The organism is Paraflavitalea sp. (assembly GCF_059502485.1).
In genome coordinates, this window is the sequence record NZ_JCACET010000004.1 from 230,687 (window position 1) to 346,029 (window position 115,343).

Consider the following 115,343-nt stretch of genomic DNA (forward strand, 5'->3'; position numbering starts at 1 on the left):
ACCTGACGATCTCTGTTGACAAGAAAACAGAAGCACCGGGCTTCGGGCCATGGACAGTGAAGCACAACCAGTTTGCAGTACAACCTCCATTGGAAATACTCGAACGCAACTTTACCATTCGCATTCACCTCGACGATACAGATAAAAACAATGGCGCTTTGAAAGTTGTGCCGGGCTCCCATGCAAAAGGTATTTACAGACCCGAAACAATCGACTGGGAAAAAGAAACCGAAACGGTTTGCGAAGTACCTAAAGGCGGTATCATGATTATGCGCCCCTTGTTGCTACATGCCTCTGGCCGCACTACTAACCAGGCAAGGCGAAGAGTCATACACATCGAGTTCAGCAATACCTCGCTGCCACATGGGTTGAATTGGTCAGAAGCACTCACCTGACAGACTTAACGTACCTGTTGCCAATTGTACCCAAACCAGTTGCATGGTCTATAAACCATTGATCCTGCAGATGGCAAAGAATTTGAGTTAGTGATACCATAGCCTAAAAAGAGATCTATGGAACAAAATATCTATCAATTCTTTGCCGCTTACGAAAAGCGCTTCAACGATTCGCTTCAGGGAGAAACAGATGTAGAAGCAACAGCCAATGCCTTCGCACCCTTCTTTGTAGAAGCCAGCCCCGCAGGTATACACGGCGGTAGCAACGACCAGGAGTTTCGGAAAAAGATATCACAAGGCATGGAGTTCTACCGGCAGATCGGCACTCATTCCATGGAGATAGAATCGCAGGACGTAACGCCGCTCGATGACCTGCACTACATGGTAAAGATCCATTGGAAAGCAACCTACAAGAACAAAGACAATACCGACCTCACTATAGATTTTGATGTCATATACTTCCTGCAACACCGTGAGGATGAGTTGAAAATATTTGCCTACATCACCGGCGACGAAGACAAAGTAATGCGTGAACACGGATTAATACAATAACAACGAGGGTGGGTCGTCCCGTACTTTAGTCGGGACGGCTCACCATCGTTGTGCCATTTTCTTGCATATTCGTACCTTTCTTGCATGTTTCAGACAGTATCGATCATCGTCACAGGTAAAGTACAAGGCGTGTTCTATCGCCAAAGTACCAAAGACAAAGCAGTAGAGTTGGGGCTTACCGGCATCGTTAAAAATCAATCCGACGGAAGCGTGTTCATACAGGCTTCTGGCCCATCCGGCCAGCTGAACCAGCTCATTGCCTGGTGCCATCAGGGACCTCCCCGCGCGGCAGTCACCAGCGTGCAGGTAGAGACCATCGAGCCCCGCGCCTTCATAGGATTTACCGTTCAACGCTGACAAACCTATCCTGTTTTTAACAACGGGTTTCATGACATTTCCCTATCTTGATCCCCTATTTTAAATATTTGTACCATGACCCAACGATTACTGTTGACTGCTTGCCTGGTTTCTATGGCTGCATTCGCACAAGCTCAACAACCGAATAGAAACGGTGGAGATCCGAAATTATCAGAGTATTACGATCCTGCTATCAGGGTGGTGGCGCCCGGTAAAACCGCGGCTGATGCACCTGCCGATGCAGTAGTGCTGTTCAATGGCACCGATGCCAGCGCCTGGGTAGGCAGAGATGGAGGCGCTATCAAATGGAAAGTAGAAAATGGCGCCATGACGGTGGTAGCCGGTACGGGTACCATCAAAACCAAAGAAGGATTTGGCGATTGCCAGTTGCACATTGAATGGAGAACACCTGCCGAAGTAAAAGGCGATGGACAGGGAAGAGGCAACAGCGGTATCTTCCTGATGGGCAAATACGAATTACAGGTATTGGATTCCTACAACAATAAAACCTATTCCAACGGACAGGCCGGTTCTATCTACAAAGAACTGCCTCCATTGGTAAATGCCAGCCGTGGACCCGGCGAATGGCAGACATACGATGTTATTTTCACAGCCCCTGTATTTTATGCCGACGGCACCGTGAAAACACAAGCCCGGATCACTGTGATCCACAATGGAGTGTTGGTACAAAACAACATGAGCATCTGGGGCAGCACCCAATACATCGGTATCGCCAACTATGAAAAACATGGCGATAAAGAACCCATCGTTCTGCAAGACCATGGCAATCCCGTGAGCTTCCGCAACATCTGGATCAGGCCGTTGTAACCTGCGTCACATAAGAACATAACAATATTATAGAGAAGGCATCATAAGATGCCTTTTTTTATGCGCTTGTTATCCTTAAGTATAATCGTACCACCAGTTCTCACTTTTTTAGTATAGTTTGCAAGTCAACATTCGAAAACGTACCACGGTTGTCGGGGGATTCCTTACATAACGAAAAAGAACTGATCATGCAGGTGGCTCAGGGTGATGAGGCTGCCTATAAAGTAATCTTCCGGCATTACTGGCCCCGCGTATATTCCGTAGCCCTCCTCTTTGCCAAAGCCCCTGAAATTGCAGAAGATGCCGCACAGGAAGTATTTGTGCAGATCTGGATCAAAAGAGCGCTGCTGACCGATGTAAAGGAATTTCATGCCTACCTCTTTACTTCTACCAAAAATCTAATCTTTAATAAGCTGAGGACCCGTGTATTTACCGGTGAGATAGATGAATACCTCCATGAATATTTTGCCGATTCCTTTGCCGATCCGGTGGCCAGGCTGGAATTGAAAGAAGCCAGCCATCTCATAGAAGCAGGCATCAACCAGCTTACTCCACAACAACAGAAAGTATTCCGCCTTAGCCGCTTTCAGGGATTGACTCATGCAGAAATAGCACAGGTCACCGGCCTTTCACAGCGAACAGTGAAAAACTATATGGTCAGCGCCATCCTTTCCCTGCGCGGTTATCTCGACAAGCATTCAGGTTCCATCCCGGTGTTCCTATGGATGCTGATGGTGTCTTGAAAAATTTTTTTTTAAAACACCAGGGTCCTGTCGAATCGTATTTGTGTCTTTATAGGTACAGACACTTTCAGGATACACATTAACCTTATCTTATTTATAAAATAGCATTACATGCCTTCATTCAATGACCTCTTACAGAAATACATCCGCGAGGAGCTGACGCAGGAAGAGCTTGACGCCTTCCTCGTGCTTGTGCGGGAGCCTACCAACCAGGCAGCTGTTAAAGAGGCTATTGCTGCCTATGCAGAGGCAGCAACCTATACAGACCTCTCCGGAGGCATGGATGCTGAACTACAGTTCAGGCGCGTGATGGAAAGAGCCAGAAAAGAAGTACCTGCAGTAGAGCCAGCACCCGTGCGCAGTATACCCGCGGTGCGCAGGTGGTGGTGGGTGGCTGCATCGGTCATTTTTATCCTGGCCGCAGGCGCCTACCTGTTCCTTAATAACCGGCCGGATAGCGCTGCTGTGGCTCAGCAGCCTGTTGATATCAAGCCCGGTACAGAGGGCGCTATCCTTACATTGGCAGATGGTACCAGGGTGGTGCTGGACAGTCTGGGTAATGGCACGGTGGCTTCGCAGAATGGTGCGCGCATAATATTGAATGATGGCCGGATTACCTACGACCCTACCGGCATCACCGATGGAGGCATCACCTATAATACGATGGCCACACCCAGAGGCCGCCAGTTTCAACTCGTGTTACCCGATGGAACAAAAGTGTGGCTCAATGCTGCCAGCTCTATCAAATACCCCACAGCCTTCAGGGAAGATGAACGCAGCGTGGAAATAACCGGTGAGGCCTACTTTGAAGTAGCTAAAAACAAAACACGACCATTCAGGGTCAACATCAACAACCAGGCTACAGTGGAAGTATTAGGCACACATTTCAACATCAATGCTTATAGCAACGGAACCAGTATACAAACAACTTTATTGGAAGGTAGTGTGAGGTTCGGACCAGTTAGCGGCCCTCATTCCTCAGCTATTCTAAGACCCGGAGAGCAAGGCCGGTTTCCCGTTTCCGGCGCCTCTTCCGGGATACGCATAGAATCCGCAGATATCGATAAAGTGATGGCCTGGAAAAACGGTTTCTTCAATTTCGACGGTTTGCCCATTACAGAAGTAATGAACATGCTGGAACGCTGGTACGATATAACTGTCGTATACGAAAAAGGTGTTCCGGATATTGAGTTCTTCGGTGAGATCAACAGGAATATGAACCTGTCAGACCTCATCGTGGCCCTTAAAGATGTGGGAGTTCACTTCAGGATTGAAGCAGGCCGTAAGCTCGTAGTGCTGCCATAATGAAATACAAGCCTTATTAGCTATGTCCTCATAAACGGATGAGCAAAGAAAAACCGTCACGCGGTCGAGGCGTAACGGTTTGTGCTTCGCGTCAACGAAGCGTCGTTGGCTCATTCAAAAACTCATGTAAGGGAATTTTTTCTTTAACCAAACTAATGCGAAAGTATGCAAAAAACTGCTTTTCGTAGCCAGGTGCGCTATGCCCCTCCCCCTTGTAGCTCTAATAGGCGCCGGCTATCAACCAAAACCCATCCTGGAATGAGACTTGTTTTCAGTTGGGTTCATTCCTCCGGTGGATCAAAACTAATGAAGGTGATGAAAGTAACTGCTTTTATTATGCTGGTATGCTGTCTTCATGCATCAGCCTGGACAGCCGCTCAAACAGTATCCATTTCCGGCAAAGACCTTTCACTCAGCAAGGTATTCAGCATGATCAAAAAACAAACCGGCTATGCCGTTTTTGGAAATGCCAGCCTGCTGAAAAAAGCCAACCATGTTTCTATCTCCGTATCCAACATGGCCCTTACCACTTTCCTGGATAGTGTGCTGAAGCGCCAGCCCATCAGCTACAGAATATTGGAGCGAACCATTATTCTTTCTCCAAAAGAACCCTCCGCAGGCGCAGTGATCATGCCTGGCAACAAAACGACCGATGATCCTACAGAAGAGGAAATGGTGCGACAGCTTATTACAGGCTATGTAGTAGCTGAGCGGGACTCTGTTCTCGAAGGCGTAAGCGTACGCGTTAAAGGTACCAGCATCGGCGTTTATACCGATGCAAAAGGTAAGTACACCCTCAATGCCGAAGCCAATCAAATACTCATCTTCTCGCATGTAAGCATGACCACCAGAGAGATCAGAGTAAGTGAATTACCGGCAAATGGCAAAGTCGTGCTGAAACTAAGAGATGCCACCCTCAGCGATATCGTGGTGACGGGTTACGGTAACATACGCAAAGAGAGCTTTACCGGTACCTACACACAGGTCACCAAAGCAGATATCCAGCGCGTATCACCCAACAACCTGGTGGCGGCTTTACAGACCTTCGATCCCTCCTTCCGCATTATGCAGAACATCAATATGGGTTCCAATCCCAACGTGATGCCCGAGTTCTATATCCGTGGCCAGTCTGGCTTTCCCGGTGTAAAAGAACTTGATCGTCTCGAGTCTGGTTCCGATGTATCACAGTTCTCCCTGAAGAACAACCCCAATACACCCATATTCATTATGGACGGGTTTGAGATCACTGTCGAGAAAATGTATGATATGGATATCAACCGCATCAACAACGTAACGATCCTCAAAGATGCGGCGGCTACAGCCATGTATGGTTCCAGAGCCTCCAACGGTGTGGTGATCATTGAAACCATTGCCCCCAAACCCGGCGAGTTTCGTGTTACCTACAATGGCAACTACTCCATCACCGCCCCCGATCTTTCCAGCTACAACATGATGAACGCGCAGGAAAAGCTCGATGTAGAAAATGCAGCCGGCATTTACCTGCCTACGATACCCCAGACCGATCCTTATTACAAAACTACCTTGGTGGAAAACCTGTGGTACCAGGAACAGAAGAAGAATGAGATCCGCAAAGGCGTAAACACATACTGGCTTTCTCAACCCCTGAGCACCATGTTCAACAGCCGGCACAACGTATACGTCGAAGGCGGTTCACAGGCAATGCGCGTAGGACTTGAATTGAAATACGATAAGCAGAACGGCGTCATGAAAGAATCGTTCCGCGACCGAATCTCTGCGGGCCTCACCCTCCAATACCAAACGAGGAACCTGCAATTCCGTAACCAGGTATACTATGATGAAGTGAAAGCCGATGAATCACCCTATGGAAAATTCAGCGACTATTCACGCCTGCAACCCTATTACCGTTTGCGCGATGAAACTACCGGAGAATACGTGAAAACGTTTCCCAACTACTTTGGACGTTCAGACCTGAACCCTTTATATGAATCTACCGTAGGTAACTTCAATCAGACCCGTTACAAAGAATTTACCGACAACTTTACCGCCAACTGGTACCTGACCAAATTTCTGTTCATACGCGGACAGTTGGCCATCGATTACAAAGATGCCAACACAGATGTGTTTACTTCCCCCACTTCGGCTATCTATTCACGGGGCAACCTGTTTAGCAAGGGCGATCTCTCCCAATCGAATACCAAAAGACTCGACTGGAATACGAACCTCTTCGCTTCGTACAACCGTAACATAGATGACAACAACATCAACGTTTCTCTGGGTATCAATGCTAATGCTACTAAGGAAGAATACATTACATCTGCCTATCGTGGCTTCCCGAGTGCATCTTTTCATTCCCCGTCCTATGCTTATGAGATCGTACGCAAGCCAACATTGAGCGATAACAAAAGAGCGCTCTTTGGCAGCTTTGCCACGGTAAACTACAGCTACAAGGATATCTATCTTTTTGACGGCTCTTTCCGGATGGATGGTTCTTCTGAGTTCGGTACCGATAAAAAATGGGCGCCCTTCTGGTCAGTAGGTACTGGTATCAACCTCCACAAGACACACTTCTTCAAGACCAACAACAATGTGGACATGTTCCGGATCACAGCCAACATCGGGCAGACCGGTAAATCCAATTTCTCCCCATTCATGGCCCGCAATACCTATGAGGTGATGCTCGACGACTGGTATCCTACCGGTATCGGCGCCAGCCTCGTTTACATGGGCAATAAGAACCTGACCTGGGAAAAGCAGGTGTCCTGGAATATTGGTACCATGATCTCCCTGTTGAAGCGGATCACGTTTGAGTTCAACTATTACAATAAGAGCACCTATGACCTGATCACCGATGTGTCCCTGCCATCTTCTGCTGGCTTTACCATTTATCGCGATAATATCGGCAAAGTGCTCAACAAAGGTTTTGAAATAAAGCTGACAGGTACGGCCATCAATACGCCCGACTTTAGCCTGACGCTCAATGCAAACATGGCTCATAACAAAAACAGCATTGTAGAAATAGCACAGTCGATGAAGCGGTACAACAGCCGCATCGATGAATACTATAAAGGATACCTCGGTACCAGTGATCCTGTTTTTGGGCTCATCTTCAACGACCTCAACGCCAAGTTTGCCAAACCCATCATGAAATATGAAGAAGGCAGCTCACTGACGACGATCTATGGCATGAAGTCGCTGGGCATCAACCCGGCTAACGGAAAAGAAGTATTTGAAAAAAGAGATGGCACCATCACCTACGACTGGGACCCTACCGAGCAGCAACCTATTGGTAATACGGAACCCTGGGCACAAGGCGCCTTTGGCATCAATGCCAGGTACAAGCGCTTTACACTCTATACCACCTTCCTGTACGAAGCAGGTGGCGAACAATACAACAACACGATGGTCAGCAATGTGGAGAACGTAAACCTCCAATATTACAATGCCGACAAACGTGTGATTAGTGACCGCTGGCAGAAACCTGGAGATAAAACGCCGCTGAAAGGGCTCCAGGACAGGTACCTCATCACCCGTCCTACTTCAAGGTTTATCCAGAAAAACAATTACATCTCCTTCAACTCACTTTCGTTGGGATATGAATTTGATCCTGCATTCCTGAAAAGGTTCAGGCTTAAATTCCTGCGCACTTCTTTGATGATGAACGATGTCGCGCTGTTCTCCACCGTCAAGCGGGAAATGGGATTGGATTATCCCTATGCCAGGACTTTCACCTTTATGATCAACGCATCCTTCTAAACTAACTTATTATGAGAACCATACGTTTTTGGATCATCATATGCCTTCCCCTGCTGTTGAACAGCTCCTGTAAAAAGTTCCTGGACGCGTCGTCCAGCAACCAGGTATTGCAGGAAAAAATGTTTGAGGACGGAGAAGGAGTACGCATAGCCGTTAATGGCATATACAAACTCATGTCAGGCACTGAGCTCTATGGTAAAAACCTTACCTGGGGTCTGGTGAGCGGACTGGGCAATAACTACGAGGTCAACTTTCTACCCTACGATATCAGGGATGCTTCACGTTACCTGTGGAGTGCGTCCGGTACCCAGCAACTTACCGAGCAGGTATGGAAGAGAGCCTACAATGTGCTGGCCAATTGCAACAACCTCATCCAGGAAGTAGAGAAGAAAGACACCAGCTTCTTTACCCAAAAAGCCAGTGAGAAGAACATGATCCTCGGAGAGATGTACGGCATCAGGGCGATGCTACACTTCGAATTGCTGCGCATATTCAGCCCTGCCCCGGTCACAGGATATGCCGGTGCTACCATTCCCTATGTGACCACCTACCCCGAGTACCAGCCGGTGCGGTTGAACATGCAGCAGATATTTGCCAGCATCACCACCGATATGCGCAAGGCACAGAACATGCTGGCCAATATCGATACCGTGCTGCTGAGAAATGTAATGCGTTCAAACACTGGCCGTATCAGGAATGCAGGTTCATGGGTGGATATTCCACAGGGTGATTTCTTCAATTACCGTGGTGAGCGCATGAACTACTTTGCTGCTACTTCCCTGCTGGCGCGTATTTACCTGTACAAAGGCGATTATGACAGCGCCAATATCAACTCAAGGATTGTATACGACTACCAGAAAAAGAACTGGTTCCGCTGGACCAGCAGTAGCTACCAGGGACAGATCACGGATGTCGATTACATACATACCAAGCGTCCGGATGAACTGCTCCTTTGTTTCTCCAACAACAAGAACTACGAGAACTGGATCACAGGTCTTGCTCCGGGCGGCGGCGAAGGCGGCCTCAACTTCCGGATGAATAACAACTACATGAACGAGCTGTTCAAAGCAGACCTCGATGATTTCCGGTTGGTAGGCTGGTACAATCGCTATAACGATCAGCGCTACCTCACCTGGTCAAGGCCGAAAGGAAATTCCTACGAAGCAGACCAGGTATTGCAGAACCAGGGGCCTTTACTGCCCGTACTCAGGTTTTCCGAAATGTACCATATACAGATCGAATGCCTGATAAAGCAGAATAAACTAACCGATGCGATAAACATGATGAATGACCTGCGCACTAACCGGGGAGCCAAAACAAAAATATCCAACAGCGCGTCGGGCGGTGACCTGATGGAGATACTCGTAAAAGACATAATCCGGGAAACACTTACCGAAGGGCAAGCCTTCTTTATGTTCAAGCGACTCAACAGGAACATTTTCAATGGTACTACCGATCGTGTCATGAAACCGGAAGATTGGTTTGCACCCCTCCCGCAGAGCGAAGTGGCCTACCAGCTATAGCGCCTTATCATCATTTTAAACAAACGGAAATGAAAAAGATACATTTTATCTATATACTGTTTTCCTTCCTCGTGATAGCAGCCTCCTGTAAAAAGGATGAGATCATGCTCTATGAAGGAGATAATTATATTCAGTTTACGAAAGGATATGAAGACTCATCCCTCTTCTCTTTCCTGTCGCTTACCCATAAGGACGAAGCCCTGACGCCAATGGTGGTAGAGTTGGTAGGCGACCCCCAGAATAGAGACAGGAGTTACAAGATAGCAGTAGTAAAAGAGTTGACCACTGCAGCCCCTGCCAACTATATCCTGCCGGAATCATTTACGTTCCGGGCCAACAAGGTCATCGATACAGCCTGGATCACTGTTAAGAAAACACCGGAGATCGCACTCAAGCCGGTAAAACTGGTGGTGAGGCTGGAAGCGTCCAATGACTTCAAGGTGGGACAAACCGATCATGCCGCCGCCATCCTGTACATCTCCAACATCATAGCCCGGCCCGACTGGTGGAACGGCAGTGTGGAAGGCAGGTTCATGGGCGATTATTCAGATAAAAAATACAAACTCTTCATCGAGGTTACAGGTCAGTCCGATCTTGACCCTGCCAACGAGGATCAGATACGGTACCATACCGTCGTGTTCAGAAACTACCTGTTGAAGGAAAAAGATGCCGGCAGAACAGTATATGAGGATAACGGCGAAGAAATGACCGTAGCCTACATAGGCGGTTAAGTACAATCACCCACAAAAACATTAAGGATGAAACGATTTATAAAAACAGTACTGCCTGCCATCGCCTTACTTTTTTTGGTGCAGGCATGCTATAAAGATAAAGGCAACTACGACCTGGTAGATTATAACCAGATACTCTCTATTGCCAGCACCGGTTCCGTTTCGGTGATCATGGGCGATACCTTTCGCGTGAACCCGACCATCAAATGGAAATACCCGGAGCGCGATACCCTTGCTTACGACTACGAGTGGCGGCAGATAGACTCGGTGGTATACAACAAAAGAAACCTGGCCTATACCCCCGATAAGCCCGGCTACATCATGATCTACCTGTATGTAACAGAAAAAGCAACAGGCATTGTTACACGTTATGCCATGCAGATACAGGTAATATCAGCGTATAAAGCCGGTTGGCTCTTGCTCACCAACAAAGGCGGCAAGTCGGGCCTCACCTATATCAGAAGAGATTCAAAAAGAGATGCCAATAACGCTATCTATTACGAGTACAAATACTTCCCCGACATATTCGAGCAAAGATTTCCGGGACAGGAGTTGGGAGACCAGCCAGCAAAGCTCGTTACCAAAGTATGGCCCGATTATTCGCTCGATGAGGTGTTGGTATTACAAGGCAATTCCTCTGTATACCTGAGTGGCGACGATCTGTCGAAGAAGATAACCTTACGCAGTGAGTTCCCCAATCAGATATTTCCCAACAGTTCCAAACCGGTGGGATATGCAGATGGAGGCCCAATGAACTTTATCCTGGGCGACGATGGTAACATATACACCAAGAAGAACGCCAAAACGATGGGAGGTCTCCATGATGGCCTTTTCCTCAACGTAGCCATGTATTTTGAAGGAGGTGGAGCAAACATCACCCAAATGGTGGAAACCGAGTTCGACAACAATTCCATTGTATACGTATATGATGACCTGAAAAAGCGTTTTGTAGGACTGTATGTAAATACGGGTTCCGGCGATTCGCATGGCGGTAAAATGTTCCTGAGCAACACCTCAACACCTCCGGCCGGATGGGTTGATCTCAACAACCTCACAGGCTACACCATGAAATATTGCAGCGATTATGCGTATGGTGCAGGATACATGAACATTCTCAAAAACAACACTACAGGAGAATACCTGTATCAGACGTACAGCCTCAGCATGCAATTCACTTCCATTGGAGTCTACGATCAGAAGCAGGAAGTGTTTGCAGGCAGCGCCTATGTATCCGACAATACGGTGTACTACCGCATACGCAACTCTTCCTACCTGTTCTTTGGCGAAGGTAGCAAGCTGTATTACTACGATATCAACACGAAAAAAATAACACTGTACCACGACTTTGGCGCAGGCAAGGTGATAAAGATCACCACCGATGCCAACTCGGGCGAGCTGGGTGTAGCGTTAGACAATGGCACCTTTGCCGTTTGCAGCCTTAAGAACGACGTATTGGGCAATCCCAACCCAGGTTCAGTAGGTATCCTGTTCAAGGTTAACAATGTTGGCAATATAGTAGACCTCAACTGGAAGTGGGGCTCCTACTTCGATTACGTTTTCAAAAGATACCCGCAATAACTATCCATCATGAATGATTCAATCGTCAAGGTAGAAAACCTGTCGCACCGCTACAGCGTGCAATGGGCTGTAAAGAATATCAATTTCGAACTCACAAAAAATGGGATATACGGTTTGCTCGGCGCCAATGGCGCCGGCAAATCCACCATCATGAATATCATGTGCGGTGTGCTGAAGCAAACACAGGGAGAAGTATATGTAAGAGGCATCAGCATGAGCAGGCAACCGGTAGAAGCTAAAAAACACATTGGTTTTCTGCCCCAAAAGCCACCCTTGCTGATGGACCTCACCGTGGAAGAATACCTGGCCCACAGCGCCAGCATGCGGTTGATGGAAGATGCCAAAATAAAAGACGCAGTAGAAGAAGCAATGGTCAAAGTAGGCATCAGCCATTTTGCCAAACGCCTTATCCGCAACCTTTCCGGCGGATACCAGCAGCGCGTAGGAATTGCCCAGTCTATCATTCACAAGCCCGGCTTCGTGGTGATGGATGAACCTACCAATGGTCTCGATCCCAACCAGATATTGGAAGTGCGCAACCTCATCCGCGAAATTGCAGAAGAGAGGACAGTAGTACTTTCCACCCACATCCTGCAGGAAGTACAGGCACTCTGCGATCATATCTGGATGATCAATGAAGGCACAGTAGCCTTTGCCGGCTCCATGCATGAATTCGACAACTATATTATGCCCAGCACGCTCACCGTATCGATGGTGGCAACTCCCCCTATTGAAGACTTGATGGCCATTCCGGGTGTTCTGAAAGCAGAACACCTGGGTGGCATTAAGTACCGTGTTCAGTACACCGATGCACAGGAAACCACCGAGCGCATTGTCGAAGCAAGCGTGCAGAACCGGTGGAGACTGACAGAGATAGCACTGGAAAAGAAATCACTTGAAAACGTATTTGCCGAACTATCCAAAAACAAGCCTGCCTGATCATTATGAAAACGATCTATAAAATAGCCAAGACGGAACTAAAGACCCTTTTCTTTTCCCCGATAGCGTGGCTCATCATTGTCATCTTCACCTTCCAGGCGGGCCTCGTATTTACCGGCGTGCTCGATGGCATGGTAAGAAGACAGGTGATAGGTTGGAAGCTATACATGGCCACCCTCAACACCTTTGCCTGGGTGCAGGGCACTTTTACCATTGTACAACAATACCTGTTCCTCTACATTCCCTTGCTTACCATGGGCGTTATGAGCCGCGAGTTCAGCAGTGGCTCCATCAAACTATTATATTCATCACCCCTTACCAGCCGGCAGATCGTATTAGGTAAATACCTGGCCCTGGTTATCTACGCCTTCGTGCTCATGGGTATCCTGGCGGTATTCGGAGGATTCGCTGCCTGTACCATTGTCTCGGTCGATATACCGGTGATACTAACAGGATTGTTGGGCCTGTTCCTGCTTACCTGCGCGTATGCAGCCATTGGCCTTTTCATGTCATCCCTTACATCCTATACAGTAGTATCGGCAATGGGTACATTAGGCATCTTTGCGGTGTTGAGCTATGTAAAAAATGTAGGGCAGGATATCGAGTTTGTAAGAGACATTACTTACTGGCTGGCGATATCCGGACGTAGCGATACGTTCATCTCCGGTATGATCACCAGCGAAGACTTGCTGTATTTCCTGATCGTGATCAGCCTGTTCATTGGTTTCACCATCATCAAAATGCAGGGTGCCCGTCAAAAAAAGCCCTGGTATGTTTCTTTCGGCAGATATGCCATCGTGTTCTCGATAGCCATGTTGCTGGGTTACTTCAGCGCCTTCCCCAAGCTCATGTCGTACTACGATGCCACCTATACCAAATACAATACCCTGACCAAGGGCAGCCAGAAAGTACTGAGCGAGTTGAAAGAACCTTTGACCATCACCAGCTATACCAACATGCTCGATCAGAACTATTGGGTAGCCATGCCCGATGGTTACAAATATGATGTAGACAGGTTCAAACAGTACATCCGTTTCAAGCCCGATACCCGGCTGAAGTATAAATACTATTACGAGAAAACAGATAACAAAGACCTCGAAAAGCAGTACCCCACGCTCAACGGTGAACAACTCATAGATACGATGGTGAAGATGTTCGATTGGCGTTTCGAGATCGTTCCGTACAAGACCATCAGCAAGGAGATAGACCTGAAAGACGAGAAGTACCACTTTGTGCGTTCACTCAAAACAGAAAGCGGCCGTCAGTCATTCCTGCGGGTGTACGATGATATGATGCGGCTTCCCTCTGAAACCGAGATCACGGCCGCCTTCAAGCGCCTTACCATCAACAAACTGCCCACGGTTGGTTTCCTGGCCGGACATGGAGAAAGAAGAAGCGATGCGGAAGAAGACCGCGGGTACAATATGTTTGCCCAGGAAAAATCATTCCGCTATGCCCTTATCAATCAGGGTTTCGATTTCGAGAACGTAACACTCGATAAAGAAATACCCGCCCATATTCGCATACTCCTGATAGCAGAAGTAAGGAAAGCGATATCGCCGGAAGAAATGGTACACCTTAACAACTACATCGATCGTGGTGGCGATCTTATCATTGCGGGCGAAGCAGGACGGCAGGAATTTATGAACCCTGTGGTAGAACGTCTCGGTGTAAGCTTCATGCCCGGCATGTTGGTAAAGCCCAATAAGAAGTTCCAATCCAATCTGCTGCTGGTACAACCCACGAAAGCGGCGGAAGAGTTATCCTTCCATTTCAAAAGCATCAGGCGCAACGATCAGCTATTGCCACTTTCTACGACGGCAGCCCTGAATTATACCACCGATAAAGGATTCAAGGTGACCACCCTGTTCACCAGCGATACTACAGGAGGGTGGATCGAGCAGGAGACGACCAACTTCATAGACGATACCGCGAAGCTGAACCCGCAGGCTGGAGAAGAAGCAAAACCTTACCCGGTAGTATTGGCACTGTCGAGAAAAGTGCAGGACAAAGACCAGAAGATCATCGTAACAGGCGATGCCGATTTCCTGAGCAATGGAGAATTGATGATGAATCGTAAAGATGTATCACCTGCTAACTTCAGTTTCATCAGCGGCGCCTTCTTCTGGCTCACCGATGAGGAATTGCCGGTAGACATGCGCCGTCCCCCTGCACCCGATCGGTCCCTGCGTCTTGGAAAACAAAGCTGGGCCATTTCTAAGTTTGCCCTCAAATGGGTATATCCCATCGGCCTCATGTTGTGCGGACTATTCATCTGGATACGTAGAAAAAGAAGATAATCAGTTATACGCATGAGTTTAGTAATTGATAAACAAACACTCGATGACCTGAACGTTTTCGGAAAACGGAGCGATGATTCAGTCTACGCCCTCTTCAACCGTACCCATACGCGCGGCGGAGCAGAAATACTGGAGCAGATGTTTCGCTATCCCCTTTCCGATGTCCAGGCCATCAACAAGCGCAGCGGTATCATTCGCTTCTTCAGGGATGCCAACAGTACATTCCCTTTTAAAAGCGATCTGTTCGATGCGGTGGAACAATACCTGTCCAACACCGATGAACGAAGCCGCCTGTCCAACAGCGAGAATACACTCGGAAGAAAATTCAACAATCTTATCGGTGCAGACACCGAATACCAGCAATTGATCAAGGGCATTACTTCCTTAACAACCATCCTTATTCAATTGCAGGCTTTCCTGGATAATATCCGGAAGGCCGCATCCGTTACCCCTTTTGCGGCGGAGGCCGCCACTGCCAGCAACCTGCTGGCGGTGGCTGGCCTGGAGCCGCTGCTCAAAGAAAAAATACCGGTAAAGCTGGATTATGAAAAAGCAGTGACGTACGACAAGCTGCTGCGCTATGTGCACCGCGAGCGCATCAAAGAAATATTGACAGCTGTCTACTACCTTGATGTGTACATCTCCGTGGCCACCGTGGCAGCACAGCGGGGATTTGTGTTTCCACAGGCCCGTGAAAGTGACGAACACGTTATGAAGCTGGAAGGAATCTACCATCCCAAACTGAAGCAGCCGGTAGCCAACAACCTAGGCATGGGGCCAGGTAATAACATCGTATTCCTCACGGGCGCCAACATGGCGGGTAAATCCACCTTCATGAAATCGTTGGGCATTGCTTTGTTCCTGGCCCACGTAGGCTTTCCCGTACCTGCCGCCGCTATGGAATTTTCCGTGTGCGATGGTTTGCTGACGACCATCAACCTGCCCGATGACCTGAACATGGGCTACAGCCATTTCTACACTGAAGTATTGCGCGTAAAAAAGATGGCCCAGCAATTGGGTAGGTCGCGCAACCTCTTTATCATCTTCGATGAGCTCTTCCGGGGCACCAACGTAAAAGATGCTTTTGAAGCAACGGTGGCCATTACAGCAGCCTTTGCCGCCAATCCCAACTGCATGTTCGTGGTATCCACCCATATCATCGAAGCAGGCGATACCCTGAAATCCCAATGCAACAACATCAACTACGTATACCTGCCCACCCGCATGGATGGCGATAAACCGGTATACACCCACCGGCTCGAACAAGGCGTTACGGCCGACCGGCATGGCATGGTGATCATCAACAATGAAGGCATACTCGATATTTTACAAAAAGGAAAAAAGCAACCTACCGGATCATGAGTTTTATTGCAGACAAGCAAACGCTGGACGACCTCAACCTCCTGGGCAAGTACAAGAGCAATTCTGTATACAGTTTGTTCAACAAGGTGCGTACGGAAGGAGGGGAGAAGCTGCTGGACTATATGTTTCGCCATCCGATGACGGACCATGCAGCCATCAACCGTCGCAGCAGCGTCATCAGTTTCTTCGGCCAGTTGGGTGCTCAGTTTCCTTTCGGAAGAGAAGCCGTTGATACCATGAGCAATTACCTTGCTTCCGGTGGTAGCAGCAACAGCATTACCGCTACATTCGATACCCTGCGCCGGAAAACATTACATACAATGGGGCTCGATAAAGAATTCCCTTTGCAGGTAGCCGGGTTCCATACGACCATTCAACTATTGAATGAAATAATCAGCTTCCTCGCCATGCTGGATGAGAAGCATCCCCAACACCCTTTCCAGGAGGAAATGCAACCTGTAAAAGATCTCCTTTCTTCAGCAAGGCTGCAATGGCTTAAAAAAGAAAAAGACAACAGCCGGTTACCATTGGCAAAGTTCATTCAGTACGACAACCTGTTGCGATTGCACCTGCGCGAAGACATGAACGCAGTGTTGCAACTGGTATACCATATAGACGTGTACATCGCTGTAAGCGATGTGGCCCGCGCAAAAGCATTCTCCTATGCACAGGCTTTGCCACAGCAAGCGGCCTGCATCAGCCTGAAAGCCTGTCGACATCCCGGCCTTGAAAGAGCGGTGGCCAATTCCGTAACCCTGCAGCAAAACAGCAATGTACTGTTCCTTACGGGCGCCAACATGGCCGGTAAATCTACCTTTATGAAATCATTTGCCATTGCTGTATACCTGGCCCACATGGGTTTCCCGGTAGCGGCAGAAGCCATGAAGTTTTCCGTGTGTGACGGCATCTATACCTCTATCAATGTGCCAGATAACCTGCAACTTGGCTACAGCCATTTCTATGCAGAAGTAAGACGCGTGAAAACGGTAGCCGAAGAAGTGAGCGCCGGCAAGCACCTCGTAGTCATCTTCGATGAACTGTTCAAAGGCACCAATGTAAAAGATGCGTACGATGCCACCCTGGCGGTCACAAAAGCATTTGCAGAATACCGGAACTGCTGCTACATCATCTCCACCCACATCATTGAAGTAGCAGACATACTAAAAACCGATTGCGATAACCTGCAGCTTGTATTCTTTCCTACTATCATGGAGGGCAATGTACCGCGCTACACTTATACTTTGCAGCAAGGTGTCACCTCCGACCGCCATGGTATGATGATCATAGAAAACGAAGGCATTGTAGATATTATCAGGGGAAGTACAGCCATAAAAAGCAAACAGGTTTAGCAGTATGATCACCTGCTAAACCTGTTCATTGTATGCGAAACCCTTATTAAGTTATGCTTTACTTACGCCGCCCTGTTCGATCTTCAGGTTCTCCAGCATATCCTTTGTCATCTTCGCCAGATCATATTCCGGCTTCCAGCCCCAGTCTTTACTCGCTACCGAATCATCTATGCTTTGAGGCCAGCTATCGGCAATCGACTGGCGATAGTCAGGCTGGTAGTCCAGTTTGAAATCAGGAATATGCTTTTTGATCTCTGCGCCGATCTCTTTAGGCGAAAAGCTCATGGCCGAGAGATTGTAGGAATGACGGATCGATATCTTGCTCGCCGATGCTTCCATCAGTTCAATGGTGCCGCGGATAGCGTCCGGCATATACATCATCGGCAGGTAAGTATCCTCTTGCAGGAAAGAAGTATATTTCTTCTCTTCCAACGCCTCATGGAAAATCTCTACGGCATAATCGGTAGTGCCACCGCCGGGAGCAGATTTATAGCTGATGAGACCCGGGTAGCGGATGCTGCGTACGTCTACGCCAAAACGCTGGTGGTAATAGTTGCACCAGAATTCACCGGCATATTTACTGATACCATATACCGTAGCAGGCTCGATGATGGTTTGCTGCGGACAATTCTGCCGCGGTGAGGTAGGGCCAAATACAGCGATGCTGCTCGGCCAGTATACCTTGTAGATCTTTTCTTCCCGTGCAATATCCAGCACGTTCAATAAACCCTGCATGTTGAGGTTCCAGGCCAGGTTTGGATTCTTTTCGCCGGTAGCAGAAAGAATGGCGGCCAGCAAATAGATCTGCGTAATATTCTGACGGATCACCTGCACGTGCAGCATCTCCTTGTTCATTACATCGATGCTAACATAAGGGCCGGTACCTTTCAGCAGGTCATTTTCTTCCCGCAGGTCCGAAGCGATCACATTGGCATTACCATACATCTTGCGTAAAGCCAGCGTTAATTCCACACCAATTTGCCCCGAAGCACCAATAACAAGTATTCTTTCCCGGATCATAGTAGAGTTGCGTTTTAGTGGGAGCAAAAGAACGCAAAATTTTGGTTGTAACAAATAATGAGTGGCGAATGATGACCACCCGCCACTCATTATCCCTTGTATTTTATACACATTGAAGTGCCCGGGCAATTGGCAACCACTACCTTGAAAGCAACATCTTGTGCAATTGCACGCCGGTACCCGTTGTAAGCTTTAATATATAAACCCCCGGCGCAAGATCGGGCGTTTGAATAGCCACCTGGTGTTGGCCACTGGCAAGTTGCCTGTTCAGCACCTGCTTTATCAACTGCCCTTGCTGGTTGTACAATTGAAGGTGGGTCATCGACTTTTCCTGAAGCGTGAAACTGATCGTCGTGGAAGTCGAAAAGGGATCAGGATAATTCTTTATACTGATAGCAGGCTTGTCCGGGTTCACTTCAAGCCTGCCCGGAGTTTGCGCTGCCCTGGCAGGATAAGTAGAAGTGTTGGCAACTTTGGGTGCCGTATAAGTCACCTTCACAAAAACTTTTTGTGCCGGGTTGGAAGAAGAAGTGTTCTTCACTTTCACCGTGTACAGGCCGGTAGAGCCAGGCGTATAAGTAAGCGTGAGATTACCGGTGCCACTGACCGTTTGCACAATGGTATTACTGCTGTTGTACAAGTTCACCGTGAGGTTAGGAGTAGTGTTGGCAGGATAAAGGTTTACAGTGATCGTCTTGCCGGTTTCATTAAATATCTTTCCTGCTGTGCGTAAGGCTGTAGAACTGGCTGGTAAAGCACCACCTTGTTGTAAAGAGCTGGCATGCGAATCACCCAGATCATTAGCCATCTCCCATTCCTGTGTAGTACTACGCTGAGTAGGATTAAAACCACCAGTCACACCCGCTGGTCCCCAGATACAATAACCACGGCGGGTGTTGCTACCATCACAAGGTGGAACATAAATAGTAGCCTTGCCGGTACCATCTGTCCAGATATCGCTGGCATTAGCGCCGGAATAATCATGCAGTTGAACATTGGCGCCAAAGTCTGTTTGCACAGTAGCACTCTGCCAGGTATTCCAGTTATCATTTACGCCGATGATAGCATAGCTATTTTCAGGGCCGCTTTTATAACCACGCTCGATGATCAGCAGATCAGACGCCTGCCAGCGCACTTTATAAGAACCCTTCTTGAAATTGAGCTTTTGATGACACCAGATGATATTCGCAATCTCATCCCGTACAGGCAGATTGACGGTACTGGTAGGTAAGTGTGCATACCGTTGACTGAGGCTGCCTACATTGAACAGATCCTCAAAGAATACTTGCGGAGAACCATCTACGGCAAACGTGATGGCATAAGCTGCCGCCAGCCGCGCATCGAAAGGATCGATATGGCCACCACCCAATTCATTGCCGCTATCCCAGCCGGTATAATTGCCATTGGCATCTTTAATGGGACGGAAAGTATCATGATTGTTCACGAAAGGCACCGTACGGAAGCGGTTGGTTTGCTGTGCACCGGGAATATTCGATAAGTTATAACTGCCACCTGCACTTACCATATCCTTAACAGCCTGGCGCAAACTAAAATCAAACGTGCCGGTCATATCCTCCGAACCACCATTGCTTGTCTTCACATTGTTGATCCAGGTATCGAGATCAGAAGCACTACCCACGTATTCACCTACGGCAAACATATTGGCGCCGCCATTGGCCCAGCTTGCGTTGTATTTTACATTATAGAGGAAATCCTGCATAGCCCAATGCGGAAAATGCTTCACGGCATCGAACCGGAAACCATCAACACCCGTTTGCTTCTTCATCCACACAAACCAGTTGCGCGTTTCATTACGCATGTAATCGGTAGTTTGGGTAGGATTAAATGTAGCATTGGAACTTTGTCCATATGCGCCGGAATAATAACAGATATCAGGACCAAAGAAAGCAGCACACCAGTCGCCGCTATTGCAATTATGATCACTGTTGGCGTGAAAGTTTTGCCAGTTCTTGGGCCAGCGGCCTGAGCGGGCCAGGTAGTCTGCAGACAATTCAGTAGTGGCAGGCGTAGCATACGAAGCATAGCGGAAATTCTTGTACAGGTTGCCATCGCTATTACCGGTAGCAGATGGGTCCTGACCACCTGCGCCGGTAGAAGAGCCGGCATTGTCCATATGGTTAAACACAACATCCTGAATAGCGTCCATGCCGTTGGCATGCAACACGGCGATCATGCGCAACAACTCATTCTTATTACCCAGCCTTGTTTTCAGGTTCCCCTTCTGGTATTTATCACCCAGGTCATATTGATCAAAAGGAGAGTAGCCATTACTATTCGTGCCGGCATTCTTGATCGAAGGAGGTATCCACACGCCATCGATCCCGATATCGCGCAGGCGAGGGGCGAGGTCGGCCAGGTAATTACTCCAGCCGTCAGGATAGTTGTTGTTCCAGTAATCCCACCAGAAACCCTGGAAGATCACTTTCCCATTCCAGGGATTTTGAGCATGAGTAGTAAATGAAGATGTAAAAAATACACAAAGTAGGACGCCGAAAAACGTCTTGCGGACAAGATTTTTCATACAGCAATCAGTTAGGTGAGGAAATAAGGTTAATAGTTATTGTGTAAAAATTACACATTATATATTAGATAGACAAATAATTTAATTGTAAACCCTTCGCAGATGACGTATATTACAGGTAGGGCCAGAAACCTGAAAAAGCAGTTAAACCGCAACCCACTGACCCCACTTGGCTCACACCCTTATCCGGACCTTTTCCGGAGGTTATCCGGACCTTATCCGGACATTGTCCGGACTTTGCTCCTCATTTCACCCTAACCAGCCCTCCATCAGACAGGTACCAGACACCCTCTCCATCCACCTCTTTCTGCCTCCCAACGTATCGATCAGCCAACCAATTCAAAAGGGAAACCATCACTTTCGTATCTTTGCGCCATGGAAAAAATCCTTAAAGACCTGTTTGCCAATCAACAATACGACGAGAAGAACTTCTTTTTAATAGCCGGTCCCTGTGTGGTAGAAAGTGAAGAGCTGCTGATGGAAGTAGCTGATAAAGTGAGCGGTATCTGCAAAAGATTGGGCATTCCTTACGTGTTTAAATCCTCCTACCGGAAGGCCAACCGCACCAGCGCCTCCTCTTTTACCGGCCTGGGCGATGAAACGGCCCTGCAACTCCTGAAGAAGACAGGGGAGAAATACAAACTGCCTGTTACTTCGGACGTGCATGCCCACGATGAAACAGCCATGGCCGCCAAATATATTGACATCCTCCAAATACCGGCCTTCCTTTGCCGGCAGACCGACCTGCTGGTAGCAGCTGCAGAAACCGGTAAGATCGTGAATGTGAAAAAAGGCCAGTTTGTGAGCGGCCCCTCCATGAAATTTGCCGCTGAAAAGATCCGTAAAGCGGGTAACGACAAAGTGATCCTCACCGAGCGCGGTAATACATTTGGCTACCAGGACCTGGTGGTAGATTATCGCAATATCCCCTGGATGAAAGAACATGGTACCCCTGTAGTGATGGATTGCACCCATAGCCTGCAACAGCCCAACCAAACTTCGGGCGTCACAGGTGGCAATCCCCAATTGATAGGCACCATTGCAAAGGCAGCCATTGCTACCGGCGCAGATGGATTGTTTATTGAAACCCACCCCAACCCCGCAGTAGCCAAAAGCGACGGCGCCAATATGCTCAAGCTCGATTTGCTGGAAGGTTTGCTGGAACAGCTGGTGAAGTTGCGCAAAGCAGTGATCTAATCGAATACAGACATCGTAATAAAAGAAAAAAAGCTACTCCAAAAGGGTAGCTTTTCTCATGTGAGCGTATAGCACTTCAAAAATTACGGAGTAAAAAAGCTTCCGCGAGGAAGCTTTAAATACGTTTTCAAAGGTGAATCCGTGGTTTCAGTCAAGTGTAACAGACCATCGGCAGGTTTTCCATAGTTGCTCCAGGATCAAAAACGGGACTTCTCATTAAATCCTTTCTGTGGTCTATTCTATACACAAAACTATACCTGAAATGTGGTTTGCTCTAACTGATGTGGGTACAACACTAACTACAAAGTCTTTACACAAACGTTTGCACACTCCATTTATAAAACCTTTCACAGATCAGTTAGTTCATAAGAGTATGTTAAAGGGGCAGGAATTTGATTTATGCGGCACCATTAGGACAAGAGTTGACTGGGTAGTACACCAAATTCCTTCTTGAAGGCAATGGTAAAATTGCTGAGATTGGCATAACCCAATTCCATTGCTACTTCCTTTACAGAGAATTTGCGGGTGAGCAGTTTGTCCTGAGCAGCCTGCATGCGTGCCTTCTGATAGTATTCATAGATGGGATAGCCATACATGGTCTTAAAATCCTTCTTCAGCTTCGATTCGCTGATAGAAACCATCTTGGCCAGTTGTTGAATAGAAGGAGCAGGTTGAAAAATATCTTTTGTAAGCACACCTTCAATCTTCATGACGCGGTTGATATCTTCCTGGGAGAGCGGGATGCGGAAAGTCGGGTTTTTCATCTTGTCGTACAAGTGCGTGAAAAACCTTTCGATCATCAGCATGATCCGGTTCTGAATAACAGTCAAACGCAGCGGGTTGTCATCACCCACTTCCAGGATCGTGCGCATCCACTGGCGATACTTGCTGTCGAGCGGTTCGATATTGAAATTTTCAGCCTTCAAAGAAATATAGGTAGAGAGTACATCCTCCACCGTGTTGATGTCGATGTATTTGGCCAAAAACTCTTTATTCAGCAACACAGCGATCGAAAAATAATGCCCACCCTGCGACCCAAGATATGACCAGTCGAAATACGAACTGGTGAGGTAGGCAATAGATTTGCTGGTGTTCTTCTCTTTGAGCTTGTCCTCATCGATAGTCACAGACAGTGTGCCGGGAATACTGAGCTCGTCGAAGCGCAGCGTGTACCACTCGCCGTCAAGGTTCCGCTTTCGGTGAATCAGCCAGTCCTGGTTGAAAGTGCAATTGATGATACAGGCATGCAGGCCATTGGGCAGCGGCAGAAATAAAAAATCACCATCGCCCACGGATGAAGGAAAAATCACCTGGTTGTTGTGCACAGGTGCATTCAATTGCGCTGCCAGTTTGAGCAATAATTGCTCATAATCGGTGGTGTTGTAATCAAACTGAAACAAAATGTCAGGCTTTACAGTGTTATGAAAGCAATGCTACCAATCACAGGATGCTGTCAAAGTTGCCTGGTACAGAAAGTTGTTAATGTTTTTACTGGTATTTCAACGGGTTACGGCGTACAGATAAAATGTACCGCTTAATGTTCATCCAAAATGCCAGTACGAAATAGACGATCAGGGGGGATCCCATAGTAAGGAAAGAGATGTATACAAACCAGGTACGAATACGTGAGGTGGCAATGCCCATGCGGTCACCTATTGCGGCGCACACACCATAAGCCTGCCATTCAATAAAAGATCGAAACCGATTCATGATACTAATTTATACATTTTAAACCATTGTCCTAACACCTGCGTTTACCAATAATGAATTTATTTTTTAGGTAAATTTGAAGGGGTTCTGTAGGAACGATACGTTTAAGAAGAAATTGTCAGGATAGGCATTAGTTAGGCTGCTCGTATAATTAAAATATAAAATATTTAACATGGTTTTTGATCTGGATTTAATTAGAAAGCTTTACGCGGCCATGCCTGCACACGTTGCAGAAGCCCGTAAGCTGGTAGGCAGGCCCTTGACATTATCAGAGAAAATATTGTACTCCCACCTGTTTGTGCCCGCCGCAGCGGCCTATGAACGGGGGAAAGATTATGTGGATTTCGCGCCAGACCGTGTGGCCATGCAGGATGCCACCGCCCAGATGGCCCTGTTACAGTTCAGTACCTGCGGCCGCTCAAAAGTAGCCGTTCCTTCTACCGTACACTGCGATCACCTGATCCAGGCAAAAACAGGCGCTGCCGAAGACTTGAAAACAGCCTTGGATGTAAATAAAGAAGTATATGACTTTTTAGCCTCTATTTCCAATAAATATGGCATTGGTTTCTGGAAACCAGGCGCCGGTATCATCCACCAGGTGGTATTAGAAAATTATGCATTCCCCGGCGGTATGATGATCGGTACCGACTCCCACACCCCCAACGCGGGCGGTTTGGGCATGGTGGCCATCGGCGTAGGAGGTGCAGACGCGGTCGATGTAATGGCCGGACTGGCTTGGGAGCTGAAAATGCCCAAGCTGATCGGCGTGAAACTCACCGGTAAGCTGAATGGCTGGACTTCCGCAAAAGATGTTATCCTGAGAGTAGCTGGTATCCTCACCGTAAAAGGTGGTACCGGCGCTATTGTAGAATATTTCGGTGAAGGTGCCGACAGCCTGAGCGCTACCGGTAAAGGCACGATCTGTAACATGGGTGCTGAGATAGGCGCTACCTGCTCCTTATTCGCCTACGATAAGAAAATGTCGGAATACCTGATCGCTACCGGCCGCGAAGAAGTGGCCGCATTGGCTGATGGTATCCGTGAGCACCTGCGCCCCGACGAAGAAGTATACGCTGATCCTAAGAGCTACTACAATGAGCTCATCGAGATCGACCTCAATACATTGGAGCCCCATGTAAACGGCCCCTTCACGCCCGACCTGGCATGGCCCATCAGCAAATTTGCTGAAGCGGTAAAAGCCAACAACTGGCCCGAGAAACTGGAAGTAGCCCTCATCGGCTCCTGCACCAACTCTTCTTACGAAGACATCAGCCGTTCTGCCTCCCTGGCTCAGCAGGCGATCGATAAAAAATTAAAGACCAAAGCAGAGTTCACCATAACTCCGGGTTCTGAAGTAGTACGCTTTACCATCGAGAAAGACGGATTCCTGAAGACCTTCGATCAGATCGGTGGCATCGTGCTGGCCAATGCCTGCGGCCCCTGTATCGGACAATGGGCCCGTCACATCGACGATCCCAACCGCAAGAACTCGATCATCACTTCCTTCAACCGCAACTTTGCAAAACGTAACGATGGTTATGCTTCAACCCACGCGTTTGTAGCTTCCCCTGAGTTGGTAACGGCATTTGCCATTGCCGGTGATCTCACTTTCAACCCACTGAAAGATAAACTGAAGAACGAAGAAGGTAAAGAAGTGATGCTGGATGAACCCACAGGCGTAGAACTGCCTCCCAAAGGCTTCTCTGTGGATGATCCCGGTTACCAGGCGCCTGCAGCCGACGGTAGCGGTGTACAGGTCATCGTAAAGCCCGACTCTCAGCGCCTGCAACTGCTCGAAGCATTTCCTGCATGGGAAGGAACCGACCTGAAAGGATTGAAGCTCCTGATCAAAGCAAAAGGAAAATGTACTACTGACCATATCTCCATGGCTGGCCCCTGGTTGAAATTCCGCGGCCACCTGGACAACATCAGCAACAACATGCTGATCGGCGCCGTAAACTTCTTCAACGATAAAACCGATTCTGTAAAGAACGAGCTGACAGGTCTGTACGGCCCTGTGCCTGCCACACAGCGTGCTTACAAAGCCGCCAACATTGGCACGGTGGTAGTAGGCGATGAGAACTATGGTGAAGGTAGCAGCCGTGAACACGCGGCTATGGAGCCCCGTCACCTCGGCGTACGTGCCATCATCGTACGGAGCTTTGCCCGTATTCACGAAACCAACCTGAAGAAACAAGGTATGCTGGCACTCACCTTTGCCAACAAGGAAGATTACGATAAGATCCAGGAAGACGATACGTTCGACATCCTTGGCCTCACGACCTTTACACCCGGCACCCCGTTGACACTGGTCGCGAACCACGCCGATGGTACAAAAGATTCCATCGTGATGAACCACACCTACAATGAATCACAGATCGAGTGGTTCAAGGCAGGTGGCGCCCTCAACGTGATCCGTCGCCAGTTTGCTGGTAACAATTAAGCCAATGACTTTTTATAATGAGCAGTCCCGACCACAAGTCGGGACTGTTTTATTATGTAAATTCATGCACCATGCAACACCTTACCAAATTACTTGTCCTGCTGCTTATCATGAGCCAGTGCCAGGCACAGAAAGCCGGCAAAAATGCTAAGCCACCGATAGCTGTATTGGCCTACTATTCCGGCAACATCTCCGAAATAGATCAATACGATGTACAAAAACTCACCCACATCATTTACAGCTTTTGCCACCTGCGCGGTAATGAACTGTTTATAGGCAATGGAGAACCCACGATCAAAAAGCTGGTATCGCTGAAACAAAAACATCCTTCACTCAAAATATTGCTGTCGCTGGGCGGATGGGGTGGTTGCAAGCCCTGCTCCGATGTGTTCTCTACTGCCGGCGGGCGCGACTCCTTTTCACTGTCCGTAAAAGAATGGACAGATAAATTAGGTACCGATGGCATCGATCTCGATTGGGAATACCCTGCTATTGAAGGCCATCCCGGTCACCCGTATAAACCTGAAGACAAGCCCAACTTTACGGCACTGGTAAAATCACTGCGCAAAGCATTGGGCAAAAAACATGAGATCAGCTTTGCTGCCGGCGCCTTTGCCAAATGCCTCGAAGAATCCATCGACTGGAAAGGAGTAATGCCGGTAGTAGACCGCGTGAACCTCATGACCTACGACCTGGTAAATGGATACAGCACAACAACAGGACATCATACAGGGCTATACTCAACACCACAATTGAAAGAATCTACCAACAATGCCATCACGTATCTTGAATCATTGGGCATACCACGCAACAAGTTGGTGATAGGCGCTGCCTTTTACGCACGCGTATTTGAAAATGTAGATAGTGTCAACAATGGTCTATACCGGTCCACCAAGTTTAAGAGCTTTGTTCCTTACAGAACATTCCCTAAAACCTTGTCCAAAGAAGAAGGCTATGTTGAGTACCGCGATCCAATAGCCAAAGCACCTTATAGCTACAATGCATCCAAAAAGCTATTTGCCACTTATGATGACAGCCTTTCCGTTGACCTCAAGACAAAATATGTACTTGACAAGGGACTGAATGGAATCATGTTTTGGGAGCTCACCCTCGATGCGCCGAAGAACGGCCTGCTCGATGCGATCGATAACGTGTTAAAGAGAAAGAAGTAGGTTTTTCCTGTTCGCCACAAACAGCTTAAATTGTGGCGTATGAAAAGAGGCTTCCTGTTCTACATAGCAGTAGGTTGTATATGTTCCTGCAATTCGACTGATCCGTCTGTTGTCGCTGCCGAAAAGAAAGACACGGCAATGTCCTGCGAATCGAATCTTCCCGCACGTTTCCCTGTCGCGTCAACCGATACTTCCATCGCACAGTCCGACAGCGTGTCGCACAAAGGCATGATCTGGGTAGCCGGCAACACCTTCGGTATGGGTGCTTCAGACAAGGAAGGCCGGCCTGATGAATATCCGCAACACACCGTTACGGTAAATGGCTTTTGGATAGATGCTACGGAAGTGACCAACGCACAGTTTCGCCAGTTTGTAGAAGCCACAGGCTACATTACTACGGCAGAGAAAAAGCCCGACTGGGAAGAACTTAAAAAACAATTGCCCCCCGGCACGCCTAAACCGGCAGATGAGCTGCTGGTAGCTTCCTCGCTGGTATTTACACCGCCCGTACGTCCTGTGCCGTTAGATGATGCATCACAGTGGTGGGCCTGGAAAAAAGGCGCCAGCTGGCAGCATCCGCAAGGAGAGGGGAGCGATATAAAAGGAAAAGACAATTACCCCGTAGTACATATTTCCTGGTTTGATGCAACAGCCTACGCAAAGTGGGCAGGCAAGCGGCTACCCTCTGAGGCAGAATGGGAATATGCCGCCAGAGGTGGTTTGCAAAACGCTACATATCCCTGGGGCGCAGAAGACATTGAAGCCGGTAATCCCAAAGCCAATACCTGGCAGGGCAGCTTCCCGGATAAGAACTCCGCCTGGGACCATTTCAAAGCACTGGCCCCGGTGAAGTCGTTTACAGCCAATCAATATGGCTTGTACGATATGGCGGGTAATGTATGGGAGTGGTGCAGCGATTGGTATGATGCGAACTGGTACGCTTCCCAAAAGAATACCAACACAGCCAACCCGGCAGGCCCTGCACAAAGCAATGACCCCATGGAACCTACTGTACCTAAGAAAGTAGTGCGCGGTGGCTCATTCATGTGCAATGCCTCCTATTGCAAAGGATATCGCGTTACAGCCCGCATGAAAACCTCTCCCGATACAGGATTGGAACATACCGGATTCCGTTGTGTATCATCGAAATAATGCATTCCGGAGATCGAACTAACATTCATTAGCAAGGCGTTTGTTAAAATCCCTATTAGTCTACCTATAGAGTAGAAAAAATTGTCTATTTGCCCCCGGGACCCTATCTTTGTTAGCGAGTCAACGATTTTGTTCATGCTACACACATTCGCGATGCAATACAATACTACCACCTATTGTTACAACTATTGTTGTTGCTGTTGATTCATTCTTTCTCCTATACAAGCTCGCTCTACCAGGTTTCATCATTTATTAATCACTGCTGAATTGTCAACATACATGAATACGTCACTACAAAATTATATTCCCGAATTAACCTACCTGTCAAGTGGACTAAGTGTGGCGCAGGTACTGTCATTGCTGGCAGAGAAGTTTCCGGGACAAGTGACTTTCTCCTCCAGCTTCAGCTTCGAGGACCAGGTAGTTACCCATGAAATATTGAACAACAAAGTTCCGATCAAAATATTTACACTGGATACCGGAAGACTGTTTGCTGAAACCTATTCAGTGTGGAGCAGCACCAATACGAAATACGAATCGGCTGTAAAAGCCTACTATCCCAATAATGCCCTGTTGGAGGAATTTGTACAAGCCAATGGACCCAATGCATTTTACGAATCTGTCGATCATCGCAAAAAGTGCTGCTTCATCCGCAAAGTAGAGCCCTTGAAAAGAGCGCTGAAAGACAATGCTGTTTGGGTAACCGGGCTGCGGGCTGAGCATTCTCCCGACAGGAACAGCCTGGCGGTATTTGAATGGGACGAGGGCAACCAGATCATTAAGTACAACCCGATCCTGCATTGGACTACCGAGCAGGTACGCCAGTATATCGATGATAATAACGTGCCTTACAACCCGCTGCATGATAAAGGATTTGTGAGCATAGGTTGTGCGCCTTGTACAAGAGCGATCAGGCCGGGCGAAGATTTCAGGGCAGGCCGCTGGTGGTGGGAAGATGCCGCCAAAAAAGAATGCGGCTTGCATGTGCACAGTTAAGATAAAACGTAATAAATACTTTTGAAGTAATAAAAATATCGAACGAATGAGTGCTTACAGATTAGATTACCTGGATCAGTTGGAGTCGGAAGCGATACATATCCTTCGCGAAGTGGCAGGCCAGTTTGAACGGCCCGCTTTGTTGTTTTCAGGAGGTAAGGATTCTATTACTTTGGTCCACCTGGCGTTGAAGGCATTTCGTCCCGGTAAATTCCCCTTCCCCCTGGTACACATCGATACCGGCCACAATTTCAAGGAAGCCCTGGACTATCGCGACCAGCTGGCTGCTACGCTCGGCGAAAAGCTGATCGTTCGCAATGTGGGCGATACCATCAAAGCAAAACAATTAACAGAACCCAAAGGCAAGTTTGCCAGCCGCAATGCTTTGCAAACCTATACCCTGCTCGATACGATCGAAGAATTCAAGTTCGACGCCTGCATAGGCGGTGCCCGTCGCGATGAAGAAAAAGCAAGAGCCAAAGAAAGGATCTTCTCTGTGCGTGATGAGTTTGGCCAGTGGGACCCCAAGTTGCAACGTCCTGAACTGTGGAATACATACAACGGCCGCATTCACAAAGGCGAGAACGTACGCGTATTCCCCATCAGCAACTGGACCGAGCTGGATGTATGGAATTATATCCGCCGCGAAAAGATAGACCTGCCTTCTATCTACTTCTCGCATGACCGTGAAGTAATAGAACATGAAGGTCAGCTGGTAGCTGTTTCTGAGTTCATTCAGCTGGAAGCTTCCGATAAGGTGCTTACTAAGAAAGTACGCTACCGCACGGTAGGCGACATGACTTGTACAGCCGCTGTAGAGTCGAAGGCTTCTACCATCGACGATATCATCAGTGAGATCACTGCTACCAAGACGAGTGAGCGTGGTGAAACGCGCATCGACGACAAGGTGTCGGAAGCAGCGATGGAAGACAGGAAGAAGAACGGATATTTCTAATAACAACAATAACTAAATAAACTTACGATAGATGGATTTGCTTCGTTTTATAACTGCCGGTAGTGTTGATGATGGCAAAAGCACGTTGATTGGCCGGTTGCTGTATGACAGCAAGAGTATCATGATCGATCAGCTGGAAGCTATCGAGCGTCAGAGTAAGAATAAGGACGAGGGAGAGATCGACCTGGCGTTGTTGACCGATGGCCTGCGCGCAGAACGTGAGCAGGGCATTACCATCGATGTAGCCTACAAGTATTTCTCTACACCCAAGCGCAAGTTCATCATCGCTGATGCGCCCGGGCATATTCAATATACCCGCAACATGGTGACCGGCGCTTCCAATGCCGACCTGGCCATCATCCTCATCGATGCCCGGAACGGAGTCGTAGAGCAAACCCGCCGTCACTCCATCATCACATCCCTGTTGAACCTTCCGCACATCGTGGTAGCCATCAATAAAATGGACCTGGTGGATTTCTCTCAGGATGTGTACAACAATATCGTGATCGATTATGCCAAAGTGGCCCAGTCACTTGGCTTGAAAAACGTAACCTATATCCCACTCAGCGCTTTGCAGGGCGATAATATCGTGGAGAAATCAGATAAGCTGAGCTGGTACGAAGGACCTTCCCTGCTGCATTTCCTCGAAGAAGTTGAAGTACAGGATACGATCAACTTGACAGAAGCCCGTTTCCCCGTTCAATATGTAATACGCCCGCAAACAGATGCACTGCACGACTATCGTGGTTATGCCGGTAAGATCGTTAGCGGTGTTTATAAAGTAGGCGATGCGGTGACCGTACAGCCTGCTGGCATCCAAAGCAAGATCAAAGCCATCGAAATAGCTGGTAAAGAAGTAACAGAAGCATTCGCTCCGCAGAGTGTAATACTGCACCTCGAAGATAACATCGATATCAGTCGTGGCGATGTGATTGTAAACGCTGCCCAGCCGGTGAAGACAGCACAGGAATTGGAAGTGCTGTTGTGCTGGATGGATAACAAGCCGTTGGTCCCAGGCAATAAATACCTGCTGCAGATCAATAGCCGGGTAGTGCGTTCGGTAGTTCGCAATATCGAGTACAAACTGGATGTAAATACCCTGGAAAAAAATGAAGCGCCTTCACAGGCGGTACTGAACGATGTGATCAAAGCAACAATCAAGACCGCTACACCGATTCCTTATGATTCCTATCAGGCATTGCGTGCCAACGGTGGCGCCATCCTGATCGATGAAACAAGCCACGTAACCGTAGGCGCTTGTATGATACAATAAAAACCTGTCAGGCTGAGCCTGTCGAAGCCCTTCGATAAGCTCAGGGTGACAAGTGGAAAGTTGAAGTTGTTATTTTTTGCCCTTTTAATCTACTAAAAAAGTAGACATGAGTACAAACCAAACAGGACGAGTGATATTGGCGGGCGCCGGCCCGGGTGATCCTGAGTTGCTCACGATCAAAGCAGCACGCTACCTGCAACAGGCAGATGTGGTGTTGACAGATCGCCTGGTGAGCGCGGATATCCTGAAAGCTTATGTACGCCCTGAAGCAGAAATAGTATATGTGGGCAAGCAATGCCGCCGTGGTGCTTCCACGCCGCAGGAAACGATCAATGAACTGCTGGTAGAGTATGCACAAAAAGGTAAACTGGTAGTACGGTTAAAAGGAGGCGACGTATCTATATTCTCCAATATTCTGGACGAATTGCAGGCGCTGGCCGCATACAAGATACCTTACGAGATCATTCCGGGTGTCTCTGCTGCACTGGGTGCCGCTGCTTATGCAGGCATACCGTTGACTGCAAGAGATCATTCCACTGCCGTTCGTTTCCTAACCTATTATAAATCCGATGTGGTAACGGAAAGCTATTGGAAAGAGCTGGCCGCCACAGATGATACGCTGGTGTTTTACATGAGCTCTGAAACATTGGAAGGAGTAATAGCCAACCTTACTAAAAACAACATTGCCGCCGATAAGTTGCTGGCAGTAGTAGAGCAGGCTACCACACCGATGCAAAATGTATACGTGTCCAATATCTATGAATACAACGAACAGTTGAAAGGCAAAAAGTTCATCTCTCCTTCACTGGTGATCATTGGCAAAGTAGTGGGACTGCACGAGCAGTTCGGCTGGCTGGCCAACAGCAATAGCCGGGAAGAATACTTTAAGCCTGTAGCCAAACTTTTTACAACCATAACCGACCATACTGAAAAAGTAAAAGACCATGTTAGTAGAGCCTAAAATGAAGTTGTTGCTTGAGCTGTTGAATTCATCTTCCAGGGAAGAATTGATCTGGATGAATGGATACCTGGCTGGCCTGCTGGCACAACCTCAGCATGCCCAACACGCAGCACCTGCAACTGCTGCTGCGCCTGCGGCCATTGCAGCCGAAGTAAAACCTGCTGTGCAGAAGATCACCATTGCTTATGGTACCGAAACCGGCAATTCGAAGAAGGTGGCAACAGATTTTGCTTCGCAGGCAAAGAAGCGCGGCATCACAGCCAAGCTGGTAAGCCTTGACCAATACAGGCTCAACGATCTTTCCAAAGAAGAATACTTCTTTACAGTGATCAGCACGCAGGGCGAAGGTGAACCTCCTGCTACTGCCAAGAAGTTCTATGACCATATTCACCAGAACGGCTTCAAGCTCAACCAGCTGAAGTTTGGTGTATTGGCATTAGGTGATACATCTTACCCTTTATTCTGTAAAGCTGGTGAAGATGTAGATGCGCAACTGCTAAAGCTGGGTGGCCAGCGCGTTGTGTCACTGCAATGCTGCGATACCGATTACCAATCAGATGCCAGCACCTGGTTCTCTAATGTACTAACTCAATTAACTACTGCTGGTAGCGCAGCACCTGCTGCATCGGTAGCGGTGGGTACGCCTGTAGCTAAGAAAGGAACTGGTAAAAAGATATACAAGGGAACGATCCTTACCAACGTAAACCTGAATGACCGTGGTTCTTCCAAAGAAACACATCACATCGAGATAGGGGCCGAGGAAGAAGTGGATTATGCACCTGGTGATTCTATTGGTATCATTCCTGAAAACTCCAAGGCTATAGTAGATACCATCCTGGCATTGGGATTCAGCAACAATGGTACACCTATCACTTTCCGCAATGAAACAGATTCCATCTTCAACCATCTAAAGAAACGCATCAACGTGGCCTGGCTGCCCGAACGCGTAGTGAAGCAGTACGCCGCCATCGTAAAGCAGGATATTCCTGAAACCAAGATCGGTCTGGTAGACCTGCTGAAGATTTACCCGGTGAAAGATGTACAACAATTTCATGAAGTAGTAAATATCCTGGAACCTATCACGCCCCGGTTATATTCTATCTCTTCTTCTCCTGCTGCACATGGTGGTGAAGTACACATCACGGTAGCGAGAGATACTTTTTATGTCAACCAGGAATTGAAGTTCGGTCTCTGCTCCGATTTTCTCTCTCAACACCTGACAGTAGGTAGCGAGATCGATTTCTATATTCATAAGAACAGTCAATTCCGTTTACCAGAGTCTGGCAAAGATGTCATCATGATCGGGCCTGGTACCGGTATTGCACCTTTCCGTTCATTCCTGGCAGAGCGTGATGCTTCCGGCGCCGAAGGCCGCAACTGGCTCTTCTTTGGCGACCAGCATTTCGTGAGCGACTTCCTGTATCAAACTGAATTACAGAACTGGTTGCAGACCGGTGCGCTGACCAATATCAGCCTTGCCTTCTCTCGCGACCAGAAATACAAGATATATGTACAGCACCGCATTCTGGAGAAGGCAGGTGAGCTGTGGAGTTGGCTCAGCGATGGTGCTTATGTGTACATCTGCGGAGCCAAGGAACCAATGAGCGTTGATGTGGAGCAGGCTTTGCTGCAGGTGATACAACGCTATGGCGGCAAGACCGGTGAGCAAGCCATCCAGTACCTGGATCAACTGAAGGAAGAAGGAAGATATTTGAAAGACGTTTATTAATATTATTATGAGCACCAATAAGAATTTATCGCCTGTTGAAAAGATCAAGACTGAAAGTGATGCGTTGCGCGGCACTTTGAAGCAAAGCCTGCATGATGAAATAACCGGGGCTCTCCGTGAAAGCGACCAGTCGGTGATCAAGTTCCATGGCATGTACCAACAGGATGATCGCGACCGCCGCGAAGAGCGCAGCGCCAAAAAACTGGAGTGGCTGTATTCTTACATGGTGCGTCTGCGCCTGCCAGGAGGTTTTCTTACACCCGAACAGTGGGTTGGGTTGCACAATATTGCCGGCGAACATTCTACCGGTGTATTCAAGATCACTACCCGTCAGACGATCCAGTTGCACGGCATTCTCAAATCACATATCAAGCCTACCTTACAGGCTTTCAATACGATCCACCTCGATGCCATTGCCGCCTGCGGTGATGTGAACAGGAACGTGGTGTGCGGCGCACATCCCAAACAATCAGCTATTCACGAAGAAGTTTTCCAATACGCTGGTAAGCTGAGCCAACTGGCCCTGCCCAAAACGAAGGCCTATTATGAAGTGTGGCTGAATGAAAAGCCTTTGATTGATAAGAAGGAGGAGGAAGATCCATTATACCAGGAGCGCTACCTGCCCCGTAAGTTCAAGATCGCCATTGCTATCCCGCCCCATAACGATGTAGATGTATTTACCAATGATCTTGGCCTGATCGCTATTGTCGAAAAAGGCAAGCTGATCGGTTTCAATATTGCAGTGGGTGGTGGATTGGGTACTACACACGGTAATGCAAACACTTACCCCCGCCTGGGAACTGTGCTGGGTTTTGTTCGTGGTGAAGAAAATACACTGAAGGCAGCTTATGAAGTGATCACCATTCAACGTGACTATGGTAACCGAAGTGACCGTAAGTTATCCCGCTTAAAGTATACAATAGACAGAATGGGTGTGGAAGCATTCAAAGCCGAGCTGGAAAAGCGTTGCGGCTTTGCGCTGGAAGAAACCAAACCCTACGAGTTTAATCACCGCCCTGATTATTACGGCTGGCACCAGAACCATGAAGGGAAGTGGTATTATACGGTGTTTGTAGAGAATGGCCGTGTACTCGATGATGAGAAAGTGGCCATGAAGACCGCTTTCCTGGAGATAGCCAAAACAGGTAAGGCCAACTTCCGGTTCACATGTAACCAGAATGTCATTATTAGTGATATCGATAAAAAAGACAAGAAGGTAGTAGAAGATATTTTACAGCAATTCGGTATCATTGCGCACACCGATAATGCAGGTGCGGTGCGTCGCAGTGCTATTGCCTGCGTAGCATTCAATACCTGCCCGCTGGCCCTTGCCGAAGCCCAGCGTTACCTGCCCACACTGATCAGCAAGATCGAGCCGCTGATGGATAAGCACAAGATCAGTGATGATGATATATCTATCCGCATGACGGGTTGCCCCAATGGTTGCGGAAGACCCTATGCTGCAGAGATCGGTTTTGTGGGTACCGCCTATGGTCAATACAATATGCACCTTGGCGGAGACCGTGACGGCATAAGACTGAACAAGAAGTATAAAGACAGCCTGGACGAACCGGCTATCTTAAGCGAACTGGATAACCTGTTTGGGATCTACAGTAAGAAGAGAAAGAAAGGAGAAACCTTTGGTGATTTTGCAGTACGTGAGCAATGGGTAACGATATAAGTACTGTTCATCATAAATAATTTAATTAATACCGAAAGGATGTCGACAGAGATAAAAAATAAGGGAGCATCGGAAGACGCGGCGGTTGGTCAGGATACCAACCACCTGTTCCCGGTATTTCTCCGTCTGGAGACCCTGGAGGTATTGCTGGTAGGCGCCGGCAAAGTAGGATTGGAAAAGCTGACTGCTATTCTTGGTAACTCACCGGCTGCCCGTGTTTCGGTAATTGCTACCAACGTATCCGAAGAAGTAAAGGAGCTGGCAGCACAGCACGAGCATGTAACAATTACCGAGCGTGCTTTTGAAGAAGCGGACCTGGAAGCCAAGGATCTTGTCATCATTGCAATTAACGATAAGTTGGTAAGCCAGTCTATCCGCGACATTGCACGGGAAAAGAAAATACTGGTGAATGCTGCTGATAAACCCGATCAGTGCGACTTTTATTTAAGCTCCGTAGTACAGAAAGGAAACCTGAAGATCGCTATCTCTACCAATGGCAAATCACCCACGGCTGCCAAGCGAATCAAAGAAGTATTGAATGCAGCACTGCCCGCCGAACTGAATGATGTGATCAATAACCTGCACGTGGTGCGCAACCGCCTGAACGGAAACTTTGAATACAAAGTAAAGCGACTGAACGAGCTCACGAAAATATTGGTGGAGCGCGATACTGCTGAAAAGGAAAGACGCTGGCGTAAGATCGCTACGTATTCGCTGGTCACTTTTGCTTTGATGCTGGTAGGCCATTTCATCTTTTCTTATCTCCCCTTGCAGCAAATGGCTGATGATACCATCAGTTGGTACCAGACACTGGACCAGAACTTCCATTGGATGGTACTGGCAGGCTTCCTGGCTCAGCTGGTAGACGGTGCGTTGGGTATGGGATACGGAGTCACGAGTACTACCATTCTTTTGTCGATGGGTGTAAACCTCGCAGCTATCAGCGGTAGCATCCATACGGCCGAGATGTTTGCCAGCGGCGCATCCGGCTACAGCCACTATAAGTTTGGCAACGTAAATAAAAAGCTGTTTAAGATATTGGTGATCCCCGGTGTTATCGGGGCTATCATAGGCGCTATCTGTTTAAAGGAGTTTGGTGAGTCGCATTCAAAGTACCTGCGCCCCATCCTCGCTTCTTATACCATGTTCCTGGGGCTTAGGATTTTGTGGAATGCATTCAGGAAGCAGAAACAAAAGCCGAAAAAGTTCAAGCGTTATGGCGCATTGGCCGGAGCCGGTGGTTTCCTCGATTCATTCGGCGGCGGCGGCTGGGGTCCTATCGTTACCACTACGCTGATCACAAAGGGCAGAAGTCCCCGTTTCGTGATCGGTTCCGTGAGCCTTACCGAGTTTTTCGTAACGCTGGCCAGCGCACTTACCTTCTTTACGTTGATGGGTGTATCCCACTGGCAGGTAATTGTGGCGCTGATAATAGGAGGGTTGATAGCTGCGCCATTAGCAGCCAAGCTGGCGGGTAAGCTGCCTCGTAAAACGTCCTTGATCTTACTGGGTTGCCTGGTAATATTCTGGAGCGTTAAGATCATTATTAAGATATTTCAGTAGTAAGCTCCCGGCTGTAGCAAGACCGGGATTTATTATAACTATATAGTCTATTAAAATAATAGACTTTAAAAGCAAGATAAAACACCAACAGAAACATGAAAGCATCGTTATTAGTATTACTCGCATTGCTGACGCTGAATTTGGCCAATGCACAGGATGTAAGCCTTATTGAGGTATCGGGGCGGGTAACAGACCAGGACAAGCATGAACCATTAGCCGATGTAAGTATCCAGATCAAAGGTACTGTACAGGGAACCATTACCAACAGATCGGGTGAGTTTACTTTACGCACCAAGACTAAGCTGCCTTTTACACTTGTGTTTTCTTCTATCGGGTTCAAAGAGCAGGAGCTGGAAGTAAAAAGCCTTGGCTCCAACCTCCAGGTGGCGCTCGCTACACAATCTTATCTGGGCAATGAAGTGGTAGTAACTGCTTCCCGTGTTCCGGAAAATATATTGAAGTCGCCGGTAGCCATCGATAAGTTGGATATCCGGGCCATCCGGCAAACAGCTGCGCCCAGCTTCTATGACGCGTTGGAAAACGTGAAGGGAGTGCAGATGACCACTTCCAGTCTTACGTTCAAAGTGCCCAATACCCGCGGCTTTAATATCCCCAACAACTTCCGCTTTATGCAACTGGTAGATGGCGTAGATATGCAGGCTGCTACATTGGGCGTTCCCCTGGGTAATGCCATCGGGCCTACAGAACTGGACATTCAAAGTGTGGAGATCACGCCGGGCGCCGCTTCTGCTTTGTATGGTATGAATGCCATCAATGGTATGGCTAACCTGCTTACTAAAGACCCTTTCACCAACCAGGGCCTGAGCGTTTACCACAAGACGGGTATTAATCATGTTGACAATCGTGACCATGATGCTGGTATTTTAACCGAGACTGCCGTCCGGTTCGCCAAAGCATTCAACAATAAGTTTGCGTTCAAGATCAACGCCAGCTATATGCAGGGCATCGACTGGATCTCTGATACCAGGCTGGACCAAAACCCCAATAATAAGAATTCTGCCAACCCTGCGTTCCCGGCTTTGAACGGCGCCAACAATGTGGCGTTTGATGGCTGGAACAAGTATGGGGATGACGCTTTGCAGTTGAGTAATACAGTATCCGTTACCGGCCTCACTATAGATGATGTTGCCAACAGAACGCTGACAGTAGCGCGTACCGGCTATTGGGAAAAAGATCTGGTAGACCCTAAGGTTGATAACCTGAAAGTGGACCTTGCGCTACATTACCGCCTCAATTCAACTACGCAGTTGGCTTATTCCTATCGCGTAGGCAAGATGGATGGTGTTTTTCAACGCGGTAATAAAGTGAGGCTGGATAATGTGGTAGTGCAAAACCATCACCTGGAATTAAAAGGTGCCAGCTATAATATCAAAGCGTATATTATCCAGGAAAGGACCGGCGATTCTTACAACGTAAAACCGCTGGCCGATAACATGGACTTGTATACTGGAGGCAGTGGTACTGCCTGGGGTGCTAAGTACAAGACTGCACTGAATGATTATGCTGCAGCCAATGGCGGTAAGCTTACCTCAGCCAACCTCGCTGCTGCGAACGCCTATGCCCGCCAGCAGGCAGACGCAGGCCGGGCTGAACCCGGTACGGCACGCTTCAATAGGGTGAAAGATTCTATTATCAGGATCAATAACTGGGATATCAAGTCTTCGCTGATTCCTGATGCACCGGTAACAGGTGGCGCTGCGTTGATTCAGAAAAGTAATGTATACCACATCGAAGGCCAATGGGACCTCACGCAATACACCAAGTCGTTCAATTTGTTGATCGGTGCTGATGCACGTATGTATGAGCTGATCCCTGACGGAAACAACTTCGTTGACTTCGATCGTCCGATTGCTGAACGCAACCTGCCCGACAAGAATGGCAGCTATGGTGATAACACTTATTATAAAAAGATTGGTGGATTTGTACAGGCTACCAAAACCTTCTTTGATGAGAAGTTGAAGTTGTTTGCTTCTTTGCGCGCTGACTATAATCCTGAGTTTGATCCTAAGTTTACCCCACGTATTGCCGCTGTGTATACGTTGAAACAGCACCACAATATCCGGGCTACCTTCCAGCAAGGTTACCGTTTCCCGGCTTTGTTTGAGGCGCTGTCTTACGTAAACAACGGTCGTGTAAAGCGGGTAGGTATCCTGCCGATCATTAATGAAGGCTTGGGCTTCCGCGAAAACAGCTATACACAGCCTTCTGTAGCGGCATTCAATACAGCCGTGAAAGCAGCTGGTAACACCGATGCAGCGGCTCTGGCCAATAGAGGTCTACTGGAAGTGGCCAAATTACCTGATGGTCGTCCTGAAGGCATCAACTCTTTTGAAATTGGATACAAAGGCGTTCTGCTGAATAGCAAACTGTTGCTTGATTTCGATGCGTATGCCAACATATATGATGGCTTCCTGGGTCAGGTGCAGGTGTATGTACCAAAAGGTGAAACTGTGGGCTCTGATGCGGCAGTGATTGCCATGGTCGATAGGAACCGCGATGCTACTACTGCCAGTGGTGGCAATGCTGCCAGCAAAGGCCAGGACCGTTATCGCGTGTACACCAATGCGAAGAATAAGTATACTACCTATGGTTCTTCATTAGGCGTTACGTATAGCGTATACAAGACATTCTCTCTGTCGGGCAATCTTAACTACAATGACATTAAAGGAAACACTACGCCCGACTTGTTTGTAACTGGCTTCAATACGCCTAAGTGGACAGCCAATCTTTCTTTTGGCAACAGAGCCATTACGCCTAATATCGGATTCAACATTACCTGGAGATGGCAGGATTCTTTCCTGTGGGAGAGCCCGCTGGTTACTGGTGATGTAGCCGCTTACCAAACAGTGGATGCGCAGGTTACTTTCCGCATTCCAAAGTTATTCAGCACCATCAAAGCTGGTGGCACTGATCTGTTGAACCATCGTTATCTGCAATACGCAGGTGGTCCTTCTATCGGCGGATTGTACTATGTTGCGATCACCGTAGATGGCCTGTTGAAATAATTGTTTATGTGCATGGAGGGAGGCCTTGCCCGGATGCCGGTGCAGGGCCTTCATATTATTCGCCCAGCCAGGCGACGAGGTTCTTTGATATTTTCTCTGTTTCTACCATGAAGCCGTCGTGGCCATAAGCAGAATCTATTTCCACGAGCATAGCATTGGGCAGCTGTGCTTGCAGGTGCCGCTGCTCTTCAAGGGGGCATAAGATATCACTGCTGATGCCGATGATGAGGGTCTTTTGATGTATGCCTTGCAAAAGCTTTTCTACATCTCCACCGCGGCCACGGCCCAGGTGGTGCGTGTCCATCGCTTTGGAGAGTGTCCAGTAGCTGTAGGCATTAAAGCGTTTCACGAGTTTGTCGCCCTGGTAGTCGATATAGGAAGCTGCCCGGTAGTTGTCGAGCTTTTCTGTATCGGGATCAGTTTGCTTTTGCACCATGATGCCATAGTTGCGGTAGGTGAGCATACCGATGGCGCGGGCTGCCTTCAAGCCTTTTTGTCCGGCTTGTGGCGTTGCATCCTGCCAGGTACTATCTGCTTCAATGGCGAGGCGTTGTGTAGCGTGTACAGCGATGCCCCAGGCGCTTTCGGTGGGAGAGGTGGCCAGCAGGAAAAGTTGATGAATCACGTTGTTTTCCTGTATCACCCATTCCATAGCCTGGTAGCCGCCCATGCTGCCGCCCATCAGCAGGTAGATGCTTTCAATACCAAGGTGGCGGCGGAGCAGGATATGAGCCTGCACCATGTCGCGGATGCTGATAAGCGGAAATTGATGATAGTAGGGCTGTCCGGTAGCGGGATTAACGCTGGCGGGACCCGTGGTGCCGTAGCAGGAACCCAATATATTGGCACAAACTATAAAGTATTTGTCGGGATTGATGGCCCAGCCTTCTCCTACCAGACCCTTCCACCAGTCGGCAACCTCCGAATTGGCTGTCAGGGCATGGCAGATCCACACCACTTTACTATCGGCGCGCAGGGTGCCATAGGTATGATAGGCAATCGTGAGTTCTGGTAATGTCTGGCCGTTTTCCAGGGGAAAGGGCTGATTGTAATGGAAATACTTCATTCTTCCGGTTAGCTAATTTCAGGGTGCAAAGTAAATGCCTGCATGAATTACATTTGCAAAAATCTTTGCCATGATAAAAATCGAGTTAGAAAGGGTTTCAGGTGACTACGGATTTGCCGCTAAAGACGCTTATGGCCATACAGTTTATACCGACAGCAGCCCGGAATCAGGCGGAACCAATTTTGGAGTTCGTCCTATGCAGTTGTTACTCATGGGGTTGGGAAGCTGCAGCGGGATCGACATCGTTTCCATCCTGAAAAAACAGCGCCAAACCGTAGAAGGTTTCACCATGAAGATCGAAGGCGAGCGGGAGCCCGGCAAAGAACCTTCCATTTGGCAGGACGTGACCATCGTTTTTGAGCTTACCGGCGATATCGACCCCGATAAAGCACGCAAAGCCTGCGAACTATCCATGAATAAGTATTGTTCTGTAGCGGAAACACTTCGTCGTGGTGGCAGCAACCTCAAATGGGACGTGAAGGTGAATGGGAAATAATTATTAATACGAAATATAGAGCATGTCACAACATCCGATCACAAAAGCTATCCGTACGCAAACCGACCGTACTCCTGAAATGGAGCATTCTTCGCCGTTGTTTTTAACCAGCAGTTTTTGCTTCGATACGGCAGAAGATATGCGTGCTGCTTTTGCTGATGAAACAGATGATAATATTTATAGCCGCTTCACCAATCCCAATGTAAAAGAGTTTGTCGATAAGATCTGTGCATTGGAAGGTGCAGAAGCGGGTTACGCTACAGCCTCGGGCATGAGCGCCATCTTTGCTTCCTTCATGGCGTTGATGAAGAAAGGAGATCACCTGCTTTCGTGCAATGCTATCTTCGGTAGCACCCACACCGTGATCACTAAATTCCTGCCCAAGTATGGTATTGAATATTCTTATGTAAGTGCAGCGGCAGATGCTGCAACGTGGGAAGCTGCGATCAAGCCCAACACGCGCATGATCTATATTGAAACACCTACCAATCCGGGCCTTGATATCATCGACCTGGAAATGGTAGCGAAGATTGCGAAGAAGCACAACGTGATCCTGAATGTCGATAACTGTTTTGCTACACCAATCGGCCAACGTCCTATCGATCTGGGCGCCGATCTGGTAGTACATTCTGCTACGAAGTGGATCGATGGCCAGGGTCGTGTGTTGGGTGGTGCTGTTGCCGGTCGTGCAGACCTGATCAAAGATATTTACCTGTTTTGCCGTAGTACTGGTCCATCATTATCTGCGTTCAATGCCTGGCTGTTGAGCAAGAGCCTTGAAACGCTCGATGTGCGCATGGAACGCCATGCTAACAATGCACTGCGACTCGCAAAAGCATTGGAAGGACATGCTAAAGTGTCCTGGCTGAAATATCCTTTCCTGCCCAGTCATCCACAACACGCCATTGCGCTGAAACAAATGAAGAACGGTGGCGGCATTGTTTGCTTTGAATTGAAGGGAGGTTTGGAAAGCGGCCGCCGTTTCCTGGATAACTTACAAATGTTGTCCCTCACTGCCAACCTGGGCGATACCCGCAGTATTGCTTCGCACCCCGCCAGCACTACACACGCTAAGCTTACAGAAGATGAACGTCTTGCTGTGAATATAACGCCCGGTCTTATCCGCATCTCTACCGGCCTGGAACATGCTGATGATATTATCCAGGATATTCTACAAGCATTAGATAAGAGTTAATGATCTATACGCATTTCCTATAAGGCACGATGTTTTTAAATTTCGTACCTTATAGGAAACTTGCTGTATGAAGAGAACCTACCTCGCGGACGTGATTAAAAAGCATGGACAGCGTATTAAGAAATACGGCGGTCAGCTTCCTGGTTCTTTTGAGCCTGAAACGATCCATGAGCTGCGGGTAGAGTATAAGAAGCTCCGCGCTTTTATTCGCCTGGTTCAAATGGATGCTGGCGCACGGCACCTCGACATGTCTCCTGCCATTAAAGCCGTGTATCAAGCCGCCGGTCGTGTGCGCGATCTGCAACTATTCTTACCCAAAGTGCAAGCGCGGGCCGAACAGGAAAACGTCTCCCTTTCTCATTATCAGCAATATTTACAGCAGCGTTTATTCAAGTCCAAAGAAGCATTGGTAAAAGCGATTGAAAACCTAAAGACTGGTAAGGCAATCGGTAACATTACTGATGAATTGCCTGGCCACCTCGATGATGTAGCGATACGTAAATTCATTCACCGCAAGGTGGCGTCTGTTCAGTTTATCTTACTGGCGCTCGAAAAGGACAAAGAGCTACACACTGTACGCAAGCAGTTGAAGGACATTATTTACAACATCCGCATTTTTGATAAAGACTGGGGCATCTCTTTTCCCGTATCTGCCTGGCGTAGCGAGAAACGATTAAATGACACAGCGACCATGCTGGGTGACTTCAATGATATCTGTATTGCACTCTCGTTCTTGCCTGAAAACGAAACAGTTTCTTTGCCTGAAAATGAAAAAGTAGCCTTAAGAGAATGGCGGAATGCTTTGCTGCAGGAGAAAGAAGCGTTCAGGCAACAGATGATCGAACAGCTCTCTCAGCTGCAACTGATTTCCAACTTCGAGCGCAATGGTGGTATAGGTAATTAACCGGCAGACGCAAAGAATACCTGTGCGTTAGCTTAGCACCTTCTCCATTTGCATACTGCGTGATCCTTTGATGAGGAAGAAAGTATTGTGGAAGGCTTGCTCGCGGAACCATTCCCCTGCCTGCAGTGCATTTTCTTTCCTGATGAATGAGTGATCGATCTTCATGAAGTCTCCTCCCACCAACACCACAGATTGCCAGGGATATTGCTGTATAAGGTTGACGATCTGTTGGTGTTCTTGCAAGCTTTCGGGACCCAACTCGGCCATAGCGCCAAGCATCAATACTTTGTTGCTGGCCTGGATGGCGGCAAAGTTTTCGATGGCAGCCTTCATGCTGCTGGGGTTGGCATTGTAAGCATCGAGGATAAACTTGTTATCTCCTTTTTCAATGAGTTGGGAACGGCTGTTGGAGGGCGCGTAGCTCTCAATAGCTTTCTTTATCTGATTGTCAGCAACGTTGAAATGTTTACCTACTGTAACAGCGACCAATACATTAGGCAGGTTATAAGCGCCTACCAGTTGTGTTTGTATAATGAGGGGAGTGTCCGATGTAATATTTACTTCAAGAAATGGTTCGCTCTTTATAAGCTGGCCGGTAACATCGGCATTTGCTGTTCCATATTTTATGATCGTGGGTATACCCTTGCTCATGTCATGCAGGTAATCGTAATCCCACATAACGAAAGCGATTCCTTTGTTCGCCCGTAGGTAATCATACAACTCTCCTTTGCCTTTACGCACACCTTCCACGCCACCAAAGCCTTCAAGGTGAGCTTTACCGGCATTGGTGATGATGCCGTGTGTTGGTAAGGTGTATTCGCAATAGGAGGCTATTTCTTTCTGGTGATTGGCGCCCATTTCTATCACAGCTATTTGGGCATCTGGCTTCACACGCAGGATGGTGAGCGGCACACCAATGTGGTTATTGAGGTTGCCTTGGGTCGTATAAGTTTTATAGGTGGTAGCCAGTACGGTATACACGAGCTCTTTGGTGGTGGTCTTGCCGTTGCTGCCTGTAATGGCTACGAAAGGTATGTTGAGTTGCTGACGATGATATTTGGCCAGTTGCTGTAGTGTGTGCAGTACATCGTCTACTACAATGATCCTGTCGTTTGGTGTGGCAGGAGCTTCGTCTACTACTGCATAAGCTGCACCAGCTGCCAGTGCTTTTTCTGCAAACTGGTTGGCATTGAAATTAGGTCCTTTCAAGGCGAAGAATATATCTCCGTCTTTTAAGGTGCGGGTATCGGTTTGTACTGAAGGGTATTGCTGGTATATTTTGTAGAGTTGCTCAATCGTCATAAAGCAAATGTATAAAAAAAGCCATCCGATGTTATCGAATGGCTCCTTAGGAAATTTATTTGAAAGTTATCTCTTTCTGGTATTCTGTCTTCTTTGTGGGTAATCGATACCGGTTTTACGGCCGTTACCTTCAGGGCTACCTACGCGGTCCATCGCGCAACGGAAACCTACGGTGCTGCTACCTTGATCTTCTTCCAGGAAGCGGCGAGTACCGGGTGACAGGTAGTAAGGACGGTCGTTCCAGCTACCACCTTTGATCACGCGTGATTTATCGCTGATCAGGGTAGTGAAACCGTATCCACGACCACCGTTCTTCAGGTTCTCAGCAATATCGGTAGTACCATATGTTACACCGCTTACCAGTGAGTCACCATCGAGGTAGTTGATTACATTACCTTTTTGATAGTTACGGCGATTCTTGCTTTCTTCATCCGTTACATATACTCTCTTTACACGACCAAGGCTATCTTTCTCAAATTCGCCGTCTTTATTCTTGAAGTCGTTCTGATAGTTGTTACCGCGGAAAGGGGCAACGTCATCCTGATCGACAGAAGATAAAGGACGGTAAACGTCTTCTACCCACTCATTCACATTACCGGCCATGTTATATAAACCAAAGGAATTCGGGAAGAAAGAAGTGACAGGGGCAGTGTATACCGCACGGTCGTTCAGACCACCGGCCACACCCATGTTATCACCATTACCACGTTTGAAGTTGGCGAGGAAAGTACCTTGCCAGCTGCCGCGGCGGTTATCACGCAAGCCGTTTACGTTCTGGCTCCAGGAATATACCTGTTTGTTGGTGATCAACTCTTCACCACGCTTGCCTTCTTTTTTGCTGGGTGAAGGGTTTTGACCTACGAGGGCCAGTGCTGCGTATTCCCACTCAGCTTCTGTAGGCAGACGGTAGCTGGGTAACAGGATACCATCTTCAAAAGTTACGTTGGTACGCGGCGTACCGTTCGGGTTCTTCAGCGGATTCTTTTTAGAACGTACGCCGTTACCCGGTGTAGGTGTAGTAAGTCCTAACAAATACGCTTTGGTATTGAATGACTCGGCACCTTGTCCTTGTATGTTTTTGAAGGTATTCTTGTTGACAAATCCTTTATCCAGCAGGGCTTTTTCGTTTACCCTGTCTGAACGCCAAAGACAGAAATCGTGTGCCTGCCTCCAGCTTACACCTACTACAGGATAGTAGTTATAAGAAGGGTGACGGAAGTAGTATTCCACCATCGGCTCGTTGTAGCCCAACTCGCTACGCCATACCAGTGTATCGGGCAGGGCGCCTTCGCGAACGGCTTTGTACTCATCTGCATCAAACACATTGTTGATCCAGTACAGGTATTCACGATAGTGAATGTTGGCAACCTCTGTACGGTCGATGTAGAATGAGTTTACTGTTTTACGGGTAGGGATGTTGTTCCAATCGGCCATTACATCTTCTTCTACTGCTCCCATCTGGAAGGTACCACCCTGAACAAACACGAGGCCGGGGCCGGTGCGCTGTTCTTTTTCACGGGATACCTGATAACCACCCATGTTCTTGTCGTTGTAATTCCAACCGGTAACGTCGGATTTCTCCTGCTTTTTGCCAAAAAGGCCTCCGTTTTTGCAGGAAGACACTGCTGCAGTGCAGGAGAGCAGGATAAATAGGTTTTTCAGATTCATTTTGATAACTTTTTGCCTTTGGTTCAATTAAGTTAAACGTGCTTTCAAAGCAAATATTGTACAGTTTCCCGGGCTGTTTATCCACAGGGCGGACGGAAGGGCGAATATAGCTACTTTCAGGTAATCAGGGTTTTTCTGTAACACTTATTACATTAAAAATGAGCTATTTTTGAAGCAATGGGCCGTAGTTGCATTTTCCCCTTGTTGTTGGCGATCTGCCTGTTTTCCGGATCATTATCTGTGTCCGGTCAAAGAACATATACGGGTCAATCCGCTCTGTCCGTTGGTAATTGGTATAAAATAGCTGTTTCCGGCCCCGGGATCTATAAAATGGACGTCCCTTTCCTGTCTGCGCTCGGCATTACTGCAAGTTCCCTGCCATCTAATTCGATCCGGCTGTTTGGTAACGGCGGACAAATGCTTCCGGAAAATGCCGGCAGCATGGTGGTAGACGATTTGGTCGAGAATGCTATCTGGGTGGAAGACGGGGGCGACGGGGTACTGAATGGTAATGATTACCTGCTTTTTTATGCACCAGGACCCCATAGCTGGGTGGCTGACCCGATAAACAGGCGCTTCTCTCACCAGAAGAATGTTTACAGCGAGCAGTCCTTTTATTACCTCTCTGTTGGTGGTACAGGAAAGCGTATCGTCTCTTTCAATACACCGCTTGCCCCTAATACTAATATATCTTCCTTCTCCGACAGGTATTTCTATGAACTGGATACGGTCAACCTGTTAAGTAGTGGCCGTCAATGGTTTGGAGAAGATTTTGCTGAGGCGCCCGGAAAGCTGAAGACGCGCAGTTTTACGGTTACTATTCCTTCAGTGGCTCCCGAGCCGGGGTTGATCAGGGCTTCCTGCCTGGCCCGCTCATTCGGGACCCCAGGTCGTTTCCAGGTGGCAGTAAATAATCAACCGGCTTTGGTGATGGATATCCCGCCTGTAGCTACAGGTCCTTATGACCTGTTTGCCCGGACAGTGGAATCGTCAGCCAATTTTACACCTGCCCAAAGTGAGCTTACTGTACGATTCGATTATACGCCCGGTAGCGCCAATGCCCAGGGCTGGCTCGATTGGTTTGAGCTGTTCACCCGGCGCAACCTGTCGATGGCGGGCGTAAACCAATTATCATTTCGAGACTGGAACAGTGTAGGGGCTGGTAGTGTAGGCAATTTTATTGTCAGGAATGGGGTAGCGGCCAGTGCGCGGGTATGGGATGTATCGAACCCACTGACGCCTATAAATATGCCGGTCATTGCCGATGGCGCCGATGTACGCTTTATAAATGACTGTAGTATTCTGCGGGAGTATATTTCCTTTAATACCAACGGATTACTGGTGCCCACGGTCGTTGGCCGGGTGCCCAATCAAAACCTGCATAACCCGGTTCTGACTGACTATATTATAGTGGTTCATCCTTCTTTGTTGGGCCAGGCGCAGCGGCTGGCGCAATTTCACCAGCAGCTACACCAGCTCAAGGTAATGGTAGTGACTACTGAACAGGTTTTCAATGAATTTGCCTCCGGTTCACCAGATCCCATTGCCATCCGTGATTTTGTGAAAATGTACCATGACCGTGCTGGTTCCGATACCACGAAACGGGCCAGATACCTGTTGCTGCTGGGAGATGCTTCGTTCGATTATAAGGCACGCATCGTCAATAATACCAACCTTGTTCCGGCTTGGGAAAGCCCTCAATCGCTCGATCCGCTGGCTACTTATACTTCCGACGATTTTTTTGGCCTGCTGGATGATGGAGATGATGTGAATGGGACGGGTACCTATCTGCTGGACATTGGCATTGGCCGCATCCCTGCCCGGAATGAACGGGAAGCGCAGTCGATCATCGATAAGGTCATTGCCTATCACCAGCCAAAGGGACTGGGACCATGGCGCAATGAGTTGAGCTTTGTGGCTGATGATGAGGACAATAACCTCCACCTGCAGGATGCTGAGATCATTGCTCAATCAGCTACTACGGTGGCGCCTGTTTTCAATACAGGTAAGGTATACCTCGATGCCTTCAGGCAGGAGAGTGGCGCTGGTGGAAGCCGCTATCCGGATGTGAACCTTGCCATCAGCAACCAGCTTTTCAATGGCACGCTCATCTGGAATTATAGCGGACATGGAGGGTACAGAAGGCTCGCAGAAGAGGTGGTGCTCGACCAGGATATTATCAATACTTTCAACAATGCCGATAAGTTGCCGCTATTTATCACGGCTACTTGTGATGTAGCTCCTTACGACAATCCTTTGATCAGTTCTATTGGTGAAAACCTGCTGCTGAGAGAGAAGACAGGAGCCATAGCACTTATGACAACCACCCGGTTGGTGTTTGCTTTCAGCAACCGGATCATGAATAAGAATTACATAGAAACGGCTTTGCAAAAACAGGCTGATGGTCGTTATCTTTCTCTTGGAGAGGCGGTGCGCCGGGCTAAGAATACTACTTATACTTTTTTTAGTGACGTGATCAATAATCGCAAATTCACGTTACTGGGCGATCCTGCCATGTCGCTGGCTTTTCCCGTTCATTCGGTGCAAACTGCTGCAATCAATGGTGTGCCAGTAGCAGCTCAGCCCGACACATTGAAGGCGCTGAATGAATATACCATCAATGGCCATCTTGCCGACGGCGCTGGTAATGTGCTGGCTGATTTCAATGGCACGGTTAATGCTACTGTGTTCGACAAAATACAATCTGTTACCACGCTGGCCAATGATCCGGGCAGTTTGCCGGTTGCGTTTTCGCAACAAAAGAACACCCTTTTCAAGGGCAAGGCCAAAGTAACAAATGGGTTGTTCTCGTTCCGTTTTGTGGTGCCTAAAGACATTAATTACCAGTTCGGTAATGGGAAGATCAGTTATTATGCCGATAATGGCGCTATCGATGGAAATGGCGCTTTCACCAATGTGATCATTGGTGGTTCAGGTGATAGTACTTCAGATCGCGAGGGTCCTCATATCAGGGCTTACCTGAATGATGAGAAGTTCATCAGTGGTAGTATCAGTAATGACAGACCGATTTTGCTGGTAAAACTTACCGACTCTTCCGGCATCAATATTATGGGCACTGGCATTGGGCATGATCTTGTAGCTATCCTCGATCATAATCAGCAACAGTCCTTTATATTAAATGAATTTTACGAGAGTGATTTGGACAACTTCCGTAAAGGAACAGTTCGTTTTCAAATGCCCGGATTGGCTGAAGGAGCTCATACACTAACAATTAAAGCGTGGGATGCGGCTAATAATTCGAGTGAGGTAACGCTTGAGTTCAGGGTGGTGAATCAGGAAAGTTTATCGCTGGAACATGTATTGAACTACCCAAATCCGTTCACCACGCGCACTACTTTCTGGTTTGAGCATAACCGGCCGGGTGAGGAGTTATACGTGGATATTCAGGTATTTACCGTAACTGGTAAGCTTGTGAAGACCATACGCCGTACAATATTTTCCCCTGGCAACCGTTCGAGTGAGGTGGAATGGGATGGGCGTGATGAATATGGCAGTAAAATCGGCCGTGGTGTGTACATTTACAGGTTACGTGTTCAAACTACGGACGGTAAATCCGCCCAAAAGTTGGAAAAATTGTTTATTTTGTAATTAGTATTTGTATTTTTGGCCCTCATATTTCAACCGCCTATTGATTGATATTCTACTCTGAAAGTTTTATTCGCCTCAGCAAGGCTATCTTGCCAAAACTAACGTAGTCCGAACCTAATTCTTTTATTATTTAATAATGTTGATCGCATTTGCTGTGGCGGAATTTCCTTAAAACAAGCAAATTACCAGATGTATGAAACGAAAAACCTTTAAACTCACTGCTGCATTACTGCTAATGGCGGGGTTTAATTCATTGACTGCTCAGACGGATTCAATTAATGTGGTTACGACTGCCGTTCCCTTTCTGCGTATCTCTCCCGATGCACGGGCTGGAGGCATGGGTGATCTTGGTGTTGCCACTTCACCTGATGCGAATTCCGCTTTCTGGAACCTGGCCAAAGTGCCTTTTGCCGAAAAGAATTTCAGTATTGGTCTAACGTACACTCCATGGTTGAAAGACCTGGGTTTAAATGACGTATACCTGCTGGCTTTAGCTGGTTATTATAAGCTGGACGACTTGCAGGCCTTCTCCGGCTCTGTACGGTATTTCAGTCTTGGTAATATACAGTTCACCAATCCCAATGGAGACTATTGGGGCGATGGCCGTCCACGTGAGTTTGGTGTAGATGTAGGTTATGCCCGTAAACTGTCTGATAAGATGGGTATAGGTATAGCACTGCGCTATATCAATTCCAACCTGGCTGCCGGTGCTCCTTCTACTGGTACAGCGTATAAAGCTGGTAGCACGGTCGCTGGTGATCTTTCTTTCTTCTACTCTGGTACACAGGCAACGGGTAGTGGCTGGAACTTTGGTGCAACCCTTTCCAACCTCGGTGGTAAAGTTGGCTACACCAATGATGCTACACAACGGGATTATATTCCTGCCAACCTGAGCATCGGTACTACTTACACGGCTGCTATTGATGAAACCAATAAGATTCAGTTTGGTCTTGACCTGCATAAGCTGCTTGTGCCTACACCTCCTAAGTTTAGCGCTACTGGTAATTCAGATTATGATGATAGCGTAAACACGGTGCTTGTTACCAAGTACAGAGATAAAGGTGCAGTAGGTAGCTGGTTCAGCTCTTTCGGTGATGCACCTGGTGGCTTTAGCGAAGAGTTGAGAGAGTTCCAGGTATCAGTAGGTGCTGAGTATGCTTACAATGATCAGTTCTTCGTACGCGCTGGTTATTTTTATGAAGATAAGAACAAGGGCAACCGTAAATATTTCACGGTTGGTCTGGGTCTCAAATACAATGTATTCGGTCTCAACTTCTCTTACCTGGTGCCTTCTGGCTCTGGTGTAAACAGAAACCCATTGTCTAATACCCTGCGCTTCGGTCTGGTATTTGACCTGGATGACAGTGGAAGCAGCAGTTCTTCTTCCAATCAGTAATAGCTGGTATTTATTGAATATATTTGAGCGCTCCGGATTTCCGGGGCGCTTTTTTATTTTATCAAATTACTTTTCAAGATGTTCCGTATTGGCTTCGGTATAGATTTTCATCAAATGGTTGAGGGCAGAGAATTGTGGATTGGTGGTGTTCAAATTCCTCATCACAAAGGAGCGTTGGGGCATAGCGATGCCGATGTGTTGTTGCATGCTATTTGTGATGCCATGCTGGGTGCCCTGGCCCTTGGCGATATTGGCATCCATTTCCCCAATACCGATCCTGCTTATAAAGGCATCGACAGTAAGTTATTATTGAAACATACTTATGGGTTGATCAAGGTCCGCAATTACCGGGTGGTCAATGTCGATTCTTCCATTTGCCTGGAAGCTCCCAAGATCAAGAAATATTCCGGCGACATGTGCAAGGTGATCGCAGGTATCCTGGAGATCACGGAAGAAGATGTGTCAGTAAAAGCCACTACTACCGAAAAAATGGGATTTGTAGGGCGGGAGGAAGGTTTGGTTGCTTATGCCAACGTGCTGCTGCAAAAATCCGTAGTCTAATATAACATCGGCAATTCGAAAGCCGAAACCGGTTAACTTTGCGCCATGTCAAAAATACAAGTAAAGATCATCAATCAATCGTCCAATCCTTTACCCGAATATACTACGGAAGGATCGGCTGGTATGGACCTGCGTGCCAACCTGGAGGCCCCCGTCGTATTGAAGTCGCTGGAACGCGCTTTGATTCCCACCGGCTTGTTCATGGAACTGCCTGATGGATACGAGGCGCAGGTGAGGCCCCGTAGCGGACTCGCTATTAAGCAGGGGCTTACTTGTTTGAACTCGCCCGGCACGATCGATGCCGATTACCGGGGTGAGGTGAAGGTGATCCTTATTAATCTGTCGCAGGAGCCGCAAACCATCCAGCATGGCGACCGAATTGCACAGATGGTAGTGCACAGTGTAGGCCAGGTGGCCTGGGAGCCTGTCACTAGTCTCAACACTACACAACGCAATGCAGGAGGTTTTGGCCATACCGGTAAATCCTGATCCTTTATTGCCTGGTTTCTGAATTCTATATTTCTATTTTATGAGATATTATCAATGGTTATTGGCATTCTCTTCTCTGGTTATTGGCATTAGTATCAGCAGCTGCCGTTCTGCAAGGAAGATCCAGACGGCCATTACTAAAAAGGACACTACGGTAGTAGTGCCTGTTATTGACAAGAAGCCAGATTCTACTCAATATTATCAGCAAGTATATCAGTCGGTGCTCGATAAGCGGATCACCAATTTCCAGTCTTTATCCGGGAAGGTGAAGGTGGAATATAAAGGCGCTGATGGCAAGAAACCTGATTTCAACGCCAATGTACGTTTGAAGAAGGACAGCATTATCTGGATCAGCATCAACTCTATTCTGGGCGAAGCTATCCGGGCGGTGGTAACGAAAGACAGTGTGAAGGTGTTGAATAAATTGGACAAGATCGTTCAGTTGCGCTCCATCGAATATCTACAGGAAGTAACCAAGATTCCCTTTTCTTTTAAAGAACTCCAGGATGTGCTGATCGGCAACCCCATATACCTCGACACCAATATTGTTTCTTACAAGAATGAGGATAAAACAGTGTCGCTGATGAGCGTAGGCACCTTGTTCAAGCACCTGTTGACTGTAAATAAGAGTGATTATGCCCCCCAGCACAGCAAGCTGGATGATGTGGATGTTATCCGGGCGCGTACCTGCGATATCACATATGGGGATTATGAGATCAAAACTGGTATCAATTTCTCGAAGTACCGGAAGATCGTGGTGTCTGAAAAAACGAAGTTGGAGATCGAGCTACAGTTCAAGCAATTCGACTTTAACGAACAATTAAGCTTTCCTTTCAGCATTCCGAAAAATTATAAACGTCAATAAACGTTATAGAGATGCAATCTTTTGGTATACCCGAGCGTTGCTGTATGGATTGCCAGCCAGTATACCCGCTTTTTTAACTGTAAATGTTCTGTCATGCTCAAAACACTATTTTCCTGTATCATGCTCTTTGTTCTCTCCGGTTCAGTGCTGGCGCAAACCAGTGATGACTTGAGGAAGAAACAGGCTGAAATTCAACAAGAAATAGATGAATTGAGGCAATCACTGAACGATACCAAGAAGAATAAGAAAGCTGGCCTGGGGCAGTTGTCGCTCGTTAAGAAAAAGTTGCGCCTCCGTGAGCAGGCCATCAACAATATCAACGACCAGATCAACGTGATCCAGGGTAATATCAGCCAGTCGCGCAATGAAATTACCCGGCTGAAGACGGAACTGGATACGCTGAGGGCTCAATATGAGAAAAGCGTGGTGTATGCTTATAAGAACCGCAGCAATTATGATTTCCTGAACTTTATATTCTCTGCCGCTAATTTTAACGATGCGCTTAAACGTATCGAGTACCTGAAGTCTTACCGCCAGTACCGCGAGCAGCAGGCTACCTCTATCAAGAATACCCAGTTATTGCTGCAAGGCAAGATCACTGGCCTGGAAAGTACCCAAAAGCAGAAGAGCGCTGCTTTGGTGGAACAGGAAAAAGAAAAGGTGGTGTTGGTAGAAGAACGCAAAGAGAAGGATGATATCGTTAATAAACTAAAGGCTCGTGAACGCGAGTTGAACAAGGAACTTACTGATAAGCAAAGGGCTGACAAGAAGCTACGTGATGGTATCATGGCGGCTATCCGCCGGGAAACTGAAAAAGCGAAGGCTGAAGCAAAGCGCCGGGAAAAAGAAGAGGCTGCCGCTGCTGCCAAAAGAGCTGCTGCCAACCCAGCCCCTGCCAACCCCAATCCTAATACTACGGCTGCTACTACGCCAGTTAAGACGGCGCCGGCTAAACCCAAGAGTGTATTTGAAGCTACGCCGGAAGGAGTGGCCCTCTCTGATAATTTTGAAAAGAATCGTGGTAAGCTGCCTTGGCCTATCGACAAAGGACAGATCAAAATTCACTTTGGACCTTATAAGATCCCTGAGTTGAATGTGAATGGGAATAACCCTGGCCTTACCATTGAAACCGAAAGTGGTGCTTCTGTAAAAGCAATTTTCGATGGAGAAGTGATCTCTGTGTTTGATGTAGAAGGTAGTGGAGCCGTGATCGTGCGCCATGGTAAATACTTTACTACTTATGGCAATCTCACCAGTCTGAGTGTATCCAAAGGCCAGCAGGTAAAAGCAGGTCAGGTAGTAGGAAAGGCCGCTACCAATAATGAAGGCAATGGTGAGGTTGAGTTCCTGTTAATGTTGGATTCCCGCAACCTCGATCCGGAGCCCTGGATCAGAAGGCGTTAATATCGTATTCATTTGTCGGCTTAATAATAATTAACCCCGCTTCGCGCGGGGTTTTTTCATGCATTTGCGGCTGGTCAGGGATCAGCCGTTTATAAGAATCTGTTATATAATTCTTCGTATTGTGGTACTATCCTGTCAATGTCGAACAAGCGGGCATGCGCCGCTGCTTTTTGTTTAAACTGTGCCAGTTTCTCGTTGTTGGACAGGAGTTCAATGGCATACTGCCCCATGGTGTGTACATCTCCCACGTTGGCCATGTAGCCTGTTTCTCCATGTACATTGATCTCCGGTAGACCGCCTGCGTTGGAAGAGATCACCGGTACGCCGGCAGCCATAGCTTCAAGAGCAGCAAGACCGAAACTTTCATAATCGGAAGTAAGTAGGAACAGATCGGCAATAGCCAGGATGTCTTCCATTTGTTCCTGTTTTCCCACGAAGCGGGTTTCATCGCAAATACCCAGTTCGCGGCAAAGGCTTTCGGCCGCAGGCCGCTCAGGACCATCACCCACGAAGAGTAATTTACTGGGCACATGCTTCACGGTTTCCGCAAAGATCATGACCACGTCCTGCACCCGTTTCAGTTTCCTGAAGTTGGAAGCGTGGAGCAGTATTTTTTCCCCGTTGGGGGCTATCACACGGCGGAATGCGTCGATAGGCTTTTTATTGAACCGTTTTACATCTACAAAGTTCTTGATCACCTCTATCTCTTTGCCGATCTGGAAGTTCTTATAAGTTTCATCCCGCAGGTTGTTCGATACGGCTGTGATAGCATCACTTTCATTGATGGAGAAAGTAACTACGGGTGCGAAGGTTTTGTCCTTTCCTACCAGCGTAATGTCGGTACCATGCAGTGTGGTGATCACGGGTATGCGCTTACCTTGTTTCTCCACGATCATTTTGGCCATGTAGGCTGCCGATGCGTGGGGGATAGCATAGTGCACATGCAGCAGATCGAGATTGCTGTTTACGATCACATCCACCATGGTGCTGGCCAGAGCTGTTTCATAAGGAGGGTAGTCGAACAAGGGATAATGCGGCACCCGCACTTCGTGGTAGAATATATTGGCATTGAACTCACTCAACCTCACCGGTTGCTGGTAGGTAATAAAATGTATCTGATGACCTTTCTCTGCCAGGGCTTTTCCCAATTCTGTTGCCAATACGCCACTACCACCGAACGTGGGATAACAAACAATACCAATACGCATACGCCTGCTTTAAATTTGAGGTTGTGAAGGTAAATGAATTAGTTTGGAATTAACTTTAGCCGAAATTAACACCTATGATGCACAGAATGTTCGTTTTGTACCTACTCACTTTTTCATTACCCGCCCTGGCCCGGCAAGAGGATTCACTCCAGATCAGGGCCATTGCCGATGAAATCCTCGAACATGGCAGAGCTTACGAAAACCTGCGTGTGTTGACCAAGCAGGTAGGGGCTCGTCTGTCAGGTTCGGCCGGAATGTACAAAGCCGAGTCTTGGGGCAAAAAGACATTGGAACAGGATGGGGCAGACAAGGTGTGGCTGCAGGAATGCAAGGTGCCTCATTGGGTGCGGGGTGGCAAGGATGAAGCCTACATAGCTGCTACTCAAAAGATCAATCTTGACATTTTGGCCCTGGGCAATTCTGTGGGTACCGGACCTAAAGGTATCAAGGCGCCGGTTATCCTGATCAATAGTTTCGATGAACTGGAGCTACGGAAGGATGAAGTGAAGGGAAAGATCGTTTTTTACAATTATAAGTTCAACAATAAACTGGTAAAGACTTTCGCGGCTTACGCCGATGCCGGCAAGTACCGCGGCCAGGGACCAAGCCGGGCAGCGAAGTATGGCGCCGTAGCTGTATTGGTGCGCTCTATGAGTAATGCTGCCGATAATAACCCGCATACAGGAGGCATGAATTACAATGATTCTTTTCCTAAGATTCCTGCTGCTGCAGTTGGATTGCGGGATGCAAATATTTTAGCGCAACTGATCACTGATAAAAGGGACGTAACTGTTTATTTAAAAACATTGGCTAAAATGCTGCCCGATACGATTGGCCACAACGTGATCGGTGAATTAAAAGGCAGTGAGTTTCCTGACCAGATCATTACTATTGGCGGGCACCTCGATTCCTGGGACCCTGCTGAAGGAGCACACGATGATGGTGCTGGTTGCGTTCAATCTATCGAAGTGTTACGGGCGCTGAAAGCCATAGGATATAAGCCAAAGCGTACAATCCGGATCGTGTTGTTTGCCAATGAAGAGAATGGCCTGCGTGGTGGTACAAAGTATGCGGAAGAGGCGAAGGCCAAAGGAGAACAACACTATTTTGCATTGGAAAGTGATGCCGGCGGGTTCACGCCCCGTGGGTTTGGATTCACCGTGTCGGATGAACAGTTGGCTAAGATTAGACAATGGTTGCCTTTGTTTACACCCTATGGCGTGTTTGAACTGAACCAAGGCGGGGGTGGCGCTGATATCGGTCCTTTGAACCGGACATTCAAAACTCCGTTGGCAGGTTTGCAACCTGATTCGCAACGGTATTTCGATATCCACCATGCCCGTAGTGATGTTTTTGAGGCGGTTAACAAACGGGAACTGGAACTGGGCGCTATCAATATGGCTGCATTGATTTATCTTGTTGATAAATACGGGTTATAGATATGAAACCAAAACACTACATCATCCTCAGTCTGCTGCTTATTGTAGTAGGGTTCTTTTACTTCCGCTACTACTGGGTTTTTGCTGATGGAACGAAGGCCGGTATTCTCAATACATTCCAAAAGAAAGGATACCTGTTCAAAACCTATGAAGGCAAGATCATCCAAAGCGGTTTTAAGGTGAATGTGCAGAGCAATGAATTTGAATTTAGTGTGGTGAGTGAATCAGTAGCCAAAACCCTGATGGAAAATGCAGGCAAGGATGTGGAGCTGCATTATAAAAGCTACTTTGGCGCTTTGCCTTGGCGTGGAATGCAAAAGTTTGTTGTAGACAGCGTTTACGAAGTAAGGGGCAACAATGGTGAAACGATCCTCAGTCCTAAGAGTAAATAGTATTATCGCGGGTTCCCCAGTAAGCAAAATATAGTAGGTCGCTTATGTAAGTTGGGAGGATTTTTCTTCCACTCTTCTATTGATTTCGTTTGAATAAACTCTGTTGAAGCTGTCAGGTCGGCTGCTATACATAGGCGGGTAGTCGGCTGGCAGGCTTTGAATAATGTTTCCAGCAACTGATTATTACGATAGGGAGTTTCAATAAAGATCTGTGTGCATTGTTTGCGGATGGATTCTGCTTCCAGCTCACGGAGGTTCTTTATACGATGGCCTGTATCGATTGGCAGGTATCCTACGAACTGGAATTGCTGTCCATTCATACCACTGCCCATCAATGCCAATAAAATAGCGCTGGGACCTGTGAGCGGTTTCACGGTAGCTTCCAGTGCTTGGGCCACGCCTACCAGTATTTGCCCGGGATCGGCTACGCCGGGGCAACCTGCCTCGCTGATGATGCCAATGTTCTTTCCTTCTTTCAGGGATTTTCTGAACTGCGTGCGGACTGCTTCTTCTGCTTTATGGATCGTGATCCACTCGTAATCGTCGATCACCATTTCTTTCCAAAGTATTTTCAGGTACCGCCTGGCGCTGCGTTCATTTTCTACAAAGAACACCTGGCATTCCTTAACGGCCGTGAGCACATAGTCCGGAATAGTTTGTGTAGCCGTTTCGTGGAGGAATGACGGAATGAGATATACCTTGGATGATGTCATATATTTTGCTTAGACTTCTTTGTTCTGATAATATAAACTGATGGTGGCGGCGATAACGGCATAGGCTGGCGCCAGCACCCACCCTACGATGGGGACCAGATGCATGAGGTAAAATACCATGCCGTTGCCGATGGCCAGCCCTTTGTGTTTGCCGATGTATTCTATGCTTTCGGAGGGGGATAGTTTATGGCGTTCGCAGCTGTAATCCAGCATCGAAAAGCCATAATAGTAGCATTCTACAAACAAAACGATCACCGGTGTGATCCATCCTACTACCGGGAAAAAAGAAAGGATGAGGAGAGAAACGGAGTATACGGTTTGCCACAAAGTATTGCGCAAAGCCAGCTTGATGCCCCGTGCGATGTCTTTGAGCAGTTGTTCCCAGCTGAAGGGAAACTCTTTGCCGGATATGATCGCTTCAGTCTTTTCACTTAGGTAGGCAAAGAGCGGCGATCCCAGAATGAGGAAAAGGTATTTAAAGAGAGAAAAGTAAAAGAGCACGAGGATGAGGCGTATCATGATCTCACCCATCATAAAGAGGAAACTGAGGATACCGCTCTCCTGGCGGTGCAGCCAACGGTCGATACCCAGGCTATGGCTCAGATAGGTAACTGCTGATCCCGAAGAAGCCCAGAAAAAGATCATGCCCGCTAAGAAAAGGATCATGTAAAGAATACCTGGAATGATGATCCACTTCCATAAGTTGTGTTTGGAGATAAACCTGTGAGCCCTTGAATAGGACTGTATAGCTATTACTATTTCTTTGAGCAAGTTTTATAAATTTGAATGCCTTGATGGGCAATGACTCACAGGATAAGGAGTGACTTGTGCAGTCAAACTTAACAAATATATCTATTGTATAATCAATGAAAAAACTGGATCAGCATTTTTACAACCGTATCGATGTGCTCAGAATAGCCAGGGAGTTGTTGGGAAAGGTGATCGTTACCAGTTTCGAGGAGCAGGTTACTTCCGCGCGTATCGTGGAAACGGAGGCATATGCAGGGGAGGGCGACAGGGCTTCACATGCCTGGGGCGGCCGGCGTACCAATCGTACGGAAGTAATGTATGGTGTGGGAGGTACCGCTTATGTGTACCTGTGTTATGGCATTCACCAGATGTTCAATGTCGTTACCAACCAGCTGGGCATTCCCCATGCTATCCTGGTGCGGGCGGCGGAGCCAATGGAAGGGATTGATGTCATGCTACAGCGTACCGGCAAGAAGCAGCTTGATAATACGCTCACCAAAGGCCCCGGCAATGTGGCCAAAGCGCTGGGCATCTTCACCCGGCATACAGGCTTTAACCTCCAGAGTGATGAACTGTTCATTGCCGATGATGGTTTCAAAGTAAAGAAAAGTAACATCGTGGCCACGCCCCGTATTGGCGTTGACTATGCTGGTGACGACGCGGCTTTACCATACCGGTTTATTATACATGGCAATCCGTATGTGAGCGGGAAGAAGATCAACTTACATAGAAACAATTAGAAACGGGGACAAGGAATACCCTTGTTGCCGACAGGAAGGTTGATGTAGATAAGCGATATCTCTATTCCGCCACGGCTTTGAGAAGCTGTTTTCAGGCTGGATATATTGACATCGTAAGAGGCACCTAAGCGGAAACCTCCAAACTCAAGCCCTATATAAGGGATCACCGCATCGTTGACATTATTGAAGCGTGTCCAAAGACCTGCATAGAAGCTGGTAGGATTTTCTTCATCCCCATTGATGTTGAATCCTGCTGCGCCACCCAATACGATATTGTTGGCAGCTGCTTGTCTGCTGAAAAGGGAGCTTAAGTAGATGGTTTTGCTGCGGTCGCCAATGGGAATGGCGCCTCCGGCATGTACAGTGAAACGTGGGTTGAGCTGATAATAGATGCCGGTGAAAGTTTCCTGTGGCTTGTTGACATGGTATGCCGAAACGCCCAGGTAAAAGTTGTTATATCCATCGGTAGAGCCATTGTACAAGGCGCCGAGGCTAAAGTCGAAATAGTTGAGATTGATAACCTGGTCGTCGATTGCTTCTCCACTGGAGTTTGTCCATCCACCAAGTGAATCCAGTTCTGTTTCGAAATGCAGTTTAGTACCGTCCAGGCGCTTGTTGGTATAAGTGCCCTGGAAGCCGATACCGAATTGGTGCAAGCCATCTTCGTCCAGTCCTTTATGATAAGCGGTGGTAAGAGAGATAGAATTGGTGGTGAGGATTCCATTAGCTGTTCTATCGGTCATGGCCATTACACCTACTCCCCATGTATCCAGTTCGGATATGCGGTTGCGTAGTATAGGAGCATCGAAAGAAGCAGTGGAAGTAATAAAGGCATTGCTGATTGCAGGCCATTGGTCCCGGTAGTTTCCGGCTACGCGGAAGTTACCATTGAACTTGCCTGTGAGGGCTGGGTTCAAAGTGAGTGGCGATACAAAAAATTGGGAAAAATTGGGGTCCTGGGCTGTAACGGTAAAAGTTGTCAGCATCAGGCAAACAGCCATCAGTATTTTTAGATTCCTCATCCGCATAGTTGGTACTTACTAATCTGTACCAAAATACAACAAAATGGGCGAATGTCAATGTAAATTTTACATTTGGACCTTTACTCCGAACGAAAGGTCGCCTGCGTCCCCCAAACCGGGCACAATGTATCCTTTGGCTGTCAGTTCCTCGTCGATGGCGCCGCACCATAACTTGATATTTGGCTCACTCCGCTGAACATATTCTATTCCAACGGTGCAGGCTATGGCAACCACTACATGTATCTCCCGGGGATGGCCTTCTTCCCGCAGATACTGAATGGTTTTTACCAGAGAAGAGCCCGTTGCCAGCATGGGATCGGAAATGATCACCACCCGGTTTTCGAGCTCCGGACACGAAACATATTCTAAACTTATTTCAAATGATCCGTCACGGTTATGCTTTCGGTAGGCTGAAATGAAGGCATTGTCGGCCTTATCGAAGTAATTGAGCAACCCTTGGTGGAGGGGGAGGCCTGCCCGCAGGATGGTAGCCAGTACTGGTTGTTCTTTCAGTACATCACATACTGAGGTACCCAAGGGGGTCTGGACCTCCTTTTCTTCATAGTCAAGCACTTTGCTGATCTCGTAGGCGGCTATTTCGCCAATGCGCTCCAGGTTGCGGCGGAAGCGCATTCTGTCGGTTTGTATCTGCACATCCCGCAGCTCGCTGATCCATTGCGTAATCAGGGAACTTTGATCACTTAAATTGATTACCATGCTTTAAGTTTTGGATTTTGATGGCGAAGCCTGACATTTGGTGGACAAAACTAAAACCTACGTTCTGAAATCAGAAATCTAAAATAATTATGGTTTATCGTGTAATTGGGCTCATGAGTGGCAGTTCCCTGGATGGTTTGGACATCGCTTTTGTTGAATTTCATGAGCAGGCAGGGACCTGGAGCTACGAGGTAAAGGCTACGGAATGTTATGCCTACAGTCCGGAATGGGTGGAAAGACTGAAAATGGCCACTACACTGAATGCGCTGGATTATCAATTATTACATACGGCTTATGGGCATTACACCGGGCAGCTGGTAAATGCCTTTATCGAAGAATACAGCCTGGACTACCAGGTGCAGCTGATCGCTTCGCATGGCCACACAACTTTTCATGTTCCGGGTCAGCATATGACGGCTCAACTGGGAGATGGTGCCGCGATTGCCGCGGCGACGGGCATCAACGTGGTGAGCGATCTGCGGGCCATGGATGTGGCACTTGGCGGTAATGGCGCTCCCATTGTCCCAATCGGGGAAAAACTGTTACTGAAGGACTATCCTTTATTCCTTAACATAGGTGGCATCGCCAACGTATCATGCAATCTTTCCAATAATTATATAGCCTTCGATGTATGCCCGGCCAACCGGGTGCTCAACATGCTGGCCAATAAAGCAGGTAAAGCTTATGATGAGGGCGGACAAATTGCTGCCGGAGGAACGGTACAGCAGGAAGTATTGAACATGCTCAACTCCTTGGAATATTATCGTCTTCCCGGGCCAAAATCGCTGGCCAATGACTTTGGCACTGATGTAGTTTACCCGCTTGTTGCAGGCTCCCGGTTCGGTATTAAAGATACCTGGATACAAGACAGTCTCAGAACATACGTGGAGCATATTGCCATGCAGGTTAAGAATGCGTTAAGTGCTGGTCTGTCGAACAATGGCGAACTACGAGCTGCGGGTAGTGAGCCTGCGAAGTTGCTCGTTACGGGTGGTGGGGCTCATAATACTTTCCTGATTGAAAGATTGAGCGCGCTGTTACAGGAAATCAATATTGAAGTGGTGGTACCCGATAAAAAGCTGGTTGATTATAAAGAAGCTGTTATTATGGGCCTCATCGGCGTTTTGCGCTGGCGCGAAGAAAACAATGTGTTGGCTTCTGTCACTGGTTCGCGGCGCGATAGCATTGGCGGTGCCGTGTGGATAGGCCAGGAGGCCTAAAACTTAATATCGCCTGCGTGGCACTGCGCTTAAACTATTCGTATCTTGTAGCAGTTAGCCCATTCCATTCAAGGGCTCAAAGCTCATGCTAATAACCAATAAACCTTATGCAGCAGCCCATCTGCTGTTCCTACTCCTTTTGTCTGTTGGCTCATTTGCCCAACGGGCATCTTCTCAGGAAAAGCAATTCTTTCGTTTGTTGCGGGAGCAATTTGTTGCCGGCAACGCTTACCAAACGGTAGCTTTTGTAGAACAACGATGGCGCCTGGCCGGTAATACAGGGTTTAATGAAAGCATTTTCTACGTAGAGAAGATATTGCAGCAGGCCGGATTTGTAAAAGAGTCCGGTGGTGAGGCCGATGCCACGCTTACCTATAGAATTGAAAAGCGTCCTATTCAACGACCCACCTGGGAGCCGGTCGATGCTCAATTATATATTGTTGGTGAAGACAAACCGTTATTGTCGTTTAAAACCAACCGGAATATGCTGGCCATGTATTCAGGCTCAACGCCAGCTGGTGGTGTCACGGCCGAATTGATAGATGTAGGAAAGGCAACCGATAAAGAGCTGGCAGGAAAAGATCTTTCCGGCAAGATCGTATTAGGGGAGGGCGGCATAGGTGGCGTTTATACGAAAGCAATTGGAAAGGGCGCATTGGGTGCTTTGTCTTATTACCTGCCCGGTTATACACAGCCGCAAAAACATGTTAACTCTATTCAGTTCCAGGGAATCAAGTATGAGACCGATTCTACGCTCCGTAAATGGGGTATTCTTTTATCATATGCCGCCCGCGAACGCTTAAAAACAGCTTTAGCCAAAGGGCCTGTGCAGGTACGGGTTGTTACACAATCAAGGATATACGCTTCTGAAGAACTGACCATTGTAGCCAATGTACGTGGCTCCACGCAACCTGCCGAACGGTTTGTATTCAGTGCACATGTGCAGGAACCTGGCGCCAACGACAATGCCACAGGAGTAGGCACATTGGCCGAGATGGCGCGTGTAACGGCAAATTTGGTAAAAGCAGGTAAGCTGGCTCCTCAGCGTACCATCACCTTTTTGTGGGGAGATGAAATTGTTTCTACTGCCCGGTATATCCGTGATGACTCTGTTCGTGCGCGAGGCATTAAATGGGGGCTCAGTCTCGACATGGTGGGTGAAGATGTATCGAAAACCGGCGGCAGTTTCCTGATCGAGAAGATGCCCGATCCTTCAGCCATTTGGACAAGAGGCAATGATAAGCACAGCGAATGGGGTGGTTCGCCTATGAAAGAAGCAGACATGTTCCCACATTATTTTAACGATGTGTTGTTGAACCGTTGCCTGCAGGAGTCGAAAGCTACGGGTTGGGTAGTAAATACCAATCCCTTTGAGGGCGGCAGTGATCATACGCCTTTTTTAAATGCAAAGATTCCCGGCTTGCTGATGTGGCATTTTACGGATGTCTTTTATCACACAGATGGCGACCGGCTGGAAATGGTGTCGGCTGAAGAAATGAAGCATGTAGGCGTAAGCGCTTTGGCAACAGCTTATCTGCTTACGCAGGCGGAAAGAAATACGGCTATAGCCCTCATTAAAGATATTACTGCTAATGCATTGCAGCGCCTGAAAATTGAATGTGCCCTGAGCAATACCAATGTGAAAGAGGGTAAAGATGCTGTTAAAGAAAAACATATCCTTGAAGTGTGGCGCGATTGGTACGTTGTAGCACTTGATCGTACTCTCGATATTGCAGTAAAAGGTGCCAATAACAGGATCAGGAAGTCGATTACGCGTGCACAGCGGCAGGTGCGTGATGCCTGTGCCGCGTGTACAAAGGTATGGTGATGCCAGCTGATTTGTTTATCCCATTGTTCTCTTGTATCCTTCTCTGGTGCAGATATAAAGACGTGCTGTCTTTTGTCGTGTAGTTGTCTTCTTATGAAATACAAACCCCGCTTTTTCCATTTTACTATTCAGGTACTCATTCTCATCGAGCTGCATCACGATCCGTTTTACTTCCTGGAAGGTAAACAGGAAATCCAAAGTTGTCTGGATGGCACAGGTGGAAAAGTTGCCTATGAGCAGTCGCTCTGGTTTTATCAATAATTGCAGTCTGTAATCTCCCGGGCTCACTTGATACTGTAGGCTGATGTCATCGGCCGTAGCCTGGTACACATCTGCCTGCGCAAGATTTGTGTTATTCATCATCACCATAAAAGATTGCGCGGTGCCCGAGCCGGCAACGCCACTGTATATTTCAAGCAAGTGACCGATGTGCGCTTCTTTCTTCAGGTGGCGTGTATATTCCCAGGGCAGCCAGTTATAGATAACCGGCAAATCGGTAGACAGACATAACAATCGTATCGAGATCAGCGCCTGATCCGTTACGAAGTGTCTTGCAAAAAGGATGTTCTGTACTATGTCATACGTCACTGGCTTGCACAGCATTTTGCGTACAACATGGAGATTCGCGGCTTCTTGCGTGTCGCTTTTTATGTCTGCTTTTGCCTGGAGAGCAACAGGCGTGGAAAGAGTACTGGTGGACATACATTTGGTTTAAATAATGTATACCAGGGCCTTACCAGGGATTAATTTATTAAAGGGTCACGGGTCAGATGATCTCTAAGGGAAGTAAATGTTTGGTTGAATCGAAGCTATCAGCTCAAAAAACGAAAGAGAAATTTGATTCTTTTTTTTCGAATGTAAGTTACCGATCGATTTTATTTTAGTAAAATACTTTCTAATATTTAGCAAATAATACGGGAAAACACTTAGTGATGCGAAGATTGTAAGGAATGCTTACCAGGTGAGCTGCACTAAAATAAAAACATACGTAATGGCTCGAAAGTTGGATGTATACCCGAAATTGTAACTGGATTCGAACCATTAAACCTATCAGTATGAACGTCCATGTCCTTTCGGAAAGTGAGGGTAATATCCTATTATCCGATTCCGCTCCTACGTGGCTGTGGGAGTATAAGATCCCTGGATCTAACAGCATCACCGGCTCTGGCGCTTTTGGTGATCTTTTATTGCAGGAAACACCTGGTAATCAGTATTCGGTGTGGTACAATAGCTACCAGATCAAAAGAGGCGACCGCCTTACCATCATCCGCGAGGAGCCCGTTTATAAGCTCCGGTTTATTCTGAATAACAGCTTTAATTATTATGACCCCAAAATAGGTAGTGTACCTATGCATGAGCGTGGGTTCAATTTGTTGTATGCGCCTTTTATACAGGAAAAGATAAGTTTCAAGGATAGATCTTACTCCAATTTGGAGATATACTTTTCCCGTGATTACCTGGCAGCTTTTGGTGCCCATTTCCCACATCTGGCAGATTGGTTGCGTAAAACAGACAAGCATGTTTTCACTAAGCTTTGCAAGATCAACCAGGTAGCTTCGGTAGAAATGATGCGTTGCATTCATGACCTGCTCCATTGCCCTTATACAGGCGAATTACGTAAGATACAATATGATTCCCTCGTAAAAGAGTTACTAATCATGGTATTGGACCAAACCGCCACCAAACCCCTTAAGAAGATCATCCGTTTTACTACCAAAGAAGTGGAGACCTTATATGAAGTGAAAGCATTTCTGTTAACGAATATGGATAAACCCATCGACCTGGATCAGCTTGCCGGTATGTATGACGTTACGCCCCGTACTTTAAAAAGACGCTTCCTTACTTTATTTGGTATTAAACTGTATAGCTTCCTGTTAGATATTCGCATGGAGCAGGCCAGCAAGCTATTGCTGGAAACCGACACTTCAATTGAACATATTGCGGCACTGACAGGTTATCAGAGCTTTGCCAATTTTTCTACTGCTTTCAAAAAATATCATGGCCATCCGCCCAAGTATTTCCGCAGCAGGTAATTTTTTTTGACTTATTGGTCATTTATAAAAAAATGAATTCTTCTATCTAAAACAACTTTTTGTTGGGACTGGTATTTTTGTATTGGATGTGAAGTGATAGCGAATGACCATAATGAGATCGGAAATATGTTGAGTTGATGGTCATTTATGGAAAAATATCCGGCTGATTCAAAAACAACGGGTATAGTAGTGTGGGTATATTTGTGTGAGTTCATGCACGTAATAAAGTTTCGAATGTTGAGGTTGGGCTCTGAACTTTTTTATTTGTCTTAATCTATCGTATCAAGGCACATGAGAAGTAGCTGTATTCATCCGGGCTGCCGGCCGTGTTGCAGAGTAATGGGTGATTAAATCCTTTTTGCAATTGAGGACCTTTTAGTCAACATTATCCCTGTACATTGAACATACAAGCCTGTTATGTGGTTGCCGTATACCGGTTTACCAGGGTGGTTCTGAAAAGGAAGGCCTTGTATGCTGCCGGCGCCCATTTTTTATTACGATACTGACCTTACTGAACTATTGTATAACGGTCAATAGCTATTCAGGCTATTGACTCCGAATAGATCCGCTTTAATTTTACCTGTAAAAATCTGGGCATAGACAGTTTCTCAACTGTCACCTGTATGCTATTGCGTAGCCCGGGAAATCAACACTCTTTATCATTATATCTTGTTCTATGAAAAAAAATACGATTGTAGAGATCGTATCAGCTTTGTTGCTGGTGTTTTATATTCACAGCCTGATCAGTAATTGTGTTCAGTTGCAAAGTCTTAAGAATATGCTGACTTTTTATACTGTGCACACTTCCCTTGTTGCCTGGATGATCATATCCCTGGAATTTATTATTGCGCTGTTATTGTTTATTCCCCGAAGCAGACGCGCAGGACTATTGTTGTCTTCTTTATTTGTGATCATACTAATGATCGTGTCTTTCCAGTGGCCGCATAATCCCCATGATTTTGGTGGTATCGTTAATGAGTTGGGAAATAAGCGAAAGCTTATCCTCGGCATCGTAGTGCTATTACTCAGTTTTTCTGCTTTTATGATTAAATACAGGCGGTTATCCGTGTCGCCTCAAAACGGTTAAGGGGGATGCCGAAAACCTTGTTCAGAGTAGGCTTATCATCTTTTAATTTTTTTATTTATGCAACGCAACCTTTCGGGAATTTTGGCGGTAGTATTCGCCATTGCACTCAGTTCTTTTACTGTAAAGAAGTTCGTCAATGTTTACATGGTATTTGACATCTTTGAAAGTGTAGAGAAAGATGTAAACAACTACACACAACAAGCAGGCTCTCCGGGCACTTTTGCTAATAGCAGCCCTAAAAAGTTGGCTTGGTTCAGGATCCTCGATGTCAATGATGGCGTTATTGATTTTACGGAATTCGATACCGGTTTCGAAACATTGGATATTACATCTACATCCAATAATAGATTGAGCGACGAGCCTTTATCATCTGAAGGCCCTGCTCTTGAGTTTAGGTAAACAGAAAAGTGGCGTGGCTATACGTGAGTCATAGACACGCCACTTTTAATATAGGCAAGTCAATTTTCTTTAAGAGCGTTCTCTTTAACAATAAAGTAAACGGTGTCCCACTTACTATCTTTGTCCCAGTTGATGTTTACTGCATAAGGAACCCGCAACAACGCATACCTGAATGTTTTCTGGTTGTTGTAGTATTGTTGCCAGCTTGCCACTTTATACATTTTCAACCTGCTGAGCCTTTCAAAATAGTCTTGCTGAGCAGTTGTATCTTTTTGCTGTCCTGGTTTGTATTGCATTGATCGCGGCCAACCTAATATGTTGCCAAACTTTAGTACTTTTTCAAATTCCCGTTCCCCGATTTGTCGAACCAGTGTGTCCCTGTTCTGTTCAAAGAATTCAGGAACGAAGAGCAATCCGATAGCATTCCAATCTGTTACCGATACTTCTTTTTCTATAGAAGAGCTGGAAGATTGTGCAGTGCCCGGCAAGATGTTAAGCAGCATAAAGGCAATGAGGAGTGCAATTGATTTCATTGCTTAACGCTTGTTTTGTGGCATAGATGATTTGTTGATGACTTCTATGGGTATCAATAACGTATATTTCAGATCGTTTGGAGGCAACGCTATTAGTTGGTCGTTCAGTTTTCTTTTGATAGTAGTTGCAAATGCGGGCGTCTTATTAAGTCTTCTCAGGTCCGACCACCGCGTTCCCCGGTATAGCAGCTCTTTCCTTCTTTCAACGAGTATGATGGACAGTATTTCTTCTGGCTTTAATCCCACATAAGATGCAAAAGAGCCTGTTCGGTATCTTTTAGATAGAAGCGTATTAAGGCTGGTCATGGCCAGGTTGGCATTTCCCGTTCTTGCCGCTGCCTCCGCTTGGGTAAGATAGACCTCATCCACGGCTATTCCCTGAAATAGATTATCGGTACTTCCATTATAGGAGCCCTTGAACCAGGGCGTTCCATCTTGATTAAGTTCGAAATAAACTTTTTTTCTCAGGTCGCTATCGTTAAATGATCTATATAAGCTGCTGTCGATGATAGCTTCTGAACTGGAAGTAATAGCATATTTTACTTCGGCATAAAATATTACCTCCTGATTGAATTTTTTGATAGGTGTCAGGGAAGTAGTATCAACCTGTGAAGCGTCATTATAATCCAGCAGCTTATCATATGTTTCTAAACACAGATTTGCATATTCCAATGCCTTCTCAAAATTGCCCATTTGCAGGTATATCCTGGCCAGCATTCCATAACAGGCAGTTATGGTTGGTCTTGTTTTATTGAGCTGAGAAGTGGGTTTATTGTTTTTCAACAGGTCGGCAGCAGTTTGCAGGTCGTTGATCATCTGTTGATAGGTAGCTTCAATGGTTGCCCGGTTGGCTGGTACGTTGAAGTCTGCATCGAGCCTGAGCGGTATTCCCCAGTCTGTTTTATTGGTCGCAGCGTCAAATGGCGGAGCATATAATTCAGCTACTTTGTAAAAATAAAAGGATCGCAAAAACAGTGCACTTCCTTTGATCGGATTCGCTACGTTGATATTGGTAGCATCATCTACTTTGTCTATATGATCGAGAATAGTGTTGCAATAAAGTACATGATTGTACATGTTGATCCAATCTTCGTAATTATTAAGATCAGCAGCCCATACATAACTGTCCCGGTCTTGCTCTTCGATGGCCTGCCAGTAGTCGTAAGATATATAGTACTCGTCGGTCAGGTTATTGATAACTCTTGTACTGAGGCTGAGACTGGGGTTATCTGCCAATGCCTGAAGGTCGGCAAGCGTTTGGGGCGTTGTCAGGCTCTGATCAGATTTTTTTTCAAGGAACTTCTGGCAGGAAGTTCCGAGGAAAACCACAACAAGATATAATAAGATGGTTCTTTTCATGTTGGCAGCTTATAAGACCATTTTTACACCCACTGTTATACTCTTAGGCGGTGGAAAAAAAGAAGTAGCCGGATTATAGTCCGGGTCCAGTTTCTCTTTATTCGCCCGCCAAAGAATGCCGAGATTATTAGCGATCACATAAACCTGGGCACTCCTGAGTAAGGCCTTTTTGTGGGCTGGCTTAAATTCATAAGCCAGTTTGATGAATTGTAACCTGACATGATCTCCCTTTTTCACATTTTCAGCAGAGAAAGCATAAAAGTTGTCCCTGCGGTTATTACTTACAGGATAAACCCTGGAAGGAATGGTTGTATGAGCTTCATCACCGGGATGCTGCCATCGCCTGGAAAAATCACTATGAGTGATACCTGAATTATTTAGCCGGTAATAGTCGATGGTGCTTTTCCTGAAATAGTACCCCAGGCGATAATTGATATTGACAAGGACGGATATCCCTTTGTATTGAAAGGTATTATTAAAAAAGCCAAATACGGTAGGTATGGCCGAGCCATTATATTGTAGCGTGGCTGTATCGGCGCGCTGGTTGAAGATGGCCCGGTAATCAGTTGTAATAGTCTTTCCCAGGTAGCCTTGAGGGTCTCCCGTAGTTCCATTGAGACCGGCAAATGGCAGACTGAATATGGAATAAGGTGCTTTGCCTTTGATAGGATATATACCTATGCCAGTAGCACCGCCTCCGGTAAGCAGATCGTTCACGAGCATGCCACCCTGGTCGAGTAAAAAGTCTTTTACTTTATTGGTAGCATAGCTTAATCCCAATTCCGTAGCAAACCGGAAGCGATCAGTTTTGATATTAACAGTATTGATACTGATATCGATGCCTTTGGCAATCATGCTGGCGCTGTTCTTGAACACACTGGCTATACCGGTAGTTGGGTTTATCTCTGCCCGCAAAATTAAGTTGTCGGTATGTTTTCCAAATACATCGATAGAACCTGAAATGCGGCTGTTGAGTAATCCGAAATCTATTCCGCCGTTAAACTGGTAAATCATTTCCCAGCTTAATCCGGGATTGCCGGGCACTAAAATACTGGCAAAAGGAACGCTATTCAATGGGTTTTCACCGGCAGGAGAATATTGAAGTATGGTATAAGGCGTCAGCAGGTTGTTCACGTTGCCCTGAGATCCATAAGAGGTTCTGATCCTAAGCGTGTTGATCGTTTTGCTGTTGAAAAAAGATTCGTTGCTGATATTCCAGGCGGCGCCTGCTGTCCAGAAAGGCTTCCACTTATTATTGGTTTGTACGCCAAAAAGGTTGGCTGCATCTTTCCGCGCGCTCACAGATAGAATATATTTCCTGTCGTAAGTATAAGAGGCATTACCGAATACAGAAACAAAGCGGTCAGTTGCTTTTGCTATATTCCCCTGGAATGGTATGGTGGAGCTTCCCCGTCCGCCATACAAAGGGAAGTGAGTAATATAATCAACGAGGCTTGTAGATAAATTACCAGCATTGTAGCCATACACCCTTTCTGCGTTTTGCGTTTGCTCTTTGGTGCGTATCTCCCCACCCAATATCGATACCAACTCGTGTTTGGTATTCCAGGTTTTATGCACGTTTATCTGCAAGCGCCCTGCATGTGATCGGAGTTGACCGCTGTATTCATCAAGAATGCCGCCCAATGGTATATTATTTACTACTCTGTCGGGATATATTTCTGTATATAAGTTGATTAAATTCCGGGTATAGTAGGTGTGTTGATTCATCAATTTGCTACCCTTTATATTGGTATGCTCAAATTGATAACTTCCGGTCACAGATATAAGATCATTGATTGTGTATCCTGCGTTTACCCCCAATAATATATCCTGGTTGCTTGTCTTGTTTGTCGTATTGCTGATCTCTTCCAGTATTTTATAATGCCAGTCAAGCAATTGTCCTCCTCCGGCTGTATCCACATATCCTATCCGGTAATCTTTAGGCGTTGCAAATGCGTTACCTTGTGCGTCTGCCAATTGAGCATAAGGATAGAGAGCCCGCCCCGGTCTTATGTCATAAGTGGAAGATCCAAAATCACCTAATGAGTTGGCGGCACTGTTTATGTCTGTATACAAAATAGAGATATTGAGATCAAGCTGTTGAATAGGTTTTGCAGTAATATCAGTCCGGAAGTTGATACGCTGATAATTATTGCCTTCAAGGTTATACAGGTTCTTGTCGTATCCCATCGACGCCATATATTTAACGAGGTTGGAACCACCGGAGAGGCTTACCGAATATTGGTGCGCGACAGATGGCCGGTAGATATATGCCGAGAAATCTTTTTTGACATCGTGCGCCAACAAGGCATTGATCATCCTGGCTGAATCCGCGGCTGTGATCTTGCCTGCTCTTCTGTTGGCAAGTAACTCTACTACCGGCGTGAGCGCTGGATATACGGTGGTATTGCTGATAAGTGCATTGTAAAACCCTTTGCTGAATAGGAAAGTTTCGTTCTCTATTACGTCGGCAATAGCCATAGAAGGGTAGCGGAACAGGTCGGGTTTTTCTCCTATTGTTACGTTGCCATTAAAAGAGAGTGAGGTGGTTTGATCGAATCTTGCTTTTTTTGTATTGATCACGATCACTCCGTTGGCAGCGCGGGCGCCCCAGATCGATGCTGCTGCGGCATCCTTCAGAATAGTGATGTTCTCGATATCATTGGGGTTAATATTATTGATGTCGCCTTCGTAAGGAAAGTTATTAAGAACGATCAGCGGTCTTTTCATGGTCTCCGTCAACGTACTTAGTCCCCTGATCGTAACATTATTGATGGGTATGGTTGTTTGATTGGACGCCATTCTTCTTCTGTCGAATATGATGCCGGTTGCCACACCCTCCAGCCTGCTTAGGATATCGGTACCGGCTCTCCGCTCCAGCTCTTCATTGGATATAAATTCAAAGCTGCCTGTTGCCCGTTCTTTAGGTATCCTTTCATAGCCGGTATTTACCATCACCGTCACATCTGCCAGTTCACGCACCTTTTCCTTCATGCGTATGGCGAACTCGGTCTGGCTGTTTATTTTCAATTCATAAGTTTCCATGTTCACGCTCGAAACATGCAGCGTTACTCCCCGGGGTATATTGTTGAGGCTGAAATGACCAGTAGCATTGGTGTAGGTAACTTGGTCAGTACCTTTTACTGCTACAGTAACCCCTTGGAGAGGTTCTTCTTTTTCATTGGTTATTTTACCCCTTACCTGAGTGAGTATATTGCCTGTTATTGGTTGGTCTGTTTGACCGGGATCATTACCCCTGCTTTTAATGACAACTACTTTGTCGATAATAGTGTAAGTAAATGGCTGGTCTTTGAATAGCTGGTCCAGTACGAACCTGAGGCTGGCTTTCATAGTGGTGAAAGTAACCTTGTGCATCTGGGCAAGTATGCCGGATGGATATACGAAACCATAACCGCTTTGTTTTTTTATTTCTTTGAAAACCTGTTCCACAGAAGCATTCTTAACACGCAAAGTAATATTGGCTGGCTCGGCTTGCCGGGCATGCAAGTGAAAGCACAACAGCACGAAAAGAAGCGTGATGAGTATGCCGGTATATTTCATAGCAGCCAGTTGGATTATAACAGGTTCTTTACTTGAGAAAGGGTGTCCTTCGTCTCAACCGGCTCCACAACCGGACAGCGAAACGAGAACGAAGGACACCCCAGTGTTTTTAGAGAGCATAGTAGGATCTCCCCTCGTGGTTGCAATACTAAGAAGAATTTGTATTCGTACCACCCACATTCTGGTAATTGTATTCCCTGAAAAAAAAGAACTTACTTCCGGTCTTGGTACACTGTGGGGCAAGACCAATCTCTTTGAAATAACTAATTAGTACTTAAGGCATCACGGTCACTCTTTTCCCAACGATCTGGAAATGAACTGACCCGGTAGCCTCCAATATTTTTAAGAACTTAGATAAAGCCACATTTCTGGGAATGTCTCCGTTTAATGCCTGGTCTTTATTTACCTTACTTTCATAAACAACTTCGATCCCGTACCAGCGTTGGGCTTGGCGCATGATGGAGGCTATCGAAGCATTTTTAAATGAAAACAGACCGTTGCGCCATGCCATGACAGGCTCCAGGTCGGGTTTTGTTTTCTTCAATATTCCCTCTTTATTCACTTGCGCCTGTTCTCCGGGCTTTAATAAACCGCCATCCTGGGGACCAGTTACTTGCACGGCTCCTTCCAGCAAGGTGGTTGTAATATCCTCTTCATCGGTATAGGCATTTACATTGAAATGAGTACCCAATACCTCCACGGCTACAGTACCTGCTTTTAGGATGAAGGGCGTTTTGCTTTTATCTTTTTTCCGGTAGGAAGCGGCCACCTCAAAGTAACCTTCGCCGGTAAGTTCCACTACCCGTTCCTTTTCAGTAAAGGCAGTCGGAAACCGAAGTGAAGAAGCAGAGTTGAGCCACGCCTTGCTGCCATCGGGCAATACTACCATGTATTGGCCTCCCTGTGGCGTAGTGATAGTGTTATAAACCATGTTGTGGATCTCGACACCAGCTTCTGTATTCCCTGCTTTTTTCTGATAGGTTACCTGGCCATTATTTGAGTTGAGGATGGCTATATTGCCTTCTTGGGCAAGCTGGCCATTGGTGGTGTTATCCAGGGCAATTTTGTTGCCATTGGCCAATGTCAGCGTAGCCTTGTTACTACCGGGCTCTACATCATTTTTAAAACGTTCTTCGATGGCGGCGATGCCCGGCAGAGCACCCTTATCCTTGCGGCTGAGTAGGAACAAGGTACCTGCAGCCACCAGCAGCAGCGTGGCTGCAGCCCAATACCATGCTCGGGTGTTCCGCGCACGGCCGATCTGGATAGGCGCATCTTGTTGTGCGTATATTTGGCTTAGTTTGCTATATGCTTTGTCCTCTCTGATCTGATGCATCTTCCGGAGTTCTTGCTTTACCCAATCTCCATTGCTTAATTGATCGAGCAATTGACGGTTGACGGGTTGGGATTTCCATTCGTCCAGGTATAGCTGCTCTTCTTCCGTTAGCTTGCCGGACAAATACTTTAATATCAGTTCGTCTGTTTTGTATTGCATGATTCCTTTCTTGAGAGGTGTTTACAAGCACCAAATGGACAATTACTTACTATACCACGTTGAGATGGCTGTTTTAACCAAACGAATTAGGAAGTTTTTTTAAAAAAGATGGGAATTGTCCGTTGTGAATACATAACTGACAGGATATCTGTATGTTAGATTGTTGGGCGGGGTTATACCGTTGCGCCTAACTGTTGCAGTATGACAGCAAAATAATAGAGGCTGATGGTGGAAGGTAACAGGTTTTTCTTCAGCAGAGAGGAACGCAGCTGGTTTAAGGCGCGGGTTTTTTGGTTCAATACCGTTTGCGGACTAATATTCATCTCGGCGGCTATCTGCTCGGTGGTGAGGCCATGAAAGAAAACATATTTAAAGACCTTCTGACATTGAGTAGGCAGATTCTCTATTTCGTTATAGATTTCCTGTAAAACTTTGGCCTTGATCATCTCTACGTCGTCTATTGTCTCTTCTTTGCCTGTGAGGTAAATTAATTCCTGGTGAGATATTTCGTGGCGTTGTGTATACCTTAGGTAGTCATAACAGGCGTTTCTTACAGAAGTAAATAGGAAAGCCTTGATATCTGGCAGATTATCAAAGTCGGAACGTTTGCGCAGGAGCTTTACAAAAGTTTCTACCACGATGTCCTCTGCCTCCTGCTCATCGGCTACCAACTGGCTGCCGTAATACACCAATGCCCTGTAATGTAATTTGAAAAGATGGTCGAAGGCCGCATGCTCCCCACGCTTGAACAGCGCAATAATATCCTGATCTGATAAAGGTTTGGTCATGTAATGTGATTTGCAGGTTGCCAGGAATTGCCAAAACACTACTCCTGTGCAATGCGGGCATGCGTAATATACACAATAAATCTATAGGTAGATTGCCGCAGGGATTACCCGTTTACCGTTACCGGATACGGTTATCAAATACCCAGCACACCTTTCAGTTTGGTGTAGCCGGCCTTGCTCACGGGCACCCGGGCGCCGGTGGTCAACAGCGCCAGCCAGCTCTCTTTTTCGTGAGCATCGAGGCGGGTGATGCGTTGCACATTCACGATATAAGACCGGTGCGTACGGACAAACTGGGCAGCGTCCAGCACATTTTCAAAATGTCCCATCGTTTTATTCTTGAGGAAGGTACCGTCAGCGGTATGGATCTTTACGTAATCATCGGCCGCTTCGAGATAATCGATGTCTTCAATGGGGATGATCCTGATCCTGCCACCCGTTTTTACAACGATCCGATGACTTTGCTGCGGAGATAAAGCAGCTGTTTCCAGTAAGGGGGCAGAGGGCGTTACAGGTTGCCGTTGGTCCATCCACTTTTGAATAGCCTTATCGAGTCTTTCCTGGCTGAAAGGCTTCAGCAGGTAATCGACAGCATGACTTTCAAAAGCCTTGATGGCATATTCATCGAAAGCTGTAGTAAATATGATGGCTGGGGGCTGGTCCACAAGCTCCAGCATTTCAAAACCATTGATCTTTGGCATCTGTATGTCGAGAAATACTAACTGCGGCTGATGCTGTTGTATAGCCTTGACCCCTTCGAAGCCATCATTGCATTCCTGCACAACGGTAATTTCCGGGTGCGTCTGCAAATATTCAAGAATAATGGCCCGAGCCAAAGGTTCATCATCTATGATTAGAGCCTTGATCATATATGCGGTATTTTTACAATAGTGGTAAATAAATTGCCTTCCGCTGCCGTAGTCAGGAGGTCATTGCGGGCAAACAACAGGTATAACCGTCGTTGAACAGAATTCAGACCGAAACCTGTTCCCTGTTTGGGGGAGGAAGTGGTAGGGTCAAATGGATTTTTAACAATGACCTGCAGAAACTCTGGTGTTACAGTTGTTGATATGCTGATGGTAACTTGCTCTGTTGTATCGTACAATCCGAATTTAATGGCATTTTCTACGACGGGTTGCAACAACATGTGAGGGATACGATGTGTAGAGGCGGCTGCATCATGTTCAAGTAGGGTATGGAGGCGATGGCCAAACCGTACTTTCTCGATCTCAAGATACAGTTCCAGGTGTTGTAGCTCCTCTTCCAATGTTATCCATTGGTTCTCCTCTCTCTTCAGAGTGCCGCGTAAGAAATCGGATAACTGCTGTATCATTTTTCGCGCTTGTTCCGGCCGGCTAACCACCAGCGCACTGATAGAGTTGAGGCTATTGAATAAAAAGTGAGGTTGCAGCTGCTGCCTCAATTTATACAACTCTGCATCTTTGGCCAGTTGTGAAGCAGCTACATTCCTTTGTTCAGTTTCCTTTTGATCCTCCTGTGCATACCATAATTCGCTGATGAGTGCCATACAACCGGTTGCCAGTAGCGCTATCGTAAAACGGATGGGCATGGACACTTGTAGAAAAGGAAGGTAACCTTCGTTTTCACCCAACAATTCATTCGATAGATATTTTACCACCCATGCCCATAAGCCACTGATGGCGGCACAAAGAACCAGCAGATAAATATACCTGCCTTTGCGGGGACGGTAGTAACGCATATTATTACTCACCAGCACGCAGGCCGCTGCCAGCAATGCGTTGGATACAACTGCGTCTATGATAGCCACCTTCCACGACAATTCCCAGTTTTGCAGGATGGCTACCTGCACGATCGACCATACCAGCCAGCAGCCGGTAAAGATCAGTTTGGTTTTATATGTACCTAATGGCGATGTGGCCACGCAGTTTATATTTAATTAGTGAAGCAGTTAGTTTCGTACAATTCGTGTAATTCGCCTGATTCGTGAAATTCGTGTCCTAAAATAATTCAAGGAACCGGTGCGTAATATTCGATCGGATGTGTGCCGCCTTTTTATGCACCAGCTCGATATACAATCCGGCATTGTCCGATTCCTGCACCCTCGAGTAAAGCTCCGCACCATCTATCAGCGCAGATATTTTATACAACTCACTTACATTGATAAACTTCCATTGAACCAGCTTCTGTTGTTGGTTGAAAAACATTTCCTGTTCCAGCTCACCAATAGTTTGTGCCTTTGCAAACGCAGTAGTCTCATCATCGGCTTCGATGAGCCGCAACTGTTCGTCGAACTGGGGAGTATGATTGCCTTCCCCGCAAATGATCTGGTAAACAATTTTAGACAGGAACCAACTCATAGCTTAATGGGTTTGAAAAATTCAGGAATAAGGAGCTTAATAACTTCTGATCTCGATGCCTGCAAAAAGAGCAGTACCCTGTAGGATCAACACCTTGTCTGTATTAACATGGGCTTGCGGTGGTCGTTTGTCTTCAATGCCACCAAATATGGCAACAGCTTCTGAACGTATTGTCCAATTTGGAGGCACGATCAGCTTGGCGCCGCTGAATATCTGTACAAGCTCTAAAATGATGGGACTTTTAAAATCGGCCTGGGTGAGGTTTATTTCTGCACCACCGAAGATCGATACGACCTCGCCCCCCTGGAAGTTTTTGGAGTAGATCACCTTTTTCACATTGCCGAAAATAGAGACCGCATCAATTCCATCAGGCGAATATTTATCCGTGTTTTCTTCGATGTTCGGCTCGTCAGTTACGCCTACAGTTACCTTGTAGTATAAGCCTCCGTCCTCGTTTTTATCACGGTGTTTTTTTTTGCCGGAGGCAAAAATTAAAATAAGTCCAACGCCGGCAACCGCTACCGGTATGATAAAGCGGCCGGCATCAAAATCAGTAAAGGCCCGGTCAGCGAGGAAGAAAGCGCCGATGCCCATCAATATCAGCCAGGCAAAGTCGCGGAACCTCGTTAAGATGCCTACAAAAAAACCTACTATAATGAGGATCATAGGCCAGCTGAACAACCAGCCGGGAATGAGGCTGGGTTCTACCTGGCGTATCATGATCACGGTGGCTGCGAGCAGCAGGAATAAACCGGCGATGACATTGTTCTTTCTACGGCGACGGAATTTCTTCCCTGTTTGCTGCTCCTGTAACTCCTGGTTTTGCATAACCTGTTATTTTACACAAAACTATGGTTACAGTACAGGCAATACAATAGCCCGACCGTCATTAAGGCCAATTTACCGGTAAAAGCAGGCTTTTTCTCGGGGAAACCGACTTGTTATTTCGCGTGAGACAACTTACTCCTGATGCGGCTCAGTGTTTCCAGTGTCATACCCAGGTAAGAAGCGATGAACTTCAGGGGCACGCGGTTCAGCATAAAACTCTTGGTAGCAATAAAACGTTGATATTTTGAAGTAGCCTCGGTAAGGCGGGCAATGTAAGCCCGTTCTTCGGCATCCCGGTAATATTTCTCCAGCAGCTTCCTGCCTGTAATATTTACTTCCGGGTAATTATTGTAGAGATGTTGAAGGTCGTCATAATGGAGGCCGATCAGTTCACTGTCTTCTATGGCCTGTATGTTCTCGAAAGCCTTTTGTTGCGCATGAAAACTGGTGATGGAAGTAGCCAGCTCATTCTCAGATGTGATCCAGGTAGTGATCTCCTTTTTGCCATCCTGAACATAACCACGCAATATGCCCTTTTGAATAAAGTACACATAAGGACAAAGCTCACCTGATCTTACCAGGAACTCTCCTTTTTTTACGCGATATGAAAAACTCTTTCTGTTAGCATAAGCTCTTGCATCTGGGCTTAGCGGATGAACCGCATGGGCAAAGAGTACAAGGGGCGATTCTATCAGGGTGGCGGTTCCGGGATCACCAGGAGAATGATGATTAAAAGACATATAGTTGCTCGGGTTTAGTCGGGGTTTCACAAACAGGCATTAATTGGCAAGGGTAGGATACGCCAGGTCAATAATTCAGAGGTATTGTATTGGAAAATGGTAGGGTGATACTATAGATAGCCGTAACTGTTACTAAAGATATAAAAAGAATGAGTATAACAAATGTCAATAAAAGGGATTTTAATGTCGTAGGTGATTTTCTTAAGCTAACATGTTGAATACACCCGGAGATAAATGTTGAAAATACCCAGTTGCGTGATGCGCACACAAATAGGAGAAATGAAGACAATCCGCATCGCTGCTCATTTTATGCGATTAGTCTACCAATCTTGTTTTAAAAATTGCGTACAACTACTTAAATAGGTACGCATAGAAAAATCACTATAGCAAAAGAAAAAAGGACCCTGGGGTCTTAGACAAATTTGAATTGATCGCCGTCAAAAAGTCCAAGATCACTCAGCTTTAAATGAGGAATTACAAGCAGTGCCATAAAGGAAAGCGTCATGAAAGGTGCCGATAAACCAGAGCCCAGCGACTTGGCCATGGTATCGATGGCAGTATAAGCATCGGCCACATCATATCCATCTTCATCACTCATCAATCCGGCAACAGGTAAAGCAACGACCATTTCCTGTTTGTGGTGTCCGCCACTATAACAACTTACACCACCCTTTTGCGCTATTACAAGGTTGATGGCGTGGCTTAAACTTTCATCATCTGTACCTACAGCCACGATGTTGTGAGAATCGTGGGCTACGGAAGAGGCCAATGCACCGGCCCTGAGTCCAAAGTTTTTTATAAAAGCCATCGAAGGCTTTGCCGGATGATAGCGATTAACCACCACCATCTTCAATATATCCTTGCCAGGATTACTGACAAGTTGTTGATTGGATTCGTTCAATAACCAGCTTGCGGGCACATCGATGCGATTGGTGATTAGTTGACCATCTAATGCTTCGATCACAGGCACTGTTTCCTTATCTATATAAGGCACGATAAGATCTTCCGGTTTTACCGGCAGGCAATTGAAGTTGTTGATCGGTTTTTGTTTAGCATGATTACTGGGCCAGTCATGACTCACTTTTTGTCCGTTGATATAAGTAGCCTTAACAGTAAACTGCTCCATATCCTTTACCACGATAAAATCGGCAGGGTCACCCACTCTTAACAAGCCTACAGGCAATTGATAATGCAATACGGGATTTACACAGGCAGCCTGCAATACATTAAACAAGTCGATGCCTTTGGCAACAGCCCTTGCACATAACTGATCGATATGACCATCTACGAGACTGTCGGGATGTTTGTCGTCGCTGCAAAACATAATACTGTCCGGATGATCATGTAGTAACCCGATCAGTGCTTCGAAGTTCTTGGCGGCACTGCCTTCACGTATCAATATTTTCATGCCATATTGCAACTTGTCCAACGCCTCATCTGCAGTAAAACATTCATGATCGGTCGACATGCCAGCCTCAATATATTGTTTGGCCTGATCACCGCGCAAACCGGGAGCATGCCCGTCAATGGGTTTACCCACGCGTTGGGCAGCAGCTATCTTTTGCATCACTTCAGGGTCTTTGAACAACACGCCGGGAAAGTTCATCATCTCACTGAGATACTTTACCTCGTCTTTTTGCAATAAAGCTTCTACCTGCTGTACATCCAATGTCGCACCGGCAGTTTCAAACGTTGTGGCCGGCACACAACTGGGAGCCCCGAAGAAGAACTTGAAAGGAGTTGTTTTGCCATTGGCGATCATATATTCCACCCCCTCCAGGCCACACACATTGGCAATTTCATGCGGGTCACTCACTGTAGCCACGGTGCCATGCACCACCGCCAGCCGGGCAAACTCGGCCGGCACCAGCATTGAACTCTCGATATGAACATGACTATCGATAAAGCCAGGCAGTATGTATTGCTCACTTACAGGGGCGCCAGCCGTCACCGGTTGGATCGATTGAATAATACCCTGGTCCACAGTGATCGTTGCCGGGTAGATCTTTTTTTGCCACACATCGGCCAGAAAGCCGGTAATTGAAAAACTCGCCATGGAAAATAAAGCTGTTTTGTATTGGTAAATATAGTGCCATTTAGCCTCGGAAACCAGTCATTCACTATTGCATTCCTGTGAAATTCAACAGCCTTGTCCCAAAGAGTCCCCACCGTGAGGACCAGTCATAATATTTATGACCCTTTGTAATATTATCAGCCATTTTACGTCTAACATTGCAACGTGGACGACGGTAACTGCCGTCTATCTTGTTCTGGCGACCCTTTGTTCACCATTTCGTTATCCCATTATTATCAAATTAAAAATAAATATCATGAAATTACTGCGTGTATCAGTAGTGGCCTTGGCAACCTTATCTGCAAGCTTTGCGGTGCAAGCTCAAACAGTCGACGAGATCGTTAATAAACACATTGAAGCCATTGGCGGCAAAGACAAGATCAACGCCATGAAATCCCTCCGCATTGAAGCCGATATGGAAGTGATGGGCAACCAGGCTACCAGCACCACCACGGTGTTGTATGGCAAGGGCTCCCTCAGCGAGATCGATTTTGGTGGCCAGAAGATCGTAAACTGCATAACAGCCGATAAAGGTGGTTGGAGCATCAACCCTATGGCGGGTCAGGTAACTGCCGAACCCATGCCCGAAGAGCAGGCCAAGCTGGGTAAATCCCAACTGTATCCCGGTGGCGCTTTACTCGACTATGCCACCAAAGGCAATAAAGTAGAATTGGCTGGTCAGGAAGATGTGAACGGAGTAAAAGCCTGGAAATTGAAAGTAACTACCAAAGAAGGCGGTAACCTTACCTATTATATCGACCCCACTACATACTATCTTATAAAGACAGTTTCAAAAATAAACGCTGGTGGCCAGGAAATGGAGCAAGGTGTTACCTTCTCTGATTACAAGAAAACAGATTATGGTTTTGTGACACCATATACTTCTTCCATTGAACTGCCCCAGGGCATGACGCTCAATGTAACCGTTAAAAAAGTAGAAGTCAACAAAGAAATAGATACTAAAATATTCGATAAGCCTTAATCACATTCACTGACTTTAACAAAAGGGTGCCGTCAATTTTTTTGACGGCACCCTTTGTTTTTATAAATTGACGCCAAATGCAAACCATGCAGAAAACCACTGTGACCCTGGTACTCCTGTTCCTCGTTACGCTTGCCCACGCGCAAAAAGTTGCTGTCAATACAGTTGGGAAAGATCCCTTCACTGGTAAAGCAGATGAGATCGTATACACGACCAAAGAAGGTGAATGGACCTTTCAGCCATTTACAGTGCCGGTTATTAAAACCACTTATCGACCCACGGGATATACCCGTGGAGAGCAGGTATCGGATGCCGTGGTCACCAAACCACAGGCAATCACTACCAAAATAACAGTCACCACTTCACAAGCAATAGAGTGGGAAAACAATACGAGCGTCGTAATACAACGCGATAAACTCTATTTCAAATCCGGTAAAGAAGTAAAAGTAAAATCCGCTTCATTCTTTACACAAGGCGATAACAATGGCTTCCGCTTTCAGCTGAGCGACCAGGAAAAGTTCTTCGGCGGCGGAGAACGCGCCATCCCGATGGACCGCCGCGGCTATCGGTTCAATCTTTACAACACGGCAGCATACGGTTATGGCCTGGGCGCCGACAACCTCAACTTCTCAGTGCCTGTACTGCTTTCTTCCAGCGGATATGCATTGTTTTTCGACAACCCTTCCAAAGGCTATTTTGATATCGGCCTTACAGATAAGAACGTGTTGGAGGCAGGCTTCATGAGCGGAGAACTTACATTCTACGTTGTTTTTGGCAGAAACATGGATGAGATGCTAAAGAACTATACGGCCATCACGGGGCGTCAACCCTTGCCTCCACGTTGGGCACTGGGCAACTTTGTATCACGGTTTGGTTACCGCAGCCAGGAACAGGTGCAGCAAGTAGTAAAGAAGATGCGCGATGATAAGTTTCCTATGGATGGATTGATCTTTGACCTGTTTTGGTTTGGAGATGACATCAAAGGAACCCTGGGCAATCTCGATTGGGTGAATACAACCAAGTGGCCCAATCCCAAACTCATGATCGAAAACTTCCGTACAAAAGATAACCTGAAGTCGGTATTGATCACCGAGCCATTTATTCTCCGCACTGCTAAAACTTATGCGGAGGCTACACCATTCCTGGCCACAGATGCAGCCAATAAACCCTACAACTTTACCGATCTGTACTTTGGTAATGGCGGCCTGGTGGATATTTTCCGCAAGCCAGCCCAGGATTGGTTCTGGAAGTATTATAAAAAGCAGATATCCAACGGCGTTGCTGGCTGGTGGTCTGATCTTGGCGAACCAGAAAAACATCCTGCGGAAGTAGTACACAACCTGAAGGATTACGGCGTGAACCGGCCGATGAATGCCGATGAAGTACACAACATTTATGGCCACTATTGGAGCAAGATGTTGTTTGAGAAATACAGAGATGATAATTCGGCCGACCGTTTATTTCACCTCAACAGAGCCGGCTTTGCAGGTAGTCAGCGCTACAGTGTTTTTCCCTGGACGGGTGATGTTGCACGCAGCTGGAGCGGCCTTAAATCACAGTTCCCGGTACTGCTGGGCATGAGCGCCAGTGGTCTGCCATTCGTACATGCAGATGCCGGCGGTTTCGCCACAGCCGATCAGGCCGATGCAGAACTATACACCCGTTGGTTGCAGTTTGCAGCATTTACACCGATCTTCCGCCCACACGGCACGGCGCTGGAAGATTATGATAAAACGATTAAGAATATTCCTTCAGAGCCTGCATTGTGGGATGCACCTACCAAAGCCATTGTTCGCAATTATATCAACTTGCGTTATCAACTCCTGCCTTATAATTATACCCTGGCCTATGACCAGGCAGTATTGGGCAAGCCATTGATGCGCCCCTTATATTATTACAACTTCGTCGATCCTGAAGCCTTCAAAGCCGACGAACAATACCTCTGGGGAGATAACCTGATGGTAGTTCCCATCACCACCCAGGGCGCCACCACCCGGCAAGTATATTTACCGGAAGGCAAATGGTACAACTTTTATGACAACACCCTGCTCAACGGTAAACAATGGCTGAGCCAGCCGGTCGATATCAACCGTATTCCTTTATTTGCTAGAGCTGGTGGTTTTATTCCCTTGTGGCAGGCAGACTCTATCAAGTCAACAGAAACTTATAATTCCAAAGAGATCAGCCTCCTTTATTACCCTTCAGAGATTCCTTCTTCCTACGTTTTCTATGATGACGATGGGGCCAGCACAAGGACACTGGAAAAAGCCGACTACGAACTCATAACTTTTACAGCTACGCCCCAGGGAGCTACCATTGCCATCGATATCAAGACAAACAACGAAGCAGCCTACAAGCGCAAGCAGGTAAGAAAGTTCAACCTGTTGATACCAACCACGGCCGGCATTTCTACCATAACAGTAAATGGCAAACCGGCAGTGGCAGCAAAGGACAGCAAACCAATCAGCCTGGCAGGCGGCAAATTTGCATCCGCTGTTATTGAGTTTACTGGTAAGGCTGCAAGAGTTGAGCTTGCGAAATAAACAAAAGGAATAATGTGTTCCTTCGGGTATCCCAATGCCCATATTTTAGATGAACGAACCAGATAAATGCGGAACTAAGTCCGCAAAACCAGGTGTTCAATCTGTGGGAACTGGGTATTTTGCCTTAAAACAGAATTGGTATACCATTTGACATATGTTAAATGGTTTTTCATAGGATATTGGATTATAAATGGTCTGGATGTCTATCCGGGCCTTTTTTTTGCCCTTACCCCACTTCATGTACCGATGGGTTTATAGAGACGTTACAGAGACCTTTCAGAGACATTATAGAGACCTTATAGAGACTTTGATCCTGGTCTGCCCTACAGACGCCCCCTACCTGCCTAATACCTGCTCCCGGTCGCAAGCATGCCTCTTTCCCCTTTAGGGGTATTGTCAGGTCGGCAATATTTTGTTCTTTTGGGCACACTAAATCCTGCATGCACCGTCAACTGCTTATAATTGCCCTCGCGGGGCTCTGCTGCATCTGCACCTTACAACCCGCGCAGTCGCAAGACTTTACACGCAATTACACTTCCGGAACATATACTACAGGCAATGGGCTGGCCGATATGACCATCTGCAGTCTTTTCCAGGACCTGCGCGGATACCTCTGGATAGGTACCCAGGCCGGGTTGAGCCGGTTCGACGGACTTGGCTTCAGGAATTATTATACAACCGATGGCCTGCGCGACAACGAGAGCAACGATATTATCCAGTTGAATAAGGATAGCTTGTCGGTACTGACGCGGAATGGCTTCAGCATTATTGCAGGCGATAACGTGAGTTCTTTCTCCTTACCGGAAGGAATTACGAGCCAGTTCTGGAGCTATCAGGCAGTCTTGAACAACAAATTGTACCTGTTCAATGTAACGCCCCTGCCTACACTATCAGCCAGCCCTATTGTACATTATACCTTCGATTTCAAAAGCCGGCAATTTACGCCGCTGGCGCTCCCGGAAAATACAGACATCATCAAAGCCCTGCCCGGCAGCAACGGCACCATCAATATATTTACGCGGAAAGGCTACTGGTGGCAGATCAAATCAGGCAAACTTGATTCAGTTGGCCGCGTTGCATATTCCTTATTGGATATCTGTAAAGCAGGGTCCGAACAATTATATTACTACGACCTGCAACAACAGGCATTTTATACACTTACGCTGAAAGATCGTTTTTTCGATACTACGAGGTACGTTCCATTTGTGCACGATGGCTTTCCACTCAAACACAACCTGGTAGGTACTTCCACCGGCGACTTGTATTTCAATAACAACAACGATACGATCTTCAGGGTGAGCAAAGGCGCCATAGAACCGGTTGTAGTATCCGATGAAGAATACCAGGACATCATGGTCGATAAGTTCAATGCACTATGGTTGGGCTCCACCAAGGGCTTGCGAGCCTGGTACAATCTTTACTTCCGGGAGCTGCGATTTAAAAAAGAAGGCAATGGCATGGTGCTCGCTATCCTGCCAGGTGCCGGCGCGCAAACATGGTTCAACGGCCACAACAATGGCATCTGGCGCCTTGAGAACAATACGGTAAAGACTTTGCAACCAGGACAGGTAAGAGGCATGGATCAAAAGACAGAACGCTTTTTTCTATCCCAACTACAAGGAGCAATCCGCTTGCCCAATGGCCGCCTGTACTTCCCTTTCCATTATGGATTGATAGAAGTGGATAAAGACGGGTACAACCTCCATTACATTGAGCGGGCCAGCATAGCCTCGATGATAGAAGATGAGACCGGCAACAACCTCTACCTCGCTACCTACCGTGGTTTGCTAAAATGGGTGCAGGGCCAAGGATACAAAGAACTTTTCTTTCCGGATAGCTATAACAAAGGTGTAGTCTATTACCTCTATAAAGACAAACAAGAGAACAGGTGGGCCTTTACGTATAAAGGAGCTGGTATTATAAAAAATGATACCATTCATCCTGTAAAAGATCTCGATTCATTATCGGTAGTTTCAATGGATCAGGATACCAGAGGTCGTTATTGGATAGCAACAAAACGTGGATTGTTCAGTTACTCACGTGGGCAACAACCCTCACGGGTAGCTCCTGCAATATTTAAAGGCGAGGTAAGTGCAGTCTTGGCATACGATAGCTCCACATTGGTGGTAGTAGACAACCAGCGCCTTGCATTTTTGGATTTGCCAAACGCCGATAGCCCCACGGCCTGGATCGTATACGATAACTACACAGGCTACTCAGGAGAAGATTACCTCGGGTCTAAGATCTATAAAGATTCGTCCGGAACAATATGGCTTCCTTGTAGCGATAAAGTGATCTCCTGCAACCCGGCCAGCATTATCCGTCAAAGATCATTACCCGATGTATTCATCAACACATTTGCTTCTTCCAACGATAACGTGTCCTGGCAAACACCGGGCGATGCAACACAGTTACTACATTTGCCCGAAGGCGATCGTAACATCAAGATAGAATTTCTCTCCGTGTACCTGGCCGATCCCAGAGGCATCAGGTACCAATACCGCCTCAAAGGATTGAACGAAGATTGGTCGGCTGCTACATCCGATAATAATGTCATCTATTCTCACTTGGGCGCAGGCCATTATACCTTTGAAGTTCGCTGCTCAGCTGATGGAGTCCGGTGGAGTGAGGCTACAGCACAGATAAGTTTTTACATGCCGCCCTTCTGGTGGCAAACCTGGTGGTTCATTACCCTGCTTGTTATCAGCGCAGGTGTACTGTTATGGTTGTTGTCCCGGTATTATATCAGCCTCCGGTGGAAACAACAAATGCGCCGCCTCGAAAAACAATTGGCAATAGAGCAGGAGCGGCACCGAATCAGCGGAGAAATACACGACGACCTGGGTGCAGGCCTTTCAGGCATCAGGCTGCAGGCAGAGCTGGCTTCGCGCAAAGCATCCACCCCTGAAATGAAAACAGAGCTGGCCCGCATCTATAACGTAGCTTCCGAATTGTCGGCCAGGATGCGCGAGGTGATCTGGAGCTTGAATACAGAGAATGATACATTGGAGAAGTTGCTGTACTACATGCAGCAGGAAGGATACAAACTATTCGAACATACAGACATAAAATTCCGGTCTACCTATCCGCAGCAACTACCCCACATTCCGGTGAGCGGCCAAAAACGCCGGGATATTTACCTCATCGTCAAAGAAGCATTACACAATGCGATGAAACATTCCGAAGCAACAGAGATATCATTAACAGCAACAGTACAGCAGGATACCCTGCTTATAACAGTACAGGATAATGGAAAAGGAATGACACAACGGACAGAAGAAGAGGGCAACGGCATGCGCAACATGCAACAGCGTGCCGCCAAAACAGGTGGCCACCTGCAGATCGACAACGGTCAGGGAGTCGCTGTGCATATAAGCATCGATATAACATCACTCGCAAAACATTGAGCTATGATCCTGGTATCACTGGTAGAAGACAACCCCCAATATAAAGAAGCCCTCATGCAGTGCATTGTGGAAGAAAAGACCATGCACCTGGTAGCCGCTTATAGTTCTGCAGAGAAAGTGCTGGCCGATATCACAGCCCATCCACCCGATGTACTGATTGTAGACATACAACTGCCCGGCATGTCGGGCATAGAACTCATCCGGCAACTAAAAAACATATTGCCACAATGTGAATGCCTCATTTGCTCCGTGCAGGATGATGTGGACAGCATCTTTGAAGCCCTGCGGGCCGGCGCCTCGGGCTACATCCTGAAAGATGCCACCTGCACCCAGATACAGCAAGCCATCATTGACCTCACCCGGGGCGGTGCGCCGATGAGCCCTTTTATTGCCCGTAAAGTGATCGGATCATTTAGGCCAGCACAGACAGATACACAGCAAAACGACCTCAGCGACCGGGAGAAAGAAGTATTGCAGCTCCTCGGTAAAGGCATGCTGTACAAAGAGATAGCCGACACCCTGTCCATCAGCCGCGAAACAGTCAAGAAACACCTCAAGAATATTTACCAGAAACTCCATGTGCAGAATAAAGTAGAAGCCCTCAATAAATACCGCCTGCTGTAACGGGTGGGTCGCCTTCCAAAACTTGTCCCGCTTTGCGGGAGGCGGCTCACCCGTTACAGGAATCACAACACAAGTACCCTAAAGGGGTATTGCCCCCCTCGCAATAGTACTGCACCTTTACACCGTTCCATTTTACAAGTATCACCACCGCAACAAACAAGCTCGACTCCAATTTCCGCTGGTATCCTTATTCAAGCCCGTACCCGGTATCCCATACAAGAAACCTCAGTTTAAATAAACCAGGCAACTGTTATGACACAAATTGTACGTACAATAGGTGCATGCGTATTGGCATGTCTATTGGGCCAAACCCTCCTTGCCCAATCGTGGTCGGTGGTAGGTAATCCAGGATTTTCAGACGGCATCACCAATACGGTAGCCATTGCTACCGACGCAAATGGCACCCCCTACGTTGTATACTTCGACGCAGCCAATGGTGGGCGCACCACAGTCAAAAAATTCAACGGATCATCCTGGGTCAATGTAGGTGCACCAGCCTTCTCCGATGGGCAGGTCGATAAAACCTCCATTGCCATCGATCCGGCTGGCAATCCATACGTAGCTTACTTCGATGCCCAGAATGGTGGTAGAGCCACCGTTAAGCGATTCAATGGAAGCGGTTGGGTAAATGTGGGAGCCCCGGGTTTTTCAGAAGGACAGGTAGACAACACTTCCATTGCCATCAGCAGTGCCGGTGTTCCCTATGTAGTATACTTCGATGCACAGAACGGCGGTAAAGCTACTGTGCAAAGATTCATTAGCAACAACTGGCAAACAGTTGGTACACCCGGCTTCTCCGATGGTATTGTAAATACAACAGACATAGCAATAGATCCATCCGGCATACCCTATGTAGTTTATTTCGACGCACGCAATGCGGGTAAAGCCACTGTTAAAAGGTTTGTCAACAACAACTGGCAAACGGTAGGAACACAAGCCTTCTCAGATGGCTTGGTAGATTTTACTACCATTGCCATCGATGCAACAGGCACACCCTATGTAGCCTACTTCGATGCACCCCATGCAGGCAAAGTAACCGTTAAGAAATTTACTGGCAGCAGTTGGGTAACAGTGGGCACAGAAGGATTTTCAGATGACCACGCCTCATACATCGACATAGCGATCAATAAGAGCAACGTTCCCTATGTATCATATGTGGATGCAGCCAACGGAGCAAAAGCCTCCGTGAAAAAATTCAACGGCAGCAGTTGGGTATATGTAGGTAGCGCAGGTTTATCCCCTGGCATAGCAGGCAATACTTCTATCGCAATCAGCAGCACGGGCGTGGCATACATCGCTTATTTTGATGCAGCCAACGGAGGCCGGGCATCTGTACAGAAATACATCAACCCCATCAACAACACAGATTCACTCGCCCTCGTTGCCCTCTACAACAGCACCAATGGTAATAGCTGGACCAATAAAACCGGCTGGCTCACCGGCCCTGCACGTACCTGGCATGGAGTCACCATCAATGAAGAAGGATATGTAACCGCTATCGACCTCTTCAGTAATAACCTCAGCGGCTCCCTGCCCACCGCATTGGGCAACCTGTCACAGTTACAATCACTCTATCTCTACCGCAACAACCTTACGGGCAGCATACCTTCCCAGTTGGGCAACCTGCAATCACTGGGAGTACTTAGCCTCGGCGAAAACCGGCTTTCCGGCTCCCTCCCCATTTCATTGGGTAATCTTTCCAGGCTAATGGTGATTGATCTCCGGGTGAATCAGTTAAGCGGCAACATCCCGTCCGAACTCAGACAACTTACTAACCTCAATGATCTTTTCCTGCTGGGCAATCAGTTCACAGGTGGTATCCCCGACTTCGGCGGCATGCCCTATCTCAGAACATTGGCCCTGTCAGGTAATAGACTAACTGGCAGCATTCCCACTTCCTTGGGCAACCTGCCCGCGTTGCAGGGATTGGCACTTGAATCCAACCAGCTCACAGGCACTATACCTGCTGAACTGGGTAATCTGTCCAATCTTACCTATCTCTATCTCGGCGTCAACAACCTGAGCGGTAGCATACCCGCTTCCTTAGGTAATTGCACCAAGCTTACCGCTCTTGAGATGAGTAACAATGCAGGACTCAACGGTACTATCCCATCTTCTTTGGGAAATCTCACAGCATTAAAATTACTATGGATCAGCAATTGTGCTATCGAAGGAGGCATCCCTTCATCGCTGGGCAATCTTGTAAACCTGGAGCAACTGATCATTTCAAATACAAAAGTTACAGGACCCATTCCCAATTCGCTGGGTAGCCTTTCGAAACTCAAACAACTTTCCCTGAACAACAATCTATTATTGGGAACTATTCCGGCAGCATTGGGCAACCTGTTTAGCCTTACCGATCTGCACCTGAATAACAATCAGCTCAGTGGTCCTATACCAGCTTCTCTAACGAACCTCAACAGTGTTACCAACTTCGGAGCAAACATCAATATCTCCAACAACAAATTCACATTCGATGGCATGGAAGCCTTTGCAACCAAATTCCCAGCTGCCAATTATGCGCCACAGGCACCCATCATGATCTACAATGGAGGCTGTGGATTAGCGGTAGCTTCCGGCGGCACACTTGCCAATAGCACATTTACATGGATAAGGCAAATGCCGGCCCTTTCAATGGAAGCACGCAACGTTGGAAATCCCTTTTTCTATCCTACAAAAAGCGGTAAATACTTTGCGCAGATATCCAATTCAGTAGCAACCCGACTTACGTTGAATTCCGAATTGACCGATGTTGGCATCGCTTTCCCAACACAATCACAACAGTATGTTGCCAACAGGGAAGAAACCGATGCCTTTGGATGGACACACTATTACTACGATTATATAGATGCCGGTACCGGATTGCCGGATTATAAGATGCTCCTTTCACTAAAGAAAAACGGCAATAACATAGGTACACTCGCAGCCGGCAACCTCCAGGTAAAAGTGGCCGCTACTGCGGGCGCAGGTACAGGCCAGGGATTGTTGCTGACGAGTCCGCTCATCACCAACCAAAGCGGTTACTACGTCATGCACAGATATTGGTCAGTAGTACCGGCAAACCAACCGGCAACACCGGTAGGCGTACGTTTCTACTACAATGACCAGGACTTCACAGATGTTAAAGGATCAGTTGCGTCCCTCATCGACCACAGAAGCTTGTTCTTCTACAAAACCGAAGGCGGCAATCCTGATCCTGTTTCCAATATTGCAGGCGCTACTAAACTATACAGCATCGCCAACGGAGCCAATCCCAAGCTCGACACATTTGTATACGTGGGGCAGGGGTGCGGTCAGCACATGGCCGAATACATGGTGAAATCATTCTCCGGCGGTGGGGGAGGTGGTACAGTAAATGGACAGGCCATCCTGCCTGTGAAATTGAATCACTTTACGGGCCGTCTGGTCGATGGTGCGGCAGTATTGTATTGGGAAACAGCCCAGGAACAATCAGCTTCCCATTTCAATATACAACGTAGCATCAATGGTGTCGATTTTACCACCATCGGTAAAGTAAAAGCGACAGGCAATACCATCACACGCAAAGAATATTCCTTCACCGATCAGGCTGCGGGTACCCTTCGTACAGATAAGATCTATTACAGGTTGCAGACGGAAGATATCAATGGCAGGCAAGAGCTCAGTAAGATCATTGTGCTAAAACCCGGAGCATCTGTTGAGAACATTCAGCTGGCTGCTAACCCGGTCACTGATTATGCATACCTGCTGATGCAGGCCAGGGAAAAAAGCAAGGTTGCTATTCTTGTTACGGATATGGCTGGCAGAACACTCCTGTCACAGTCGCGCACTGTAGAACGCGGCATGAACAACCTGCCGGTAAATGTACAGTCACTGGCAGCAGGCATCTACATGCTGTCGGTAAAAAATGCAGAAGGCATCCAGACAGTACGGTTTATTAAAAAATAGGACCTATGCGAAACCTTTGTTGGCTGATAGTTCTATTCCTTTGGCTGCCGGCTTTGCAGGCACAGCAACCTATACAAGGCATCCACACAGGTATGGTGGTGCCGGAAAAAATGAAGTGTGCCATAAGCCCCGAAGGCATGCAGCACATCGATCGGATGATACAGGATAGTATCCGCTCACTACAGCAAAAAGGTGTCTTGTCTACAGCTACCCGTGCAGAACAAGTGCTATTCGATTGGCCTATGCGCCAGGCAGCAGCCTTCAGTGATCCGGGATATTATGCAATTACTAATTTTGTTGATCATAATCCGGCATCTCCCAATCAATTACGGGATTACAATTGTGGCGTAAGGACCTACGATGCAAACAATGGAAACCATAGGGGAACTGACATTGCATCCTTTCCGTTTGGATGGCAGAAAATGGCCGATAATGTAGTAGAGATCATAGCAGCGGCAGAGGGTGTTATCATTGCAAAGTCTGATGGTCAGCCCGATCAAAGCTGCCTTTCGTTGATCTATCCAACCGAGAATGGCGTATACATTCGCCATGCAGATGGATCAGTAGCGTGGTACATACACCTCAAAACAGGTTCACTGACTACAAAGCCTGTCGGCAGCACGGTCAACAAAGGAGAATACCTTGGCATAATGGGCAGCTCGGGCCTCTCCAGTGGCCCACACCTGCACTTTGAAGTGCGCGATGCCAACAGTGCAGTAATTGATCCCTTTGCAGGCAATTGCAATTCCCTCAACGGTACTACGAGTTGGTGGGCAAACCAGCAGCCATATTATAACCCGGGCATCAATAAAGTGATGACCCATAGTGCGGCCACCGTAGGAGGCTGTGCCAATGAAGAAGCAGTAAATGCAAAGAATGTTTTTCTACCAGGCGAAAGCATATACTGCGCAGCTTATTTTCGCGACCTCCTCGCAAACACAACAGCATACTATCGCATCTATACACCGGCCAACGCAATACATGCCAGCTGGGACTTTACGCCCACCGATAACTTCCCCGCAGCTTTTGGCTACATCTTTTTTGGAGCGCCTGCACAGTATGGAAACTGGCGCCTCGAAGTTACCTACAACGGCAAAACAGTAACACATCCTTTCACGGTGGCCAATACCTTACCCGCATCTGTGAAAGTGTTGCCCTTAACCAATCTTACACCTTGTGCAGGACAGGCTATCACCGTTAATTACACAACGGTAGGAACCTTCAGCGGCAACAATACATTTACAGCATACCTGTCCGATAGCTACGGTAATTTCAATAACGAAACTGCTATTGGCACTGCTACTGCCGGTGGCGTTATCAGCGCAGTCATTCCGGTTACTACACCATCCGGCGTAGGCTATAAGATTAGGATCAAAGCATCCAATCCTTCATTCACGAGCGATCAGTCGGCAGCTGCCATGATCATCAGCAATATTGGAACTCCGCAGATCTTTGCAGGAGGAGCCACCTCTTTCTGTCCCGGCGGACAGGTAACACTTACATCCTCCGCAGCCACCGGCAACCAATGGTTAAAAGACGGAGTAGCCATTGGTGGCGCTACAGCAGTCACCTATGTTGCTACAGCAGCCGGTAATTATGCTGTCAAAGTTACCAGTGGTAATTGCTCGGGCACCTCTGCCCCTACTGCGGTGGTGGTGAATCCTTTGCCGCCAGTACCAGCCATCACCCCCGGTGGTCCTGTCAGCTTTTGTACAGGCGGCAGCGTTACCCTCACTTCATCCGCAGCCACCGGCAATCAATGGTACAAAGACGGCGTGGCTATTGCAGGAGCAACTAACACAGCTTATTCAGCCAATGCCGCAGGCAGCTATACAGTGAGAGCCACCAACGCAGTTGGTTGTCATTCCACTTCCACAGCACAAGCTGTAACGGTCAATGCTTTGCCGGCAATTCCTGCTATTACATCAGGAGGTCCTGTGGCCTTCTGCACAGGCGGCAGTGTTACACTCACTTCTTCAGCATCAACAGGCAATCAGTGGTACAAAGATGGAGTGAGCATAAGCGGCGCAGTAAATACTGCCTACACGGCAAATGCGACAGGCAACTATACAGTTACCACAACCAATACAGCCGGCTGCGCCGCTACATCCACCGCGCTGTCAGTAACAGTCAATCCATTACCGGTAGTTCCGGTCATTTCAGCAGGAGGGCCTGTTGCTTTCTGTACAGGCGGCAACGTTGTCCTCACTTCTTCAGCCGCCACTGGTAACCAATGGTTCAAAGACGGAGTGATAATCGCTGGTGCTGTCAATACAACGTATACCGCTAATGCTGCAGGAGGATACACGGTTAGGGTCACCAATGCCAATGGATGCGTAGCAGTGTCTGCTGCAACTGCTGTTACAGTGAATCCATTACCTGCCAAACCATCCATTACAAGAAACAGTGGCGATCTGTTGTCTTCAGCAGCCACCGGCAACCAATGGTTCTCGGAAGCAAACGCCATCGCTGGTGCAACCAGCAACACCTTCAGGCCATCAGCTTCAGGCAACTTCACAGTGCAGACTACGCAAAATGGATGCGTAAGCCCATTGTCCGACAATTATTATTTTCTGATCACAAGCATTGTTGACCCCAATGCGCTTGAGAGTAAAGTACAGGTATTCCCCAACCCTGTGCAGGAAAGACTATACATCAACAACCGGTTAGGAAGACCATTGAAAGCACAGTTCTATGACATTACTGGTAAAGAGATCATCACCACACAAACACAACCGGGTACGCACGAGCTGCCGGTGACTAAACTGCAGCGCGGAGCGTACATACTCCTGCTGACAGATCAACATACCAACCAATCATACAGGATAAAACTGATAAAACCATAGCAGCCATGCCACGCCAATCAATAATACGATACCTGACACCCTCTCTGTTTATATTACTCTGCACAGCTATGTCTTACTGTGGCAAAAAAGGTGGCGGCGGTAATCCAACCCCTCCTCCAGTCCCTGCAGAAGAGAACCTTGTTATCAACCTCGATCCTGATCCGGGAACAACAACAGCAGCAGCATTGGGCGCTAACTACGACTTTAAAGTCGTTATACAATCGAAGATGCCGTCGGCTGGTGTTAAAGTAGATGTTGCCTGTACACGTGATGCAGACAATGCGAGCATCTCTTCCCGGTCACTCACAGGATCGGCCACTACGGTAAACACTTTTGTAGACAACCTGCAGCCAGGCCAGCTTTATACAGTAAAAGTCACGGTCACGTCAGTGAGCAAACCATCTAATACAGCCAACAAAACCTTTAAACTGGCCAGGAAATGAACAAGCTCTACTTACTGGTGATCATTTTGTTCACACTCTGTTGTTTACAGCCAATACAGGCTCAGCATTTACCCTGCGGCACAGTTACTCCCTCTGCCAAAGAAATGAGCGCTTTCACAGAGCGTATACAACAGGCAAGCCTTACAAGAAATGCAAGAGTAGCAGGAGATCCGGTGATCTACATTCCCATCAAGCCCTGGCTTATTCGTAAAACAGATGGAACAGGCTGGTTGACGGAAGCGCAGGTAATGCGCGGACTGGCCGCAGCCAACCACTACTTCATAAAAGCAGGATTTCAATTCTATTTCTGCGGCAGCTTCGGATACATCAACAACGATCGCTTTTATGAACTCCACAATGAAGACGACCCATTACTGCCAACGGTGCCGGGCGTTATCAATCTGTATTACACTTACAGAGCTTTCCTGGGTGGAAGCGAAGTAGGAGGGTATACCTCTCTCCCTTCCAACATCAACAACAAGATCGCGATCATCTATAACCACGCAGACAACGAAAGAACCTTTGTGCACGAGCTGGGACATTACTTTGGGCTCATCCATACCTTCGAAACCTTCTACGGAAAAGAACTGGTATCGGGAGCCAACTGCACCACTACAGGCGATTATGTGTGTGACACACCTGCCGACCCGGGTGGACAACCCGGCTATTCGGTTAATAATTGCGTATACACCGGAACGATACTGGACCCGGAGGGACGACCCTACAATCCGCTCCTCTACAATGCGATGGGCTTCAACTTTTGCGGCAGCGACCTCACCAAAGGGCAGCACGAACGCATGCAAAACTGCTACGCCGCAGCACTTACAGGTCTCACCTGTTCATCGCCTGCTGTTAATGCACCTACGAATCTTACAGGCGTTTTGAACGGCGGTCAGGTACAATTGACCTGGACGGATAATGCTACCAATGAACTGGGCTACTTGATCGAGCGCGCCGATAGCGCCACAGGCGACTTTTATTCCATAGCCTTTGTCCCTGCTAACACCACTACGTTCGCCGATGAATTTGCACCTGCATTCCACAATTGTAAATACCGCATCAAACCCATCAATACATCAGCCTCTTTCAGCAATGAGGTAAACGTAAACACAGGCCTGAGCTATTGTCGGCCCCATTATGCCACTAAGGATTGTACACCTGCACTATACATGGATGACTACACCATTTCAAGGAATGGCGTTAAGTTGCTCGAGAACCTTGCATCAGGTTGTCCCGGCGATAACCATTCCGACTTCACATCTAAAACAGTGGAACTGGTACGAGGATTCACCTACGACTTTAGTATTCGCATGGGCCGCAACCCCGATCAATCCTACCAAAAACAATACACAGGAATTTTCATAGACTTCAACCAGGATGGAGACTGGAGCGATGCAGGAGAACTGGTATACCAGGGCGACCAATCAACCCCTTTCATTGTCAATGGTAACTTTGCCATACCAGCCGACGCCAAACCCGGAACTACCCGCATGCGCGTGCGTTCGCAGGATTATTGGAGTGATTACCCTGTCAAAGACCCTTGCGAAAGAAGAGAGTGGGGAGAAGCTGAAGATTATACAGTCATCATTCAGGCAACGCCACCACCCACCATTCAGTCGATTGCCGCTACCACCTTGTGTGCCGGACAGACGACTACGCTGACCTATCAGACAAGTACAACCTTTACAGCTGGCAACACCTTCACGGCCTATCTGTCCAATGCAGCAGGTCAGTTTACCACAGAGATACCTATAGGAAGCGTTACGGCAACAGGCGGAGGAACGATAACAATCACAATGCCTTCCACAAATGTTGTCGCTGGCAATGGGTACAGGATCAGACTGAAATCATCTGCACCGGCAGTAACCAGCGATCCGGCAACAGTGACGATTACGTTGAATCCATTACCCGCAGTACCGGTCATTACAGCCGGAGGTCCACTTAGCTTTTGTGACGGAGGCAATGTAATACTTACCTCGTCGTCTGTTGGAGGCAATCAATGGTACAAAGATGCAGTAGCAATAAACGGAGCAACAGGTGTTGGCTATGCCGCAACTACATCCGGCAATTATACAGTTACAGTTACGAATGCCGGAGGTTGTAAAGCCAGTTCAATAACTACCGCTGTAACTGTAAACGCCTTACCTGTTGTGCCTGTTATCACGGCCGGTGGCCCACTCAGTTTCTGCACAGGCGGTAATGTGATACTCACTTCTTCTGCATCATCAGGCAATCAGTGGTACAAAGATGGAGTAGCCATCAGTGGCGCTGTCAATACTACCTATACAGCCAGCGCAGCAGGCAGCTACACAGTTACAGTTACGAATGCAGCAGGCTGCAAAGCCTTTTCTGTAAATACGATAATTATAGTCAATACCCTGCCTGCAGTACCTGTCATCACGGCTGGCGGTCCACTCAGTTTCTGTACGGGTGGCAGCGTTGTGCTCACTTCATCATCATCAGGCAATCAGTGGTATAAAGATGGTGTGGCTATTACGGGTGCAACCAACACTACTTACACAGCCAATGCTTCAGGCAGTTACACAGTGAGAACGACCAATGCGGCAGGCTGTGCAGCAACCTCTGCAGCATCGGCCATTACGGTCAATACAATTCCTGCCAAACCAACTATAACACGCAATAGCGGAGAACTTGTTTCCAGCGCCGCTACTGGCAACCAGTGGTTCATGGATGGCAATGCCATAGCAGGCGCTACAGCGAATATTTTCCGGCCATCAGCCTCTGCGGTATTCACGGTGCAGGCCACGCAAAATGGATGCACAAGTCCTTTGTCTGATAGCTATTATTTCCTCATCACGGCAATTAATGATCCCAATGTATGGGAAAATAAAATACAGGTATTCCCCAACCCATTACAGGACAACCTATACATCAACAACAGACTGAACAACTCACTGAAAGTCCAGTTATACGATATTACTGGAAAAGAGATCATCACCACCCAGTTGCAGCCCGGCAGTCATCAGCTACCTGTGATTAAACTGATGAAAGGAGCCTATATACTCCTGCTCACTGACCTCCGCACCAATAAATCACACAGAATAAAACTGATAAAGCCATAAGAAAGTAACATACGCCAGACACAACCCATAAACCGGTGTATCTACTCAGCAGTCAGGCCGCTCAAAGCGGCCAGACCAGCCGCATTAATTTATCAGGCATGCACAGATTTACTGAAGTATAACTAAGTGATAAAGCAAGACATATAAAGACCGTAGTATTTCCGGTAAAATACACTGGTAGTTTTGCGATGTGGATAAATGGCTTTTGGCACGAAGCATGCAATTACATAGAGCAACCAAAATCCACCACTATGAAAAAAACAATCCTCGTCAACCTGCTTATGCAACTGGTATTTTATGCGCTGGTCTATATGGTAGCGCTGTTCTAAAATATGTATGAAGGGTCATCAAAACAGGTCGGAGGGATGAAATCATTCAGGTACTTCCGACCTCATATTTTCAGAACTATGTTGTCATCCTGAGCTTGTCGAAGGATTGTCGAAGCGCGATGTTTTCTGTCACCCTAAGTTTGTATTGTCACCCTGAGCCTGTCGAAGGGTCAATCCTTCAGCAGATCAGGCTTCCTCTCAGTAGTACGCTGCACAGCCTGCTCATACCGCCACTCTTCAATCTTTTTAAGATCGCCGCTCAATAAGATATCAGGCACTTTCCAGCCACGGAAATCAGCCGGACGCGTATACACCGGTGGAGCCAGTAAGTTATCCTGGAAAGAATCGAATAACGCAGAAGTTTCATCATTCAGCACACCCGGCAACAACCTGCCTATAGCATCCACCACAATGGCGGCAGCCAGTTCACCGCCACTCAGCACATAATCACCAATCGATATTTCCCTTGTCACGAAGTGATCACGTATCCGCTGGTCGATACCTTTATAATGTCCACAAATGATCAGGAGATTTTGCTTCATCGACAACTGGTTGGCAGTCGACTGGTTAAAAGTGGCGCCATCAGGCGTCATATAAATGATCTCGTCGTATTGAGTGTTTTGGGACAAAGCCTCTATGGCCTTCGCCAACGGCTCGGGCATCATTACCATGCCGGCGCCCCCGCCATATTGATAGTCATCCACCTGGCCATATTCATTCACGGCCCACTGACGCAGGTGATGCAAATGCACCTCCAGCAGTCCTTTATCACGGGCACGTTTCATGATCGAATGCGATAATGGACTTTCCAATAACTCGGGAATAACAGTAATAATATCGATGCGCATCCCGCAAAGATAACTTACATCTTTTACTTATAATTACGCGCAATTTCCGGGGTAGGGCTCCCAAAATATAATGAGCGCTTTTACGTTTAAGAGCGTGGAACACAGGTTCCCCCCTTGTAGAACCCTAACCTAAACCCTCTTAAAACATGTTTAAGCAATTAAACGGTCAGTTTTTATTGCGTAAAATGATCGCACCCTCTCTACTTTTCACCTCATTTGTTGGTTTTTCACAGGATTACTCCGGCTACCGCACAGGCAACTATACCGGCGTGAACGGCGTTTTCTTCAACCCGGCCAATATTGCCGACAGCCGCTACCGCTGGGATGTAAACCTGGTATCGGTAAGCGCATTAGGCGGTAACAACCAGGCCTCCTTCAAGTTGAAAAACCTCAGTGAATCATTCAATGCCGACAGCCTTGAAAATCAATTATACGGCAGGAATGCTGGCCCTACCAGTGGCCTGATGAGCGTGAGCGTATTGGGACCTTCCTTTATGTTCAATGCTACTAAAAAGACAGCCATCGCTATCACTTCCCGCGCACGGGTAATGGCCAATGTGCAGGATGTGGATGGAACATTGTTACAACAAGTAGTAGATGGTTATACCAGCGATGCAGGCCTTCCCTATACGATTACATCAGCTCAGAACATGCGCATCAACATGAATGCCTGGTCCGAATTTGGCGCCAGCCTCGGACAGATCATCATGGATAAAAACAAACATTTTCTGAAAGGTGGTGTCACCCTTAAATACCTCGCTGGCGTAGGCAACACCTATCTCCAGATCAAGGACCTGACTACCACGATCAATGAAGATAAAATATCGGAAAAAGCCTATCTGTCCAATACTACGGGCCGTCTCGGTTTAGGATTTGGCGGCGCCAGCTTCGACAACTTTGAAGCCAGCGACCTTACCTCCTTTGATAGCCAGGGCTTTGGTTTTGATATCGGGTTCGTGTATGAATTCAGACCCGATCAGGCAAAACACAGAAGCGGCGATAATTACGATTGGAACAGAAATGAAAACAAATACAAACTCCGTGTAGGATTTGCGATACTCGATATCGGTTCCTTGAAATACAAACGCGACCAGGCACGTAGCGGCGCATATGACATAGGCGTCACAGGTGCAGAACGTTTTTACCTTTCAGAATTATCTGATGTAGACCTGGACGATTATAAGAGCTTTTTCGATGGCCGTCCTCAATACTTTACACCCGTTGCCGGTAGCGCAGAAAGCGAATATAAAGTAGCGTTGCCTACCACCATGCAGTTGGATGTGGATTACAATATATACCGCCGTTTTTACATTAGTCTGGCTGGTCAGTTCTCACTCATCAGCAATGAAAGCAAACCATACAATAGCCAGTACCGCAATACGTTTACACTCACGCCGCGTTATGAAACAGGTATGTTTGGCTGCTACCTGCCGCTCAACTACAATGAGCTCACCAAGTTCAATGCAGGCTTGTCAGTACGCTTCGGACCTGTGTTTGTAGGTTCAGGCAGTGTGGTGACGGCCCTGTTGAATGAGTCTAAGCAAGCCGATGTGCATGTAGGTGTCCGCTTCGGAGTACTGCACAAAAACAAACACAAAAAGAAAAAAGCACCTAAAGAAGAGAAGAAGGCAGAGGAATCCAACCAATAGTTTTCTGATCAAAGGTTATAGGTAAGACAAAAAAGCCCCCGGTTTCCGGTGGGCTTTTTCTTATTTATTTCTACTCCTCCGTAGGTTCTTCAAAGAAGTCTCCCAGCTCCCTGCGTTGCTTCTTGGTAGGCCGTCCTATTTTACTCAGGCGTTTACCAGTATGGAAACTGGCAGCCTGGAAGTCGAGCCGTTCCAATTCTTCGGGAGGCGTAATATCCGTATAATATTTCACCGCTTCCGTATAAGCCACCCGGTTATGCAAGAGGGCGGTCACCTTCACACGCCAGCGGCGAGCTTCCGTTCTTACATGATATTCATCACCCACGTTAACCGTTTTGGACGGCTTCACCTGCATATCATTCAGCTTCACCTTGCCGGCGTCGCAGGCCGCTGCGGCCATGGCCCTTGTTTTGAACAGGCGAATGGCCCACAGGTATTTATCGATCCGTAATTTCTCTTTTTCACTACCCATATTGCAAAAATAAAAAATCCCGGAGTAATCACCTCCGGGACTATAAATTAAGACTATTCAGTAAGATTGTTCGCAAAAGCTAAAGGCTAAAACCTAAAAGCTAACCGCTTGCTTCTATTTGCTGATCTCCGCAAAGTACTTATGGAAATACGGGATGGTCTCGATACCCTTGTAGAAATTCACCAGGTCGAATTTCTCGTTAGGAGAGTGCAGGTTATCGCTATCCAGTCCAAAACCCATAAATACGATCTTCACACCCAGTTCCTTCTCCAGGATGGTGCAAATGGGAATACTGCCACCGCCGCGAACGGGAATAGGCTTCTTGCCAAAAGACGTCTCAATGGCTTTGGCAGCTGCCTGATAAGCGAGCGAGTCGATCGGCGTCATATAAGGCTCTCCACCGTGCAGTTCAAAAGCATCTACCGTCACAGAAGCCGGTGCTATTTTACGGAAGTGATTAAGCAGTATTTCGGTAATGTTATGTGAAGACTGATTAGGCACTAACCGCGCAGATATTTTGGCAAACGCCTTGGAAGGAAGCACTGTTTTGGCGCCCTCTTCAATATAGCCGCCCCAGATACCATTCAGCTCAAGCGTAGGACGAATGCCGGTACGTTCATTGGTGGTAAAACCTTTTTCGCCCCACAACTCTTTTACGCCAAGATCATTCTTGTACTCGGCTTCATTATAAGGAGCCTGCGCCATCAGGTTACGCTCTTCCTGTCCTGCTTCAACAACATCATTATAGAATCCGGGAATAGTAATATGATTATTCTCATCATGGCACGAAGCGATCATCTTGGCCAGGATGGTAATGGGGTTAGCAACGGCACCACCATATACACCACTGTGCAGGTCGCGGTTGGCGCCTGTCACTTCCACTTGAATGTAAGCAAGCCCACGAACACCAATATCCATAGAAGGATTCTCCATGCTGATCATCGCAGAGTCGCTGATCAGGATCACATCACACTTCAACAGGTCTTTATGCGCAGCTACGAATTTGCCGAGGTTGGGTGAACCAACTTCCTCTTCACCTTCGATGAGAAACTTGATATTGGTAGTAAGAGAATTGGTGTTAGAAAGTACTTCCAATGCTTTCACGTGCATATAGAACTGCCCCTTGTCATCAGCAGAGCCACGTGCATAGATTTTACCGTCCTTGATCACGGGATCAAAAGGACCACTGTTCCAAAGCTTGAGTGGATCGGGCGGTTGAACATCATAATGCCCATATACCAGTACGGTAGGTTTAGAAGGATCAACGATCTTTTCGCCATATACAACCGGGTGGCCATCTGTTTCATATACGGCAGCAGTAGCGGCGCCGGCTTCCAGCAAACGTTGCTTTACAGCCTCTGCACACTTCCTCATATCATCCTTATTAGCACTGTTGGCGCTGATAGAAGGGATACGCAACAATTCCAGCAATTCATTCAAAAAACGGTCTTTATTCTTTTCCTGATAATCTTTCCAGGCTTGCATATTGACAGATTTAAAATGTATAACAATAAGTCATTGGGAAGCGAATATAGGCTGTTTTCCCCAACCGGATCGACTGCTACCAGTCAGGCCGCTCAAAGCGGCCAGACCTCCAAAGCTGCTCAGGTTGTCCCCAGCTGATGCTTCTGATTCAAAGGAAGGTTTTCAAGCGTCCACGGCACCTGTTGTTCAAAAGGGCGCTGGCGCACCGGGCAATCTTTTTTAGTGCAGATGCTGCAGGAAAAATCGAGGCAGCCGTCGGAGTGTACAAACAACTCCAGCGAATCGCCAAACTCCTGTCTGATGAGGTTGGAAAGCTCATCGATCTCATGATGAGCTTCACGTACATTGAAATACCACGGAACAGTAAGATGACAGTCTACATGCAATTGACCCCCGTATTTGATTACACGGAGGTTATGCAGGTCTATCCAGTTTTCGCGGCGATGCTTGTTGAGCAGGTCCACCATCTTCAACAACAATTCCTTGTCTGCCTCATCCATGATGCCGGCTATGGAGTCACGAAGAATATGGTAGCCGGTAAAAATGAGTACCAGGGCAAAGAGGATGGCGACCGCACCATCCAGCCACGTGAGACCAGTAAAATAGATAAGCGCCAGGCCGGTGATAATACCAAGCGTAGACCAGGTATCCGATTGCAGATGCTTACCACTGGCAACCAGCGCGAGGGAATTATTCTTTTTTCCCTGTCTCACGCTGTAAGCACCCATGATATAGTTTGCCAGGGCGGTAAAAGCAATCAGAACAATACCATAATCCAGCTTTTGCAAAGGCTGAGGATGAAGCAGTTTTTTCACCGCTTCGTAAATGATCATAACGCCGGCCACGCCAATAAGCGTGCCCTCTACAGCAGCAGAAAGAAATTCTGCCTTGCCATGACCATACGGATGATCCTCATCCTTTGGTTTGGCTGCTACATACAAACTATACAAACCAATAAAACCGGCTATTACATTAACGGTGCTCTCGAGGGCGTCCGTGAGGATAGCAACCGAATGAGTTAAAAAGTAGGCAACCGTTTTGATCAGGAACAAGCACACGCCTACTATTACCACCCATTTCTGTATGCGAAGATTTTCCCTTCCTGCTTCCAAATCAATTAGATTTGGAGTAAAAGTATAATATATTCTTCAGCAGACTTTACCGGACCACCATTACTTTTTCCTTAAAATGTTCACCACTACCAAATGCGTCCGGAATACAAAGCACATAAGTGCCCGGCGTAAGGTTGCGGATAGTTACAAGCTGCGATCCTTTGATCGTTAACTTTTGAACCATTCTGCCATTGATGTCTATGATCTGCGCTTCCCGTTGATCATTGATACCTTCCAGGCGAATACTGAACTGACCATCATTAGGATTAGGCCATATCAATACATTGACACTGGATTCCCCTTTCACCGCTTTGATCAGAGAATAATAACTCCTGCCATCGAGGTCTGTTTGTTTCAGGCGGTAATAACTAACGCCGGCGTAAGTATTGGCATCCGTGAATGAATAATCAATAGATAACGTGCTGTTGCCATTGGCTGCTTTGGAAGGTACCGTTCCCTTTAATGCAAATTGAGTTTCATTATCGGCCCGGCATTCCACTTCAAAACCTTTGTTGTTTTGTTCAGTCTGCGTTTGCCAGCTCACCTGCACAAAATGCGTAGTAGTGCGCCTTACCATGAAGTTGGTAAGCTTTACGGGCAAAGCGAATGCCAGTAGGCCAATACCAAATTCACTAAAGCTACCCAGGTTATTCCTGAGCGCGTAGCCATCTGCAGCCATGCGGCCCGCGCCGCCGTTAGCATTTACATTGCTGCCGGTAGGCACACTCCAGCCTGCACCACTGGAAGAACCTTCCGGTCTGCGTAAAATAGTGAACTCATTATCATTTAAACCAGTAAAGCCATTGGTATACACCCTGAGTTGGTATTTGCCGGAAGTGGGAGCCACATTCGGTATCAAATGCCATACGCCGGCAGTGTGAACGCCGATATAAGAAGATCCCTGTTCTGTAGCCACCAATCCTGCATCCGTTCCGGCTTTAGGCCCAAAGAAAGCATCGATATAAGTTACATTATTCAGCGCATCGGCAGTAAGATTGCTGAGTTCAGCTACATTAGGTCGGGTAGTGTTACCCACTGGAAATTGATAGCTGTTAACAACGGCGGGAGTTACAGAACGCCTTAATCTCCCATCAAACCAACCATTAGTAAAATTGGTATTGCCGGCACCTGCTTCAACAGCCAGTTGTGCGGTAGAAGGCGTCGATGCCATAAAGGAGCCGGTATGAATAACACCCTTTACGAGATACCATTTATTAGAAACAATATTGCTGGAAAAGGTAAGACTGCTGCCATCCATGTCGATCCGTTCAAAACTATTGAGCGTATTGATATCCTGGTTAAACGTGCTGTTGAAAACAAAACGGCCATTGCCATAAGAATATCCGGAAACCGTATTGTCGATAAGATCAGAAGTCAGGCCGCTGCTGTTACCCATGCGTATAATACCATGGTTGGTCAGCGTACTGCCGTTGGCCAGAGAAAGATTACCCTCTACGGTAAAGTCTGCTCCGTTCTGAATATGCAGCAAGGCGCCGGATTGAACAGTTACCTGTGCGTGCGCACTTGCCAGGGCCATGCAAAACAAGGCGATGATAAAATATTGCTTTTTCATAGCCTTATTGTTTATAGACTACAAAATGAAAATTGCCATCCACAGATGCACCGGCAAGATTGTATAAATACACTTGCAGCAGGCCGCCGCCACTGCCGGTAGTAGCAATCACCGGAACAGTACTGCCAATGGCTGTAACAACAGTTACATACTGCTGAAAGTGATAGTTCTCGTCAGTTATGGTAATTTGGTAGAAGCCCGTTGTAAAACGGCTTACAGTAAAATTACCGCTGCCGGTTTGCACAAATCCTGCTGCGTTCACGTTGCCATAACAAATGGGCAGCAGATTGGAAGAGCCTGTCTTGGAAGAACGGGTCAATTCATCCTGAACATTGACAGCGCCTGTGGCTTCTATAGTTAACTTGGGCACACCTTGTAGCGTCAGGTGCACTTTGCCTGTAGTATTACCGGTCCCCGTACCAAAGTCCATATCTTCAGCAGCACCCGAATAAGAGCCGACATAGCCCCGGTAAAGGTTGTTCTCGGTAAAAGCAATGTACATGCCATTGGGACCGTTAAAGCGCGATACAAAAACATCGGAGCTGAATACATCCAGTTTGCAAATAGGAGTGGCGGTGCCAACACCAACATTTTGTGCAGTGCTGTTTAGCACAACAAGCAGGAGAAGTAAAGTGAATAGTTGTTTCATACGTGGTTACTGTTTGAACCCAAAACTACTCCCGCTTCAACTCCGTTTTACTACATCTTCATGTAGTCAAATACTAAACCAATCCGTCTTTAATAGCTTTGGAAACAGCTTCTGTAGCTGAGTGGACGTGCAGCTTGTCGTAGATTTTCTTGATGTAGAAACGAACCGTGTCGTGGCTGATCTTGAGTTGGGCAGCGATCATTTTATAACTGAAACCCTGCACGAGCAATTGAAGAATGCTGATCTCTTTTTCTGAAAGGTCTGTCTTCTCCTGGTCGCTGTTGTGCGCCGGGGGGATCATCATCAGCACTTTGCGGGCTACCGTTCCCGTCATAGGTGCGCCACCGGTGAGTACGTTGCGGATAGCAGAAGGTATTTCGATAGAGGCGTAGCGCTTTAAGATATAGCCACTGGCGCCTGCGCAGATGGCCCGGAAGATATTTTCATTATCATCAAATACAGTGAGCATGATGATGGGCAGCTGAGGAGCGATCTTTCGGATACGACGCACAGCCTCCACGCCGTTTACGCCGGGCATGTCGATGTCCATCAACACCACATCCGGCTCCAGCTCGCGCACGTCCGTCTCCACCGTCTCCGCATTGGGGATGCCAGCTATGAATTCGAGGTCAGGCTCTTCCCCCAGCAAAGTTTCCATACTTTGCCGCAAAGCCTCATTGTCGTCGTATAGTAGGATCTTCACCGCCATTCGTACGATAAAAGTAGGGCAAGAAAAACAAAACACCCACTACATTATCATGTAGTAAGTGCAGAAAATAAGAGTACGGATATACCCGGCCCTTCTGTAACACTTTCTGCGAAGAGACCGGGACAATGCTCATGGGTAAGGATAATAAGGGCGAGTAAGTAATGCCGGAGGCAGGAAAAAACCACTCCCCCTGCCGGCCGGCATCTGTTTTACTCTGAGTGAACTAAACCGACTGAAATTGAAAAACCACCACCTGAAATATTTTGCTACTAACCACTGCTGTTGCAGTAATATGTTTAAAACTAAATTTTAATGATCCCCTGCGTTTGCATCCGGCATAGTAATGCCAAACCTGTCCGGATGCAAACAGCACTCGTACCAGTAAACACAAACTGTATTTAAAGGAAAAAGGAGGTAAGCACTTCAAAGTGCAAGGGTCTGATCAACAAGCGGTAAGCCTGTCATAGTTGCGTGTCCTATTCTTAGACCGGCTATGTTTTCCAAACGTTTCGCGCCATTTGAAAAAAATCAAAGATTTTTTTTCGTTGCCCGTGGCAGTTGGCCCATACGCCTTTAGATGGCCTATAGGCATGTTAATATGAAGGAGGTGGCCCGGCGATAGAAGGAAAAACCTGATATTTGTTCGATGGAACCTCTACGCAACGCCCCTCCTCTTTTTGAGGTCTTGACCCAGAAGGCCGCTAATGGCGACAACAGAGCCTTTCAGCAACTCTATGATCACATAGCAGGCAAAATGTACAGCTTGTGCCTTCGCTATGCGGGCAATTCCAATGATGCTAATGACTGCTTCCAGGAGGGATTTGTAAAACTATACAGGCACCTTTCCGGCTTCAGGGGCGATGGCTCCTTCGAAGGATGGGCCAGGAGGATTTTTGTGAGCACCTGTATCGACTACATCAAAAAAAAGAAGACGGTTTTCGCGGCGATCACCGACGACGTAGAGGTGGCCGCCGATGGATTGAATGGATACGATAAACTGACGAATAGCGATCTGATGAAAATGATCAGTACCATGCCCGATGGCTACCGTACGGTCATTAACCTGTACCTCGTAGAAGGATACAACCATAAAGAAATAGGAGAGATGCTCGGTATTTCCGAAGAAGGAAGCCGCTCGCAACTATTCAGGGCAAGAGCCTACCTCCAAAAACTATTCAAAGAAACCCATGGCGAACAGAACTGACATATTCGACCGGCTACGGCAATATGAGGTACAACCTCCGCCAGGGGCATTCCATGACCTGATGGGAAGGTTAGAGGCTGAGGCTGTCCTGGAACAGGACAGTCAATGGCTGGGCGCCTTCCAGGCACTCCAGGAGTTGGAAATACAGCCGCCTGCTTTCATGCCTGCCACCATCACCCATGCGGTAGAAGAGTCAGTGCTATTCACCAACCTGCAGGATATCAGCATCGAGCCGCCAGCCGGCGCTTTTGCCCGCATCTTGCAGGAAGTAGATAAAACCCAGGCGCCGGCCACCCTGCGCAGGCTCTTTACCCCCTTCAGGGCTATCGCGGCCATATTGGTACTGATAATAGCAGGGCTGGCATTCTATTACTTCAGAGGGCAGATATCCGTTCAGCCACCGCCCGAACTGGCCTGGCAAACCAAAGATGGTAAGAAGCCAATTGTTGATAGCCCTCAACATTCTACTGTGGCTATCCTGCCGGATTCGGCCAGGTATAAAATTTATGATAACGCCAAAGCAGAGAATTTCTTTAAGAATAATAAGTTCACCGCCGAAGGCAGCGGCTTGCAGCTGGTAGAAAACGACTTCATCGTCACTTTTGCCAGCTATCGATATGAGGCATTACCTGCCTTCCTGGCTGAAGAAGAAGACGCAGAAAGTGAATTGATGGTAAGGCTCGATCAATACAGCTACTTCACGATCTCGGAAAACATGCTGAGCAGCCTGAGGAAAATGTACCAGCAGCGCAAACGGGGAACACCCACCCGCAGAGCAAGAAAAGAAAGAGAGAAGCTGGAACAATGGAAAAGTGCCGACGAAGCCCGTTTTGACTTTAAACAAACCAATAATCCTTTGGACCCAATAGACATGGCCGAGTTCATTTTTAAATAACAACATATCGATCATATATCATGTCAACATTTCGGTTTGTTTGCATAGCAGTGCTTGTATTGAGCAGTTGGTCATTCAAGCAAGCGCCTAAAACTACCCAGCCCCCCAAAGCCGTAGAAGACCTCACAGTTACTTATTCCATGGAGTTGGCGAAGGCAAGGAAAAAAAGCATTGGCATAGGCGAGGCCTACAATGGCGGCACCAAAACATTATTTGTCAGCAATGGATTAGTACGGTTGCGGTTGGTGAGCCTCATGCGCATGCAGAGCATCTTCATCCTGCCACCCGGCAACACAGAACGCACGGCCGTCATCGTCAAAGAATCGGGAAAGAACAAACATAAAGTGTACCTCTCCGCAAATCAGTGGAAACAATACAATGCGAAATACGATCAGGCAGGATGTCGACTGGTAGATGATACAGTAGTCATTGCGGGCTATCGTTGCAACAAAGCAGTTATTACCCTGGCCGATGGAAGGACTATAACAGCCTTTTACACACGCAGCATTCAGCGCCCCGAGCTGGCTACCGTAGAGCCGGCCTTTGCATGCATTCCCGGCCTGGTGCTGAAATACACCTATGAATATAAAAAAGGGAAGATCACTTACACAGCCACTACGGTCAGTAGAAAACAGATAGACCAGGATATATTGAAAGTACCTTCCAAAGGATATCCCGAACAATCATACCAGGCTGGCGCCGGACCTAAAGAAGGATGAGCAATTAATGAGATTCATCCTTGGCAATGGCGGCCTCCTCGTCGGATGCCTCCTCTTCCAGTAGAGGTGTTTGTTTATCACTCTCTACTGTTTTGCCTTTTAGTTTCTTACCACGCCTGAATTTCCGGATAATACGGAAATAGAACTCCTTATTGAACAATTGAGAATCGTGTAGCGCTTTATAGATCAGAAAAAAGCCAATGGGCAGCAGCACGATCGTGGCAAGCCACGCACCGGCAAAAGGCATTAATATTTCTTCACTCACGAACTTCTTTCCGAAGTTGTTCAGCAGGAAGAAGATCACAAAAAAGATCACCGCAAATATAAGCGGTGTACCGATGCCCCCCTTCCGTACAATAGAACCCAAAGGAGCGCCGATCAGGAACAATACCAGCACGGCAATCGACATCGTGAACTTCTCGTGCCAGGTCATAATATGCGTACGCAACTCCTTACGCCGGTTCTTATATTCACCGGTAGCACCCTCGAGCGTCGATTTGATCGAATTGGCATACGAGATAGTTTGATCCAGTACACTTGAGCGGGCACTATCAGGCAACAATTTTCTGAAAGTAGTATCCTTCTTCAGCGGCGGCACAGTTACCTTGGTCCAGCCACTATCGAGGTACGCGATAAAAGGCAGGTAAGCCCTCAATTCCATCTTGTGGCGTTCCTCGTATTGAGCAAGCGTCCGTCTCAGTGAATCGATGGATTTGTTCAACTGGAAGATGCTCAACATCTCTGCCCGGTCTTTATAAACACTGTCAGAAGTAAGGTTCAATGTCAGTGAGCTTAAGTCCATCACCTTTTTGTACTCCTTAAAACCCAACCGGTAAAACCGGGTATTGATGCCCACCCGGTCACCCTCCTCTTCATAGCGCCATCCATCCTGTAGTATAAATTCAAGAGAGCGTTTATCAGAGGCCATGCGCATGATTCCCCGCTTGGCGGCAATCATATTGTCCTGTGCACTCTGGCTGCTTTCATAAATGATGATGTCATGCAGGATCGAATCATTCTCCTTTCTGGCCACCTTGATCGAAAAACCGGGAATCGTGGTGTAAAACTGCCCTTCCTTCAGGTCGAAGGCAGGCTTCTTATTTACCAGGTCATACTGCAGCGTTTTCATCCGCAGGTTGGCCACGGGAATCACGTTATTGTTGAAGTAGAAAGCCAGGCCAGCCAGCAGGATAGTGGCCACCAGCAGCCCACGCATAAAGCGCAGCAGGCCGATACCGGCCGATTTAATAGCTACCAGTTCGAAAGTTTCGCCCAGGTTACCGAAAGTCATGATAGAAGAAAGCAATACAGCGAGCGGTAAAGCCAGCGGCACCAGCGTGGCGCTCAGGTACATGATGAGGCGCAGGATCGTTATCGTATCGATACCCTTACCCACGAAATCGTCGATCCACAGCCAGAAAAACTGTAATATCAATACAAACAGCGTGAGAAAAAAGGTGGCAATAAAAGGGCCTATAAACGCCTTTAGAACCAGTATATCCAGTTTTTTGATCACAATCTTTGGGTTTCGCTGTTATCTTTATCCAATGGACGCGGCAAAAATACAGCTTTCAGCAGAGGAATCAACCCTGGTGCAGAACGCTGATTGGCTTTTAACAAAGAATAATATCATAGAAAAAGTAGTGCTATTATTCAGCGAATTACCACCGGCCATGCAGCAGTTGCTTCATGACGCGAAGCAGCCCTTACCGCTTACCGTTGCTGACATCTCCCCCAAAATATCAAAAGGAGAAAAATATGAAGGATTACCCTGGGTAATGCTCGATTTTCCCCGCGTATTTGGCAAAGAAGACACATGGGCCATTCGTACCATGTTCTGGTGGGGACATTTCTTCAGTATTACCCTTCACCTGAAAGGGAAATACAAACAACAATACCAGGCTGTGCTAATGGATAATATGCCGCTGTTGAAACAACATCAATTCTATATCTGCATAGCTGATGACGAATGGCGGCATCACTTCATGGAAGACTATTATACTCCGTTAGATCAATTAGACGAAGCCGTGATAGCAACCATGCTATCACGTAATGATTTCTGTAAGTTGTCTGCTAAGATTCCACTTCATCAATGGGACCTGGTATGCGGGAAAATATTACTGCACTTCCAGGTTTTGCTACAGGCGATAGGGCATTAGTTGCCCAGGCGGTGAAACAGGTCCTTAACCTGATAACCCCAAAGCTGGCTTTGATCCTTGACTTCTCCTTTCTCTGCAAAATCCTTGATTACAAGTATAGTCTGATTGGTCACTTCTGACTTCTCGATGCTAAACTCAAAATACTCCTCGTTGGGAGCATGTAACCAATGAAAACGTATGAATTTGTCAGTCTCGCTTTCTGTTACTTCTGCCTTATCTGTAGTCCCATTCCAGGAAAAACTGAAAACGTTATCCCGCTCATCCACTTTATCAGCAAACCATTCCTGCAAACCAGCGGCTGTACTAAGGAACTCATATAAAATGGAAGGAGAACATCTTAACGGATAC

89 protein-coding genes and 1 pseudogene (2 of these 90 running past the window's edge) are annotated in these 115,343 nt (G+C 47.2%); 56 read left to right on the forward strand and 34 right to left on the reverse strand.

The window, feature by feature from the left end:
- The 14 genes from AC5JBY_RS01005 to AC5JBY_RS01070 all read left to right on the forward strand — a co-directional run.
- On the forward strand, window positions 1–395 hold the 3' portion of the coding sequence (locus tag AC5JBY_RS01005) for a phytanoyl-CoA dioxygenase family protein (protein WP_495902670.1). Its footprint begins 313 nt before the window's first position; the window shows 395 of its 708 coding nt (coding positions 314–708); the start codon falls outside the window, past its left edge; its stop codon occupies window positions 393–395.
- A gap of 117 nt (window positions 396–512) precedes the next feature.
- Window positions 513–947 (forward strand): DUF6841 family protein, encoded by a 435-nt coding sequence (locus tag AC5JBY_RS01010; RefSeq protein WP_495902671.1) that lies wholly within the window; start codon window positions 513–515, stop codon window positions 945–947.
- Between the two features lie 84 nt (window positions 948–1,031).
- Window positions 1,032–1,304 carry an acylphosphatase gene (locus tag AC5JBY_RS01015; protein ID WP_495902672.1) on the forward strand — a complete coding sequence of 91 codons (273 nt, stop codon included), beginning with the start codon at window positions 1,032–1,034 and terminating at the stop codon, window positions 1,302–1,304.
- Between the two features lie 75 nt (window positions 1,305–1,379).
- Window positions 1,380–2,132, forward strand: a complete 753-nt coding sequence (locus tag AC5JBY_RS01020) for a 3-keto-disaccharide hydrolase (RefSeq protein ID WP_495902673.1) — start codon at window positions 1,380–1,382, stop codon at window positions 2,130–2,132.
- Between the two features lie 188 nt (window positions 2,133–2,320).
- Window positions 2,321–2,875: an RNA polymerase sigma factor gene (locus AC5JBY_RS01025; RefSeq protein WP_495902674.1), complete on the forward strand. Its 555-nt coding sequence runs from the start codon at window positions 2,321–2,323 to the stop codon at window positions 2,873–2,875.
- A 111-nt stretch (window positions 2,876–2,986) separates the two neighbouring features.
- A complete protein-coding gene (locus AC5JBY_RS01030) occupies window positions 2,987–4,180 on the forward strand; it encodes a FecR family protein (RefSeq protein WP_495902675.1) in 1,194 nt (397 codons plus the stop codon).
- 258 nt (window positions 4,181–4,438) lie between these two features.
- Window positions 4,439–7,915: a SusC/RagA family TonB-linked outer membrane protein gene (locus AC5JBY_RS01035; protein WP_495902676.1), complete on the forward strand. Its 3,477-nt coding sequence runs from the start codon at window positions 4,439–4,441 to the stop codon at window positions 7,913–7,915.
- 11 nt (window positions 7,916–7,926) lie between these two features.
- Window positions 7,927–9,438: a RagB/SusD family nutrient uptake outer membrane protein gene (locus AC5JBY_RS01040; protein ID WP_495902677.1), complete on the forward strand. Its 1,512-nt coding sequence runs from the start codon at window positions 7,927–7,929 to the stop codon at window positions 9,436–9,438.
- A 29-nt stretch (window positions 9,439–9,467) separates the two neighbouring features.
- A complete protein-coding gene (locus AC5JBY_RS01045) occupies window positions 9,468–10,169 on the forward strand; it encodes a DUF4843 domain-containing protein (protein ID WP_495902678.1) in 702 nt (233 codons plus the stop codon).
- Window positions 10,170–10,196: 27 nt separating this feature from the next.
- A complete protein-coding gene (locus tag AC5JBY_RS01050; protein ID WP_495902679.1) occupies window positions 10,197–11,747 on the forward strand; it encodes a PKD-like family lipoprotein in 1,551 nt (516 codons plus the stop codon).
- 9 nt (window positions 11,748–11,756) lie between these two features.
- The gene (locus AC5JBY_RS01055; RefSeq protein ID WP_495902680.1) at window positions 11,757–12,686 is read left to right on the forward strand and encodes an ABC transporter ATP-binding protein; all 930 of its coding nucleotides are present in this window, start codon (window positions 11,757–11,759) and stop codon (window positions 12,684–12,686) included.
- 5 nt (window positions 12,687–12,691) lie between these two features.
- The gene (locus tag AC5JBY_RS01060) at window positions 12,692–14,986 is read left to right on the forward strand and encodes a Gldg family protein (RefSeq protein WP_495902681.1); all 2,295 of its coding nucleotides are present in this window, start codon (window positions 12,692–12,694) and stop codon (window positions 14,984–14,986) included.
- Window positions 14,987–14,998: 12 nt separating this feature from the next.
- The gene (locus tag AC5JBY_RS01065; protein WP_495902682.1) at window positions 14,999–16,348 is read left to right on the forward strand and encodes a MutS-related protein; all 1,350 of its coding nucleotides are present in this window, start codon (window positions 14,999–15,001) and stop codon (window positions 16,346–16,348) included.
- Window positions 16,345–17,697, forward strand: a complete 1,353-nt coding sequence (locus tag AC5JBY_RS01070) for a MutS-related protein (protein WP_495902683.1) — start codon at window positions 16,345–16,347, stop codon at window positions 17,695–17,697. Before AC5JBY_RS01065 ends, AC5JBY_RS01070 begins: the two co-directional genes overlap by 4 nt.
- Before the next feature lie 51 nt (window positions 17,698–17,748).
- Here AC5JBY_RS01070 and AC5JBY_RS01075 read toward each other — a convergent pair whose 3' ends face one another.
- Entirely contained in the window at window positions 17,749–18,744 is a 996-nt protein-coding gene (locus AC5JBY_RS01075; protein ID WP_495902684.1) for an NAD-dependent epimerase/dehydratase family protein, read from the reverse strand.
- A gap of 112 nt (window positions 18,745–18,856) precedes the next feature.
- A complete protein-coding gene (locus AC5JBY_RS01080) occupies window positions 18,857–21,259 on the reverse strand; it encodes an alpha-amylase domain-containing protein (RefSeq protein ID WP_495902685.1) in 2,403 nt (800 codons plus the stop codon).
- 375 nt (window positions 21,260–21,634) lie between these two features.
- Here AC5JBY_RS01080 and kdsA point away from each other — a divergent pair, with 375 nt between their 5' ends.
- A complete protein-coding gene (gene kdsA, locus AC5JBY_RS01085) occupies window positions 21,635–22,456 on the forward strand; it encodes a 3-deoxy-8-phosphooctulonate synthase (protein WP_495902686.1) in 822 nt (273 codons plus the stop codon).
- A 410-nt stretch (window positions 22,457–22,866) separates the two neighbouring features.
- Here the strand turns inward: kdsA and AC5JBY_RS01090 are convergent, their stop codons facing one another.
- Together AC5JBY_RS01090 and AC5JBY_RS01095 are read right to left on the reverse strand one after the other, a co-directional pair.
- Complete coding sequence (locus tag AC5JBY_RS01090) at window positions 22,867–23,856, reverse strand: helix-turn-helix domain-containing protein (RefSeq protein WP_495902687.1); 990 nt, start codon at window positions 23,854–23,856, stop codon at window positions 22,867–22,869.
- Window positions 23,857–23,944: 88 nt separating this feature from the next.
- On the reverse strand, window positions 23,945–24,166 hold the full coding sequence (locus tag AC5JBY_RS01095) for a PspC domain-containing protein (protein ID WP_495902688.1): 222 nt from the start codon (window positions 24,164–24,166) through the stop codon (window positions 23,945–23,947).
- A 214-nt stretch (window positions 24,167–24,380) separates the two neighbouring features.
- On the opposite strand from AC5JBY_RS01095, the gene AC5JBY_RS01100 reads away from it, so the two are divergent.
- The 11 genes from AC5JBY_RS01100 to AC5JBY_RS01150 all read left to right on the forward strand — a co-directional run bounded on the left by AC5JBY_RS01100 (window position 24,381) and on the right by AC5JBY_RS01150 (window position 41,117).
- Complete coding sequence (locus tag AC5JBY_RS01100; protein WP_495902689.1) at window positions 24,381–26,609, forward strand: aconitate hydratase; 2,229 nt, start codon at window positions 24,381–24,383, stop codon at window positions 26,607–26,609.
- Between the two features lie 71 nt (window positions 26,610–26,680).
- The gene (locus AC5JBY_RS01105) at window positions 26,681–27,781 is read left to right on the forward strand and encodes a glycoside hydrolase family 18 protein (RefSeq protein WP_495902690.1); all 1,101 of its coding nucleotides are present in this window, start codon (window positions 26,681–26,683) and stop codon (window positions 27,779–27,781) included.
- Between the two features lie 39 nt (window positions 27,782–27,820).
- Window positions 27,821–28,933, forward strand: a complete 1,113-nt coding sequence (locus AC5JBY_RS01110) for a formylglycine-generating enzyme family protein (RefSeq protein ID WP_495902691.1) — start codon at window positions 27,821–27,823, stop codon at window positions 28,931–28,933.
- A gap of 279 nt (window positions 28,934–29,212) precedes the next feature.
- On the forward strand, window positions 29,213–29,929 hold the full coding sequence (locus AC5JBY_RS01115; protein ID WP_495902692.1) for a phosphoadenylyl-sulfate reductase: 717 nt from the start codon (window positions 29,213–29,215) through the stop codon (window positions 29,927–29,929).
- A 46-nt stretch (window positions 29,930–29,975) separates the two neighbouring features.
- A complete protein-coding gene (cysD, locus tag AC5JBY_RS01120) occupies window positions 29,976–30,884 on the forward strand; it encodes a sulfate adenylyltransferase subunit CysD (RefSeq protein WP_495902693.1) in 909 nt (302 codons plus the stop codon).
- A 31-nt stretch (window positions 30,885–30,915) separates the two neighbouring features.
- Complete coding sequence (locus AC5JBY_RS01125) at window positions 30,916–32,157, forward strand: sulfate adenylyltransferase subunit 1 (RefSeq protein WP_495902694.1); 1,242 nt, start codon at window positions 30,916–30,918, stop codon at window positions 32,155–32,157.
- Between the two features lie 106 nt (window positions 32,158–32,263).
- On the forward strand, window positions 32,264–33,118 hold the full coding sequence (gene cobA / locus AC5JBY_RS01130) for a uroporphyrinogen-III C-methyltransferase (RefSeq protein ID WP_495902695.1): 855 nt from the start codon (window positions 32,264–32,266) through the stop codon (window positions 33,116–33,118).
- Window positions 33,102–34,847: a diflavin oxidoreductase gene (locus AC5JBY_RS01135; RefSeq protein WP_495902696.1), complete on the forward strand. Its 1,746-nt coding sequence runs from the start codon at window positions 33,102–33,104 to the stop codon at window positions 34,845–34,847. Before cobA ends, AC5JBY_RS01135 begins: the two co-directional genes overlap by 17 nt.
- A 7-nt stretch (window positions 34,848–34,854) precedes the next feature.
- Entirely contained in the window at window positions 34,855–36,528 is a 1,674-nt protein-coding gene (gene cysI, locus AC5JBY_RS01140) for an assimilatory sulfite reductase (NADPH) hemoprotein subunit (protein WP_495902697.1), read from the forward strand.
- Window positions 36,529–36,567: 39 nt separating this feature from the next.
- Window positions 36,568–38,091, forward strand: coding sequence for a TSUP family transporter (locus tag AC5JBY_RS01145; RefSeq protein ID WP_495902698.1), 1,524 nt, complete (start codon window positions 36,568–36,570; stop codon window positions 38,089–38,091).
- 95 nt (window positions 38,092–38,186) lie between these two features.
- A complete protein-coding gene (locus tag AC5JBY_RS01150) occupies window positions 38,187–41,117 on the forward strand; it encodes a TonB-dependent receptor (protein WP_495902699.1) in 2,931 nt (976 codons plus the stop codon).
- A gap of 55 nt (window positions 41,118–41,172) precedes the next feature.
- Here the strand turns inward: AC5JBY_RS01150 and metX are convergent, their stop codons facing one another.
- Complete coding sequence (metX, locus tag AC5JBY_RS01155) at window positions 41,173–42,183, reverse strand: homoserine O-acetyltransferase MetX (RefSeq protein ID WP_495902700.1); 1,011 nt, start codon at window positions 42,181–42,183, stop codon at window positions 41,173–41,175.
- 70 nt (window positions 42,184–42,253) lie between these two features.
- On the opposite strand from metX, the gene AC5JBY_RS01160 reads away from it, so the two are divergent.
- The 3 genes from AC5JBY_RS01160 to AC5JBY_RS01170 all read left to right on the forward strand — a co-directional run bounded on the left by AC5JBY_RS01160 (window position 42,254) and on the right by AC5JBY_RS01170 (window position 44,778).
- A complete protein-coding gene (locus AC5JBY_RS01160) occupies window positions 42,254–42,679 on the forward strand; it encodes an OsmC family protein (protein WP_495902701.1) in 426 nt (141 codons plus the stop codon).
- Between the two features lie 22 nt (window positions 42,680–42,701).
- Window positions 42,702–43,874, forward strand: coding sequence for a trans-sulfuration enzyme family protein (locus AC5JBY_RS01165; RefSeq protein WP_495902702.1), 1,173 nt, complete (start codon window positions 42,702–42,704; stop codon window positions 43,872–43,874).
- Window positions 43,875–43,941: 67 nt separating this feature from the next.
- Window positions 43,942–44,778, forward strand: coding sequence for a CHAD domain-containing protein (locus AC5JBY_RS01170; RefSeq protein ID WP_495902703.1), 837 nt, complete (start codon window positions 43,942–43,944; stop codon window positions 44,776–44,778).
- 27 nt (window positions 44,779–44,805) lie between these two features.
- On the opposite strand, the gene AC5JBY_RS01175 is transcribed toward AC5JBY_RS01170, so the two are convergent.
- Together AC5JBY_RS01175 and AC5JBY_RS01180 are read right to left on the reverse strand one after the other, a co-directional pair.
- Window positions 44,806–46,080 (reverse strand): UDP-N-acetylmuramoyl-tripeptide--D-alanyl-D-alanine ligase, encoded by a 1,275-nt coding sequence (locus tag AC5JBY_RS01175; protein ID WP_495902704.1) that lies wholly within the window; start codon window positions 46,078–46,080, stop codon window positions 44,806–44,808.
- A gap of 66 nt (window positions 46,081–46,146) precedes the next feature.
- Window positions 46,147–47,748, reverse strand: coding sequence for an SUMF1/EgtB/PvdO family nonheme iron enzyme (locus tag AC5JBY_RS01180; RefSeq protein ID WP_495902705.1), 1,602 nt, complete (start codon window positions 47,746–47,748; stop codon window positions 46,147–46,149).
- Between the two features lie 177 nt (window positions 47,749–47,925).
- On the opposite strand from AC5JBY_RS01180, the gene porU reads away from it, so the two are divergent.
- The 6 genes from porU to AC5JBY_RS01210 all read left to right on the forward strand — a co-directional run bounded on the left by porU (window position 47,926) and on the right by AC5JBY_RS01210 (window position 56,072).
- The gene (porU, locus tag AC5JBY_RS01185; RefSeq protein WP_495902706.1) at window positions 47,926–51,357 is read left to right on the forward strand and encodes a type IX secretion system sortase PorU; all 3,432 of its coding nucleotides are present in this window, start codon (window positions 47,926–47,928) and stop codon (window positions 51,355–51,357) included.
- Between the two features lie 193 nt (window positions 51,358–51,550).
- Window positions 51,551–52,753: a type IX secretion system outer membrane channel protein PorV gene (gene porV / locus AC5JBY_RS01190; RefSeq protein WP_495902707.1), complete on the forward strand. Its 1,203-nt coding sequence runs from the start codon at window positions 51,551–51,553 to the stop codon at window positions 52,751–52,753.
- A 78-nt stretch (window positions 52,754–52,831) separates the two neighbouring features.
- Entirely contained in the window at window positions 52,832–53,314 is a 483-nt protein-coding gene (gene ispF, locus AC5JBY_RS01195; protein WP_495902708.1) for a 2-C-methyl-D-erythritol 2,4-cyclodiphosphate synthase, read from the forward strand.
- A gap of 45 nt (window positions 53,315–53,359) precedes the next feature.
- A complete protein-coding gene (gene dut / locus AC5JBY_RS01200; protein WP_495902709.1) occupies window positions 53,360–53,803 on the forward strand; it encodes a dUTP diphosphatase in 444 nt (147 codons plus the stop codon).
- Between the two features lie 40 nt (window positions 53,804–53,843).
- Window positions 53,844–54,668, forward strand: a complete 825-nt coding sequence (gene lolB1 / locus AC5JBY_RS01205) for a lipoprotein insertase outer membrane protein LolB1 (RefSeq protein WP_495902710.1) — start codon at window positions 53,844–53,846, stop codon at window positions 54,666–54,668.
- Window positions 54,669–54,761: 93 nt separating this feature from the next.
- Window positions 54,762–56,072, forward strand: a complete 1,311-nt coding sequence (locus tag AC5JBY_RS01210; protein WP_495902711.1) for a murein hydrolase activator EnvC family protein — start codon at window positions 54,762–54,764, stop codon at window positions 56,070–56,072.
- 89 nt (window positions 56,073–56,161) lie between these two features.
- On the opposite strand, the gene bshA is transcribed toward AC5JBY_RS01210, so the two are convergent.
- The gene (gene bshA / locus AC5JBY_RS01215) at window positions 56,162–57,280 is read right to left on the reverse strand and encodes an N-acetyl-alpha-D-glucosaminyl L-malate synthase BshA (RefSeq protein ID WP_495902712.1); all 1,119 of its coding nucleotides are present in this window, start codon (window positions 57,278–57,280) and stop codon (window positions 56,162–56,164) included.
- 74 nt (window positions 57,281–57,354) lie between these two features.
- On the opposite strand from bshA, the gene AC5JBY_RS01220 reads away from it, so the two are divergent.
- Complete coding sequence (locus AC5JBY_RS01220; protein ID WP_495902713.1) at window positions 57,355–58,719, forward strand: M20/M25/M40 family metallo-hydrolase; 1,365 nt, start codon at window positions 57,355–57,357, stop codon at window positions 58,717–58,719.
- Window positions 58,720–58,721: 2 nt separating this feature from the next.
- Window positions 58,722–59,111: a hypothetical protein gene (locus tag AC5JBY_RS01225; RefSeq protein ID WP_495902714.1), complete on the forward strand. Its 390-nt coding sequence runs from the start codon at window positions 58,722–58,724 to the stop codon at window positions 59,109–59,111.
- A 2-nt stretch (window positions 59,112–59,113) separates the two neighbouring features.
- Here AC5JBY_RS01225 and AC5JBY_RS01230 read toward each other — a convergent pair whose 3' ends face one another.
- Both AC5JBY_RS01230 and AC5JBY_RS01235 read right to left on the reverse strand, forming a co-directional pair.
- Complete coding sequence (locus tag AC5JBY_RS01230; protein ID WP_495902715.1) at window positions 59,114–59,824, reverse strand: SAM-dependent methyltransferase; 711 nt, start codon at window positions 59,822–59,824, stop codon at window positions 59,114–59,116.
- Between the two features lie 9 nt (window positions 59,825–59,833).
- Window positions 59,834–60,595, reverse strand: coding sequence for an EI24 domain-containing protein (locus AC5JBY_RS01235; protein ID WP_495902716.1), 762 nt, complete (start codon window positions 60,593–60,595; stop codon window positions 59,834–59,836).
- A gap of 95 nt (window positions 60,596–60,690) precedes the next feature.
- Between AC5JBY_RS01235 and AC5JBY_RS01240 the strand changes: the two genes are divergently transcribed.
- Complete coding sequence (locus AC5JBY_RS01240) at window positions 60,691–61,314, forward strand: DNA-3-methyladenine glycosylase (protein ID WP_495902717.1); 624 nt, start codon at window positions 60,691–60,693, stop codon at window positions 61,312–61,314.
- On the opposite strand, the gene AC5JBY_RS01245 is transcribed toward AC5JBY_RS01240, so the two are convergent.
- A complete protein-coding gene (locus AC5JBY_RS01245) occupies window positions 61,311–62,336 on the reverse strand; it encodes a PorP/SprF family type IX secretion system membrane protein (RefSeq protein ID WP_495902718.1) in 1,026 nt (341 codons plus the stop codon). The two genes, AC5JBY_RS01240 and AC5JBY_RS01245, sit on opposite strands and share 4 nt — an antisense overlap.
- 66 nt (window positions 62,337–62,402) lie before the next feature.
- On the reverse strand, window positions 62,403–63,053 hold the full coding sequence (gene upp / locus AC5JBY_RS01250; protein ID WP_495902719.1) for a uracil phosphoribosyltransferase: 651 nt from the start codon (window positions 63,051–63,053) through the stop codon (window positions 62,403–62,405).
- Window positions 63,054–63,142: 89 nt separating this feature from the next.
- Between upp and AC5JBY_RS01255 the strand changes: the two genes are divergently transcribed.
- Together AC5JBY_RS01255 and AC5JBY_RS01260 are read left to right on the forward strand one after the other, a co-directional pair.
- The gene (locus AC5JBY_RS01255; protein WP_495902720.1) at window positions 63,143–64,273 is read left to right on the forward strand and encodes an anhydro-N-acetylmuramic acid kinase; all 1,131 of its coding nucleotides are present in this window, start codon (window positions 63,143–63,145) and stop codon (window positions 64,271–64,273) included.
- Between the two features lie 85 nt (window positions 64,274–64,358).
- Entirely contained in the window at window positions 64,359–66,101 is a 1,743-nt protein-coding gene (locus tag AC5JBY_RS01260) for a M28 family peptidase (protein WP_495902721.1), read from the forward strand.
- 15 nt (window positions 66,102–66,116) lie between these two features.
- Here the strand turns inward: AC5JBY_RS01260 and AC5JBY_RS01265 are convergent, their stop codons facing one another.
- Window positions 66,117–66,803, reverse strand: coding sequence for a GNAT family N-acetyltransferase (locus tag AC5JBY_RS01265; protein WP_495902722.1), 687 nt, complete (start codon window positions 66,801–66,803; stop codon window positions 66,117–66,119).
- A 353-nt stretch (window positions 66,804–67,156) separates the two neighbouring features.
- Here AC5JBY_RS01265 and AC5JBY_RS01270 point away from each other — a divergent pair, with 353 nt between their 5' ends.
- The 3 genes from AC5JBY_RS01270 (at window position 67,157) to AC5JBY_RS01280 (ending at window position 69,620) form a co-directional block, all read left to right on the forward strand.
- Window positions 67,157–68,134: a helix-turn-helix transcriptional regulator gene (locus AC5JBY_RS01270; RefSeq protein ID WP_495902723.1), complete on the forward strand. Its 978-nt coding sequence runs from the start codon at window positions 67,157–67,159 to the stop codon at window positions 68,132–68,134.
- Window positions 68,135–68,810: 676 nt separating this feature from the next.
- Window positions 68,811–69,221 (forward strand): MauE/DoxX family redox-associated membrane protein, encoded by a 411-nt coding sequence (locus AC5JBY_RS01275; RefSeq protein WP_495902724.1) that lies wholly within the window; start codon window positions 68,811–68,813, stop codon window positions 69,219–69,221.
- Window positions 69,222–69,278: 57 nt separating this feature from the next.
- A complete protein-coding gene (locus AC5JBY_RS01280; RefSeq protein ID WP_495902725.1) occupies window positions 69,279–69,620 on the forward strand; it encodes a hypothetical protein in 342 nt (113 codons plus the stop codon).
- A 59-nt stretch (window positions 69,621–69,679) separates the two neighbouring features.
- Here AC5JBY_RS01280 and AC5JBY_RS01285 read toward each other — a convergent pair whose 3' ends face one another.
- The 12 genes and pseudogenes from AC5JBY_RS01285 to ade all read right to left on the reverse strand — a co-directional run bounded on the left by AC5JBY_RS01285 (window position 69,680) and on the right by ade (window position 83,319).
- On the reverse strand, window positions 69,680–70,153 hold the full coding sequence (locus AC5JBY_RS01285) for a hypothetical protein (RefSeq protein WP_495902726.1): 474 nt from the start codon (window positions 70,151–70,153) through the stop codon (window positions 69,680–69,682).
- Window positions 70,154–70,156: 3 nt separating this feature from the next.
- Window positions 70,157–70,522: a RagB/SusD family nutrient uptake outer membrane protein gene (locus AC5JBY_RS01290; RefSeq protein WP_495902992.1), complete on the reverse strand. Its 366-nt coding sequence runs from the start codon at window positions 70,520–70,522 to the stop codon at window positions 70,157–70,159.
- Window positions 70,523–70,810: 288 nt separating this feature from the next.
- Window positions 70,811–71,512: pseudogene (locus AC5JBY_RS01295) on the reverse strand (RagB/SusD family nutrient uptake outer membrane protein); the annotation flags it as partial.
- 9 nt (window positions 71,513–71,521) lie between these two features.
- On the reverse strand, window positions 71,522–75,073 hold the full coding sequence (locus AC5JBY_RS01300; protein ID WP_495902727.1) for a SusC/RagA family TonB-linked outer membrane protein: 3,552 nt from the start codon (window positions 75,071–75,073) through the stop codon (window positions 71,522–71,524).
- A 274-nt stretch (window positions 75,074–75,347) separates the two neighbouring features.
- Window positions 75,348–76,568 (reverse strand): FecR family protein, encoded by a 1,221-nt coding sequence (locus tag AC5JBY_RS01305; RefSeq protein WP_495902728.1) that lies wholly within the window; start codon window positions 76,566–76,568, stop codon window positions 75,348–75,350.
- Between the two features lie 173 nt (window positions 76,569–76,741).
- Window positions 76,742–77,356, reverse strand: a complete 615-nt coding sequence (locus AC5JBY_RS01310; protein WP_495902729.1) for an RNA polymerase sigma factor — start codon at window positions 77,354–77,356, stop codon at window positions 76,742–76,744.
- A 134-nt stretch (window positions 77,357–77,490) separates the two neighbouring features.
- Entirely contained in the window at window positions 77,491–78,225 is a 735-nt protein-coding gene (locus AC5JBY_RS01315; protein WP_495902730.1) for a LytR/AlgR family response regulator transcription factor, read from the reverse strand.
- Complete coding sequence (locus tag AC5JBY_RS01320) at window positions 78,222–79,259, reverse strand: sensor histidine kinase (protein ID WP_495902731.1); 1,038 nt, start codon at window positions 79,257–79,259, stop codon at window positions 78,222–78,224. The genes AC5JBY_RS01315 and AC5JBY_RS01320 overlap by 4 nt, the downstream gene beginning before the upstream one ends.
- A 76-nt stretch (window positions 79,260–79,335) precedes the next feature.
- Window positions 79,336–79,695: a DUF4288 domain-containing protein gene (locus AC5JBY_RS01325; RefSeq protein WP_495902732.1), complete on the reverse strand. Its 360-nt coding sequence runs from the start codon at window positions 79,693–79,695 to the stop codon at window positions 79,336–79,338.
- 36 nt (window positions 79,696–79,731) lie between these two features.
- Window positions 79,732–80,523: a LiaF transmembrane domain-containing protein gene (locus AC5JBY_RS01330; RefSeq protein WP_495902733.1), complete on the reverse strand. Its 792-nt coding sequence runs from the start codon at window positions 80,521–80,523 to the stop codon at window positions 79,732–79,734.
- A gap of 113 nt (window positions 80,524–80,636) precedes the next feature.
- Window positions 80,637–81,263: a Crp/Fnr family transcriptional regulator gene (locus AC5JBY_RS01335; protein WP_495902734.1), complete on the reverse strand. Its 627-nt coding sequence runs from the start codon at window positions 81,261–81,263 to the stop codon at window positions 80,637–80,639.
- Between the two features lie 412 nt (window positions 81,264–81,675).
- Window positions 81,676–83,319 carry an adenine deaminase gene (gene ade / locus AC5JBY_RS01340; protein ID WP_495902735.1) on the reverse strand — a complete coding sequence of 548 codons (1,644 nt, stop codon included), beginning with the start codon at window positions 83,317–83,319 and terminating at the stop codon, window positions 81,676–81,678.
- Between the two features lie 274 nt (window positions 83,320–83,593).
- Between ade and AC5JBY_RS01345 the strand changes: the two genes are divergently transcribed.
- The 8 genes from AC5JBY_RS01345 (at window position 83,594) to AC5JBY_RS01380 (ending at window position 101,192) form a co-directional block, all read left to right on the forward strand.
- On the forward strand, window positions 83,594–84,319 hold the full coding sequence (locus tag AC5JBY_RS01345; protein ID WP_495902736.1) for a hypothetical protein: 726 nt from the start codon (window positions 83,594–83,596) through the stop codon (window positions 84,317–84,319).
- 86 nt (window positions 84,320–84,405) lie between these two features.
- Window positions 84,406–86,862, forward strand: coding sequence for a TIM-barrel domain-containing protein (locus AC5JBY_RS01350; RefSeq protein ID WP_495902737.1), 2,457 nt, complete (start codon window positions 84,406–84,408; stop codon window positions 86,860–86,862).
- A 440-nt stretch (window positions 86,863–87,302) separates the two neighbouring features.
- Complete coding sequence (locus AC5JBY_RS01355; protein WP_495902738.1) at window positions 87,303–90,269, forward strand: sensor histidine kinase; 2,967 nt, start codon at window positions 87,303–87,305, stop codon at window positions 90,267–90,269.
- A gap of 3 nt (window positions 90,270–90,272) precedes the next feature.
- Entirely contained in the window at window positions 90,273–90,893 is a 621-nt protein-coding gene (locus AC5JBY_RS01360; protein ID WP_495902739.1) for a response regulator, read from the forward strand.
- Between the two features lie 252 nt (window positions 90,894–91,145).
- Complete coding sequence (locus AC5JBY_RS01365) at window positions 91,146–94,820, forward strand: T9SS type A sorting domain-containing protein (RefSeq protein WP_495902740.1); 3,675 nt, start codon at window positions 91,146–91,148, stop codon at window positions 94,818–94,820.
- Between the two features lie 5 nt (window positions 94,821–94,825).
- On the forward strand, window positions 94,826–97,666 hold the full coding sequence (locus AC5JBY_RS01370; RefSeq protein WP_495902741.1) for a peptidoglycan DD-metalloendopeptidase family protein: 2,841 nt from the start codon (window positions 94,826–94,828) through the stop codon (window positions 97,664–97,666).
- A gap of 5 nt (window positions 97,667–97,671) precedes the next feature.
- The gene (locus AC5JBY_RS01375; RefSeq protein ID WP_495902742.1) at window positions 97,672–98,109 is read left to right on the forward strand and encodes a hypothetical protein; all 438 of its coding nucleotides are present in this window, start codon (window positions 97,672–97,674) and stop codon (window positions 98,107–98,109) included.
- On the forward strand, window positions 98,106–101,192 hold the full coding sequence (locus AC5JBY_RS01380; RefSeq protein ID WP_495902743.1) for a GEVED domain-containing protein: 3,087 nt from the start codon (window positions 98,106–98,108) through the stop codon (window positions 101,190–101,192). Before AC5JBY_RS01375 ends, AC5JBY_RS01380 begins: the two co-directional genes overlap by 4 nt.
- A 499-nt stretch (window positions 101,193–101,691) precedes the next feature.
- Here the strand turns inward: AC5JBY_RS01380 and trmD are convergent, their stop codons facing one another.
- Window positions 101,692–102,369: a tRNA (guanosine(37)-N1)-methyltransferase TrmD gene (trmD, locus tag AC5JBY_RS01385; RefSeq protein ID WP_495902744.1), complete on the reverse strand. Its 678-nt coding sequence runs from the start codon at window positions 102,367–102,369 to the stop codon at window positions 101,692–101,694.
- 146 nt (window positions 102,370–102,515) lie between these two features.
- Here trmD and AC5JBY_RS01390 point away from each other — a divergent pair, with 146 nt between their 5' ends.
- Complete coding sequence (locus tag AC5JBY_RS01390) at window positions 102,516–104,018, forward strand: DUF5723 family protein (protein ID WP_495902745.1); 1,503 nt, start codon at window positions 102,516–102,518, stop codon at window positions 104,016–104,018.
- A gap of 70 nt (window positions 104,019–104,088) precedes the next feature.
- Here the strand turns inward: AC5JBY_RS01390 and AC5JBY_RS01395 are convergent, their stop codons facing one another.
- From AC5JBY_RS01395 to AC5JBY_RS01420, 6 genes are all read right to left on the reverse strand, one after another.
- Entirely contained in the window at window positions 104,089–104,490 is a 402-nt protein-coding gene (locus AC5JBY_RS01395) for an RNA-binding S4 domain-containing protein (protein WP_495902746.1), read from the reverse strand.
- A gap of 114 nt (window positions 104,491–104,604) precedes the next feature.
- Window positions 104,605–105,975 carry a dipeptidase gene (locus AC5JBY_RS01400; protein ID WP_495902747.1) on the reverse strand — a complete coding sequence of 457 codons (1,371 nt, stop codon included), beginning with the start codon at window positions 105,973–105,975 and terminating at the stop codon, window positions 104,605–104,607.
- Between the two features lie 119 nt (window positions 105,976–106,094).
- Complete coding sequence (locus tag AC5JBY_RS01405) at window positions 106,095–107,087, reverse strand: cation diffusion facilitator family transporter (RefSeq protein WP_495902748.1); 993 nt, start codon at window positions 107,085–107,087, stop codon at window positions 106,095–106,097.
- A 46-nt stretch (window positions 107,088–107,133) separates the two neighbouring features.
- Complete coding sequence (locus AC5JBY_RS01410; RefSeq protein ID WP_495902749.1) at window positions 107,134–108,660, reverse strand: T9SS type A sorting domain-containing protein; 1,527 nt, start codon at window positions 108,658–108,660, stop codon at window positions 107,134–107,136.
- 4 nt (window positions 108,661–108,664) lie between these two features.
- On the reverse strand, window positions 108,665–109,309 hold the full coding sequence (locus tag AC5JBY_RS01415) for a hypothetical protein (RefSeq protein ID WP_495902750.1): 645 nt from the start codon (window positions 109,307–109,309) through the stop codon (window positions 108,665–108,667).
- A 73-nt stretch (window positions 109,310–109,382) separates the two neighbouring features.
- Window positions 109,383–110,018 (reverse strand): response regulator, encoded by a 636-nt coding sequence (locus AC5JBY_RS01420; RefSeq protein WP_495902751.1) that lies wholly within the window; start codon window positions 110,016–110,018, stop codon window positions 109,383–109,385.
- A 646-nt stretch (window positions 110,019–110,664) separates the two neighbouring features.
- On the opposite strand from AC5JBY_RS01420, the gene AC5JBY_RS01425 reads away from it, so the two are divergent.
- Genes AC5JBY_RS01425 through AC5JBY_RS01435 form a run of 3 tightly spaced genes read left to right on the forward strand, consistent with a single transcriptional unit; the run spans window position 110,665 to window position 112,836 of the window.
- Window positions 110,665–111,222 (forward strand): RNA polymerase sigma factor, encoded by a 558-nt coding sequence (locus tag AC5JBY_RS01425; protein ID WP_495902752.1) that lies wholly within the window; start codon window positions 110,665–110,667, stop codon window positions 111,220–111,222.
- Entirely contained in the window at window positions 111,206–112,117 is a 912-nt protein-coding gene (locus tag AC5JBY_RS01430) for a hypothetical protein (RefSeq protein ID WP_495902753.1), read from the forward strand. The genes AC5JBY_RS01425 and AC5JBY_RS01430 overlap by 17 nt, the downstream gene beginning before the upstream one ends.
- A 20-nt stretch (window positions 112,118–112,137) precedes the next feature.
- Window positions 112,138–112,836 carry a hypothetical protein gene (locus AC5JBY_RS01435; protein WP_495902754.1) on the forward strand — a complete coding sequence of 233 codons (699 nt, stop codon included), beginning with the start codon at window positions 112,138–112,140 and terminating at the stop codon, window positions 112,834–112,836.
- Window positions 112,837–112,840: 4 nt separating this feature from the next.
- Here AC5JBY_RS01435 and AC5JBY_RS01440 read toward each other — a convergent pair whose 3' ends face one another.
- Complete coding sequence (locus tag AC5JBY_RS01440) at window positions 112,841–114,352, reverse strand: LptF/LptG family permease (RefSeq protein ID WP_495902755.1); 1,512 nt, start codon at window positions 114,350–114,352, stop codon at window positions 112,841–112,843.
- 31 nt (window positions 114,353–114,383) lie between these two features.
- Between AC5JBY_RS01440 and AC5JBY_RS01445 the strand changes: the two genes are divergently transcribed.
- Entirely contained in the window at window positions 114,384–114,995 is a 612-nt protein-coding gene (locus tag AC5JBY_RS01445) for a hypothetical protein (RefSeq protein WP_495902756.1), read from the forward strand.
- Here AC5JBY_RS01445 and AC5JBY_RS01450 read toward each other — a convergent pair.
- Window positions 114,992–115,343 carry the 3' portion of an START-like domain-containing protein gene (locus tag AC5JBY_RS01450; RefSeq protein ID WP_495902757.1) on the reverse strand. Its footprint extends 29 nt past the window's final position, so 352 of the gene's 381 nt are visible here — the last part of the coding sequence; its start codon lies off the right edge, out of view; it ends in the stop codon at window positions 114,992–114,994. The genes AC5JBY_RS01445 and AC5JBY_RS01450 overlap by 4 nt on opposite strands.

Excerpts from the sequence above, each read along its gene's own strand:
- AC5JBY_RS01010 (WP_495902671.1), top strand. The coding sequence starts at position 513 with ATGGAACAAAATATCTATCAATTCTTTGCCGCTTACGAAAAGCGCTTC.
- AC5JBY_RS01015 (WP_495902672.1), top strand. The coding sequence starts at position 1,032 with ATGTTTCAGACAGTATCGATCATCGTCACAGGTAAAGTACAAGGCGTG.
- AC5JBY_RS01020 (WP_495902673.1), top strand. The coding sequence starts at position 1,380 with ATGACCCAACGATTACTGTTGACTGCTTGCCTGGTTTCTATGGCTGCA.
- AC5JBY_RS01025 (WP_495902674.1), top strand. The coding sequence starts at position 2,321 with ATGCAGGTGGCTCAGGGTGATGAGGCTGCCTATAAAGTAATCTTCCGG.
- AC5JBY_RS01030 (WP_495902675.1), top strand. The coding sequence starts at position 2,987 with ATGCCTTCATTCAATGACCTCTTACAGAAATACATCCGCGAGGAGCTG.
- AC5JBY_RS01035 (WP_495902676.1), top strand. The coding sequence starts at position 4,439 with ATGAGACTTGTTTTCAGTTGGGTTCATTCCTCCGGTGGATCAAAACTA.
- AC5JBY_RS01040 (WP_495902677.1), top strand. The coding sequence starts at position 7,927 with ATGAGAACCATACGTTTTTGGATCATCATATGCCTTCCCCTGCTGTTG.
- AC5JBY_RS01045 (WP_495902678.1), top strand. The coding sequence starts at position 9,468 with ATGAAAAAGATACATTTTATCTATATACTGTTTTCCTTCCTCGTGATA.
- AC5JBY_RS01050 (WP_495902679.1), top strand. The coding sequence starts at position 10,197 with ATGAAACGATTTATAAAAACAGTACTGCCTGCCATCGCCTTACTTTTT.
- AC5JBY_RS01055 (WP_495902680.1), top strand. The coding sequence starts at position 11,757 with ATGAATGATTCAATCGTCAAGGTAGAAAACCTGTCGCACCGCTACAGC.
- AC5JBY_RS01060 (WP_495902681.1), top strand. The coding sequence starts at position 12,692 with ATGAAAACGATCTATAAAATAGCCAAGACGGAACTAAAGACCCTTTTC.
- AC5JBY_RS01065 (WP_495902682.1), top strand. The coding sequence starts at position 14,999 with ATGAGTTTAGTAATTGATAAACAAACACTCGATGACCTGAACGTTTTC.
- AC5JBY_RS01070 (WP_495902683.1), top strand. The coding sequence starts at position 16,345 with ATGAGTTTTATTGCAGACAAGCAAACGCTGGACGACCTCAACCTCCTG.
- AC5JBY_RS01080 (WP_495902685.1), bottom strand. The coding sequence starts at position 21,259 with ATGAAAAATCTTGTCCGCAAGACGTTTTTCGGCGTCCTACTTTGTGTA.
- kdsA (WP_495902686.1), top strand. The coding sequence starts at position 21,635 with ATGGAAAAAATCCTTAAAGACCTGTTTGCCAATCAACAATACGACGAG.
- AC5JBY_RS01095 (WP_495902688.1), bottom strand. The coding sequence starts at position 24,166 with ATGAATCGGTTTCGATCTTTTATTGAATGGCAGGCTTATGGTGTGTGC.
- AC5JBY_RS01100 (WP_495902689.1), top strand. The coding sequence starts at position 24,381 with ATGCCTGCACACGTTGCAGAAGCCCGTAAGCTGGTAGGCAGGCCCTTG.
- AC5JBY_RS01105 (WP_495902690.1), top strand. The coding sequence starts at position 26,681 with ATGCAACACCTTACCAAATTACTTGTCCTGCTGCTTATCATGAGCCAG.
- AC5JBY_RS01110 (WP_495902691.1), top strand. The coding sequence starts at position 27,821 with ATGAAAAGAGGCTTCCTGTTCTACATAGCAGTAGGTTGTATATGTTCC.
- AC5JBY_RS01115 (WP_495902692.1), top strand. The coding sequence starts at position 29,213 with ATGAATACGTCACTACAAAATTATATTCCCGAATTAACCTACCTGTCA.
- cysD (WP_495902693.1), top strand. The coding sequence starts at position 29,976 with ATGAGTGCTTACAGATTAGATTACCTGGATCAGTTGGAGTCGGAAGCG.
- AC5JBY_RS01125 (WP_495902694.1), top strand. The coding sequence starts at position 30,916 with ATGGATTTGCTTCGTTTTATAACTGCCGGTAGTGTTGATGATGGCAAA.
- cobA (WP_495902695.1), top strand. The coding sequence starts at position 32,264 with ATGAGTACAAACCAAACAGGACGAGTGATATTGGCGGGCGCCGGCCCG.
- AC5JBY_RS01135 (WP_495902696.1), top strand. The coding sequence starts at position 33,102 with ATGTTAGTAGAGCCTAAAATGAAGTTGTTGCTTGAGCTGTTGAATTCA.
- cysI (WP_495902697.1), top strand. The coding sequence starts at position 34,855 with ATGAGCACCAATAAGAATTTATCGCCTGTTGAAAAGATCAAGACTGAA.
- AC5JBY_RS01145 (WP_495902698.1), top strand. The coding sequence starts at position 36,568 with ATGTCGACAGAGATAAAAAATAAGGGAGCATCGGAAGACGCGGCGGTT.
- AC5JBY_RS01150 (WP_495902699.1), top strand. The coding sequence starts at position 38,187 with ATGAAAGCATCGTTATTAGTATTACTCGCATTGCTGACGCTGAATTTG.
- metX (WP_495902700.1), bottom strand. The coding sequence starts at position 42,183 with ATGAAGTATTTCCATTACAATCAGCCCTTTCCCCTGGAAAACGGCCAG.
- AC5JBY_RS01160 (WP_495902701.1), top strand. The coding sequence starts at position 42,254 with ATGATAAAAATCGAGTTAGAAAGGGTTTCAGGTGACTACGGATTTGCC.
- AC5JBY_RS01165 (WP_495902702.1), top strand. The coding sequence starts at position 42,702 with ATGTCACAACATCCGATCACAAAAGCTATCCGTACGCAAACCGACCGT.
- AC5JBY_RS01170 (WP_495902703.1), top strand. The coding sequence starts at position 43,942 with ATGAAGAGAACCTACCTCGCGGACGTGATTAAAAAGCATGGACAGCGT.
- AC5JBY_RS01175 (WP_495902704.1), bottom strand. The coding sequence starts at position 46,080 with ATGACGATTGAGCAACTCTACAAAATATACCAGCAATACCCTTCAGTA.
- AC5JBY_RS01180 (WP_495902705.1), bottom strand. The coding sequence starts at position 47,748 with ATGAATCTGAAAAACCTATTTATCCTGCTCTCCTGCACTGCAGCAGTG.
- porU (WP_495902706.1), top strand. The coding sequence starts at position 47,926 with ATGGGCCGTAGTTGCATTTTCCCCTTGTTGTTGGCGATCTGCCTGTTT.
- porV (WP_495902707.1), top strand. The coding sequence starts at position 51,551 with ATGAAACGAAAAACCTTTAAACTCACTGCTGCATTACTGCTAATGGCG.
- ispF (WP_495902708.1), top strand. The coding sequence starts at position 52,832 with ATGTTCCGTATTGGCTTCGGTATAGATTTTCATCAAATGGTTGAGGGC.
- dut (WP_495902709.1), top strand. The coding sequence starts at position 53,360 with ATGTCAAAAATACAAGTAAAGATCATCAATCAATCGTCCAATCCTTTA.
- lolB1 (WP_495902710.1), top strand. The coding sequence starts at position 53,844 with ATGAGATATTATCAATGGTTATTGGCATTCTCTTCTCTGGTTATTGGC.
- AC5JBY_RS01210 (WP_495902711.1), top strand. The coding sequence starts at position 54,762 with ATGCTCAAAACACTATTTTCCTGTATCATGCTCTTTGTTCTCTCCGGT.
- bshA (WP_495902712.1), bottom strand. The coding sequence starts at position 57,280 with ATGCGTATTGGTATTGTTTGTTATCCCACGTTCGGTGGTAGTGGCGTA.
- AC5JBY_RS01220 (WP_495902713.1), top strand. The coding sequence starts at position 57,355 with ATGATGCACAGAATGTTCGTTTTGTACCTACTCACTTTTTCATTACCC.
- AC5JBY_RS01225 (WP_495902714.1), top strand. The coding sequence starts at position 58,722 with ATGAAACCAAAACACTACATCATCCTCAGTCTGCTGCTTATTGTAGTA.
- AC5JBY_RS01230 (WP_495902715.1), bottom strand. The coding sequence starts at position 59,824 with ATGACATCATCCAAGGTATATCTCATTCCGTCATTCCTCCACGAAACG.
- AC5JBY_RS01240 (WP_495902717.1), top strand. The coding sequence starts at position 60,691 with ATGAAAAAACTGGATCAGCATTTTTACAACCGTATCGATGTGCTCAGA.
- AC5JBY_RS01245 (WP_495902718.1), bottom strand. The coding sequence starts at position 62,336 with ATGAGGAATCTAAAAATACTGATGGCTGTTTGCCTGATGCTGACAACT.
- upp (WP_495902719.1), bottom strand. The coding sequence starts at position 63,053 with ATGGTAATCAATTTAAGTGATCAAAGTTCCCTGATTACGCAATGGATC.
- AC5JBY_RS01255 (WP_495902720.1), top strand. The coding sequence starts at position 63,143 with ATGGTTTATCGTGTAATTGGGCTCATGAGTGGCAGTTCCCTGGATGGT.
- AC5JBY_RS01260 (WP_495902721.1), top strand. The coding sequence starts at position 64,359 with ATGCTAATAACCAATAAACCTTATGCAGCAGCCCATCTGCTGTTCCTA.
- AC5JBY_RS01265 (WP_495902722.1), bottom strand. The coding sequence starts at position 66,803 with ATGTCCACCAGTACTCTTTCCACGCCTGTTGCTCTCCAGGCAAAAGCA.
- AC5JBY_RS01270 (WP_495902723.1), top strand. The coding sequence starts at position 67,157 with ATGAACGTCCATGTCCTTTCGGAAAGTGAGGGTAATATCCTATTATCC.
- AC5JBY_RS01275 (WP_495902724.1), top strand. The coding sequence starts at position 68,811 with ATGAAAAAAAATACGATTGTAGAGATCGTATCAGCTTTGTTGCTGGTG.
- AC5JBY_RS01280 (WP_495902725.1), top strand. The coding sequence starts at position 69,279 with ATGCAACGCAACCTTTCGGGAATTTTGGCGGTAGTATTCGCCATTGCA.
- AC5JBY_RS01285 (WP_495902726.1), bottom strand. The coding sequence starts at position 70,153 with ATGAAATCAATTGCACTCCTCATTGCCTTTATGCTGCTTAACATCTTG.
- AC5JBY_RS01300 (WP_495902727.1), bottom strand. The coding sequence starts at position 75,073 with ATGAAATATACCGGCATACTCATCACGCTTCTTTTCGTGCTGTTGTGC.
- AC5JBY_RS01305 (WP_495902728.1), bottom strand. The coding sequence starts at position 76,568 with ATGCAATACAAAACAGACGAACTGATATTAAAGTATTTGTCCGGCAAG.
- AC5JBY_RS01310 (WP_495902729.1), bottom strand. The coding sequence starts at position 77,356 with ATGACCAAACCTTTATCAGATCAGGATATTATTGCGCTGTTCAAGCGT.
- AC5JBY_RS01315 (WP_495902730.1), bottom strand. The coding sequence starts at position 78,225 with ATGATCAAGGCTCTAATCATAGATGATGAACCTTTGGCTCGGGCCATT.
- AC5JBY_RS01325 (WP_495902732.1), bottom strand. The coding sequence starts at position 79,695 with ATGAGTTGGTTCCTGTCTAAAATTGTTTACCAGATCATTTGCGGGGAA.
- AC5JBY_RS01330 (WP_495902733.1), bottom strand. The coding sequence starts at position 80,523 with ATGCAAAACCAGGAGTTACAGGAGCAGCAAACAGGGAAGAAATTCCGT.
- AC5JBY_RS01335 (WP_495902734.1), bottom strand. The coding sequence starts at position 81,263 with ATGTCTTTTAATCATCATTCTCCTGGTGATCCCGGAACCGCCACCCTG.
- ade (WP_495902735.1), bottom strand. The coding sequence starts at position 83,319 with ATGGCGAGTTTTTCAATTACCGGCTTTCTGGCCGATGTGTGGCAAAAA.
- AC5JBY_RS01345 (WP_495902736.1), top strand. The coding sequence starts at position 83,594 with ATGAAATTACTGCGTGTATCAGTAGTGGCCTTGGCAACCTTATCTGCA.
- AC5JBY_RS01350 (WP_495902737.1), top strand. The coding sequence starts at position 84,406 with ATGCAGAAAACCACTGTGACCCTGGTACTCCTGTTCCTCGTTACGCTT.
- AC5JBY_RS01355 (WP_495902738.1), top strand. The coding sequence starts at position 87,303 with ATGCACCGTCAACTGCTTATAATTGCCCTCGCGGGGCTCTGCTGCATC.
- AC5JBY_RS01360 (WP_495902739.1), top strand. The coding sequence starts at position 90,273 with ATGATCCTGGTATCACTGGTAGAAGACAACCCCCAATATAAAGAAGCC.
- AC5JBY_RS01365 (WP_495902740.1), top strand. The coding sequence starts at position 91,146 with ATGACACAAATTGTACGTACAATAGGTGCATGCGTATTGGCATGTCTA.
- AC5JBY_RS01370 (WP_495902741.1), top strand. The coding sequence starts at position 94,826 with ATGCGAAACCTTTGTTGGCTGATAGTTCTATTCCTTTGGCTGCCGGCT.
- AC5JBY_RS01375 (WP_495902742.1), top strand. The coding sequence starts at position 97,672 with ATGCCACGCCAATCAATAATACGATACCTGACACCCTCTCTGTTTATA.
- AC5JBY_RS01380 (WP_495902743.1), top strand. The coding sequence starts at position 98,106 with ATGAACAAGCTCTACTTACTGGTGATCATTTTGTTCACACTCTGTTGT.
- trmD (WP_495902744.1), bottom strand. The coding sequence starts at position 102,369 with ATGCGCATCGATATTATTACTGTTATTCCCGAGTTATTGGAAAGTCCA.
- AC5JBY_RS01390 (WP_495902745.1), top strand. The coding sequence starts at position 102,516 with ATGTTTAAGCAATTAAACGGTCAGTTTTTATTGCGTAAAATGATCGCA.
- AC5JBY_RS01395 (WP_495902746.1), bottom strand. The coding sequence starts at position 104,490 with ATGGGTAGTGAAAAAGAGAAATTACGGATCGATAAATACCTGTGGGCC.
- AC5JBY_RS01400 (WP_495902747.1), bottom strand. The coding sequence starts at position 105,975 with ATGCAAGCCTGGAAAGATTATCAGGAAAAGAATAAAGACCGTTTTTTG.
- AC5JBY_RS01410 (WP_495902749.1), bottom strand. The coding sequence starts at position 108,660 with ATGAAAAAGCAATATTTTATCATCGCCTTGTTTTGCATGGCCCTGGCA.
- AC5JBY_RS01415 (WP_495902750.1), bottom strand. The coding sequence starts at position 109,309 with ATGAAACAACTATTCACTTTACTTCTCCTGCTTGTTGTGCTAAACAGC.
- AC5JBY_RS01420 (WP_495902751.1), bottom strand. The coding sequence starts at position 110,018 with ATGGCGGTGAAGATCCTACTATACGACGACAATGAGGCTTTGCGGCAA.
- AC5JBY_RS01425 (WP_495902752.1), top strand. The coding sequence starts at position 110,665 with ATGGAACCTCTACGCAACGCCCCTCCTCTTTTTGAGGTCTTGACCCAG.
- AC5JBY_RS01430 (WP_495902753.1), top strand. The coding sequence starts at position 111,206 with ATGGCGAACAGAACTGACATATTCGACCGGCTACGGCAATATGAGGTA.
- AC5JBY_RS01435 (WP_495902754.1), top strand. The coding sequence starts at position 112,138 with ATGTCAACATTTCGGTTTGTTTGCATAGCAGTGCTTGTATTGAGCAGT.
- AC5JBY_RS01445 (WP_495902756.1), top strand. The coding sequence starts at position 114,384 with ATGGACGCGGCAAAAATACAGCTTTCAGCAGAGGAATCAACCCTGGTG.